Origin of the sequence: Pseudomonas sp. QE6 (assembly GCF_041379005.1) — a bacterium.
GTDB lineage: Bacteria > Pseudomonadota > Gammaproteobacteria > Pseudomonadales > Pseudomonadaceae > Pseudomonas.
In genome coordinates this window covers 5,891,129-6,005,062 of record NZ_CP166873.1, presented here as the reverse complement: position 1 = coordinate 6,005,062, position 113,934 = coordinate 5,891,129, and the positions used below count along the sequence as shown (strand labels likewise).

The following is a 113,934-nucleotide window of genomic DNA, read 5'->3' as shown; positions in this document are numbered from 1 at the left end:
GCTCCTACAAGAGCGGGGTCGGTACAGGGATTGCCCTGTAGGAGCGAGCTTGCTCGCGAACCCGCATCACGCCGTGCCCATCGGATGCAAGGGCATCTCCTCCATCAACGCCAGCCACGCCTTGGCCGCGTTCGACAGGTACGCGTCGCGCCGCCAGATGAAGCTGATATCCCAGCGCAGATCCGGCTGGCTCAGCAGCACACGCGCCACGCCCGGACGTTCCAGGTCCTCAGCCACGACCCGCGGCAGCAGCACCACCCCTTGGCCGGCGGCGACCAGCGCGCCGAGGAAGTCCGCCTGGCCGCTGCGGCCGCCTTCCTTCGGCTCGAAGCCGGCCTCGCGGCAGGCGCGCAGCAAGCGGTCGTTGAGGGTGAAACTCTGCTGGTAGAGCAGGAAGGGCGTATCGGCCAGCTCCACCAGGCTCAGGCTCTCCCGCGTCGCCAGCGGATGATCGGCCGGGAGCAGGGCGTCGAGCGGCTCGTTGCAGAACGGCTGGTGGTCGAACGCCGGGTCCTCCGGGGTGAGGCCGCCGCCCAGTTCCAGTTCGCCGCTGTAGACCAGCTCTTCCATGGTCTTGCTGCCGCCCTCGATCAGGTGCACGGCGATGTTCGGGTAGCGCCGCCGGTACTCGGCGAAGCGCCCGGCGAACAGCGCGTCGGCGCCCAGCAGCGGCAGGCCCAGGCGCAGCTCGCCGCGGTGCAGGCGGGTGAGGTCGTCCAGTTCGGTGAGCAGTTCGCGGCGCAGACGCAGCATGTCCTCGGCGCGCCTCAGCACCACCTCGCCGGCGGCGGTCAGGCGGATATGCGGACCGCTGCGCTCCAGCAATTGCACGCGCAGGCTCTGTTCCAACTGGGCGACCTGCTTGCTCACCGCCGACTGGCTGGCGTTCAGGTGCACCGCCGCCTGGGTGAAGCTGCCCTGGCGCACCACCTCGGCGAAGGTGCGCAGCTGCTTGAATTCCATTCTGGAATGGCTCCGATTCGATCAATTCGCTTTGGGGATGATAGGCGCGGGCGTAGGCTTTGCACCATTCCCGAACGTTTTCTTCCTCCCCCAAAAGCATCGAGACCGCTGCCATGTTCCGCCGCGCCGCCCGCCTGATTTTCGAACTCGCCGTCCTGGCCGCCTTCTGGTGGATCGGCGGCTGGATCGCCACGCTCACCGGCCTGCCACTGCCGGGCGGGGTGATCGGGCTGGCGCTGCTGCTGGTGCTGTTCGCCTGCGGGGCGATCCGCCCGGCCCTGCTGCAGGGCGGCGCCGGCCTGTTGCTGGCGGAAATGCTGCTGTTCTTCATCCCTGCGTTGATGAGCCTGCTGGACTACGGCCCGCTGCTGCGCAGCGAGGGCTGGAAGATCCTGCTGGTGATCACCGCCAGCACCGTGCTGGTGATGCTGGCTACCGCCCTGGCGGTGGAATGGATGTGCCACTGGAGGTCGCGCCATGAGTCTCGATAAGCAACCCCTGTTCTGGCTGGCCGCCACCCTCGGCGGCTACCTGCTCAGCCGCCTGCTGTACCGGCGTTACCAGCAGTACTGGCTGTCGCCGATCGTGTTCGTCCCGGTGCTGCTGTTCGCCCTGGCGATCCCGATGCACGCGACCTACGCCGACTACGCCCGCGACACCAACTGGCTGGTGGCGCTGCTCGGCCCGGCCACCGTGGCCTTCGCCATCCCGATCTGGCAGCAGCGCGCGTTGCTCGCCCGCCACTGGCCGGCGCTGCTGACCGGCATGCTCGCCGGCTCGAGCGTGGCCATCGGCAGCTCCTGGGCGCTGGCCCACGCGCTGGCGCTGGACGGCCAGGTGACCCTGTCGCTGCTGCCGCGCTCGATCACCACGCCGTTCGCCATGGAAATGTCCCATGACCTGGGCGGCGTGCCGGCGCTGACCGCCGCCTTCGTGATGATCACCGGGGTGTTCGGCGCCCTGGTCGGTGGCGTGCTGATGCGCCTGCTGCACCTGCGTTCGGCCCTGGCCCGTGGCGCGCTGCTGGGAGTGGGCGCCCACGGTGCGGGCACCAGCCGGGCCTATGAGTTCGGCGGCGAGGAAGGTTCGGCGGCCGGCCTGCTGATGGTCCTGACCGGGCTGTTCAACCTGCTGCTGGCGCCGGTTCTGGCGTACTGCCTGTAAGCCGCTGAGGTTGGTTTCCATTCGTTGTCGTTGAACCCGGGCGTGGGGCGCCGCCCTGCGCTCGGCTTATGGCCCGTCATTCGGCAAGCCATGCCGGTGGCAACTGTCAGTTCCGTGACAGTCCACCGCTCGCGCCGCTGGCTAGACTGCTGCCTGGCACAACTACAACAACGAAGAGGGTTCCGCCCATGCACGCCGCACACCCGCTGCCCACCGCGAACGTCAAGGACCAGGTCTCCGCCGCCGAATGGCAGACCCGCGTCGACCTCGCCGCCTGCTACCGACTGATCGCGCTGCATGGCTGGGATGACCTGATCTTCACCCACATTTCCGCCAAGGTGCCCGGCACCGAAGACTTCCTGATCAACCCCTTCGGCATGATGTTCCATGAGATCACCGCGTCCAGCCTGGTGAAGGTCGATCTCGCCGGCAAGAAGCTGATGGACAGCCCCTACGAGATCAACCCCGCCGGCTACACCATCCATAGCGCCGTCCACGAAGTCCGCCACGACGTCTCCTGCGTGCTGCACACCCACACCGCCGCCGGCATCGCCGTCTCCGCGCAGAAGCAGGGGCTGCTGCCGATTTCCCAGCAGTCGCTGTTCGTCCTCTCGAGCCTGGCCTACCACGGCTACGAGGGCGTGGCGCTGAACCACGACGAGAAGGCGCGCCTGCAGGCCGACCTGGGCGAGGCCGGCTTCATGATCCTGCCCAACCACGGCCTGCTGACCTGCGGGCCGACCATCGCCGACACCTTCCTGATGATGTTCACCATGCAGCGCGCCTGCGAGATCCAGGTGCTGGCCCAGGGTGGCGGCGCCGAACTGATCATGATCCCGCAGCAGATCCTCGACGGCGCCATGGCCATGGCTGCCGGCGTCACCCGCAGCAAGCAGGGGCTGGGCGGCGCGCTGGCGTGGCCGGCGCTGCTGCGCAAGCTGGACCAGCAGAACCCCGGTTACCGCGACTGATGGCGCTGGACGGCATCGCCCTGCGCGACTGGCGCGCGCAGGGCAGTTCCTTCACCTTCCGCGGCCACCACATCCGCTACTGGAGCGCCGGCAGCGGCGAGCCGTTGCTGCTGATCCACGGCTTCCCCACTGCCTCCTGGGACTGGCATTACCTGTGGCGTCCGCTGGCCGAGCGCTACCGGGTGATCGCCTGCGACATGCTCGGCTTCGGCGACTCCGACAAGCCGCGCGGCCACGATTACCGCATCCTCGAACAGGCCGACCTGAAGCAGGCGCTGCTGGTGCACCTGGACGTACACGAGCCGGTGCACCTGCTGGTCCACGACTATGGCAACAGCGTCGGCCAGGAACTGTTGGCGCGGCACGAGGAGGGCGGGTTCGCCCTGGCCTCCTGCGTGTTCCTCAATGGCGGCCTGTTCCCGGAAACCCATCGCGCGGTGCTGTCGCAGAAACTGCTGCTCAGTCCGTTGGGCGGCCTGTTCGCCCGGCTGTTCAACCGCCGTCGCCTGGCGCAGAACTTCGCCAGGGTGTTCGGCCCCGCCAGCCAGCCATCGGAGGCGGAACTGGACAGCTTCTGGGAGCTGATCCGGCATAACGACGGGACGCGGGTGATGCACCGGCTGATCCACTACATCCTCGACCGCCGCGAGCACCGCGAGCGCTGGGTGGGCGCGATGCAGCGCACTCAGGTGCCGTTGCGGGTGATCGATGGGCCGCTGGACCCGATTTCCGGCGCGCATATGGTGGCGCGTTATCGGGCATTGATCCCCCGGCCGGACACCGTCGAGCTTTCCGGTATCGGTCATTATCCGCAGGTCGAGGCGCCGGAACAGGTGCTGCAGCACTATCTGGCGTTCCGACAGGAAAGGGTTCGATAGATACGGACTGATCCGTCTGGAGATTCGGAACTGACTGATCGTTTGGCTTCGTGTGGCGGCGGTAGCTTCCCCGGATTTGTCCAACCGGAGGCCGCCATGTCACTCAGATCCGTCATTCCCGTCCGCCAGCCCCAGGGTTCGATGCTGTACCGGGCGCTGCTGCACCTGCGCCGGGATTTCGTCTTCGTCGCCGTGCCGGTGCTGTTGCTGTTGGTGGGCATCTGCGCCGCCGGCTGCTATTACGCCTGGATGATCCAGGACTGGGTTCCCGCGGCCCTGGGCGCCCTGGCGCTGTTGCCGGCGTTCGGCCTGCTGCTGTTCTGGAGCGAATATGACTGGTGGCTGTTCAAGCTCGGCCCGCGGGAGGAACTGAACCTGCCAATCCGCTGATCATCCCCCGGCCTTATTGGGCACCATTCGCCCTGATCGTCTTGCTTGTGACCCGATCGCGGCTGCCGGACACTCCGGAAAAACAGACCTGCCTGGAGTTCCTGCCATGAGTGATGCCCTGCGTTTCGACGGAAAAGTCGTGATCGTTACCGGAGCCGGCGGCGGTATCGGCCGCGCCCACGCCCTGCTGTTCGCCAAGCACGGCGCCACGGTGGTGGTGAACGACCTGGGTGGCAGCACTCACGGCGAAGGCGCCAACGCCTCGGCCGCCGACCGCGTGGTGGCGGAAATCCGCGAAGCCGGCGGCACCGCCATCGCCAACCATGACTCGGTGACCGACGGCGAGAAGATCGTGCGCCAGGCCGTGGAAGCGTTCGGCCGCATCGACGTGGTGGTGAACAACGCCGGCATCCTGCGCGACAAGACCTTCCACAAGATGGAAGACGCCGACTGGGACCTGGTCTACAGGGTCCACGTCGAGGGCGCCTACAAGGTGACCCGCGCCGCCTGGCCGTTCATGCGCGAACAGGGCTATGGCCGGGTGATCTTCACCTCGTCCACCTCCGGCATCTACGGCAACTTCGGCCAGAGCAACTACGGCATGGCCAAGCTCGGCCTGTACGGCCTGACCCGCAACCTGGCCATCGAGGGCCGCAAGAACAACATCCTGGTCAACGCCATCGCCCCCACCGGCGGCACTCGCATGACCGAAGGCCTGATCCCGCCGCAGGTGTTCGAGCAGCTCAAGCCCGAGCTGGTCAGCCCGCTGGTGGTGTACCTGGGCAGCGAAGCCTGTCAGGAGACCTCCGGCCTGTTCGAAGTGGGCGGCGGCTGGATCGGCAAGGTGCGCTGGGAGCGCAGCCTGGGCGTGGGCTTCGACCCGCGCGAGGGTTTCAGCGTCGAGGACGTGGCGGCCAACTTCGCGCAGATCTGCGATTTCGAGAACGCCGTGCACCCGAAGGACAACGTCGAGGCGCTGCGCGAGATGATGGCGAACCTGCAGAAATACGCCGGTTGATCCGGCCAGCCTGACCGGCGGAACGGCCAGCGGGCTGTTCCTCGGCGGCAGACGCAGTAAGGTGAAAGGGCCGGCTCATAGTCGGCCCTTTGCTTTTCTGCCTCGATGCCCAAGGAGTTCGCCATGAGCGTGATAATCGAGAGGAACGGCCCGGTGACCACCCTGGTGATCGCCCGCCCGGCGGTACGCAATGCCGTGGACCTGCCCACCGCGCAGGCGTTGGCCGATGCCTTGCGCGACTTCGAGCAGGACGAGGAGGCGCGGGTCGCCGTGCTTACCGGCGCCGGCGGCACCTTCTGCGCGGGCGCCGATCTTGCGGCGGTGGCCGAGGACGGTGAGCGGCGCAATCGCCTGGAAACCGAAGGCGACGGGCCGATGGGGCCGAGCCGCATGCAGTTGTCCAAGCCACTGATCGCCGCCATCGAGGGCTATGCCGTGGCCGGCGGGCTGGAACTGGCGCTGCTGGCCGACCTGCGGGTGATGGCCGAGGATGCGGTGTGCGGGGTGTTCTGTCGGCGCTTCGGCGTGCCGCTGATCGACGGCGGCACCGTGCGCCTGCCGCGCATCATCGGTCAGGGCCGGGCGCTGGATATGATCCTCACCGGCCGCCCGGTGGGGGCGCAGGAGGCGCTGACGATGGGCCTGGCCAACCGCGTGGTGCCGCGCGGGCAGGCGCTGGAGGCGGCGGAAGAGCTGGCGCGGGAGATCGCCGAGTTTCCCCAGCGTTGCATGCTGGCCGATCGTGCCAGCGTCTTTACCCAGTGGACCCTGTCCTTCGACGTGGCGATGGCCAATGAATTCCAGGGCGGGATGTCGGTGATCCAGAGCGGCGAGACGGTGGATGGGGCGAAGCGCTTCGCCGATGGGGAAGGGCGGCACGGAGAGTTTTGAGAGACGCAGGTCGATCAGATAAGAGCGCCCTCACCCTAACCCTTTCCCGGTGGGAGAGGGGACTGTCCTGAGCGGCGTTGGCCTCTGTATCATCCGGGCAGAACGGTTCATGTAGTCCGGTGTTTCAGGTGAAACACCGTCAATCCTGCCGGCACAGACTGCTCCCTCTCCCTCTGGGAGAGGGCTGGGGTGAGGGAAGGCCCGAGCTCCGGACCTTCCCTCCACACCAGCAACAGCGCCGATCAATCCCGCTGGATGATCACGTAGGTCTTGCGCACGGTTTCCTGGATATCCCACACGCCCAGGCTGTTCTGCGGCAGCAGGAAGGCGTCGCCGGCCTGGAAGGCGATGGTCTCGCCGCCGTCCGGGGTGAAGGTGCCGCGGCCGGAGATGAAGTGGCAGAACTCCTGCTCGACGATCTGGCGGCGCCAGCGACCGGGGGTGCATTCCCAGATGCCGGTTTCCACGCCGTCGCTGCGCTCGATGGATTCCACGCGGGTTTCCGACACCGGCTCGCCCAGCGGCACGGCCACCGGGTTGGCGGCACCGAGTTCGGCGTGCAGGGTGTTCTTCAGGTGGGTCAGTTTCATTCGGGGCTCCAGTGGGTTTCTTCTAGTGGCTGATCAGCCGACCTTCCAGGTCATCAGGCCTTCCATGGTCGCGGCGAGCTTCTCCGCCAGGCGGCGGCGCCACGGGGCGCTGTGCGGGTTGGCCAGCACTTCGTCTTCATGCACGAAACTGCGGATGATCGCGTTGTAGCCCAGCCAGCGGCACGGCTCGGGCTCCCAGCCGCGCAGGCCGTCCTGCACGCTGCGGTCGTCGATCACCCAGGGCTGCCGGGTCAGTTCGCTGTGCTGGCCGAGGATCAGGTCGGCCAGGGTGCGGCCACCCAGGTTGGTGGCGCCGACGCCTTCGCCGCCGTAACCGCCGGAAAGGGCGATGCCGTTGCGACGGTCGATCAGCATGTGCGGGTGGAAGCGCCGCGACATGCCGAGGTTGCCGCCCCAGGTGTGGGTGATGCGTACGTCCTTCAGGCGCGGGAAGAGTTCGCCGAACAGATAGCGACGCAGTCCCACTTCATCGTCGGTGAGGCTGAAGTCGGTGCGCAGCTTGCCGCCGAAGCGGTAGCCGCCACGGGCGCCGAAGGCCAGGCGGTTGTCGGCGGTGCGCTGGCCATAGGTGACCTGGCGGCTGAATTCGCTGAAGGCCTGGCCCTGCGCAAGGCCAATCTCGGCCCAGACCGATTCCGGCAGCGGTTCGGTGGCCACCAGCAGGCTCTGCACCGGCAGTTGGTAGTTGCCCAGCGGCGGCAGGTCGGCGGCGTAGCCTTCGATGGCCGGCACCACCCAGTGCGCTTTCAGCTCGCCTTGCGCGGTGCGCAGCAGGCCCGGCGCCCAGTGGGTCACGCGGCTCTTCTCGAAGATCTGCACGCCCTGGCGCTCCACGGCGTGGGCCAGGCCACGGACCAGCTTGGCCGGGTTGATGGTGGCGCAGTGCGGGGTGTGGATCGCGCCCAGTGCGCTGGGAATGCGCAGCTGTTCGGCGAGCTGGCTGGCGGTGAGCCAGCGGTAGTCGTCCTCGGTCAGGCCCTCGGCATGGAGGTGCGCGAGGTAGTCGCGCAGGCGGCGTTCCTGCTCCGGATAGCGCGCGGCGGTGTAGAGCACGCCGCCCTTGCGGTAGTCGCAGTCGATGCCCTCGCGTTCGAGCACGCGGGCGACTTCGTCGGGGATGTCGTGCAGCAGGTCGTAGGAGGCGCGGCGCTGTTCCGGGGAGAGGCCGGCGAGCAGGCGGTCTTCGCCGAGAATGTTGCCCATCAGCCAGCCGCCGTTGCGACCCGAGGCGCCGAAGCCGGCGGTCTCCGCCTCGACGATGGCGATCTTCAGCTGCGGCGCGCGCTGCTTCAGGTAATAGGCGGTCCACAGTCCGGTGTAGCCGGCGCCGGCGATGGCTACGTCGACGTCCAGCGTGCCTTGCAGCGAGGGCCGCGGGACGAGGTCGTCGTCCAGTTGGTTCATCCACAGACTGATATGACGCCATGCCGACATAGACGACTCCGGAGGGGAAGTGGGGGAATGTCGTCAAGCCTAGAGGTGGCGCGGGCTGCTGTCGTCTGCGCGGGTACGCGGGGAGTGCCCGCGCGCCCGCCGACAGCAGCCGGTCAGGCGTCGTTCTGCTCGTCGCGCAGGCGCTTCAGGTATTCGCGCGGGGACTGCCCGGTGTGCTGGCGGAAGCAGCGGTAGAAGGCCGACAGCGAGTTGAAGCCGGCGGAGAACGCCAGTTCGTCGATGCGCGCCGGCAGCGGCGGGCGCAGCTGGCCGAGCAGGTGGGTGAGGCGCGTCTGGTTGACGTACTGGTAGAAGCTCAACCCCATCACCTGGTTGAGCAGGTAGGAAATCTGGTTGCGGGTGTAGCCGGTGGCGTTGGCCACTTGCGTGAGGTCCAGGTCCGGCGCCAGGTACGGCTGGCTCTTGCTGAAGTAGTGCTCCAGGTCGCTGGCCAGTTGGCTCAGCTGGCGTGGCGAGAGACCCAGACGGCTGGTGGCCGGGCGCGGGTCCGCCGCCTGCGGGCGGTGCTCGGCGCCTTCACGCACCACCGAGGCGTACTCGTTGATCCGCCAGATCAGGCCGTCGCGCACGGTGATGGCTTCGCTGGAATGGAAGGTCGCCAGGCGGCCGCTCAGGGTCACCGCGATGCGGTACTGGATGAACGCGGTGTCGCCATCCACGCGGATGCGGTCGATGTGGTCGAGGAACTCTTCCGGGCGGCTGGGCATGGTGCCCTGCACGTAGTCGCGCAGGTCGGCATAACCCAGGGTGCGGTTCTGGAAGAAGTCGTTGTACTCCACCTGCGGATGGTAGAGCGCGAGCACCGCTTCGAGGTCGCGATGCTTCCAGCATTCGTGATAGCGCAGCACCACCTCGCGGGTCTGTTCGGTGAGGTGGCTGTCGGTCGGGCGTTGGTCGATGGCGTGCATAGGTTGCCAAGGATGCCAAACAACCCTGCCCCTCGGGTAGTGGCAATGGCCGCTGCACTATCCAGATGCTCGATGGCCCGTCATTGCCTGCGCCAATGTCGCCCGGAAAGGGCCGTGGCAGAGCAGGGATTCACTCTTTCGGGCGACGCCGCGAATACCACCTTGGAGCGCTTACTCCCCACCGGGGGCCTGAGTAGGGTGTAGCCACCTCGACACCGTCAGGAGAGCCGCATGACAACAAAAACAAGGCGCGGATTCTTCCAACCGCAACTTCTCGCCACCGCTGTCGCCCTGGGATGCGCCGCCCAGGCTCAGGCCGTTTCGTTCAACATTGGGGAGATCGAAGGACAGTTCGATTCCAGCCTGTCCGTGGGGGCCAGCTGGAGTACCCAGAGTCCCAAGCAGGATCTGATCGGTTCCGCCAACGGCGGCCACGGGATGACCCAGACCAACGACGACGGGCGCCTGAACTTCCGCAAGGGCCACACCTTCTCGAAGATCTTCAAGGGTATCCACGACCTGGAGCTGAAGTATGGGGACTTCGGCGTCTTCACCCGGGGCAAGTACTGGTACGACTTCCGCCTGGAGGATGAAGGCACCGAGTGGAAGCCGATCTCCAACAGCGGTCGCAAGGAGGGCGCCAAGTCCTCCGGGGCGCAGCTGCTCGATGCCTTCGGCTACTACAACTATTCCATCGCCGACATGCCCGGCACCGTGCGCCTGGGCAAGCAGGTGGTGAGCTGGGGCGAGAGCACCTTCATCGGCAACAGCATCAACGCCATCAACCCCATCGATGTCTCCGCCTTCCGCCGGCCCGGTTCGGAAATCAAGGAAGGCCTGATCCCGGTGAACATGCTCTACATGTCGCAGAGCCTCACCGACTCGCTGTCCGTGGAAGGCTTCTACCAGCTGGAGTGGGACCAGACGGTGCTCGACAACTGCGGCACCTTCTTCTCCACCACGGACGTGGCGGCCGACGGCTGCAACACCAACTACAACATCCTCGACAAGAACACCGTCACCGCACTGAACGCGCCGGCGACCAAGGCGCTGCTCAACTCCCTGGGCGTGACCGTCACCCCCGAGGGCCTGATGGTGCCGCGCGGCGCCGACCGCGATGCTCGCGACTCCGGACAGTGGGGCCTGTCCCTGCGCTGGCTGGGCGATGACGTCGAGTACGGCGCCTACGCCATGAACTACCACAGTCGCACACCCATCGTGAGCATGCAGAACGCCAGCGCCGCCGATATCGGCAATGCCCTGCGCGCCATCGGCGCGGGCGCTTCGGCGCTGGCACAGCCGATCCTGCTGGGACGCGGCCACTACTTCCTCGAGTACCCCGAGGACATCCGCCTGTATGGCCTGAGCTTCTCCACCACGCTGCCTACCGGCACCGCCTGGCAGGGCGAGTTCAGCTTCCGGCCGAACATGCCGCTGCAACTCAACACCACCGACCTGACGCCGCTGTTGGCCACCACCGTGGCCGGCGGCTTCGCCAGCGGCGGTGTGGCGGGCGCGCTGGCCCAGGCCGAGCAGGTCAACCACGGCTACATACGCAAGGACGTGAGCCAGGCGCAGACCACCTTCACCCACTTCTTCGACCAGGCCATGGGCGCCGACCGCGTCACCCTGGTGGGCGAAGTCGGCGTGACCTACGTCGGCGGCATGACCCGCGAGGTCGGCGAACGCTACGGCCGCGATTCGGTGTACGGCGTGCCGGAGAATGCGGTGGCCGATGCCCAGTACGGCAGCGGCGGCTTCTACACCTCCTCGTCCTGGGGTTACCGCGCCCGCACCATCTGGGACTACAACAACGTGTTCGCCGGGGTGAACCTCAAGCCGAACATCGCCTGGTCCCATGACGTGCATGGCTACGGCCCGGTCTTCAACGAAGGCAGCAAGGCCGCCAGCGTCGGTATCGATGCCGACTACCAGAACACCTACACCGCGAGCCTGAACTACACGAACTTCTTCGGCGGCGATTACAACACCATCGTCGACCGCGACTTCGTTTCGCTCAGCTTCGGCGTGAACTTCTGACCGCCTGACCAAGGAACCGACGTATGAGAACGACAAGAATCCTTCAATGTGGCGCGCTGGCCCTGAGCCTGCTGTCCTGCGGGGTGATGGCCGCGGTCTCCGCCGATGAGGTGGCGAAACTTGGCAGCAGCCTGACGCCGATGGGCTCGCAGAAGGAAGGCAACGCCGACGGCAGTATCCCGGCCTGGACCGGCGGCATCGCCCGCGATGCCGGCAAGGTGGACGCCAAGGGCTTCCTCTCCGACCCGTTCGCCGATGAGAAGCCGCTGTTCACCATCACCGCGCAGAACGTGGATCAGTACAAGGACAAGCTTTCCGCCGGCCAGCTGGCGCTGTTCAAGCGCTACCCGGACACCTACAAGATCCCGGTGTACAAGACCCACCGCAGCTTCGCGTTGCCCGACGAGGTCTACGGCTCGATCAAGCACAGCGCCGAGTTCGTCCAGCCGATCAACGACGGCAATGGCCTGGAGAACTTCGAGAAGAGCCGCTATTACGCCTTCCCGATTCCGAAGAACGGCGTGCAGGCGCTGTGGAACCACCTGACCCGCTACCACGGCGGCAACATCTCCCGCGTGGTGGTGCAGGTTGTGCCGCAGACCAACGGCAGCTATACGCCGATCCGCTTCGAGGAATCGATCGCGGTGCCGCAGAGCATGACCGAGCAGGACGCCAGCAAGACCGGCAACATCCTCACCTACTTCAAGCAGGAAGTGACCGCTCCGGCGCGCCTGGCCGGCAACGTGCTGCTGGTCCACGAGACCCTCGACCAGGTGAAGGAACCACGCCTGGCATGGATCTACAACGCCGGCCAGCGTCGCGTGCGCCGCGCTCCGCAGGTGGCCTACGACGGCCCGGGCACCGCCTCGGACGGCATGCGTACCTCGGACAACTACGACATGTTCTCCGGCGCGCCGGACCGCTACGACTGGAAGCTGGTGGGCAAGCGCGAGATGTACATCCCGTACAACAGTTACCGGCTGAACTCGCCGCAGCTCAAGTACGACGACATCGTCAAGCCCGGCCACATCAACCAGGACCTGACCCGCTACGAGCTGCACCGCGTGTGGGAAGTGGTCGGCACCCTGAAGGCCGGCGAGCGCAACATCTACGCCACCCGCCACTTCTACCTCGACGAGGACAGCTGGCAGATCGCCGAGTCGGAGCTGTACGACGGCCGCGGCCAGCTGTGGCGCGTAGGCGAGGGCCATTCGATGACCTTCTACCCGGAACTGGCCACCGGCTACGCCGCCGAGTCGCTGTACGACATCCTCGCCGGCCGCTACGTGACCTTCGGCCTGAACAACGAGGAGAAGCGCGGCTACCAGTTCGGCAACAAGGCCAGCATGGCCGACTTCACCCCGGCGGCCCTGCGCAACACCGGCGTGCGCTGATCCGCTGCTGTGCTCCTTGCCCGGCGCCTCACGGTAGGCGCCGGGTTTCTTTTTTGGGGGGCGCAGTGCCTGTGCCGGGCCGTGAGCAGCCGGCGCTATGACGCGCCATGAATGCCGCTGATGGTCCTTTGCCCGGTCCGCGCCGGGGCATAGTCTGGCCCGCAGCAAATGGCCGGAAGAAGCCCATGTCGACAATCGCCCTGCACCGCGCGGCGCTGCCGCGACTGCCCCGCCAGCATCTGCCCCGTGAACGCCTGCGGGCCAGCCTTGGCGCCGCCGAATGCCGCCTGCGCCTGCTGGTGGCGCCGCCCGGCTGCGGCAAGACAGTGCTGCTGAGCGAGTGCGCGCGACAGGTACCGGCCGGCACCCGCGTGGTCTGGCTGAGCCTCGGTGGGCGGCCGCTGGAGCCGGCGCAGTTCTGCGAGCGGCTGGCCGAAGCGCTCGGTGTGCTGGAAGGGGGCGAAGGGGCGCTGGGCGCCTGGCTGGAGACGGTGAGCGAACCGATCTGGCTGATGCTCGACGATTACCCCCGGACGCCGGATACCGCGCTGGATGACTGCTTCGACCGCCTGCTCGCCGTGGCGTCCCCGCAGGTCGGCTGGTGGCTGGCCAGCCGGCGGCGGCCGAAGTGCAACCTGACGCGCCTGCTGCTCGAAGGCGAACTGCTGGAGCTGGACGCTGCCGCCCTTGCCCTGACCCAGGGCGAGCTCGATCGCTATCTGCAGCTGTCGGCCCTGGAGTGGCCGCAGGCCCAACGCGAAGCGCTGCACGAGTCGACCCATGGCTGGTTCGCCGGCATCCGTTTGCGCCTGCTGAGCCTGGCCAACGACAGTGAGGTGCCGTGCACGATGCAGGTGGCGGAGAGCGGCAGCGCGCTGTTGCAGGACTACCTGCAACGGGAGGTGCTGACCACGCTGCCCGCATCCCTGGCGGAGATGCTCTGCGCGTTGGCAAGCATTCCGCGCTTTGGCCGGGAACTCAGCGATTACCTGTTCGACACGCCCGGCCAGGGCCTGGACGGACTGCTCGCCTGGGGGGCGCTGATCGAGCCGGTGGACAACACCCAGCGCTGGTTCCGGGTCGCGCCGATGCTGGCGCCGACCCTGGTGCGCCTGTCCCGTTGGCCGGCGGCGCTGCTGCATCGCCGGGCCTGCCAGTGGTTCAGCCAGTCCGACGATCTCCACGCGGCGTTCGAACACGCCTTGCTCGCCGAGCAGCCGGACGAGGCGGCCAGCCTGCTGCAGCGCTTCACCGAAGAGCACCTGTTGCACGGGCGCAATCTCGAACGGGTGCTCAAGCTGCGCGAAATGCTGCCGGACGAGTTGCTATGCAGCACGCCGCGCCTGCTGGTGCTCAATGCCTGGACCCTGCTGTTCGTCGGAAGGCTGGACGATGCCCAGGCATTGCTCGCCGGCTTCACCCGCTTCCTGCCGATGTCCGGTGAGCGTCGGCAGCGCACGCTGGTCGCCCAGTGGCAGGGCCTGGCCGGAGTGCTGACCCACGCCCGGGGGCGCCCCGGCGCCCGCGAACAGCTGCGCGAGGCGCTGGAGTACCTGCCGGAGGATGCCTGGGCGCAGAAGCTGATCTGCCTGTCGGCGCTGACCCAGCAAGCCCAGGCCGGCGGTAACCTGGCCGAAGCCCGCCTGATCAACCGGGATGCGCTCAGGCTCGCGCGGTTGCATGGCAGCCTGACTTTCGAGGCGCTGCTGGAACTGGACCGCGCCCAGTGGCTGGAGCAGCGCGGCGAGTTGCAACGCGCCGACGCCCTGCTGGCGCGGGTGCAGGACTACCTGGACGAAATCAGCGTGACCGGCAACGCCATGGCCGGGCGCGTCGCCCTGCGCCGCGGCTGGCTGAGCCTGCGCCAGGGACGCAACGACGAGGCGCGCGAGCTGTTCATCGCTGGCCTGACCGAAACCCGCCGCAGCCATGATCCGTGCCTGATCTACGGCCTCACCGGCATGGCCTGGCTGGATGCGCTGGATGACGACATCGACGGCGCCTTCAACCGACTGCTGGAGGCGGAGCGGCTGATGCAGCTGCAGCACGTGCCCGAGGCTGTGTACCGCGGCTCGCTGCTGCTGGTCAGTGGCGCCCTGAGCCTTCGCCAGGGGCGGGCGGCGCAGGCGCGCGAGGTGTTGCTGCGGGTCGCCTCGCGCTGCCGCACCGACCGTCTGAATCCGCCGGCGGCCATGCCTGACCTGATCCTGCGGGTGGAGCACCTGCTGGCGCTCGCCGAACTGTACGACGGCGAGGTCGAGGGCGCGTTGCAACGCCTGTCCGCGATGCTGCCCGACCTGCTGCGGCAGGGGCGCAACACCCTGGCCTGCGATGTCTGGCTGGCGCTGGCCGAAGTCCATTACCTCGCCGGCAACCTGGATGATGCGCGCACCGCGCTCGACGAGGGCGTGACGCTGGCGCAACGCTTCGGCCTGCCCGCCGCACTGCGGGAGACCCAGCGCCGCCAGCCGGGCCTGTTCGGCCTGCGCCCCAACGCCAGCGAGATGCCCGCGCACAGCCTGCTCAGCCTGCGCGAGCTGTCGGTGCTGGAGCTGATCGCGCGGGGCTGCTCGAACCTGGAAATCGGCGAGCGTCTCTACATTTCGCTGCATACGGTGAAGACCCACGCCCGGCGGATCAACGGCAAGCTCGGCGTCGAGCGGCGCACCCAGGCGGTGGCGCGGGCGAAGGAACTGGGACTGCTCAAGATCTGAGGCTCTATGGCTCAGTGCAACGCCTTGGGCGGCACGCTGATCTCCGCCAGGCGCTGGGCCAGACGCAGCTGCTCGGTGGGGTCGTCGCTGAGCAGCATCGCCCGCTCCAGGTCGTAGCGTTCGGCCTGCGGGCACTCCAGCGCGTGGTAAAGGTCGGCGCGGGCCAGGTGGTCGCCGGCGGTTGGCGGGCCCAGTTCAAGCACACGCTGGGCGTCCTTCAGTGCGGCCATTGGCTCACCCACGCCCAGATGCAGTTGCCGCAAGTTGCGCGACAGGCGCTGGAGCATCTCGGCGGCGCTGGCGGTTTGCAGGTGCGCGGCGGAAAGCTCCACCTGCGGCCCCAATTGACGCACCAGCAGGTCGCGGCAGTCTCGGGTGTAGAGACGACGGCCAGTGGCCGGGTCGAGCAGATGATCGGCGCCGGGAACGCGCAGCAGGAAGCGTCCGGGGAAGTTCACCCCGACCAGGGAAATGCCTTGCTGGCGCGCCAGTTCCAGGGCGATCAGCGCCAGCGACAGCGGTTGGCCATGACGGCGTTGCAGTACCTGGGGGAGCAGGGCGGCGCGGGGTTGCAGGGGGAACTCATCGTCCTCGGCGAAGCCCAGCTCGCTCAGGCGGCGCAACAGCGCCTGGGCGCGCTCGGCGTCCGTGGTCATCGCCGGCAACGCCACCGCGACCTGATGCGCCAGGCTGTCGAACAGGCGGCGTGCCTGTTCCGGGCCCTGGTGCGGCTCATGCTCGGCGGCGATCCACAGCGCGGCCTCGAACAGAGCGGGTGGCTCCTGGGCGAGGCAGGCGAGGCAGGCTTGACGCGGGTTCATGGCGTTCTCCGGCTGACCCTGCGGTTTTAACCGTTGCGGGCCGCGCTCGTCCAGTCTCCGCCCGCGCTCGTCGCGAGCAAACGCGGATGGAGGGGGATGCCTATACTGTTAGGGCCCGAAAGCTTGGGCGCCCGGTCACTAGCAAGGGAGCGCCGCCATGTTCGACATGATGGAAGCCACCCGGCTCGAGTCGCTGCATCTCACCCAGGACCCGGCCACGGGACTCAAGGCCATCATCGCCATTCACAATTCCCGGCTCGGGCCGGCACTGGGTGGTTGCCGTTATCTGCCCTATCCCAGCGAGGAATCCGCCCTGCGCGACGCCGCGCGGCTGGCCCAGGGCATGAGCTACAAGGCCGCGCTGGCCGGGCTGCGCCAGGGCGGCGGCAAGGCGGTGATCATCCGCCCGCCCCACGTGCCCAATCGCGGCGAACTGTTCGAAGCCTTCGGCCGCTTCATCGATTCCCTGGGCGGCGCCTACATCACCGCGGTGGACAGCGGCACCTCCAGCGCGGACATGGACTGCATCGCCCAGTACACCCGCCATGTGACCAGCACCACCAGCGGCGGCGACCCTTCGCCGCACACCGCACTGGGCGTGTTCGCCGGCATCCGCGCCAGCGCCCAGGCGCGTCTGGGCAGCGATGACCTGGAGGGCCTGCGGGTCGCCATCCAGGGCCTGGGCCACGTGGGCTATGCCCTGGCCGAGCACCTGGCCGCCGCCGGCGCGGAGCTGCTGGTCAGCGATATCGACTCGGGAAAAGTGGAGCTGGCGGTGGAGGAACTGGGTGCGCGTCCAGTGCCCAATGAGGCGCTGCTCACCACGCCCTGCGACATCCTCGCCCCGTGCGGGCTGGGCGGGGTGCTCACCTCGCAGGTGGTTGGCCACTTGCGCTGCGCGGCGGTAGCGGGGGCGGCGAACAACCAGCTGGCGCAGCCTGAGGTTGCCGACGAGCTGGAGGCCAGGGGCATCCTCTATGCGCCGGATTACGTGATCAACTCCGGCGGGCTGATCTACGTCGCGCTGCAACACCAGGGCGAGGCGCTGCCGACCATTACCGCGCACCTGTCGCGGATCGCCGAGCGACTCACCGAGGTCTATGCCCATGCCCAGGCCGATCACCTGTCGCCGGCGCGGGTCGCCGACAAGCTGGCGGAGCGGATTCTCTACGGGGAGTATTCGGGGCACTGATGCCGCCGCTCCTATGGCTTTCGTAGGAGCGGACTCCGTCCGCGATGCTTTTGCTCTCTGCAGGGTGAATAACACCTCTGGTGTTATTCACCGTCGTGAAGTTCGGGTGTTCTAGCGCCGCTTCGGTGTGCGCTGAAAGATTTTGTTTCGCCCCCTCGGGCGACCCACTTTGGCAAACGACCCAAAGTGGGCAAAGGTCTGTGCCCCTGTCATACGGTTTTTCGCTTGGGGCGAAAAATTCCCTCGCTCTATCGAAGTTTCAGGGGCACGCGTCGACGGGCCATCCCTGGCCCAACGACGCTCTCGCGGCATCCATGCCGCTCAACCCCTGAAACTCCGATTCCACTCGGCCTCCTGAAGGGGCGCTCCGGAGTGCGCGGACACTTCGCTGGAAGTCCTCAATAGCCAGAGCCAGAGCCTGAGCGGGCGCACGGCTCTCGTAGGAACGGACCTGTCCGCGAAATCCATCGCGGCCGACTCGGTGCTCCATGTGAACGCCAGCGTCATGCGCCTGCGTAGGAGCGAACGCCGTCCGCGATGGGCCAGCTACAGGCTCACTCTTCGGCAGCCGACTCGCTGAAGATCTCGTTCAACGCATCGGGCTGGTTCTTGAAGGCACGGGCGAAGGCGTCGCGGTTCTTGGCCATGAAGATGCCGATTTCCTCGACCTGGTCCTCCTTGAGCGAAGGCACCGCCTTCTGCAGCACTTCGGCCAGCGTTTCCGCCAGCTCCAGCATCTTGTCGTGCCGGTCGGCTTCTGCCTTATCCATGAACAGGCGCTCCGGATCGCGGCTGCTGCGGTACACCACTTCGACGGCCATTCATCACCTCGTAAGCCTTCTCTTGTTGGGGGTGTGGGAATTACTGTTTATTTATACAGTAAAATGATTGCGCAATGCTACTGCCGATGCGCGAACCATTCGTCAGAGCCTAGACGCAGGAAAGAGGGAGGCGGGTATCGGGTGATGGCTCAAATGAGTGCGCGCGCCCTGTTGGCGCGCGCAGCAGTTCCGACGTGACCGGCGCAAGGCGCCGTCAGTCAGAATCTTCAGAAGATAGGAATTTGGCTTAGGAAGCGTTGAGCAGACCGTAGCCGCCGCCTGTCATCGAGGCCAGCAACTGCGGCGCCATGCGGCCGTGCTCGATGGCGATGCCGAAGCGGACGCTCTGGATGAAGCGCTGCAACTGCTGCGGGTCCTGCAGTTGGCTGTTGCGGATCATGCGGCGCGCGGCGACGCCGTCCTCGGTGGAGAGGGTGAGGACGATGCGGCCGTCGAGCCCTTCAAGGCTGAAGTTGACGCGGTACTGCTGCCCGAAGGCCTCGGTCAGTACCTGAAAGGGACTTTCCATGAATCGGTCCTGCCTGTTGTGGGCGTGCTTCTGGATTGACCGGAGGGCTACCGGAAAAGTTCGCCGTCATGGTGCCGCAGCGACGGATTGCCATGACTGCTCAAGATCAATGGCGTAGTGCTTGCAGAGCAGTTCTTGCAAAGAGTGACTGGCAGGCATTCCCCTCAGGAATCCTTTAAGACGTGGAGATCTAAGCAATGAAACTGGACTGGGCCGAGCGCCTGCGAGAACGGATGCATGGCTGTGCCGAATCCCTGGGCAACCTGTTGGTGGAGGGCTTCCATTACCTGGCGCTGTTCGCCATCGGCGGCACGGTGTTCTGGTCGGCGGCGGTGGCCTTCGGCGAGATGATGGGCAAGGGCCACGCGAGCATCGATGACATCCTGCTGCTGTTCATCTACCTCGAACTGGGCGCGATGGTGGGCATCTACTTCAAGACCAACCACATGCCGGTGCGCTTCCTGATCTACGTGGCGATGACCGCGTTGACCCGCCTGATGATCGCCGACATCCAGCACAACCACGTGCCGGACGATGGCATCATCCTGGTCTCGGTGGCGCTGTTGCTGCTGGCGATGGCGATCCTGGTGGTGCGCTACGCCTCCTCGCGCTTCCCTTCGCCGGCCTCGCCGCAGCGCAGCGGCGAGCGTGAGCTGATCGGCGACGACGAGCGCTGATCGCACAGGCATTGATCACGGCCCGCCGCACAGCGGCCGGATGCACTACCATCGGTGCATCCGGCCGCCGAGGAAGTCCGAGCCCATGAAGGGATGGAAGCTGTTCGCCCCCCTGCTGATCCTGGTGATCATCGCCATTACCCTCTATCTCCGCCTGCACTCCCAGCCCCTGCTGTTGCAGGGTGAGGCGGACGCCACCGATGTCATCGTCGCGTCCAAGGCCAAGGGCCGGGTCGAAGTGCTGCACGTGCGACGCGGCGACGATGTGAAGCAGGGCCAGCTGCTGATCACCCTCAGCAGCCCCGAGCTGCAGGCCCAGCTGGACTCCCTGCGCGCCGCGCGCAACCAGGTGCAGGCCAATCTCGACGAATCCCTCCACGGCACCCGCGAGGAAACCCTGCGCGCCCTGCAGGCCAGCCTGTCTCAGGCCCAGGCGGAGCTGCGCAACGCCGAGCTCGAGTACCAGCGCAACGAGGAACTGGCCGGCCGTGGCTTCGTTTCCCAGGCGCAGCTGGACCTGTCCCGCCGTGGCCGCGACGTGGCGCGCAACCGCGTGGCCGAGGCCCAGGCCAATCTCGACGAAGGCACCCAGGGCGACCGCGAGGAGCGCCGCCGCGCGCTGGAAGCCGCGGTGCGCCGGGCCGATGCGCAGATTCTCGAACTGCAGGCGCAGACCGACGACCTCAACGTGGTGGCGCCGGTGGACGGTGAGGTCGGGCCGATCCCGGCGGAGCAGGGCGAGCTGATCAACGCCTACAGCCCGTTGCTGACACTGGTGCGGCTGTCCGACAGCTATTTCGTGTTCAACCTGCGCGAAGACATCCTCGCCGACGTGAAGAAGGGCGATGAGGTGAGCATCCAGGTGCCCGCCCTGAAGAACGCCGAAGTCCGGGCCAGGGTCAGCTACATCGCGCCGCTCGGCGACTTCGCCACCAAGCGCGCCACCCGCGCTACCGGCGACTTCGACCTGAAGACCTTCGAGGTGCGGCTCTATCCGGAGAAACCGGTGGAGGGGCTGCGTCCCGGGATGAGCGCGCTGTGGCACTGGAAGCAGTAAGGCGCAACCTGCTGCGTTTCGCCCAGGCCTTCGGCAGCGAGACGCGCATCGCCCTGCGCAGCTGGACCATCCACTGGCTCGGCTGGCTCTGGCCGCTGCTGCTGTTCGTGGTGATCAGCGGCGTCTACCAGGCCGGCACCCTGCTGGACATGCCGGTGGCGGTGGTCGATGCCGATCACAGCCACCTGTCGCGGCGGATCGTCCGTGAGCTGGACGCCGGCTCCCACGCCAAGGTCGAGGTGCTCGGCGGTGGCCTGCAGGAAGGCCTGCGCCGCCTGCGCATGGCCGACGACTATGCGCTGCTGTACATCCCCCGCGATTTCGAGGCGGACGCGCTGGCCGGCCGCCAGCCCACCGCCGAGCTGTACTACAACTCGCTGTTCTATTCCGCCGGCTTCTACTCGACCCAGGACTTCAGCGGGCTGATGAGCTCCGTCAACGCCGAGCTGCGCCCGCGCCTGGCCGCCGGGATGGATCGTCCGATGCCGGCGCTGGCCAGCGTCGCGGTGTCCTACGAGAGCCTGTTCAACGCCAGCGGCAACTACATCTACTTCCAGCAGTTCGCGGCCATCGTCCACCTGCTGCAGCTGTTCGTGATCGTCGCCACCGTCCATGTGCTGGCCCGCGAGGCGCCGGAGCTGCGCGCATCGTCGCCGCACATCCTGCGGGCCCAGGCCCTCGGCGTACGCCTGCTGGGCAAGCTGGCGCCCTACACGCTGCTGTTCAGCACCTTGCTGATGGTCGAACTGTTCCTGCTGGTGGAGCTCAACGGCGCGCGGATCAACGGCAATCCCTGGTGGATGCTGGCGATCACCGTCTGCTACGTCGCGGCGGCGCAGAGCCTCGGGCTGGTGCTGTTCATCTTCACCGCCAACCGCTTCAGCGCCTATTCGCTGATCGGCCTGCTGATCGGTTTGGCGCAGACCTATTCCGGCGTGCTGCTGCCGGAGCTGGCGATGCCGCAGATCGCCCGGGTGATCGCCGAGGCGGAGCCGCTGACCCATACCCTGCACGGCCTGTTCGACCAGTTCCTGCGCAAGGCGCCGGCCGAGTCGGGTTTGTACACCTGCTGCAAGCTGCTGCTCTACCCGCTGCTGGCCTACATGATCGCCAAGATGCGCCTGCGTCGGCGTCTCGACCTGAGCCCGGCGTAAGGAACGCGCATGGAAAACTTCTGGAGCGTCTTCCGCCAATCCCTGCGCAACATGCTGGGCAAGCCGCTGTGGCTGATGATGGTGCTGTCGGTGGCGCTGACCACCTTGCCCTACGCGCACCGCACCATGAACGACCTGCCGGTGGCGGTGATCGACATGGACCACAGCGCGGCGTCCCGCGAACTGGTGCGTCTGCTCGATGCCGCGCCGAAGATCGCCACCCGCGGTTACGATCAGTTACCCGAGGCGCAGCATGACCTGGCCTGGCGCAAGCTGTTCGCCATCGTGGTCATCCCGCTGGACTTCGAGAAGCGCGTGCTGCGCGGCGAGTCGGTCACCGTGCCGATCTTCGGCGATGCCACCAACCGCATGGCCAACGGGCAGATCCAGCAGGACATCAGCGCCACCTACAACGAGCTGTCGCTGCGCTACAACCGTGAGCGGCTGACGCGCGGCGGCTTCTCCGAACGGCAGGCCAGCGTGCTGCTGCAACCGGCGATCGGCCAGCTCACCGACCTGTTCAACCCCGGCACCAGCTTCGCCGCCATCGTCCTGCCCGGCCTTGTGACGCTGATCCTGCAGCACAGCCTGCTGCTCTCCTGCACGCGGGTGAACCTCAACCTGCGCGGTGGCACTCCGCGCTCGCTGCGCCAACCCGTCTCGACGCGCTTCGGCCGCTATGCCGCGCAGCTGTCGATCTGGACGGTGCTGGCGATGCTCTTCTACGTGATCTGGCCATGGATGATGGGTTACCGGCAGACGGCCTCGTTCTTCATGCTGATGGGCCTGGTGCTGCCCTTCCTGCTGGCGGTGATCGCCATGAGTGAGTTCATCGCCGAGCTGCTGCCGTCGGAGGAGGCGGTCTACCTGACCATGACCTTCATCACCCTGCCGCTGTTCTACATGGCCGGCTTCACCTGGCCGCCCCAGGCCATGCCGCAGTGGGTGCAATTGCTGGCCGATGCCATTCCCTCCACCTGGGCGATCCGCGCGGTGGTGGAGATGAACCAGATGAACCTGCCGCTCTCCGCCGTGGCCGACAGGATTCTTATCCTCTTCGCCATGGCGGCGGCCTATGGGCTCTTGGGTACACTGATCTACCAGTATCGAAACTGGCGCTGGGACCAGCTCAAGGGTTGGTGATCGCGTCGGCCGGCGCCGTGCCGTCTAGAGTGAGAGTTCCACCTTCCCCGGGAGCTCTCTGATGAATGCATTGAACGGCAAGGTCGCGGTGGTCACCGGCGCGGCCAGTGGCATCGGCAAACAGATCGCCCTCACCCTGGCGCAGGCCGGCGCGGCGGTGGCCATCGCCGACTTGCAACAGGACGCCGCCCAGCGCGTGGTGGCCGAGATCGAAGCCGCCGGTGGCAAGGCCCTGGCGCTGGTCATGGACGTCACCGACGAGCAGGCGGTGGACAGCGGCATCGACCGCGTCGTGGCGACCTTCGGCAGCATCGACATCCTGGTGTCCAACGCCGGCATCCAGATCGTCAATCCGCTGCAGGACTTCGCCTTCTCCGACTGGAAGAAGATGCTAGCCATCCACCTCGACGGCGCCTTCCTCACCACCCGCGCCGCGTTGCGCCACATGTACCCGGCGGGGCGCGGCGGCGTGGTGATCTACATGGGCTCGGTGCATTCCCACGAGGCTTCGCCGCTTAAGTCCGCCTACGTCACCGCCAAGCACGGCCTGCTGGGCTTGGCCCGCACCCTGGCGAAGGAAGGCGGCCCGCACGGCGTGCGCTCCCACGTGGTCTGCCCCGGTTTCGTGCGTACGCCGCTGGTGGAGAAACAGATCCCCGAGCAGGCGAAGGAGTTGGGGATCAGCGAGGAGGAAGTGGTGAAGAAGGTCATGCTCGGTGGCACCGTGGACGGCGAGTTCACCACGGTCGACGACGTGGCGCAGACCGTATTGTTCCTCGCCAGCTTCCCGTCGGCGGCGCTCACCGGGCAGTCGGTGCTGGTCAGCCATGGCTGGGGGATGCGCTGAACTCCCCGCTCCCAGGTTCCTGCCCGCCTTGCGTTGCGGGTCAGACCGCCTTGGGCAACGGCGCGAACAGTGCGTCGATATCCGCGTCGTCGAGCTGCCAGTCCGAGCCTGTGCCTTCGAGGATGCCGGCGGCCAGCGCGGCCTTGTCGCGTTGCAGCAGCTGGATCTTCTCCTCCACCGTGCCCCGGGCGATCAGCTTGTAGACGAACACCGGCTTGTCCTGGCCGATCCGGTAGGCGCGGTCGCTGGCCTGGTTCTCGGCGGCCGGGTTCCACCAGGGGTCGTAGTGGATCACGGTGTCTGCCGCCGTCAGGTTCAGGCCCACGCCGCCGGCCTTCAGGCTGATCAGGAACAGCGGCACGCGGCCTTCCTGGAAGTCCTTCACCGGCGCGCGGCGGTCGCGGGTGTCGCCGGTGAGCAGGGCGTACTCCAGATTGCGCTCGGCCAGTGCCTCGCCGATCAGCGCGAGCATCGAGGTGAACTGCGAGAAGACCAGCACGCGGCGGCCTTCGGAGAGCAGTTCTTCGAGCATGTCCAGCAGGTACACCAGCTTGCCCGAGGTCACCGTGCGCGCCGATTTGCCGGAGGGTGGCGGCGCTTCCTTGTTCACCAGGCGGATGTCGCAGCACACCTGGCGCAGCTTGAGCAGCGCCTCGAGGATGATGATGCGGCTGCGCGCCAGACCGCGCCGGGCGATCTCGTCGCGCACCTTGCGGTCCAGCGCCAGGCGCACGGTTTCGTAGAGGTCGCGCTGGGCCTCGCTGAGTTCGATGTGCTGGATGAACTCGCTCTTGGGCGGCAGTTCGGAGGCCACCTGCTCCTTGGTGCGGCGCAGCAGGAAGGGGCGGATGCGCGCGGCCAGATGAGCCAGGCGCGCCTGGTCGCCGTGGCGCTCGATGGGGGTGCGGTAGTCGATGGCGAACTGGCGGGCGTCGCCCAGCCAGCCGGGCAGCAGGAAATGGAACAGCGACCACAGTTCGCCCAGGTGATTCTCCAGCGGCGTGCCGGTCAGGCACAGGCGGTTGCGCGCTTGCAGATGGCGCGCGGCCTGGGCGGCCTTGGTGCCGGCGTTCTTGATGTTCTGCGCCTCGTCGAGGATCAGCAGGTGGTACTCGTGCTGCGCGAGCTTCTCCGCATCGCGCGGCAGCAGGGCGTAGGTGGTGAGGATCAGGTCGTGCTCGGCGATCTTCGCGAACGCCTTGCGCCGCCCGGCGCCGTGCAGGGCGAGCACGCGCAGGTCGGGAGTGAAGCGCTCGGCTTCGTCCAGCCAGTTGGGGATCAGGCTGGTGGGCATGATCACCAGCGCCGGGCTGGTCAGGCGTCCGGCCTGCTTCTCCAGCAGGATGTGGGCGAGGGACTGCAGCGTCTTGCCCAGGCCCATGTCGTCGGCGAGGATGCCGCTGGCGCCGACTTCGCGCAGGGTCTGCATCCAGCTCAGGCCCTCGTGCTGGTAGGCGCGCAGCTCGGCGTTGAGGCCTTGGGGAATGGTTGCCGGGCGTGCGCGGTAGTCGCGCAGGCGATGGGCTATCTCGCGCAGTTGCTCGCCGCCCTCCCAGGCCAGCGGCAGTTCTTCCAGCTCGGAGAGGCGCGAGGCGTCGGCCGCGCCCATGCGCAGGCGGCGCACCGGCGGCAGGTCGCCGATGTAGAACTCCGAGAGCGTGCCGAGCATCGGCTTGAGTTTGCCGAACGGCAGCGATACCCGCAGCGGGCGATCCGAGGCGGTCTGCCAGGTGTGGATCGGGGTGCGCCCGGCATCCAGGCGCAGCACCAGTTGTTCATCGTCGGCGTGGCGGGCGAGGGCGGCCGGGTCCAGCAGCGCCGGCATCCGGCGGATCAGTTCGATCAGCGACGGCAGCAGGCTGATGCGGCGACCGTCGACCTGGATGCCCAGCTCCAGGTCGAACCATTGGCGGTCTTCGGTTTCCTCGATCTCGGCGTACCAGTCTTCCACCGGCGAGATGTCGAAGACGAACTCCGGGCGTACGTCGATTTCCCAGCCCTGCTCGCGCAGCTGCGGCAGTCCTTCGCGCATGAAGCCCTGCCAGGCGCTGTCGTCGGGCAGCTCGAACATTTCCCCGGCGCTGTCCTCCAGCGCATCGCTGCGCCGCATCGCCGGCCTGAAGCCCAGTTCGCGCAGGTCCAGGCGCCAGGCCTGTTCGAGTTCCAGCTGGCGGCTGACGCGCACGATGCGGTCATCGCGGAACACCCGGATCTCGCGGCCCGAGCGCGGGGTGACGCTGCCGGAGACCGGCATGTCGTCATACAGGAAGGCCAGCGCGGCGCGGTGCCGGGAGATGTTCTGCATGCGCCCGCTGCGCAGGTCGAAGCCGCTGTGCACGTGGCTGCCCAGGGTCAGCCGCGGGCGTGGCGCGAATTCGTCGCGCGCCACGGCGGGCAATGGAGATTCGGCGGGTGGCTTCATCCGAGTTTCCTTCCGGCGATCCAGCCGAGTACGCAAACGCCCGATGATACCGCGATTTTTCTCGCCTGGGCGCGGAAGGAAACCAGCGGTCAACGGGCGAAGCGTTTGGCTCCGGCGACGCACAGCACCACGGCGACGGTGGCGCCGGCCATCAGCGGGCTGATCTGCTCGTGCAGCAGCAGGCCGGCCAGCGCCAGGCCGAAGAACGGCTGCAGCAGTTGCAGCTGGCCGACCGCGGCGATGCCGCCGGTGGCCAGGCCGTGGTACCAGAAGAAGAACCCGATCAGCATGCTGAACAGCGACACGTAGCCCAGGCTCAGCCAGGCCGGCCAGCTGGCGCCGGAGTAAGTTTCCGGCTGGGTGTACCAGGCCAGCGGCAGCATCAGCGGCAGCGACAGCACCAGTACCCAGCAGATCACCTGCCAACTGCCCAGGTGCCGGGCGATGCGTCCGCCTTCGGCGTAGCCCAGGCCGCAGACGGCGATGGCGGCCAGCATCAGCAGGTCGCCGGTGAGGTTGCCCGCACCGCTCTGCGACAGCGCGAAGCCGGCCACCACGGCGCTGCCCAGCAGCGAGCAGATCCAGAACGCCGGGCGCGGCTGTTCGCCGGCGCGCATCACCCCGAACAGCGCGGTGGCCAGCGGCAGCAGGCCGACGAAGACGATGGCATGGGCCGAGTTGACGTGCTGCAGCGCCAGGGCTGTGAGCAGCGGGAAACCGACCACCACGCCGCCGGCGACCATCAGCAGGGGAAGCAGGTCGCGGCGCGCCGGCAGTTTCTGCCGCAGCACGATCAGGATCAGCGCCGCCAGCAGGCCGGCGATGCTGGCGCGGGCGAGGGTGAGGAAGGTCGGGTCGAAGTCGGCCACCGCCACCCGCGTGGCCGGCAGCGAGCCACTGAAGATGAGGACGCCGAGGAAGCCGCTGAGCCAGCCGCCGAGATTGCTGTTCGTGGCGAGCGTGTGGGTGTTGTTCATGGTGGGTCATCCAGCAGGAGGGCGAGCTTGGAGAATGCGCGCGGCCCCGCCGGGCGGCCAGTGACAGAAAGGTACAATTTGCGCAAACTGTCCGTAAATTATCCCGGTACACATTATCTCTGGGGGCACGAGGGCAGCATGGGCAGGCCAAAGAGCACGCGAGTCGATACGGTGATGCACCATGTGCGCGAGCGCCTGGCCGCGCGGGCGTTAGTGCCGGGGGAGCGGCTGCCGTCGATCCGCCAGTTGGCCGAGCAGTTGGACGTGTCCAAGACCACGGTGGTGGAAGCCTACGACCGTCTCGCCGCCGATGGAGTGATCGCCGCCCGGCGTGGCTCCGGCTTCTATGTCAGCGGCCACGCGCCGCCCCTGTCGCTGGCTGAGATCAGCCCGGCGCTGGACCGCAGCATCGATCCCCTGTGGATATCCCGGCAGTCGCTGGAAGCCGCCGACACCTCGCTCAAGCCCGGCTGCGGCTGGCTGCCGCCGTCCTGGCTGCCGGAGGACGAGTTGCGCCGCGCGCTGCGGCAGATCGCCCGGGCGCCGCAGTCGAGCCTGCTGGAGTACGGGCGCCCCTATGGCCACGCCGGCCTGCGCGAGCAGCTGGCGCGCCGCCTGGCGGACTACGGCGTGCCGGTCGGCCCGCAGCAGGTGGTGCTCACCGACAACGGCACCCAGGCCATTGACCTGGTCTGCCGCTTCCTGCTGGAGCCGGGCGACTGCGTGCTGGTGGACGACCCCGGCTATTTCAACTTCCAGGCACTGCTGCGCGCCCACCGAGTGCAGGTGGTCGGCGTGCCCTACACGCCAGCTGGGCCGGACGTGGCCGCCATGGCGGGCCTGCTGGAGCAGCACCGCCCGCGCCTGTACATCACCAACTCGGCCTTCCATAACCCCACCGGCGCGGTGCTTTCGCCGCTGGTCGCCCATCGCCTGCTGAAACTGGCCGAGGCCCATGACCTGCTGATCGTCGAGGACGATATCTTCGGCGACTTCGAGCACGAGAGCGCGCCGCGCCTGTCGGCCTTCGACGGGCTGGAACGGGTGATCCAGGTCGGCAGCTTCTCCAAGACGCTGTCCGCCTCGGTGCGCTGCGGCTACATCGCCACCCAGCCCGAGTGGTGTGAGCGGCTGGTGGACCTGAAACTGGCCACCAGTTTCGGCAACAGTCCGTTCAGCGCGGAAATGCTCCATGAGCTGCTGCGCAAGGGCAGCTACCGCCGCCATCTGGACAGCCTGCGCGCGCGCCTGGCCGATGCCATGGGCGAGACGCTGCAACGCCTGCGCGTGCTGGATATCCAGCCCTGGCTGGAGCCGCGCGGCGGGATATTCGTCTGGGCCAGCCTGCCGGGTGGGCTGGACGCCGCCGAGGTGTCCCGCGCGGCGCTGGCGGACAACCTGGTGCTGGCGCCGGGCAATGTCTTCAGCCTCAGCCAGAGCGCCACCGGCTTCCTGCGCTTCAACGTCGCCCAGTGCCTGTCGCCACGGGTGTTCGAGGGGCTGGAGCGGGCCATGGACGCGGCGCGGGGGCGCTGAACGAATAAATTTCGGTTCGGCCTGCAGGTTTTTCCTTTGTCGCAGTCCAGGGGCTTCGGACAACTCGCTGAACGTGCCCAGCTACGCCCTGGTGCACCCCCGTCGTGCGCTACGAAACCTTCGCCATCGACGCCGCCAACCTCTCCGAACGCGATACATCGACGGCTGCTACGACGCTACCCGCTGCATCTAGGGCAAGGGCCGGATCGTTACGGGAACCGCGACCAGCCACTGGCAGGGCGGCTGGCCAGGAATGTCGGCAACACCTTGGGCGGACGACGGACACAGCTGCTGACAAAGAGGCTGACTGGTTTCTTTTAATTGAGAAGCAATATCATATAATTATGCTTTTCAATCATCCTCCGGGGAAGCTCCCGGGAGGCTTCGCAGGATTCACCCGCATGTCAGCTACCCCGCGCTCCCGAGGCTTGAGCGGCGCCCAGGCCGGCGCCGTCACCGCCCGCATCCTGAGCGCCGTGGTCGGTGGTTACGCCCTGGCCTACACCGCCACCGCCTTCCTCAGTGTCTACCTGCCGATGTCGCGGCCGGACCGTGTATCCCTGGCCAGCCTGGCCTGCTTCATCGTCTGGGTCGCGGCGATCCTCTATGCCTTCGGTGCGCGCAGTCCCTGGCGCGCCGTCTGGGCTCCGCTGGCGCTGAGCGTCGTGCTTGGGCTGGCGGCCTTCCTGCCGGCGAACTACGGGGTGCGTCCATGAACCTGCGCCAATCCATGTCCGGGCTGCACACCTGGAGCGGACTGCTGGTCAGCTGGATTCTCTTTGTCGTGCTGTTTTCCGGCACCGTCGCGGTGTTCGACAAGGAGCTGACCCGCTGGATGCTGCCGCAACTGCAGCCGCTGGAATCGATCCAGGTCGGCGCCGACCAGGTCCGCGAACTGATCGTCGAACGCGCCCCCCGGGCCCACGCCTACTGGTTGCTGCCGCCGAGCGAGCGCATGCCGTACTGGACCGCCGGCTGGGTGCCGGAAGACCTTGGTGAGTTCCAGTCCTTTCTGGTCGATGCGCAGACCGGCGAGGTGCTGCCGAAAACCGTGGGCGGCAATTTTTTCCTCGAACTGCACTACGAACTGCACGGCGGCATGATTGGCCTCTATGTGGTCGGCGTGGCCGGCCTGTTCATGCTGGTGGCGCTGGTCAGCGGGGTGATCGTGCACCGGCGCATCTTCAAGGATTTCTTCACCCTGCGGCCGCAGGCGGCCAGGCAGCGCGCCTGGCTGGACGCGCACAACGTGCTGGGCGTGCTCGGCTTGCCGTTCCATTTGCTGATGGCGTACACGGGGCTGGCGATCTTCATCACCTTCTACATGACCGCCGGCATCCAGGCGGCCTACAAGAACGATATGGAGCGCTTCGAGCATGAGGTGCAGGGCGCCTTCGAGCGGGAGGAGCTGGGCAAGCCGGCCAAACCGCCGAAGTCCATCGACCGCATGATCCTCAAGGCGCGCGAGGCCTGGGGCGACGACAGCGCCGTGGGCTGGATCAACGTCGAGCATCCCAACGACGCCTCGGCGATGGTCCAGGTGCGCCGGGCCGTCGAGCGCAGCATGGTGAACGACCAGCGGACGGTGTCGTTCGACTCCGGCACCGGTGCGCTGCTGCATGTGCAACCGCCCTACAAATCCGGCTATCACACCTATGCCTGGCTGACCGGCCTGCACATGGCGCAGTTCGGCAACCACCTGCTGCGGGTGATGTATTTCCTCCTCGGCCTGCTGGGCTGCGCGATGCTCTTCGGCGGGCTGCAGGTCTGGGTGAGCAAGCGTGAGGCGCGCGCTCACCGGGGCGTGGCGCTGGTTCGGGTACTCAATGGCGCGGTGTGCGGCGGGCTGCCGCTGGCGTCGCTGGGGCTACTGGCGGCATCGCGCCTGCTGCCGGCCGGAATGGCCGGACGCGAGGGTTGGGAGGCAACGGTGTTCGTGGCGGGCTGGCTACTGGCGCTGGGCCACGCGCTATGGCGGCGCGGCGGGCGGAGCATGGCCCGCGAGCAGTGCGGCGTGCTGGCCGCGCTGGCGCTGTTGCTGCCGGTGCTCGGGTTGTTCGGGCCCGAATCCGGCCGACTGACCCGCCGTATCGCCGAGGGCGACTGGCTGATGGCGGGTGTCGATCTAGGCATGCTGCTGATTGGTGCGCTGTGCGCTGTCCTGGCCTGGCGCCTGGGCCGGGAGCGCGCCGAACTCTCGCGGGTGCGCCGTGGCCGTACCGAGGAGTTCGCCTGATGCTGCTGGTGTTCGGTCTGAACCTGCTAGCGCTGGCGGCGGCCTGTCTTTCGCTGTCGCGCCATCACCGCGATCTGTTCGGCAGCGCGCCCTCGGAATTCCGCGCGCGCCTGTTGCGGGGTGTGGCGCTGGTGGATGGGGCGCTGGCGCTGGCCTATGCGATTCATCGCATGGGGATCGAGTTGGGCATCGTCTACTGGGCGTGTCTGCTGATGATCGCCGGGGCCGCGCTGGTTCTGCTGCTGGCCTGGCGGCCGCGCTGGGTGCTGCCGACGGCGGCGGCGATGCCGGTGATTGGGGGCGTGCTGGCGGTGTTGGGCTGAGCCTTGCAGGAGCGAGCTTGCTCGCGAACCGTACTCTGCCGTTGCGCCCGATGCCTTTCGTAGGGCAGATAACGTTCGATGTTATCCGCCAATTAGCCGCGACTTCGGTGTTTCAGCGCCGCTTCGGCGTGTTCGGATGTCTTTGGTTTCGCCCCCTCGGGCGAGTCCCTTTTGTCAAACGTCGGATAGCCGCCCTGACAAAAGGAACCAAAAGGTCTCGTCCCGGCATCCGGGTCTTCGCTTCGCCGGACTGATTCGCTCCGCTCACCCTTCGGGCCAGCCTTCGGCTGTTACTTCGCTCCGGTACTGCTCCGAGGGTCGGCGTAGAAGGGCCATCCCTGGCCCTCTTAGCGGGGACGCCTAGTCCTCTCGCGCAATACCTCCACTCGGCCTCCTGACGGGACTCTGCGCGCGCTGGTGACGGCGGGTGTTCTTCGTAGGATGGCGTGGAGCGAAGCGATACCCATCTCGGCGGATAACGCTGCGCGTTATTCGCTACATTCGCTACGAAAAGCAAGAGCATCGCGGACGGAGTCCGCTCCTACGGATACATGTGGCTCTTGTAGGAGCGGACTCCGTCCGCGATCAGCCTCGGTTCGCGAGCAAGCTCGCTCCTACAGGTTGGCGACAAACCCGGGTGCTGCCCTGTCAGCGCGGATTTCGCCGCGATGGATTTCGCGGACAAGGGCTAGGCGCCCCCGTCTCTCCTACGGGAGCATGCGCACCGCCCCGCTCTGACTCTGGATTTAAAGACTTCCAGAGAAATATCCGTACGCACCGGAGCGCCCCTTCAGGAGGCCGAGAGGAGTCGGAGTTTCAGGGGTTGAGCGGCATGGATGCCGCGAGAGCGTCGTTGGGCCATGGATGGCCCGTCGACGCGGGCCCCTGAAACTTCGATGGAGCGAGGGAAGTCCGGCGAAGCCGGACCCGGATGATGGGGCAAAGACCTTTGGTTACTTTCTGTCGTTTGAGAAAGTGACTCGCCCGAGGGGGCGAAACAAAATCTCCCAACACACGCCGAAGCGACGCTGGACACCTAAACAAAAACCAAAATCCGCTCCTACGAAAGCAGCCCCCAGCGCGATCACACCGTAGGAGTGGACGTCCGTCCGCGATCCGCCTACCGGCTCGGTACGCCTCCGCTCCCTCACTCCTCGAACGCCTGCCGATACTCCCCCGGCGTCCCTCCCACCACCGAACGGAACCGGTTGGCGAAATGGCTCGCACTGGAAAATCCACAAGCCAAGGCAACCTGGGCGAGCGGCTGGCGGGTGTCGCGCAGCAGACGCTGTGCCAGGGCCACGCGGCGGGCCAGGACGTATTGGTGCGGCGGCATGCCGAAGCTTTCCCGGAACATCCGCGCGAAGTGGTATTCCGAGAGCGCCGTCTGCATCGCCAGTTCACCCAGGGACAGCGGCTGGTCCAGGCGCTGTTCGATGTACTCCGCGACGCGTCGGCGCATCACCGGCGCCAGACCGCCCTTCAGGCGCAACCCTTCACGCAACCCGACCTGATTGAGCAGCAGATGGTCGATCAGCTCGTGGGCCAGGCTGCTGGTGCGGATGCGTTCGCCCGGCTCCTGCCAGTCCAGCTTCACCAACTGGCGGAAGCGCGCCGCCTGCTGCGGGTCGTCGAGGAAGGTCCGTTCGTGCAGCTGCAATTCGCGCGGCTCGCGGTCCAGCAGGCGGATGCAGCCCAGGGCGAACTGTTCCTGGCCGATATAGAGGTGGGCCAGGCGGATGTCGCCGTTGACTATCCAGGCCGACTCGGAGCCGGCGGGCATCACGCACAGCTTGTCCGGCGCGCCCTTGCTGCCTGGCGCGCCGCGGCGGAAGGTGCCGGTGCCGTCGTTCAGGTAGCACGACAGCGTGTGGTGGCTGGGCGCGTGGTAGTCGCGGGCGTCGTGACTGTTGCTCCAGATGGCCGCCGACAGCCCGTCGCCCAGCTCGGCGCAACGCTCCAGGCGGGCGTTGGGCGAGGCGTTCATCGACTGGAAGACTTCGAGTGCTTCGATGGCGGACATGGGCGTTCCTCTGTTGTGCCCACTCTACCCGCGCGGGCGCGGGTTGCCAGCTGGCTTTGGGGTAATAAGCGCAAGAATCTGCAAGCCGGCGCCAGGGCAGGGCGGGAGACTGATTCCCCAGTACTCCGGAGACCGCCATGAACCTCTCGCTCTACCTGCTTACCGTGCTCATCTGGGGCACCACCTGGATCGCCATCAAGTTGCAGGTCGGCGTGGTCGCCATTCCGTTGTCCATCGCCTATCGCTTCAGCCTGGCGGCGCTGGTGCTGTTCGCCCTGCTGCTGGTCTCGCGCCGCCTGCAACCGCTGGGACGGCGCGGCCAGGCGATCTGCCTGGCCCAGGGGTTGTGCCTGTTCTGCGTGAACTTCCTGTGCTTCTACACCGCCAGCCAGTGGATACCCAGCGGGCTGATCGCCGTGGTGTTCTCCACTGCCACCCTGTGGAATGCGCTCAATGCGCGGATATTCTTCAGGCAGCGCATCGCGCCGAACGTGCTGGGCGGCGGCGCCCTGGGGCTGGTGGGGCTGGTGCTGCTGTTCTGGCCTGAGCTGTCCAGCCACAGTGCCGGTCGCGAGACATACTACGGCCTGGGCCTGGCTCTGGCCGGCACCCTGTGCTTCTCGGTGGGCAACCTGCTCTCCAGCCTGCAGCAGAAGGCCGGGCTGCGACCGCTGTCGACCAACGCCTGGGGCATGCTCTACGGCTCGCTGATCCTGCTGGCGATCTGCCTGGTGCAGGGCGTGCCGCTGACCTTCGACAGCAGCGCGCAGTATGTCGGTTCGCTGCTTTACCTGGCGATTCCCGGCTCGGTGATCGGCTTCACCGCCTACCTCACGCTGGTGGGGCGCATGGGGCCGGAGCGCGCGGCCTACTGCACCGTGCTGTTCCCGGTGGTGGCGTTGAACGTTTCGGCCTACGCCGAGGGGTATCAGTGGACGCTGCCGGCACTGGCTGGCCTGGCGCTGGTGATGGCGGGAAACGTGCTGGTGTTCCGCAAGCCGAAGCCGGCGTTGCAGCCGGCGCGGGCATGAGGGCTTAGTCGGTGCGAGAAGGGCGCCCAGTCCTGCTCACGCACCGGCTGCGGCGGAGCTCGTTCGTCAGCGAGCCGCTATACATGCCTTGAGCGAGCTGCTCCGTTCCGAAAGGCGTTGCGCTCAGCGTTCAATCGCCTTTCCTGGTCACGTTATGCCGATCTGACAGTCTGGATATGTCGCATCCGATTGCGCCAGGGTTTCTTTCGGAAATATCCAGCGGTTCTCCTGGACCAGATGAACTTGTCCTTGGCCGTCATATTGCTATCATGTCGCCCCCTCGACGACTCTTTAACCATGGAAAAGTTCCCATGGCCTGGCAAATCATATTGAAATGCCTGGCTATGCAAGGATGCGCTACGCAATGAATGACTATGTTGCTCCACCCCGCAGAGATGCTGAAATCGACCTTCTGGCCCTGTGTGGGGCACTTTGGAAACACAAGTTCCTGATCCTGGGGGTGACGCTTTTCATCTTTGTTTGTTCCACGCTGTACGCGATGCTGGCGACGCCTGTGTACCAGGTGGAAAGCGTGCTTCGGCCCGTAGCGCTCAAGCACCTCGATGAGCTCAATGGCACCAAACTGATGGAGTTGAGCCCTGCCGATGCGTTGCAGCGGGTGGGGGTGGCGCTGGAGTCCTACAGCATTCGCCTGCAGTTCCTCCGTGATAATCCGGAGTTGACCGCTGCGCTGCAGGATGGCGATGAGCCGCTTGAACAGGTACTCGAGCGACTGAACCGGGACGGATTTACCGTGCTGCGCCCGGACCTGAAGAAGGCGCCGGACAGCTCACCCTTTGTAGGGCTACGTTTTGCCTTCCCCGCCGGAGTCGACGGCGTTGCGATCGTCAACGGGCTGGTCGGTGCTGCGGTGGAGCGGGAGCGCCAGCGAATCCAGGACGATTTCAGCGTACTCCTGGCTAACCGCCTGACACAGGTCGAGAGCAAGATCGCGGCGCAGCGGGCAGCCTATGACGCCGGTAAAGAAGCCAAGATCGCGGTCCTTCTGGAGGCCGATCGCCTCCAGAAAGTTCAGCTTGAGGACGAGCTGCGAGCGCTTCGCCAGCAGTTGCTGGTTCGGCGGCAGAATCGCATCAAACAACTCAATGAGGCGATTCAGATCGCTGAACGACTGCATATTACCAAGCCGACCACGCCTTCTGCCTTGGGCGATAGCCAACGAGAAACCCAGGGGAGCATCTTCCGGACCGAGGTCAATAATCAGCAGATACCGCTTTACTTCATGGGGGTGGAAGCCCTGGAGGCTGAGCGATCTGCCTTGATTGCCCGACAGTCCGATGATTTTTCCGAGCCGCGTATTTCCGAGATTCAGAAACAGCTGGCACTGCTCGCCCATAACCGCGAGGTCGAAGTGCTGCGGGACCGTGCGAACGAAGAACTGTTCCTGGCGAATCTTGCCGCACTCGCCGAGCAGAGGGCCAGGCTGGAGCATCTGAAAGTCGATTTCTCGAAACTGCAACTGGTACAGCTCGATCAGTCCGCTACCGCGCCGTCGGCGCCGGTGCGGCCTCGCAAGTTGCTGATCATGGCGCTCGGCCTGATCATCGGTGCGGCCTTTGGCGTGGGCGCCGCGCTCGTCGCCGTGCTGAGAAGAGGAAGGCCGGTGGTGCGCGAGGAGCGCAGTCGCAGTCTGGCTCTGCGTTATTCCTGATGATGCCGTGCGTTGCTCGCTACCAATCCCTGATTGTTTCGGGATTTGTGGCGCGCAACGCAACGAATCGGTGAGTCGGCTGGGCGCCCATGCCATGGACGCTGCTTTAGAAGATGAAGCCGCCGTGTAGCTTGATCGGCTTCGCCTGATTGATCGTGGTGTCTGCGTCAGCCAGGCAGGAGTGGTCGAGGGCGCCCCCCCTGTCGAGCGTCCATTGCGCACCCATCGAAGGTAATCGCCTCACTCCATCCTGAGAAAAGCCGCCGCTGGTCAGGCTTTCCACACCTGCGGGTTGACCAGGTTCTTCGGTCGCTCGCCGCGCAGGGCGGTCTCGAAGTTCTCCAGCGCGCACTCGGCCATGGCGCGGCGGGTGTCGAAGGTGGCGGAGCCGATGTGCGGCAGGGTCACGGCGTTGGGCAGGGCGAACAGCGGCGACTCGGCCAGCGGTTCCTTCTCGTAGACGTCCAGGCCGGCGGCGAGAATGCGTTTTTCCTGCAGTGCTTCCACCAGCGCGGCTTCGTCGATCACCTGGCCGCGGGCGATGTTGACCAGGATGGCGCTGGGCTTCATCAGCTCCAGCTCTCGCTTGCCGATCAGCTTGCGGGTCTGCTCCGACAGCGGCACCACCACGCAGACGAAGTCCGCCTCGCCCAGCAGTTCGTCGAAGCCGCAGAAGCGCGCGCCCAGTTCCTGCTCCAGTTCCGGCTTGCGGCTGTTGCCGTGGTAGAGCACGTCCATGTTGAAGCCGAAGCGGCCACGGCGGGCGATGGCGGCGCCGATGCGCCCAAGGCCAAGGATGCCGAGCTTCCTGCCGTAGACGTCGACACCGAACTGCGGGGTATCCACGGTGCGTTTCCACTGGCCGGCCTTGGTCCAGGCGTCCAGCTCGGCGGTGCGCCGGGCGGTGGCCATGATCAGCGCGAAGCCCAGGTCTGCGGTGGTCTCGGTGAGCACATCGGGGGTATTGGTCAGCGGGATGCCGCGCTGGTTCAGGTAGGCGAGGTCGTAGTTGTCGTAGCCGACCGAGACGCTGGAGATCACTTCCAGCTGGCCGGCGTTGGCCAGCTGCTTCTCACCCAGCGGGCGGCCCACGCCGATCATGCCGTGGGTGGTCGGCAGGGCGGCGGCGAACTGCTCGTTCACATCGCCCTGCTTGGGGTCGAGCACTGTGACGTTGAACTGGCTGCGCAGGCGGTCGAGGTGTTCCGGGGCAAGGCGGCTGAAGACGAAGACGTTCTTTTTCATGGTGCTCGGACGGTTGGTGAAATGAAGGGGGTAACCCTACCACCGTCAGGCCGGAGCGGGGCAAGGCCCACACGCGTGGCGGGCGCTTATCGAACGCTGGGATGGCTGTTGCCTTGGGGGAGGAGCGAGCTTGCTCGCGAACGGACTTCCCTGCGATCTCGGTGCCATGCGGTTCGCGAGCAAGCTCGCTCCTACAGGGAGTTTCCGGGCATTACGGAGCGGGAGAAGGAGGGTTGCGGGCAAGTTCGCTCACACCGGGGTAAGGAGTTACATCGAGCGAACTTGCCCGCAAACGCGGGAAAGCGGGTCAGGGTGCGACGCTGGCGACACCCGCGCCGTCGGCCTGGAGCACGCCGGGCAGGTTTTCGCGCAGGTAGGCGACCCAGGTCTTGATCTTCGCGTCCAGGTACTGCCGCGACGGGTACAGCGCGTACACGTTCAATTGCTGCAGCTTGTAGCGCGGCAGCACCCGTACCAGCGAGCCGTCGCGCAGCCCGGCGACGGCCGAGTAGACGGGCAGGGCGCCGATGCCCATGCCGGAGCTGATGGCCTCGGTCATGGCGTCGCCGACGTTCACCTGGAAGGTCGACTGGCCAAGGGTAATCATTTCCTGGCCGTTGGGACCATCGAACAACCACTTGTCCAGGGGTAGTACTGGACTGATAAGTCGCAGGCAGTCGTGTTCGATCAGCTCCGAGGGCGTTTTCGGCGCGCCGCGCCGGGCCAGGTACTCGGGCGAGGCGCAGAGGATGCTGTAGGTTTCGCCGATGCGCTGGGACACCAGGCCCGAGTCGGGCAGTTCCGAGGCGACCACGATGGCCACGTCGAAGCCTTCGTCGAGCAGGTCCGGCACGCGGTTGGCCATGGTCAGCTCGAAGGTCACTTCCGGGTGCTGCTGGCGGTAGTTGGCGATGGCGCGGATCACGTAGTGCTGGCCGATGCCGGTCATCGAGTGCACGCGCAGGCGGCCGGCGGGACGGGCGTGGGCGTCGCTGGCCTCGGCCTCGGCTTCTTCGACGTAGGCGAGGATCTGCTCGCAGCGCAGCAGGTAGCGCTGGCCGGCCTCGGTCAGGGCGATGCGCCGGGTGGTACGGTTGAGCAGGCGCGCCTGGAGGTGCGATTCGAGGTTGGCCACCGCACGCGAAACATAGGCGGTGGTGGTGTTCAGCTGCTGCGCGGCGGCGGTGAAGCTGCCGGTTTCCGCGACGCAGACGAACGCTCGCATGGTCTGCAATGTGTCCATGGGGGCCTCGTCAGTGGGAGCGGCGTATTGTCACACGGATGGAAGGTTCTATTGTTTCATTATCGGTAACAAACAATCGCAAATCAGCCGTCTTATCCGTTCCCTTTCGCCTCCCTAAAATTCAATCGCCGCAATTGGCTCTGCCGGCATCTCCAAGCCCGGCCCCACGCTGAAAAGCTAGATCACTTCCAGGACCTCCACCGTGTCGCGTCACCTCGTGAAAGGACTGACGTTCGTCGGCTCCTTTGTCATTTTTTCAACAATCGCCGGATGTATCAGCACCAATGGCATCGCCCCGCAGGAACAGCGCCTGGGCGATACCGAGCTGGCCACCGATGCCGCCATCGCGCACGCCAACCGGGAAGCCGGCTGGCCGGCGGAGCAGTGGTGGCGCGCCTATGGTGATCCGCAGTTGAATGCCTGGGTGAAGACCGCGCTGGAGGGTAGCCCGACCCTGGCCCAGGCCGAGGCGCGGGTGCGCATGGCGCTGTCCATGGCCGGTGTCGCCGAGTCCGCCGAGTCGCCGCAGGTCAGTGCCGACGCCTCGCTGACCCGCCACCGCTGGCCGACCGACTACTTCTACGGTCCGGGCGATCTGGCCGACACCACGACCTTCAACAACAACGCCGCCCTGGGCTTCAGCTATTCGCTGGACCTCTGGGGCCGCGAGCGCAGCAACACCGAGCGCTACCTGGACATCGCCAAGATGACCGCCGCCGAGGCGCGCATGGCCCAGCTGGAGCTGGAGAGCAACATCGTCCGTGCCTATATCCAGCTGTCGCTGCAGTACGCCGAGCTGGACATCGGCAAGGCCATGCTCAAGCAGCAGCAGGACATCCTCGCCCTGGCCCAGCGCCGCCTGGCCGGCGGCATCGGCACCCATTTCGAAGTCAGCCAGGCGGAAACCCCGCTGCCGGAGACCGAACGCAAGATCGAGTCGGTGGACGAGGAAATCCAGCTGACCCGCAACCAGATCGCCGCCCTGGCCGGCAAGGGCCCTGGCGCCGGCGCCGCGATCCAGCGCCCGAGCCTGAAGCTCGCCGAAGGCCCCGGCCTGCCCAGCAAGCTGCCGATGGAACTGCTCGGCCACCGTCCGGACGTGGTCGCCAGCCGCTGGAAGGTCGCCGCGCAAGCCAAGGGCGTGGACGTCGCCCGCGCCGAGTTCTATCCCAACGTCGACCTGGTCGCCAGCATCGGCTACAGCGCGGTGGGCGGCGGCGTGCTGGAATTCCTCAACGCCGAGAAGTTCACCTATGGCGTCGGCCCGGCCATCTCGCTGCCGATCTTCGACGGCGGTCGCCGTCGCTCGCAGCTGGGCCAGGAGTCGGCCGGCTACGACGCCGCCGTGGCGCAGTACAACCAGACCCTGGTCAACGCCCTCAAGGGCATCTCCGACCAGCTGATCCGCATGCACTCCATGGAGCTGCAGCAGGGCTTCGCCGAGAAGTCCGTGGCGTCCGCCCAGCGCACCTACGACATCGCCACCAAGGCCTACCGTGGCGGCCTGACCGACTATCTCAACGTGCTCAACGCTCAGACCCGCCTGTTCCAGCAGCAGCTGGTGGAGCAGCAGGTGCGCGCCGCGCGCCTTTCCACCCATGCCGGCCTGGTGGTCGCCCTGGGGGGTGGCCTGATGGACATCCAGGAAGGGCCGAAGGATTCGAAGATGGTCCCGGAGACCGTCGACGTCCGTGCGGTGAGCGAGCGCTGAGATGGCGGCGAACGACTACAGCGCCCATCCGCCGGCGCCGCTCGACGCCCTGCGCCGCGCGTTGCTGGAGTGGGGGCGCAGCGACGGCGTGACCTGGATCTACATCGCCAAGGTGCTGCTCGCCTCGCTGCTGACCCTGTGGCTGGCGATGCGCCTGGAGCTGCCGCAGCCGAGCACGGCGACCATCACCGTGTTCATCGTCATGCAGCCGCAGAGCGGCCAGGTGTTCGCCAAGAGTTTCTACCGGATCATCGGCAGCCTGATCGGCCTGACCGTGATGGTGGCGCTGATCGCCATCTTCGCCCAGGAGCGGGTGCTGTTCCTGCTCGTCTCGGCGCTGTGGATCGGCCTGTGCACCGTTGGCGCCGCGCGCTACCGCGACTTCCGCTCCTACGCCTGCATGCTGGCTGGCTACACCGCGACGCTGATCGGCCTGCCCGCCACCCTGCACCCTGAGGCCGCATTCATGTCGGCGATCTGGCGGGTGCTGGAAATCTGTCTCGGCATCGTCTGTTCCACCGTGGTCAGCGCCACGCTGTTCCCGCAGACCTCCGCCACCGCCATGCGCAGCGCGCTGTACCAGCGTTTCGGCGCCTTCGCCGACTTCGTCCTGGACAACCTCGGCGGCGGCGAGCGGCCGAAGTTCGAAGCCGCCAATGTGGCCTTCGCCTCCCAGGCCGTGGGCCTGGAAGCGCTGCGCAGCGTCACCCGCTTCGAAGACCCGCACATGCGCCTGCGTTCGGGCCGCCTGTCGCGCCTGAACAACGAGTTCATGGTCGTCTCCACCCGCTACAACGCGTTGCACCAGTTGCTCGAGCGCCTGCGCGTGCAGGAAGCCGCAGCGGTGCTGCGCGCCCTGCAGCCCTGCCTGGACGAACTGGCCCAGGTGCTCGCGCCCTGGCGTGGGCAGTCGGTCACCGAGCGCGATGCCGAACGCCTCGCCGCGCAGCTGGAAAGCCACCGTTCGCGGATGATGCAATGCATCCGCGCCGGCCGTGGGCAACTGCTCGCCGAGCAGGATGACGCCGCCGCGCTGCTGGACTACAACACCGCCGGCGAGCTGCTCTACCGCCTGGCCGACGACCTCTACAACTACGCCCTGACCCACGCCTCCCTGGCCGCCCACAGGCACGAGCGGGAAAACTGGAAGCATGGCTTCTCGCCCAAGGCCAACCTGGTCGCCTCGCTGGTGGCCGGCGGGCGTACCGCGCTGATGGTGCTGGTGTTCGGCCTGTTCTGGATCGAGACCGCCTGGCCCAGCGGCAGCACCTTCGTGCTCAACGCCGCCGCCGTCGCCGCGCTGGTCTCGGCGGCGCCGGACCCGGCGAAGCTGGCCATGCAGATGGCCGTGGGCACCTTCTTCGCGGCGATCCTCGGCTTCTCCGAAACCTTCTTCGTGTTCCCGCACCTGGACGGCTTCGCCCTGCTGGCCTTTGCCCTGGCGCCGGTGTTCGCGATGGGCGCGTTCCTCTCGATCAAGCCCCAGTACGCCGGCTACGGCCTGGGCCTGCTGGTGTTCTTCAGCTTCGGCGCGATCCCGGCCAACCTCACCGTCTATGATCCGGGCCGCATGCTCAACGAGTACATCGCCCTGGTGCTGTCGCAGAGCCTGGCCGCGGTGATCGTCGCCGTGATCATGCCGCCGACCAGCGCCTGGCTGTGGCGCCGCCTGGAGAATGAGTTGCGCCTGCGCGTGGTGGAAGCCATCAGCGGCAAGCTCGATGGCCTGGTGTCGTCCTTCGAGAGCGGCACCCGCGACCTGCTCAACCAGGCTTACGGCGCGGCCGCGCGCAGTCCGCAGATGCAGCGGCGCCTGCTGCGCTGGACCTTCGTGGTGCTGGAGATCGGTCATGCGGTCATCGAACTGCGCGTCGAACAGGAGGCCCTGCCGGACGAGCCCTGCTACGCCGAATCGACGCCCTGGCGGCAGTCGATCCGCGCCATGGGCCGTGCGCTGATCCGCCTGTTCGTCAAACCCGGTGAAGCCAACCGCGAGCGTGCCCTGGCCGCCGTGGAACACGCCATCGACTGCGTGAAACACACCGACGAGCCGCGCGCCCCGGACTTCGAGAGCTCGCCCCTGCGCCGCGTGCTCAGCTACCTGCACTTCATCCGCAGCAGCCTGCTCGACCCGCAGTCGCCGCTGCGTGACAGCAAAACCTCTTCAGGAAAGACCCTCCATGTTGCCTGACCTGCCCCGCGAGATCGCGTTCCACGGGGTCTACATGCCGACCCTGACCCTGATGTTCATCGTTGCCGCGGTGATCTGCTGGGGCATCGACCGCATCTTCGCCTCCATCGGCCTGTACCGCTTCACCTGGCACCCGGCGCTGTTCCGCGTGTGCCTGTTCGCCTGCCTGTTCGGCGGCCTCTCCCTCACCATCTACAAGTAACGAGCGTGCATCCATGACCCTCAAATCCATCATCAGCCTGCTGGCGACCCTGATCATCCTGGCGGTCGCCGCGTTGATCGGCCGCGCCCTCTGGGTGAACTACATGGATACGCCCTGGACCCGCGACGGCCGGGTGCGCGCCGACATCATCAACGTCGCCGCCGACGTCTCCGGCGTGGTGGTCGATGTACCCGTGCGCGACAACCAGCAGGTGAAGAAAGGCGACCTGCTGATGCAGATCGACCCGGACCACTACCAGATCGCGGTGAAGCAGGCCGAGGCCGCGGTCGCCTCGCGCAAGGCCACCCTGCAGATGCGCTTGCTCAACGCCAAGCGTCGCCGGGCCATGGACGAGGAAGTGGTGTCCCGCGAGAGCCTGGACGACGCCAACAACACCTCCGCCGCCGCCGAGGCCGACTACCAGCAGGCCCTGGCCGCGCTGGACGCCGCCAAGCTGAACCTGGAACGCACCCAGGTGCGCGCCTCGGTGGACGGCTACGTGACCAACCTCAACGTGCACCGTGGCGACTACGCCCGCGTCGGCGAGGCGAAGATGGCCGTGGTGGACGAGAACTCCTACTGGATCTACGGCTACTTCGAGGAAACCAAGCTGCCGCACATCCGCCTTGGCGATCCGGCCGAACTGCAACTGATGAGCGGGGAGCGCCTGAAGGGCCACGTCGAGAGCATCGCCCGCGCCATCTACGACCGTGACAACCCGGAAAGCCGCGAGCTGGTGGCCGACGTCAACCCGACCTTCAACTGGGTGCGCCTGGCCCAGCGCGTGCCGGTGCGCATCCACATCGACGATGTGCCGGACGGCGTGCTGCTGGCGGCGGGTATCACCGCCACGGTGATCGTCAATCCGCAGAGCCGCAACGCGGAACACTCCGATGGCGCGGCTGCGGCGGCGCAGTGATCGGATCGGATGCATGAAAACGGGAGCTTCGGCTCCCGTTTTCAATGGGGCTCGTGCAGGCGAAGGCTGGGCAGAGTGCCCTGGCTCTTCGTAGGAGCGAGCTTGCTCGCGAACAGCTCAGCTCCGGCGCCATACGGTTCGCGAGCAAGCTCGCTCCTACAAAAGCTGTTCAGCCGCCGGTCTTTTCGCGCCGGCGGTTCTTGTAGCTCCCGCGAACGTTCATCGCCGCCAGGCACAGTTGCAGCAGCACCAGCGCATAGGCCTTGGCCGGCAGCCCCCAGGCGATCCACAAGGCGTTGCTGGCGAGGAACACCCAGAAGCCCACCTTGCGCCGCCTTCGGTCGCGCGAGCCCACCAGCCAGGCGGCGAGGACGGTGACCAGCATGGCCGGCCATTGCAGCAGGTCGATCATCTCGTTCATGGGCGCTCGAACTCAGGGGAATGTCCTGAATTCAGACCAGCCCCGGCGCGGCAAAGTGCGGGCGAACCGGACAGCCGTCGAGCAGCGCGTTGGTCTGTTCCGGATCCAGCTCGCCGTTGAACGGCACCCCCAACGCCTGGCGGTGGATGCCGGTGGCGGCCAGCCAGAGGGTGTCGATGCGCGCGGCCAATGCGCCGGGCACGTCGGTCACCAGCGAGTCGCCGACGAACAGGATGTGCCGGGCACCACGCGCTTCCAGTTGCCGCTGGGCGATACGGAAGGCCGATGGATCGGGCTTGCCGTACCAGTGCACGGTACCGCCCTCTTCGGCGAAGGCCTCGGCCAGACGGCCGGCGCCGAACACCGTCCTGCCGCCGGAGACCACCACGCGGTCCGGGTTGGCGCAGAGGAAGGGCTTGTCGGTGGCGCCGCGCAGCGGCGCGAACCTCGCCTCCAGCTCGTCCTGGGGGAAGCTGCCGACGCCGAGAATCAGCGAGGCGGCGTGAAGGTCATCGCTGAAGCGTTCGCGGATTTCGCCAGGCCAGGTCGCCAGTGAGTCGACCACGCCGACGGTATGGATGAGGCCGCGCTGGAGTTCGCGTTCATGGGTGAGGGCGTCGATGGCCAACTGGCCGGAGGTGGTGATGCCGCTGTAGAGATCGCGGGCAACGCCCAGGCGCTCCAGGGTATCGGCCATCTCGTTGACGCTGCGCGAGGCATTGCTCAGGAACCACACCGGCTTGCCTTCGGCGGCGCGCCGGCGGAGCCAGGCGAGGGCACCGGGAAATACGTCGAGGCCGTCGATCAGCACGCCCCAGAGGTCGAGCAGGAAGCCATCGTAATCGGCGCAGAAGGCATCCAGCCCGGCGTGGTCGATGTAGCGGGTGTGGGTGACGGCGCTGAAACGGGAGGAGGTCATGGCGGGCCTGGCGAGCGGATGGGAAGGTCTCCTAACCTACCGCACTCGCCGGCATTTGGCGCGAGCCGAAGTGGATCAGTGGCTGAGGTGCGGCGCGCGCGACTCGCTGAAGGTGCTGACCAGCCAATCCTTGAGGTGGCAGCTGGAAAGGGCGGAGGTGCTGCAGTCGCCGCTGGCCAGGGCCAGGCGCAGCTTGTTCACGTCGGCCTTCTGCACGTAGGCGATGGCGTCGGTCATGTCGTCTTCGGTGCCGAAGCCGCCCTCGGTCATTTCCTTCAGCGCGTCTTCCTTGCTCCAGCCCTGGACCACGGTGCGGTACATGGCCGCGAACAGGCCGGTGCGGTCACGCCCGTGCTTGCAGTGCATCAGCACCGGGCCCTGCTGCTCGGCCTGCTGGAGGATGCGCAGGACTTTCAGTACGTCGGCGTCGTCGACACGGTCGGCGTGGGTGGGGAAGCTCACCACATCGATCGGCTGCCCGCCGATCCAGGTCTTGTCGTCGTCCTTGATGAAGCTGACCACGGTCTTCACCTTGAGCTGCTGCAGCTCCGGCAGGTTCTGGCTGCCGGGCAGGGCGCTGCGGTAGAGGGTCGGCGACATCTGGTAGAGGTTGAACGACTTGTCCACCGGCTTGGCCCAATCGGCCTGTGTCTCGCCAGTGGCGAAGGCGGGAAGGGTGGTCAGCGTGGCGATCAGGGCAACGACGCCGGCGGCGCCGCGCAGAATGCGGGGGAAGGACATGGGCACTCCTCGGAAGGTCCGCGCCACGATAGGTCGCGTCGAGTGGTGCCCGGATGAAATGGGTGTGAAAAATAAGTGAAGGGGCTCAGCGGGCGTCTTCGGGCAGGAAGCGCACCAGCACGCCGGGGCGGAAGAACCACCAGAGGCTCAGCGGGTAGCACAGGTAGTTGAGGCCGTAGAGCAGCAGTGCGGCGGGGCTGGGTGTGTTCTTCCAGGCCGCCAGTCCGACCAGGATCAGGTAGAGCACGGCCAGGCCGCCCCCATAGAGCGCGGTGAGCCGCCAGCGCTCGCCGGTCTGCGCCAGGCGCTTGTGCCGGCGGGCGAACCAGAAGGCCATGGCGGCGGCGATCAGTGCCGCCACCAGCAGGGTCGCCGGCACTCCGCCGACCCGCAACAGGCCGCGCGCCACCACGTTGAGGAAGAAGGCGGCGAGGATGCCGGCCAGGGCGAGGTAGCGGACCCGGTACGTCATCAGAGTTGTCCGTCGAGGCCGAAGCGTTTCTTCAGCACCTTGTCCAGCACGCCGCCAGGCAGCCAGCGGGCGATCAGCGGCAGGGCGCGGCTGCCGTGACCGATGCGCACCAGGCGCGGGCGTGGCGAACGCTCTACGGCGGCGAGCAGTTCGCGGGCGAAGTCGCTGGCCGGGGTGGGCTTGTCCTGGGACGCGGCGGCGCGCGCCTGGATGAACTTGCGCAGCGGCCACCAGGCGGAATCCTCGCTGACCACCGCCGCCATCTCGCGACTGGCGTTGGCGCCGAAATTGGAGGCGATGGCGCCGGGCTGCACTTCCAGCACTTCGATGCCGAAGGGGGCGAGCTCCAGGCGCAGCGCTTCGTTCAGCGCATGCACCGCGGCCTTGGAGGCGCAGTAGGCGCCGGCGAAGGGCGTGACCAGCACACCGGACACGCTGCCGACGTTGACCACCAGCCCGCGTCGCGCCCGCAGTGCCGGGAACAGCGCACGGGTCAGGCCGACCACGGCGAACACGTTGGTCTCGAACTGCTTGCGGATCGCCTGGCTGCCGCCGTCCAGCAGCGGCCCCATGGCGCCGTAGCCGGCGTTGTTGACCAGCACGTCGAGGCCACCGGCTTCGTGCTGCAGTTGTTCGGCGAGGCGCTCGACGGCGGGCTCATCGTTGACGTCCAGCAGCACACCGCGCAAGCCTGCCTGGTCGAGGGCGGCGACGTCTTCGTCACGGCGGGCGGTGGCCCAGACCTGGTAGCCGGCGTTGCGGAAGGCATCGGCGAGGGCGCGGCCGATGCCGCTGGAGCAGCCGGTGATGAGCGCGACGGGTTGGGACATGGCGAGCGGTCCTTGGGCAATGGGCGGCACTAACGTACCGGATTGCGGCGGACGGGTGAATCATTTCGCTGGGCCGAAGGTTCGCGCCAGTCGGCGCGCGCTCTGCTCCAACCGTTGCGTGGAAAGCTTGCCGTCGTCCAGTGCGCGCAAGGCGCAGGCCAGCGCCGGGTAGATCTTCTCGTCGTCATAGCTGACCAACAGCAGGTCGACGCCGGCGTTCAGGGCCTGCACCGTGGCATGGCAGAGGCCCTGGTTGTAGGCGGCCGCCATGGTCAGGTCGTCGGTGATCAGTACGCCGTCGTGCCGCCAGCCTTCGCGGATGATCTTCTGTACCACGACGGACGAGAAGGACGCCGGGTTGCGCGCGTCCAGTTCGGTGACCTTCACGTGGCCCAGCATGATCAGCGCCTGGGTCTGCTGGGCGATCTGGCGGAACGGGCGCCAGTCAAAGGCCTGCAAGCGCCTGATGTCAGTCGTCAGGCTGGCGGAGAAGTGGTGGGTATCCTGCGGGACGTCCCCCAGCCCCGGGAAGTGCTTGAGGGTGGCATGCACCCCGCTGTGTTCGAGTCCGCGGACATAAGCGAGGGCGACGTTGGTGGTCACTTGCGGATCGGCGGAAATCGCCCGCAACGCGATGGCGCTGTGGAAGTCCAGGCGTGAGCGCTGCGCGGGCTTGAGGTCCACCACCGGGCTGAAATCCAGGGTGACGCCCAGCTCGGCCAGCTCGCGGCCCTGGCTGGCGCCGTATTCGAAGGCGGCTGCGGCCAGGGCTTCCGGCGTGGAGTTGGCGTTCAGCAGCGCGGCCAGCGGTGGACGTCTCGGCAATGGCGGAGACAGCCGGGACACGATGCCACCCTCCTGGTCGGCGGCGATGATCAGCGGCGGCAATCCCGCTTCGCGCCGCAGCGCCTGCCATTGGCCGATCTGCTGGCGGAGGGCTTCGGCGTTCTGCCCCTGGACGTTGCGCGCGGTGATGAACAGGCCGGCGACCAGTCCCTGGCGAATCAGCGGCTCGACGGTACGAGGGGCGCCGACACCGACGATGAAGTGTCCGCCGAGCGCTTGCAGGTTTGCGTTGCCACGTTCCAGGACCAGGGTCTTGTCGTCGAGCAGGCGATAGTGGTTCCAGCCGGCCAGCAGCATCGCCAGCAACAGGGGAAGGCAGCCGACCCAGCAGTACCAGCGCCGTCCGGACCCCAGCCAGATGAGGATGCCGATTGCGCAGACGGCCAGCAGGAGCGGCAGTGCGACGCCGCGTACCCGCAGCAGGTGAGGGTCCTGCAGGTTGGCGGCCAGCACCAGCAGCAGAATGCCGATCAGCCAGCCCAGACCCACGAGGAGTCGTGTGCGAAGTGTCATGGGGTCCTTCCCGTGGGGAGATGAAATCAGTTACCGAAGCGCCCGCTCACCCGCTCGGCGCGGAATTCCAGGGTGCTGGCGCGGTAGCCGGGGCGCAGCGGCGGCAGGGGCAGGCAGTCGCTCCAGGCGTCGCCGGCGAGCAGCGCGCCGGGGCCGCGGTAGCGCGGGGCTTCGTAGAGGTTTTCGGCGAGGTCGGTGGTGTCGCCGGGGCGGTAGGCGGCGACCTTCCAGCGCAGCTCCAGCAGGGGGCGGCTGGCGCCGTTCTTCAGGTTGACGGCCAGCGGGCGGCCGGGTGGGCATTGCTCGGGCTGGTAGGCGATGCGCAGCTCCAGGTGTTGCAGCTGGCGGGTGTCGTTGCTGTCCTGCCAGATGGCGAGGGCGATCACCGCCGCCAGGCCAACCAGGCCGGCGCCGGATATCGGTAGGGCGCGGGAGGGGTAGCGGATCAGCAGGATGATCCAGGTGACGATCAGCAGGATGCCGTACAGCATGGAGCGCTCCGTGGGGATTTGATGATTACCTTAGCAGGAGGTGGGGTGGGGCGGGTTTATGCAGAGCGGGGCGTGGCTCTTCGTGGGAGCGGACTTTGTCCGCGATGCTCTTTTAGGGCGGATGACGCTCAGGTGTTATCCGCCGTCTTGTTCTGTGTTTCTGCGCCGCCTCGGTGTGTGCTGATGTATTGGGTTTCGCCCCCTCGGGCGAGTCCCTTTTGTCAAACGACACAAAAGGAACCAAAAGGTCTTGCCCCTGCATCCGGTTTTTCGCTTAGGCGAAAAATTCCCTCGTTACATCGAAGTTTCAGGGGCACGCCGCGAAGGGCCATCCCTGGCCCATCGCGGCTCTCGCGGCATCCATGCCGCTCAACCCCTGAAACTCCGATTCCACTCGGCCTCCTGAAGGGGCGCTCCGGTGCGTGCGAAAGTTTCTCTGGAAGTCTTCAAGAGCAAAGGCAGAGCGCTTTGTCCCGCGCTGGTCATGCTCTTGTAGAAGCGGACCTTGTCCGCGAGGGCTTAGCAGTGCACCCACGTAGCTGGGTGAACACCTGTAGGGCGAATAACGCGCAGCGTTATCCGCCTTGATGGATTTCGCTTCGCTCTACGCCATCCTACGAAGCGCCATCCAGCATGAAGCAGCCAAAGTTCCAGGCGCGCGCAGAGTCCCGTCAGGAGGCCGAGTGGAGGTATTGAGCAGAGGGGCGAGCGACATGGATGTCGCGAGAGGCGTAAAGGGCCAGGGACGGCCCTTGTACGCCGACCCTCGGAGCGATACCGGAGCGAGGGCAGTCCGGCGAAGCCGGACCCGGATGCCGGGACGGGCCCTTTTGGTTCCTTTTGGGGCCCAAAAGGGACTCGCCCGAGGGGGCGAAACAAGAAACATCCGAGCACGCCGAAGCGGCGCGGAAACACTCAACCCCGATACGGCGGATAAGGCAGAGGCGTTATCCGCCCTACGAAGAGCAAGATCATCGCGGACGAAGTCCGCTCCTACAGGGTGAGCCCCGTATGGCCTTGGCAGGAGCGGGCCTGGTCCTCGATGGGAGTATCAGTCCGCAGCGGAGTAATGGCGCACCCATAAAAAAGCCCCCACACCAATCGGTGCAGGGGCGTTGGCGCCGATGAGGGAAGCGCCAGATTCAGCGGGCTACTGCACGCAGCGGCTCCACGTTCTCCGTGGTGCGCCCGTAGACGTCTTCCAGACGCTCGATGTCGTCTTCTCCCAGGTAGCTGCCCGATTGCACTTCGATGATTTCCAGCGGGATCTTGCCCGGGTTGGCCAGGCGATGGACCGAGGCGATCGGGATGTAGGTGGACTGGTTCTCGGTGAGCAGGAAGGTCTTGTCGTCGCAGGTCACCTGGGCAGTGCCGGATACCACGATCCAGTGCTCGGCGCGGTGGTGGTGCATCTGCAGCGACAGACGTGCGCCGGGCTTCACGGTGATGTGCTTGACCTGGAAGCGGCCGCCCATGTCCACCGAGTCGTAGGACCCCCACGGACGGTAGACCTGGCAGTGGTTCTGGGTCTCGCTGCGGCCGGCGGCGTCGAGCTGGTTGACCACCTTCTTGACGTCCTGCACGTGATCCTTGTGGGCGATCATCATGGCGTCCTTGGTCTCGACCACCACGATGTCTTCAAGACCGACCACCGAGACCAGCTTGCCGTTGCCGTGCACCAGGCAGTTGTGGCTGTCGTGGACGACCACGTCGCCCATGGTGACGTTGCCATCGGCGTCCTTCTCGTGGACTTCCCAGATCGACGACCAGCTGCCGACGTCGTTCCAGCCGGCGGACAGCGGCACCACGCAGGCGCGGCGGGTCTTTTCCATCACGGCGTAGTCGATGGAGTTGTCCGGGCAGCACTCGAAGGTGGCGGCGTCGATGCTGATCAGGTCGCCATCGTGCTGGCTGCGCTCCAGGGCCAGCAGACAGGTGTCGTAGATGTCGGTGTCGTGTTTCTTCAGCTCTTCCAGGAAGCGGCTGGCGCGGAACAGGAACATGCCGCTGTTCCAGTAGTAGCCGCCTTCTTCGACGAACTGCTTGGCGCGGGCTTCGTCGGGCTTCTCGATGAAGCGCTCGACGCGAATCACGCCTTCCGGCAGGCCGCGCTCGTCACCGGATTTGATGTAGCCGTAGCCGGTTTCCGGGCGATTGGCGGGGACGCCGAAGAGCACCATCTCGCCTTTTTCGGCGGCGTTGGTGGCCAGGGCTAGGGCGCGCTGGAAGGCGCGCTGGTCCTCGATCACGTGGTCGGCGGGGAGGATCAGCAGCAACTCGTCACGGCCTTCGGCGAGCAGTTTCATGGCGGCGATCGCCACCGCCGGCGCGGTGTTGCGGCCGAAGGGTTCGAGCAGGATCGCCTGGGTCTTGAGCTGCAGCGCTTCGAGCTGCTCCTGGACGATGAAGCGGTGCTCCTGGTTGCTGACCACTACCGGCGGTTCCATGCCTTCGAAGGCCAGACGCTCCAGGGTCTGCTGGAACAGGGTGTGGTCGCCGGTCAGGGCGAGAAACTGCTTGGGGTACTGCTTGCGGGAAAGAGGCCAGAGTCGCGAGCCGCTGCCACCGGAAAGGATTACTGGGATCATGTGGTTTCTCCTAAAGCGTTCGTGCGTACTGTTTGCCGCGCCGCGTCATGTGGCCCGGCGTGCCTTGTGGGTGACCTCTCCTGTGCGTGCCGGAGTGGCGGCGCACCGATGCTTCTGCCGGCGTAGGGCCGGTCTCGTTGTTGGGAGGGAGGCGCTTGACGAGCGCCTCACCCCGGCCCTCTCCCAGGGGGAGAGGGAGGCAGTGGGTGCCGGCGGGAGATATGCCGTCTCGACCGCACTCCGGGTGGGAGTGACAGGGCAGTGGCCGCCGGCTCATGGGATCAGTCCACCTTCACCGGGCGCTTGACCCAGACCGGGTTGAGCTTGCCGCCCTCGCCGGTGACGTAGAGGCAGACCACTTCGCCGCGCTCGAGGGTGACGGGCTTGAGGTCGCTGACCTTCTTCGCCCCGTCGTACAGCGCGAGGTTCACTTTCACCGGGTTGATCTCGCGGTCGCCATGGCTTTGCGGGGCGACGTTGGCGACCACGTCGGTCTTGCCGTCGGCGGTTTTCAGGGTCAGGGCCTGGCCGCTCAGGTTCTGTACGCGGACCAGGGCTTTCTGCTTGTTCTTGAACGGCGGCTCGGGCACCAGGCGCGGCTGTCCGCCGGGTTGGCTGACGAGGGTGTAGTAGGCGTCCGGATCGAGTTTCACCGGCAGGCTCTGGGTGCCGACCTTGGCGGTGTAGTTGCCCGCCGGGAGGAATTTGAAGTCGCTGGAGCCCAGTGGCGAAACGTCGTTCAGGGTGGCGTTGCCGACCGCGACGTTCAGCTCGGAGCTGCCGGCGTTGTAGGCACGCACGAAGGCCGAACCCTTGGGCGCCTGTGGCCCGTAGAGCGCGCCTTCACCCCCGGCGAAAGCGCCGAAGGATGCGGCGCCCAGGGCGAGGGCCAGTGCGGACGACTTCAGGGTGCGAATGGTCAGTCGGTTCATGGGGTTGTACCTCCGTCTTTCTCTCTTGTGGGCACGGGAGGTGCCCTGTCGCGGCGCTCAGTGCGCCGTTGGGTTGCCTGCCTGGTTGGCGGCCAGGCGTTCGTCTCGGTTGCCTTCCGCACGCAGCTGGGCCACCCAGTCCGGGTTGAACTGGCTGAGGTCGCTGTGCATCGGCAGGTAGCGTTCGGGGAACTCCCAGACCAGCAGTTGCGCCGGCTTCTTCTTGAAGCCTTCGTCCTGCAGGAGTTCGAGCATCGGTTCCAGGGGGCCCTTGCCCTCCTTGGCGTAGTTGATGACATCCGCCGACAGCGCCTGCTTGAGGGCGCCGGCGAAATTCCAGCGCGGGTTGGCGCTGTAGCTGGTGCCGACCAGGGCGACCTGCGGCTGGGCGCTGTCGCCGAAGAGGTCGCCAGCGCCGCTGTTATCGGTGCCGGCGGCGGCTTCCTCGGCCGGGTGGGTCTGGCGCTGCTCGAGCTGGTCTTCCGGCGGCAGCAGGTTGCTGAACAGCGGGTCCAGCGGCAGGAAGGTCAGCAGGTCGCCCTTGTGCGGACCGCTCTTGCCGGCTTCGGTGATGAAGGTCTGGCTCGGCAGGTCGGCGCCCTGGCCGGCGCGGATGCTTTCGCCCAGGCGCTGGGCCACGGCTTCGGCGCCCAGCGGGGTCCAGTGGGTGTCAGTGCGCAGGAAGACCTGGCCGTTGTCCTTGGCCTTCTCCATCGTTTCCAGCAGCTCGGGCGCGGCCATGCCGGCCTGGCGGGCGCGCTGCAGGAAATCCTGGTAGAGCGAGGCGTGCAGTGCCGCCGGTTGTTCCTTGCCGAGGAATTCGGGGTAGAGGCGGGTCTTGGCCGGGATGATCGCCAGCACCAGTTTCACGCCACGGCGTTCCAGCTCCTGCTGTACGCCGCGTACCAGCGCCCAGTTGTCATCGAGCTGCTGCTGGGTGGGGGCGGGCTTGAATTCCTCGTCGGTGAACAGCCAGCCATCCTTGCCGAGCACCACGCCCGGGCGGCCTTCCTCGAAGACGGTGTAGTCCAGCGCGGCCCAGAGGTTGGTGCCCAGGCGCTTGATCGGGAATTGTTCGTCGTAGTGGCCTTCGAAGGCATGGGCCAGCTTGCCGTTGAGCACGCTGGTGCCTTCGGCGGCGGAGAAGCTGGGGAAGGCCTTCAGCGACAGGCCGGCCAGGCCCAGCAGCATTCCGCCGAACACGGCGATGTAGGTGTACTGCAGGGGCTTGCTGATGTGCGGGTGTGTAGTCGGTTGCATGATCCGGCCTCGCTCAGAACTGGAAGTAGAGGAACGGCGAGTAGCTCTGCGCCGAGAGTTTGAGCACCGAGGCGGCGAACAGCAGGAGCAGGGCGATGCGGGTCGCCAGCACCGGCAGCTGGGTCATCCAGTGCGGCTGGTAGACCGCCGCGCCGCTGGGCGAGTAGGCGATGGCCGCCGGGTCGTCCTGGGCCGCCGCCGGGGTGCGCGGCTGGGCGCTGGCCGGGCCGTCGGCCTCGACCTCGTCGGACTTGGCCGCCGCCTTGGGCGCCTTGCTCTGCAGCGGCTGGTTGTAGAACTGGCGGATGCCGAAGAAGGCCAGGACGATGTAGGCGACCACCAGGGTGCCGACCTGCAGGCCGGTGAGGCTGGCGCGATTCAGCTCGGAGAGCTTCCAGTCGCCGAAGCTGAACATGGCTTCGTACATGCGCCAGGCCACGTGCAGGTTCTCGGCGCGGAAGATCACCCAGCCGACGATCACCAGCAGGAAGGTGAACAGCCACTTCACCGGGTTGAGCACGTGGGGTGCGGCGTTCACGCCCAGGGCGCGCTCGATGGCCAGCCACACGCCGTGCCAGGCGCCCCAGATGATGTAGGTGACGTTGGCGCCGTGCCACAGGCCGCCCAGCAGCATGGTGAGGATCAGGTTGCGGTAGGTCTGGAAGGTGGTGCCGCGGTTGCCGCCCAGGCTGATGTACAGGTAGTCGCGCAGCCAGGTGGACAGGCTGATGTGCCAGCGCCGCCAGAACTCGGTAATGGACTGGCTGATGTAGGGCTGGTTGAAGTTCTCCATGAAGCGGAAGCCCATCATCAGGCCCAGGCCGATAGCCATGTCGCTATAGCCGGAGAAGTCGAAGTACAGCTGCGCGGTATAGGCCATGGCGCCGAGCCAGGCGTCGCCGGTGGTTGGGTCCTGCAGGGCGAAGCAGTGGTCGGCCACTGCCGCCAGGGTGTCGGCGATGAATACCTTCTTGACGAAGCCCTGCATGAAGCGGGTGCAGCCCTCGGCGAACTTGTCGACGGTGTGGGTGCGGTGGTTGAACTGGTCGACCAGGTCCTTGAAGCGCAGCACGGGGCCGGCGATCAGGTGCGGGAAGATCGCCACGAAGGCCGCGAAGTCGATCAGGTTGTGCGTGGCCGGGGTGTCGCCGCGGTACACGTCGATGATGTAGCTGATCGATTCGAAGGTGTAGAAGCTGATGCCGATGGGCAGCAGGATGTGGGTCAGCACGAAGGGCTGCATGCCCATCGAGGTGATGATCTGGTTGAGGCTGTCGACGCCGAAGTTGGCGTACTTGAAGTAGCCGAGCACGCAGAGGTCGACCACCACGCCGAGGATCAGCCAGCGTTGCGCGGCCTTGGTGCGCACGCCAGCCGCACCGATGCGCAGGCCGATCCAGTAGTTGAACAGCGTCACGCCGGCGAACAGTGCCAGGAAGTCCACTCGCCACCATGCGTAGAAGACGTAGCTGGCCACCAGCAGGAGGAGGTTCCGGTAGCGGTTCCCGCTCAGGTAGTACAGGCCGAGGAATATCGGCAGGAACAGGAACAGGAACACGTTGGAAGAAAAGACCATTCCGCGTCTCTCTCTGGAGCTTCAAACCTAAGGTCGCTCCAGCCCTTCCGGCGCCTTTCGACGCCTTGAGGAAAGGCCGGGACAACCCGCCATTTCCTCCCCTGGTATTGCTTAATCTGTTGCGCCCGCCCGCGTCTTCGTCGCGCGGGTCGGGTGGTGTCGCTGCGGAGCAGGAGCTCTCAGGCCCTCTCGCTCGCTAGGTCGAACCTCTCGTCGTCACGGAGAGGCCGGGGTGGGTCGCTGCTTCAGCTCCCCGCCCCCTGTCGGTTGAAAACCTTGGTCACCTCACCCCCCAGGCGGAAGCTGTTGAAGGGTTCCATCTTCTTCTTCCAGTCCTGGGTCTTGGGCGCGCAGCTGTAGAGCGCGCAGTAGGGTTCCAGCCAGGCGAACTTGCTGTTGTCCTTCAGGTCGTCCATGTCCTGATCCTTGCCGGTCTTCTCGTCGAACTGGTCCTGGTCGTCCACGCCCTGCATCACGCGGTTGGCCAGGCGCTGCAGGGCGCCGTTGTTTTCCTGGCGCAGGTCGACGCCGTTCACCTGGGCGAAGGCGGCGATCATGGTCAGCGGCGGCAGCGAGTAGTTGTGGTAGGACAGGGCGCGCTGGTTGCGCTTGAGTTCGTTGGGCAGGTAGCCGTCGCTGTCCACCTGGTTGGCGGCGACCTTGAATTCCTGCACGGACCAGTCGAACAGGTCGCGGCGGTTGGTCACCACGGCGGTGGACATCACCGACCAGGCGGCCCAGTAGGAGTGGTTGTTGATCTGCTTGAGCGGCAGGTCGCTCCAGTCGCGCACCACCTGGCTGCCCAGGGTGCTGAACCAGCTCTCGATGGTTTTCGCCTGCTCGGCGTAGGCCGACAGCGGGCGGCTGCTGGAGAACTTCAAGCGCATGTAGGACGATGACAGGCTGCCGAGGGCCCATTTGCGCATGGACTTGCCGGTGTGGTTGAAGTCGGTGCTTTCCAGCGCGCCGGCCTCGGCCCAGGCTTCCAGCCAGTTCATCGCGCACTCCAGGTCGCCCTTGTTGCCGCTGCGCATGTACTTGGTGATGAGCTTGGCGGTGCCGCGCTCCATCTCGGTGATGTCCTTGATCTGGGTGCGGAACTCTTTTTCCGCGTCGGCGTTGAGCGTCGAGCGCGAAGAGTCCGAACCCTTGTACTTGCTGGTGAACTGCAGGCTGCCGGTGTAGGGCGTGGGGATGGCCGGGCAACTGTCCGAATCCTTCTTGCTGCCTTTTTCACCGACGGCGGAGAAGTAGCCCGGCGGCGGCACGAGGTCGGCGGCATGACCGATCCTGGGAAACAGGGGGCCGCCGAACAGCGCTGAGACCACGGCGACGGTCAGGCCGATTCGGGCCACGATGGGAGTCTTGATCTTGCGTAGGCTGGGCATGGCTTTCGTCCCCGCTCTCTCTAGTTGGCGGCCACATTGGCCGACTTGGCGTTGGGGGTCTGACAGAGCTTGGCCTCGACCTCCAGGCCCGCCGGCATGTCTTCCGGCGCCTCGATTTCCAGGGAGAGGAACTGCTGGTTCGACCAGTCTTCGTCGTTGCGCAGCTCGAAGACGTAGCGTCCACCGGTGTCCACGGACTTGGACTGCTCGATCTTCAGCTGTTCGCGGCGACCGTTCATGTACCAGATGGTGTTCTTGAGCTCGTGCACGCCGGGGTCCGAGTAGGTGACGTCGGCGGTGTAGCTGCCCGAGCGGATCGGCAGGGCGCCGCTGTTGACCAGCACCTCGTTGCTGCCCGGATGCAGCTTGACCTTGCGGGTCAGCGCCGGCTTGCCGTTGGCGCAGCCGTTGTCCACCAGCGGCATGGCCTGGCGGTAGAAACTCTTCTGCGCCATGTCGTAGTGGGTGGCGAATTCCCAGATGAGGATCTTCGGCGGCTTGTCGTGGAACTCCTTGCTGCTCATGTAGGCCAGCAGGGAGCTGTCGAAGCCACCGCCGGAAACCGCGTTGTTGAGGATGTCGACCTTGGCGTACTCCTCCAGGAAGCCGGCGAAGTTGTAGGCCGGGCCGCTGTTGGAGGTACCGACCAGCGCGACCTGGGCGTCGCCGCCTTCACCGAACAGGTCGCCGCCGCCCGAATCGCCCACCGGCTCGGTCTCGAAGCGGTCGACGTATTGCGGCGCGTAGCCGCTGCCGCAGAGTTGGGCGGCAGCCTTGTGGAAGGTGCCGAGCTTGGACAGCAGGCCCACGCGCTTGCTTTCGAATTCCTTCTTCGGCACGTCCTTGTAGGCAGGGATTTCCTTCAGCGTCTCGGCCACGATCTTCGCGCTGCGCATCGCGCCGTACGGCGTCCAGTGGTGGTCGCCCTTGAAGTAGAAGGGATGCTCCTGCTTCTCGTCGAACAGCGGGGAGAAGTCCGGGGTGTAGATGCCGGCCTTGCGGAACTGGGCGATGGTCGCCAGGTAGTTCTGCTTGGCCAGTTCGTAGTTGAAGCTGGCCTTCTCCTGCGGGTTGAGCTTCTCGCGGTTCACCAGGCCACGGGTGGGCTGGTAGACCACCACCAGGTCGATGCCCTTGCGCTTGAGTTCGTCGCGCAGCTGCTTGAGCTCGCGCCAGCCTTCGGCGGTGGTGCCGAAGTCGGTGCGCAGGTCATAGGTGGTACGGAACAGCCAGTCTTCCTGGGCCGGCACCAGGTGGGTGAAGAAGCCCAGGTACTTGGTGTTGTAGGCCGCGTCGTTGGCCGCGTTCGGGCACAGCGCAGCGGTCGGCTGGGCGGTATAGGTCGGCGCCGAGGCGTCGGCGGCCAGGGCCTGGTTGGCGAGCAACAGGCTGGCGGTGAGGCCCGACAGGCGCAACAGGTTGGAAGTCATACGTTTCATGGTCGGTCCTCAGTTCTGCAATTCAGCCTGGCTTTCCACGGGGTCGAGCAGCACGGCGCGTTGCTGGCGCACCAGCAGGTCCAGGATCTGGTCCTGTTTCTCGCCGAGCACGCCGTTGAAGCTGATCCCGGAGGATTTGGTCGGGCCGAGCATGGCCACCTTGTAGAGCTCCAGCGAAAGCGGCGAGTCCACCGACAGGGGGCCGGAGCCATTGCCGGCCAGCTTGCCGCCGACCACGATCAACGAGACCTTGGTATCGAAGGGGTCGAGGTCGATGTTGCGGTCGGTGTCGGACAGGTCCTTGATGTGGCCGTAAACGCCCATCAGCTGATTGCCGGCGGCGAGGTTCTCGTACAGGCGGATGTTCACGCTGTTACGGATGCGGATGCCGTGGCGCTGGTTGGCCAGCACCTGGTTGCCGTAGATGAGGTTGTCGCTCGACTCGTAGAGGGTGATGCCGTCGGAGTGATTGCGGTATACCTCGTTGTAGGCCACCAGGTTGCGTTCGGAGTTACGGTCCAGGACGATCCCGGAGAGGTGGTTGTCGTAGGTCTTGTTGTGGAAGATCCAGCTGTCGTTCACCTCACGGGAAACGATGATGCCGTGCTTCTTCCTGGTCCCATGGACGACGTTCTCGGCGATGATCAGGCGGCGCGAGCGGTCGTGCGGGTCGATGCCGTAAATGACGTTGTCCTTGTAGGTGTTGCCGCGCACCACGAGGTCGTCGGCCTCGTAGCAGTAGAAGCCGTACCAGGCGTCGACGAAGGTCGAGCCGATCACCCAGCCCTTGGGACGCGGGCGCTTCATGGTCTTGTCCATGCCCGGGCTGTACTGGGAGATGGAGATGCCGTAGGCCTTGGAGGCGTTGTAGCCGAAGCTGGTGAAGGTGCTGTTCACCAGGTAGGCCTCGGCGCCGCCCCAGGAGATCAGGAAGGGGCGGAATTCATTCGGGCTCTTGAACCAGGCCGGCTCCTTCTTCGCCTCGTTCCAGGCGGTGACCTTGGAGTCGCGCACGAACAGCTTGCCGTCATTGACCAGGAACGCACCGCGGTCCTGGGACAGGCGCAGTTCCTTGACCTTGCCGTCGATCTCCAGGGTCGCGCCCTGGTTCACCACGATCGGCAGGCGGGCGATGTAGATGCCCGGTTCGACCTGCTCCAGCGCGCCCTTGGGCAACTTGCCGGCGAGGTCGGCGAGGCTGACGTAGCCGCCTTCGATGAAGATCGCCTGGGGCATCTGGCGCTGGCGCTTCACCCATTCGGCGAGACGATTCTTGCCGCCGGTGAATTCCTTCAGCGGCTGCTGCTGGACCATGCGCTGCACCACGGCCTTGCCATGCTTGCTGCGGTCGATCTTCTTCTGCACGGCTTCGGCGGTGTAGCCGGAAAGGTCGGGCAGCTTGGGCGGTTCCATGTGCAGCGGCTCGCTGGGCGCGGCAGTCACGGTGTAGTTGCCGGACTCCTTCAGCGTCTTGGTCTGGCCCGGCTCGGTGCCCGAGGAGGCTTCGGGGGCTTTTTCGGCACTGCTGCCTTTTGCATTGTCGTCCTTGCCATGGGCGGCGGCTTCCACCTTGGCGCTGGCGTGGGCCTTGTCCGCGGGCGACGCGGCCCACACCGGCGCGGTGGCGCTGATCAGGCCGCCAAGCAGCAGCGCGGTCAGCGGCAGGGCGTGTAACGGATGGCGGTTCATGGCCGTTGTCTCCTTGCGAGCGCTGGCATGGTTTGTTGGATTCCCTTGCTTGCGGGCGTGACGGGTGAGCCGCAGGCGGTCGTCCGCCTGCGCTTTTGCGTCATTCCCGCCACTGCGGGGAACCATCAACAAACCAGCCATTGCTGCAGTCCTCAGAAGCGCCAGATCACATCGACGAAGGCGTGGTGCATGGTCGAGTCGACGTGGCTGCCGTAGGCGTCGCCGGGCTTGAACACACCGCCACGGAAGCGCACCAGCGCCGACGGTTCGTCGATTGCCTGGCTCATCGATGCTGGCAGCAGGCCCTGCTTGAAGTACTTGGTCATGACCAGGTCGACCTCTTGGCCGATGTCCTTGGAGTCGTTGACCAGCGGGGCGCTGATGCCGCTGTTGCCGATATCCGAGTCGCTGTCCACGCGCCGGAACTTGTTGTAGATGACGCTGGCGTCGTAGTCCTCGCGCAGTTGCCAGGAGCCGAACAGGGTGGCGGCCTCAAGGTTCGAGAGCTCACCCCGGAAGGCCTCGCCGAAGCGATGCGCGCGGGCGCGGGTGCCGGTGAAGTTGGAGCGGTTGCTTTCCAGGCCGGTCTGTTCGAACTGGTCTTCGCCGTTCTTGCCGCCGCCGCTGCCACGGGCGTAGGCACCGCCGACGCGCCACTGCTCGTCGATGTTCCAGCGCAGGCCGAGGTCGGCGCCGTAGGCATCCACGTCGCCACTCTGCTTGCCGGTGGCGATGCGCTCGCCGTTCACCGGAACGGTGGTCAGGCGGTCGCGGTTACCAGTCAGCCAGGTGGCGCTGGCCCAATAGTTGATGGGCATCTGCGAGCGCCAGTTGTAGCCGTCGCCGTTGGCTTCGATGCCGACCCAGGTCAGGTCGCCGGTGGAGCGCTTGTCCAGGGAGTCGACGGTCTCGCCCGGGTCCGGCAGGCTGCCGCTGTCATCGGAGTGGTGCAGGCGCAGGCCCACCCAGTGCTGGGGCATCCACTGCGTGGAGATGTCGCCGAACACGTGGGTGCGGTCCTTGTCGTCCGGCGCCAGGTCGGTGATGTCGGTGCGGTAGTCGGAGAAGCGCTGGGCGGCGCCGACATGGGCACGCAGCAGGGTGGTGTCGAAGGTCCAGTTCAGGGCCTCGATGTTGGTGTCCTGCCACATGCCGCTGTCTTCGCGCAGGCGCTGGCGGCCGAAGCGCAGGTGCTCGCCGGGGTACTGGGTGAGGCCGGCGTAGTCCACCCAGAACTCGCGCAGGGCCAGGTAGGCGTCGTCCGGCTCGCGCTTGTTGTCGCTGCCCTGGGTGCTGTCGTTGTTGATGTCGTCGTTCTGCAGGGTGTCGGTCTGGATGGTGTCGGTGGCGGCGACCGCCTGCCCCATCACGTAGGCGCTCCAGTCGCCCCATTGGCCGAACGCCCAGGGACGCAGGTCGATACCCAGGCCGTTGAGGTCGCCGCCATGGGCAGTGCCCAGGTCGCGGTCGTCCTCGGACTCAGCGGTGATCTTTACGTCGAGGCCGTAGTTCTTTGGCGGTTCCTCTGCCGCCAGGGCAAGACTGCCGAACAGGGTGCCGGCGAGGCTGATGCCGGCGCCGAGCATGGCTGGGAACAGGCGTGCGCGGCGAACGGCGGAAGCCAGAGCACGCGGCTGAATCCCTTGGATAAGAGCAAACGGCGGGGTGGTCATCGTATCGTTGCGCTTCATAGGTTTTCTTGTTCCTGGTTGTTCTGCAGGAGGCTGACAGTGGCTTGCCAGTTGGCGCCGCGCGTTTGCTCCTCGCGCTTGAGCAACTGCTGGGCCGCAGTGCGGTCGGCCGGTTGTATCTGCGGCTCGATCTGCGCCATCAGGTCGGTTGCGGTGGGGACCTGCTGGCGTTTTGCAAGCTCGCCGAAGACGTAAGCGTTGACCAGATTCGGCCGAACGCCACGTCCTTGGGAAAACAATTGCGCGAGCGCCATGTCGGCGCTGGCCTGCCCGGCCCGCGCGGCGATCAGCAGGTGGTCAACTGCTTTTTGCGGGTAGACCTTCCCCAGGTAGCCACGGCGGTAGATCTGGCCGAGGTAGTAATGCGCCTGGGGCTCGGTGGCGGCGGCCTTGAGCAGGTACTGTTCGGCCTTCTGCGGCTCCTGCGGGGCCCACTTGCCGTCGTAGTAGAGGCGGCCCAGCAGCAACTCGGCGCGCGGTTGGGCGGCGTCCTGGGCCTTCTTCAGATAACTGAGCATCTGGTCCAGGTCGCCCAGGTCGGGGTTGTCGTACTGCAGCTTGGCCAGGCTCACCCAGGCCGCCGGGTAGATCGGGGCGATTTCCGTGAGCAGCGCCTGGGCGGCTTGCGGGTCCGGCGTGCCGAGGTTCTCGTCGGCCAGTACGCCAGCCACCGAGTCGACGCGCTCGGAGGGCACGCGACCGGCCTTCCAGGTGGTCTTGAGCGCTTCGATATGGGCCTTCTGCTTATCCTTGTTGCCCTGGATCTGGTACACGGTGGCCAGTTCCATCCAGCACACGTCCATGCGGCTCAGCCAGCGCTGGCAGACCTGCTCGATCTCGCCCAGGTGCTGGTTGTAGGTGCCCTGGGTGCGATAGAGGATGATCTGCGCCAGGTCCGCCTGGGGCAGGCCCTGTTCGCGCCACTGGTCGATGCGCTGCTGCGGGTTCACGTTCGGCCAGGCCTGCGGGTATTGCAGGTAGAGGACGATCAGCGGCACCAGTGCGCTGTCTTCGCCTTCGTTGAAGGCGCGGGTCAGCAGTTGCTCGGCTTCGCGGTGCTCGGCGTCGGTGCCGCCGGGCTTGGCCGCCAGCCATTTGCCCAGGCGGGCGCGGGCGCGCGGGGAGGTCTCGGCCGCTTCGCGGTAGAGCTTCTCGGCGCGGGCCTGCTCGGCGGGGTCGCCGGTGGCGGTCTGCATGTCGGCCAGTCCGACCTGTGCGTCGGCGTACCCCATGGTCGCCAGGGCCTGGAAGTTGGCCTGGGCGGTGGCGATGTCGCCGCGTTCCAGGGCTTCCTGGGCCAGGCGCTGGTCAGGCAGGCCGGCGCAGCCAGCGGCCACGGCGATGGCCAGTGCCAGGGCCAGCTTGGGGGCCATCTTCAGGGCAAGGGCTTCGACGGGACGGTTCATGGCGTGTTCCCTCTTAGCGTGCGGTGGCCAGGGCCATCGCCTTGTTCAGCAGGGTGCGGCCCGGCAGGCCGCCGATGCTGACTTCGGTCGGACGACCGGCGAGCAGGGTGTCCAGCGGCTGGTCCGGCTGGATCTGTACGCGGATTTCCGAGGCCAGGTCGCCGTCCACCGGTGCAGTGCGGACGATGCGGCCGCCACGGACTTCGCTGTCGCCGGCGATCTGGAAGTGCACGGCGGTGCCCGGCGAGAGTTCGGCGGCGTTGCGGTAGGGGAAGCGCGCCTCGACGGTGGCGGTGCTGTCGCGCGGGGTCAGGGTGAAGATGATGTCGCCCTTGTTGGCGAACTGGCCGTTGGCCACACGCTGCTCGACCACGCGGCAGTCGCACGGGCTGGTCAGGGTGCCCTTCATCTGGTGGCCGAACAGCTTCTCGATGTTGCTCGGGTTGAGCTGTTCTTCGGTCAGGTTGCCCTTGAGCAGGTCCAGCAGGTTGGCGGAGAAGGTGGCGATCGGCGCGCCCTTGGCGACGTCGGCGCCGGCTTCCACCAGGCTCTCCACGGTGCCTTCGCGCGGCATGGTGATCTGCTGGTTGGCGACGTTGACCACGCCCGAGTCGGCGTGGGTGACGAAGTACAGGTTGTAGATGTTGTTGAGGATCACCGCGAAGGCGCCGACGCCGACCACGAAGATGGCGGTGCTCAGGGTCACCGCGCGGATGCGGCTGAAGAAGCCCATGCCGCCGCTGCCGATGCCGTGCTTGCGGGCCTTGGTGAAGTTCTCGCGCTGCAGGGTGTTGAGCATGTCGCCGACGCTGATCACTTCACCGGCGAGGAAGGAGGTGATCAGGTAGCGCAGGGCGGCGATCTCGCGCGGTTTCAGGTGCTGGAATTCGCAGCCGACGCGGCGGCTGTCCGGCTCGAAGGAGCGCACCTGGAAGTCGACTTCCAGGGAGAAGCTGATGCTGTCGATCTGGAACAGCAGCTTGCCCTTGTGCAGGTCGCCCACCTGGATCGGCGCGCTGCCCGCGGTGAAGGCGAAGCCGCCGGCGGAGATGTCCAGCAGGCGGGCATCGACGCCTTCACGGTTGGCACCGATGTAGCGGATGCGCGCGGGCAGTTTGACCCGGGCGTGCTGGCGCTGGGCTTCGGATTCGTGCACGACATTGACGTTGACGGCGGTATTCATGTGGGCGAGTCCTGTTGTAGCTAATAGGGGGCGGTCAGACGATGGTCAGCAGTACGGCAACGAAGACGCTGGCCGCGGAAAAGGTCATGGCGCGTGAGGACCAGGTGTTGAACCATTGCTGGAAGCTGGCCAGACCGCGGTCGAGCTTGGTGTTCTGGCGGGTCCACGACTGCTGGTCGAGGCGGAAGAACACGTAGATCTTCACCATGGCGCCGACGATCTGGTTGTAATAAAGAATCAGCGGGTAGGCCGGCCCGATGTGGTGCCCCGACAGCGACAGCAGCAGGGTCAAGATGAATCGGGTGATGCCGATCCACAGCAGGTAAATCAGCAGGAAGACGATGCTGTACTTGATGCTGGCGATGATTGCGGCGACCAGGCCCAGCAGGCAGGTCCACATCGACAGGCGCTGGTCGAACAGCACCACGCTGGTGAACCAGCCCAGGCGTTGCGGGCCCAGGGCAAGGGCGCGGGAGTTCTGCCGCAGGTTGTTGCCGTACCAGCGGAACATCAGCTTGCGGCTGGCCTTGATGAAGCTCTTCTCCGGCGGGTGCTCGACGGTGTTGATCGCCGCGTCCGGCACGTAGAAGGTGTCGTAGCCCAGACGCATCAGGCTGTACCAGCTGGACTTGTCGTCGCCGGTGAGGAACTGGAAGCGGCCCAGGCGCCAGTGGTCGAGGTGGTCGCTTTCCACGTCGGCGATGAAGTCCGGGTCGGTGACGACCTGGGCGCGGAACACCGACATGCGCCCGGTCATGGTCAGCACGCGCTTGGACAGGGCCATGGAGCACATGTTGATGTGGCGCTGGGCGAAGCGCAGCTTGTGCCACTCGCTCATGATGTAGCCGCCCTGCACCTCGCAGAATTCGTTGGTGGTCAGGCCACCGACGTTGCCGAACAGCTTGAACCAGGGCACGGTCTTGCGTACCACGCCGGGCTCCAGCACGGTGTCGCCGTCGATCACCGCGACCACGGCGTGCTCGTCCGGCAGGTCACGGGAGATGGCGCGGAAGCCGTGGGCCAGGCCATCGCGCTTGCCGGTGCCGGGGATGCGCACGAAGTCGAGCGAAACGTGTTCCGGCGGATTGAGTTTCTGCCACTGCTGCTTGATCAGCACCTCGTCGGACATCTCGACGATGGAGCACACCACGGTGGTGGGATAGCCGCAGGCGATGGCCTCCTTGATCACCGAGCGATAGACCATGGACGTGGTCAGTGCATCGATGCGGAAACTGGTGACCATCAGGAATACATGGGATGGATCGGCCGCGTCGCCCATCTTGCGCAGCTTGCGGCGGTAGTAGGGGTAAACGCCGTAGAGGAACAGCATGCCGCGCAGGAAGTGCAGGCCGCCCATGGAATAGCGCCAGATGCCGACCGCACCGATCAGTAGCAGGAAGTCCTTGGAGTCGGCGTCGAACACGGTCTTGGGCACTGCCAGCGCCAAAACCATCAGCAGGCTGAGAAAGGCCAGCCAGCCCAGGGCTTCACCGATTACTCGTTTGTAGGTTTCCATGATGAGATCCGTCAGTCGCGTCGTTGGGGCGGTGGAGGCCCTTGTAGGAGCGAGCCTGCTCGCGAACCCGCCTGGCACCGAGGTGTGGCGGAGAACGTTCGCGAGCAAGGACCGGGTGTCCCCCTCGCTCCTACGAAGAGCCGGTTGCGCTTACCAGCAGATGCCTTCGGCGCGTTCGTCGGTGACGCTCGGCATGAAGCCGATCAGGTCAACGACCTTCTTGCCTTCGGACGCCTTGTTCACCACGTCGACGAACAGCTCGTCGCCATTGCCCAGCACCAGGATGTCGGAGGACTTCACGACGGCATCCAGGTCCGAGACCAGCAGCGAGGAAACGTGGGGGATCTTCGATTCGATGTACTCCTTGTTCGCGCCATGGACGCGGGCGTACTCGACGTTGCGGTCGAAGATCTTCAGGTCGTAGCCCTTGCCGATGAGCATCTCGGCCAGTTCCACCAGCGGGCTTTCGCGCAGGTCATCGGTGCCGGACTTGAACGACAGGCCGAGCAGGCCGACCTTGCGGCTGCCGTGCGCGGCGATGATGTCGAAGGCTTTCTGCACCTGGTGCTGGTTGCTGCGCATGATCGAGCCGAGCATCGGGTGTTCGACGTCCAGCTGGCTGGCACGGTAGGTGAGGGCGCGCACGTCCTTGGGCAGGCAGGAACCGCCGAAGGCGAAGCCGGGCTTCATGTAGTAGCGCGACAGGTTGAGCTTGTTGTCCTGGCAGATGACATCCATCACCTCGCGGCCGTCGACGCCCACCGCCTTGGCGATGTTGCCGATCTCGTTGGCGAAGGTGACCTTGGCGGCGTGCCAGACGTTGCAGGTGTACTTGATCATCTCGGCGACCTCGATGGTCTTGCGGATGATCGGCGCGTCCAGTTCGCGGTAGATCTCTTCCAGCAGGTCGCCGGTCTGGGCGTCCAGTTCACCGATGACGGTCATGGGCGGGAAGTCGTAGTCCTTGATCGCGGTGGACTCGCGCAGGAACTCCGGGTTGGTGCCCACGCCGAAGTCGACGCCGGCCTTCTTGCCCGAGCAGTCTTCGATGATCGGGATCACAACGTTGTTCACGGTACCCGGCAGTACGGTACTGCGCACCACCACGGTGTGGCGGTCTTTCTTCTCGCGGATGGCGTAGCCGATTTCACGGCAGACCGATTCGATGTAGCCCAGGTCCAGGTCGCCGTTCTTCTTGCTCGGCGTGCCCACGCAGATGAACGACACATCGGTGTCCAGAACAGCTTTCTTGAAGTCGGTGGTGCCCGACAGGCGAGCGGAACGGATGCCCTGCTCCAGCAGCGGTTCCAGACCGGGTTCGACGATGGGCGACTTCCCTTTATTGATCAGATCGATCTTGGTGGTGGAAACATCCACCCCGACGACTTCGTGGCCTCGTGCGGACAGGCAGCCGGCACATACTGCGCCAACATACCCAAGACCAAAGATGCTGATTCGCATCGCATTCACCTCGTTCAATTGTCGAGCTTTCAAAGTTGCCCCGAAGGGCGGTTTATTTCGTTTGCCCCGCAGGGCACTTTATTCAGGCTGAAAGAATCCGCGGAAGGCACACTCAGCTGTCCTCCGTACTTCCTCCGGTTAGGCAGGGAAAGTAGTGCTAAACTTCAGAGCACTGTCTTTGGGCAAATTTCAAATACTTGCCCCGTTATGTTTCAGGCGGATTTCACTGTGTGTTCATTTCCGCGCTGATGTGCTCCGGTTTGCTTGGATGATTGCCTTCATCATCTAAAAGTTCAGTTTTTTCATGTGCTTGCGATTGTTCAATGCCAATTGGGAATTATCGTTAGAACAAAAGAGCCCATGTCATCGATGCACTTCGGTGATCTGCATCAATGATCGTTGCGGAAATAGGATTTATCCCGAACAGGGTTAGTTCCTTCCACTCATCCCATCCCTGAAATCTTTTGAAATATCCAAATGACATCATTTGATGCCGCAGTAATGGCAAAAGGGAAGTTGTTCTGGAGTGTATCGTTGCAGTGCAATCTGCAAGGTGCGGAAAAGTTCAATTGAATTTTCGGTGAAATTCGACCGCGCGTCGCCTTCAATAGGTTCGTTCAGCTGCCGTTCAGCTTTCTCCATTGCAAGTTGCAATCGTGAAATGCACGTCATGGCCATGGGCTGTTAGTGGCAATTGAGAGGCTTGGGGAGGGCAAATCAGGGAGGTTTTCTTGCCACGAATGGCAGGTCGGGGGTCGAAAAAAAATCTCACGATTTCTCCCGAAGCAGACGAACGGCTATACAGACCCTATGAACAGTAAGGTCAATCGGGCGTTTTTTGAGCAAGAAATAGACAAGCCAGCCCCTTTTGGCTGACTCATTTCATGGTCAATGGCTTACAGGCGACTTGGCATCAGGCGGAGAGGCAGGGCAGGAACGGCGGGAGGGGAGCCCGATGGGCTCCCGGCAGGACGGGTCAGTCTTCGGGGTGATCGCGCAGGAACACCAGTTGGTCCGCCTTGGAGTGCTCGGCGCTGTAGAAGTAGCCGGCGTAGTTGAAATCCTTCAGGCCCTCGGGGTCTTGCAGGCGCTCCTTGATCACGTAGCGTGCCATCATCCCGCGGGCCTTCTTGGCATAGAAGCTGATGATCTTGTACTGGCCGTTCTTCAGGTCCTTGAACTCGGTGTCGATCACCCGCGCGTTCAATGCCTTGCGCTTCAGCGCGCCGAAGTACTCGTTGGAGGCCAGGTTCAGCAGCACGTCGTCGCCCTGCTGGGCCAGGGCTTCATTCAGCCAGCCGCTGATGCGTTCGCCCCAGAAGGCATAGAGGTCCTTGCCACGGGCGTTGGCCAGTCTGGTGCCCATTTCCAGGCGGTAGGGCTGCATCAGGTCCAGCGGGCGCAGCACGCCATAGAGGCCGGACAGCATGCGCAGGTGGCGCTGGGCGAAGTCGAAGTCGTTCTCGCTGAAGTCCTCGGCCTGCATGCCGGTATAGACGTCGCCCTTGAAGGCCAGCAGCGCCTGCTTGGCGTTGGCCGGGGTGAACTCCGGGTGCCAGCTGCCGAAGCGCGCGGCGTTCAGGCCGGCGAGCTTGTCCGACAGGCTCATCAACTCGGCGATCTGCGCCGGCGACAGTTCCCGCAGGATGCCGATCAGTTCCTGCGCATCATCCAGGTGCTCGGGCAGGGTGAAGCGCTCCGTCACCGGGGCGGTGTCGTAGTCCAGGGTCTTGGCGGGGGAAATCACCATCAGCATCGTGCGGTCTCCTACAAGCGAGCGGCGATTGTAGGGATTCCCACTCAATGGCTCCAGCTATGGGGGCGATTAGCACCGGCTTCGGCAGCGGTCGGCATCGACGGGCCGAACTGCTGATCGGGAAAGGTGGGGAGGGGTATTTCGAGAGGTTGGACTTTTAAAACTAGCGCTCCGCGAGGTCCTCGCCAAGCTATTTCGGCGTAGGAAGAAAAAAAGCGGCTTGAGAAGGAAAAAGACTTTTTATCGTCATGTTTTTTCCTGTATTTCTGGAGCCGTAGACCGCCGAACCCTGCAGACAGGTGGCGGCCCCGGCCCGTCCCCTTATATGCAGTGCTCTCGTGCCCCGGTAGCGAGAGCAGGCGGCTCACCGCGCGGCGGAGCGCTGTAGTGGCATTCCGTCGTAACGCCCCCAGAAGAGGTGAACCGCGTATGGATGACCATGGACGCTCCAGCCCGACCCAGCCCACCCTGTACGTCCTCGATACCAATGTTCTGATCCACGATCCAAACGCCTTGCTGAACTTCCAGGAGCACCATGTCGCCATCCCGATGACGGTGCTGGAGGAACTGGACAAGCTCAAGACCGGTAAGCACACCGTGGCTGCGGAATGCCGCCAGGCGATCCGCCTCATCGATTCGGTGCTGGGCGAAGCGACGCCCGAACAGGTGGAGGATGGCGTCCCCATCCAGCGCGGCAAGAGCGGCCCCTGCGGCAGCCTGTCGATCCTCATGAGCAAGCGGGCCGAGCCGATCACCTGGCTGCCCGAGCACCTCAACGACAACAAGATCATCAACCAGCTGGTGGAGCTGAAGAGTCGCCACAGCAGCAAGCGCGTGGTGCTGGTCACCAAAGACATCAACATGCGCCTGAAGGCGCGCGCCTGTGGGGTGTTCGCCGAGGACTACCACACCGACCAGCTGGTCGACGACGTCGCAATGCTGTCGCGTGGCTATCATTCGCTGTCCGGTTCGTTCTGGGACCGCGTGAGCAAGGTCGAGACCCGTCAGGACCACGGGCGCACCTGGCATCGCGTGCAACTCACCGACAACCTGCCGGCGGTGCACATCAACGAGTTCATCGTCGACGAGCAGGGCTTCGTCGGCTGGATCAAGGGCATCCAGCAGGATGAACTGCTGATCCTCGACCTGCACCAGGAGCCGCTGCTGCACCAGGAAGCCTGGGGCCTGCGCCCGCGCGACATCTACCAGGCGCTGGCCCTCTATGCGCTGCTCGACCCGGACATCCACCTGGTCAACCTGTCCGGCGCCGCGGGCTCGGGCAAGACCATCCTGGCCCTGGCCGCCGCCATCGAGCAGACCATGGTCAGCAAGCGCTACCGTCGCATCATCGCCACCCGCAGCGTGCAGGGGCTGGACGAGGACATCGGCTTCCTGCCGGGCACCGAGGCGGAGAAGATGGAGCCCTGGCTCGGCGCCATCACCGACAACCTGGAGGCGCTGCATTCGGACGACGAGTGCACCCACGGCAGCGTCGACTACATCCTCAGCAAGGTGCCGCTGCAGTTCAAGTCGCTGAACTACATCCGCGGCCGCAGCTTCCAGCAGAGCCTGATCCTCATCGACGAGTGCCAGAACCTCACCCCGCACCAGATGAAGACCATCATCACCCGCGCCGGCAACGGCTCGAAGGTGGTCTGCCTGGGCAACCTGGCGCAGATCGATACGCCCTACCTGTCGGCGACCAGCTCGGGCCTGACCTACCTGACCGAACGCTTCAAGGACTTCCCCCACGGCGTGCACGTGACCCTGCAAGGGGTGCCGCGCTCGGTGCTGGCGGAGTTTGCCGAGGCACATCTGTAACTCACCAAGGCCCGCCAATCGGCGGGCCTTTTCTTTTCAGGCCGGGGTGTTCGCGAGCAAGGACTGGGCGTCTCCTTCGTCCCGTGAGCGCAGTAACAACCGGTGCGGCTCTTCGTAGGAGCGAGCTTGCTCGCGAATCCGCACGGCGCCATCACCTACCCCGCTTATACCTCTTTTTGTATACAATCCTCTTCCCAACGCGCCGCCCGTCGTACTGCCGTCGACGCGCCCCGGGGTTACACTGTTCCCTTGATCGTCCGCATTCTCCGGAGAGTTCCCGCCCGTGCTGACCCATCTCGATTCCCAAGGCCGCGCCAACATGGTCGACGTCACCGAAAAAGCCGTGACGTCCCGTGAAGCCGTGGCCGAAGCCCGGGTGCGCATGCTCCCGGCGACCCTGCAACTGATCCAGGACGGCGGCCACCCCAAGGGCGACGTGTTCGCCGTGGCGCGCATCGCCGGCATCCAGGCGGCGAAGAAGACCCATGAACTGATCCCGCTGTGCCACCCGCTGCTGCTCACCAGCGTCAAGGTCGAGCTCGCCGCCGAAGGCGAGGACACCGTGCACATCGTCGCCCGCTGCAAGCTGGCCGGGCAGACTGGCGTGGAGATGGAAGCGCTGACCGCTGCCAGCGTCGCCGCGCTGACCATCTATGACATGTGCAAGGCCGTGGACCGTGGCATGACCATCGAAAGCGTGCGCCTGCTGGAAAAACTCGGCGGCAAGAGTGGCCATTACTTGGCGACAGATAGCGTGGCAGGAGACACCCCATGATCCGCGTGCAGTACTTCGCCCGCTACCGCGAAGCCCTGGGCCTCGACGGCGAGCAGCTGAACTGGAGCCAGTCCCTGGCCAGCCTCGACGACCTGCGGCGCCTGCTGCTGGAGCGCGGTGGTTCCTGGAGCGTGCTCGGCGAACAGAACCTGATGTGCGCGCGCAACCAGGAGCTGTGCTCCCTGGACGAACCCCTCGCCGATGGCGACGAGGTGGCCTTCTTCCCCACCGTTACCGGAGGCTGAGCCCATGGCGATCCGCGTGCAGCCGGCGGCGTTCGATCCGGGCGCCGAACTCAATGCGATGCATGCCGCCAACGTCGGCGTCGGTGCGGTGGTCGGCTTTGTCGGCTACGTGCGTGATTTCAACGACGGCCGCGAAGTCGGCGGGATGTTCCTTGAACACTACGCCGGCATGACCGAGAAGGCGCTGGAGAAGATCGCCGTGGAGGCCAACCAGCGCTGGCCGCTGCTGCGCCTGGAAATCCTCCACCGTATCGGCCGCCTGGAGCCGGGCGAACCCATCGTCTTCGTCGGCGCCGCCAGCGCCCACCGCCAGGCGGCATTCGACGCCTGCAACTTCGTCATGGACTACCTCAAGACCCGTGCGCCGTTCTGGAAGAAGGAAGACACCAGCGAAGGCCCGCGCTGGGTCGAGGGCCGCTGTAGCGACCAGGCTGCCGCCGAGCGCTGGAAAGGCTGAGTCCATTCGTCGCGCCTGCGCCCTGAAGAGGGCGTGAGCGCGGGGCTTGTCTATGCTCAGTGGCGATGCCAGGGAGGTGTCGTTGCTCTACGCCAAGGAAGCGTTCCGCGCCACGTTGTACATCTCCTGGCTCCAGCGCCGTGCCGGTGAATGCCGTCACGGCGGGATCGCTCGCCAAGGAGATTTCCCATGTACAAGCCCCATTTCGCGCTTAAGGCGCTCACCGCCGCCCTGCTGGTCGGCGGCCTCTGCCAGAGCGCGCTGGCCTGCACCACCATCATTGCCGGGCGCAAGGCCACCGCCGACGGCTCCGTGCTGGTCGCGCGCCTGGAGGACTACACCTACAACAACCACGCCAAGCGCTTCGTCGTGGTGCCGCCGCAACAGTACAAGGACGGCGACACGCTGAGTTTCGACAACGGCGTCAGCGTACCCGCGCCCAAGTCCGGGATGCGCTACACCACCATGCGCGACTGGAACGGCGACCAGCGCGGCGCCCTCGGCCCCTGGAGCGAGTTCGGCGCCAACGAAGCCGGCGTGATTCTCTCTGCCACCAACAGCACCGAGCCCAACGAGAAGGCGGCCAAGGCAGACCCTCTGGTGGCTGACGAGGGCGGGGTGATCGAGGCCATCCTGCCGGACCTGATCCTGCCCCAGGCGAAGACGGCCCGCGAGGGCGTGGAGCTGCTGGGCAAGTACGTCGAGACCCTGGGCGCCGGAGAAACCAACGGCATCCAGATCGCCGACGACAAGGAGGCCTGGCTGTTCGAGATCGGTTCCGGGCACCACTGGATTGCCGTGCGCGTGCCGGACGACGGCTACGTGGTGATGGCCAACGGCATGCGCGTGCACGACGCCGACCTCAACGACAAGGCCAATGTCCTGAGCAGCGCCGGCATCGCCGAGTTCGCCGAGAAGCACCAGTTGCTGGACAAGGTCGACCCGGCGAAATTCAACTTCGCCAAGGCCTTCGGCATCGTCGGCGACGCCTATAACGTCGACCGCGAATGGCTGGTGCAGAACAAGCTGGAGCCCGGCCGCAAACAGGATATCCGCCAGCAGCAGTATCCCTTCTATACCAAGCCCGAGAAGCCCATCAGCGTCGAGCAGGTGGCCGCCATCCTGCGCATCGACAGCTACGCCGGCACGCCGCTGGACGGCAAGAAACCGGCCGGCGACCAGAAGCAGCGGCCGATTGCCATGGAGCGCAACGTCGAGGCGCACATCCTGCAGGTTCGCCCGCAGATGCCCAAGGGCTTGCAGGTGCTGTCCTGGCAATCGCTGGGCAACGTGCGTGACGGCCTGCTGCTGCCGTACTACCTGGAGAGCCTGCGCAGCACGCCGCGGGTGTTCCAGCAGGGCAGCGACGACTTCGACGAACATTCCGCCTGGTGGACCTTCCGTAGCCTGACGTCCCTGGCCCACGCCAACGACAAGCAGTACATGCCCTTGCTGCACGGCTGGCGCGACCGCCTGGAAGGCAGCCTGCGCGCCGCGCAGCCGGCCCAGGACGAGATGCTCAAGGCCCTCGCGCAGAAGGACGGCGAAGCGGCCCGCGCCGCCGCCGAACGCTTCAGCAACGGCACCGCGCTCTGGGCCCTGGACCAGGCGGGCGTGCTGCGCGCCAACATCCTCACCGACCTGACCAAATCCACCGAGCAGAACTACAGCCCCGAGGAGCTGGAGAAGATCAAGCATCTGTAGCGCACTGACGGACGGTACTGCCCCGCACGCGCCGGGGCAGTACCTCCTAGGAGGAATGGGCGGTATCCGCGAACGGGCGCAGGCTGGCGCCAGCCCTTTTTCGCTCTTATTCGCCCTTCTTTGGAAAGCCCCTCCATGAGCCATCTCAGCACCCAGGAATTCCAGGCGCTGGAGATCGCTGTCCTCACCGTCAGCGATACCCGCAGCCTGCACAACGACACCTCCGGCCAGGCCCTGGTCACCGCCCTGCAGCGCGCCGGCCACGCCCTCGCCGAACGCCGGCTGGTCATCGACGACATCTACCAGATTCGCGCCGTGGTTTCGGCGTGGATCGCCGACCCCAAGGTCCAGGTCGGCCTGATTACCGGCGGTACCGGCTTCACCCTGCGCGACAACACTCCGCAAGCCGTCGCTCCGTTGCTGGAGCGCACCGTGGACGGCTTCGGTGAACTGTTCCGGCAGATTTCCCGCGAGGAAATCGGCACCTCCACCCTCCAGTCCCGCGCCATCGCCGGCATCAGCAACGGCACGCTGATCTGCTGCCTGCCCGGCTCCACCGGCGCCTGCCTGACCGCCTGGGAAAAGATCCTCGTGCACCAGCTGGACAGCCGTACCCGGCCCTGCAACTTCGTCCCCCATCTCAAGCGCCTGCCCGAGCGCCCGGTGCTGGCCTGCGGTACCCGGTCATGAGCGCCTGCGGCTGTTCCGGCGCCGGCCTGCGCCCGGTGGACGAGGCCATCGCCGCACTGATGGACTTCGTCCCCATGGCACCTCCGACCGTGCGCGTCGATCTGGAGCACGCGCTGGGCCGCGTGCTGGCCGAGGACATTCGAGCGCCCATCGACCTGCCGCTGTGGGACAACAGCGCCATGGACGGCTATGCCCTGCGCAGCGCCGATCTGGGCCTCACCGGCGCGCGGCTGAAGATTGCCGGCACCATCGCCGCCGGTGATGCCGCCCTGGTCGAGCTGCAACCCGGCCAGGCCATGCGCATCTTCACCGGCGCGCCGCTGCCGCCGGGCGCGGACAGCGTGGTCGCCCAGGAAGACTGCGAGGTCGAGGGCGACTGGTTGCAGGTCCCCGTGGTCGAACACGGCAGCCATGTACGCCGCCGCGGCGAAGAACTTTGCGCGGGCGATGCCCTGCTCAGCGCCGGGAAGATATTGCGCGCCCAGGACCTCGGCCTGCTGGCCAGCGTCGGGCTGGATCGCGTCAGCGTGTACCGTCCGCTGCGCGTCTGCCTGCTGAGCAGCGGCGATGAGCTGCGCGAGCCGGGCGAACTGCTGGCGCCGGGGCAGATCTACAACGCCAACCGCTTCAGCATCGGCGCGCTGCTGCGCGGCTGGGGCATGGAGGTGCACGACTACGGCGTGCTCGCCGATACCCTGGCGGCCAGCCGCGATGCCCTGAGCCTGGCCGCCTCCGAGTGGGACGTGCTGATCACCAGCGGCGGCGTCTCGGTCGGCGACCGCGACTACCTCAAGCAGGCGATCCGCGAACTGGGCGAGCTGCACCTGTGGAAGCTGAAGATGCAGCCGGGCAAGCCGCTGGCGTTCGGCAGCATCGCCGGCAAACCGTGGATCGGTCTGCCGGGCAACCCGGCCGCCGCGCTGGTCACCGCGCTGGTGGTGGCCCGTCCCTTCCTCTGGCGTGCCCAGGGGCGCAGCGGCGTGCAGACGCTGCCGGTGACGTTGCCGGCCGGCTTCGACTGGCCCACGGCCAATTCGCGCCGCCAGTACCGGCGTGCGCGTCTGGAGCTGGATGACGCCGGTGTGGCGCGCATCTGTCTGCACCCGCAGCAGGGCTCGGCCATGCTGCGCGCGGCGAGCTGGGCCGATGGCCTGGCGGTGGTGGAGGCCGGGCGCACCCTGCGCGCCGGCGAGCCGCTGCCCTTCCTGTCTTTCAGCGAACTCGGCGCCTGACGCCGTTCCCGGTCGCCGGTGGGACCGGTGGCCTTCGAAGTGTCCGGGGGAAGCATGCAACTGGTCTGCCCGGCGGGAAGTCTGCCCGCCTTGAAATCGGCCCTGCGCGAAGGCGCCGACGCCATCTACGTCGGCTTTCGCGACGACACCAACGCCCGGCACTTCGCCGGCCTCAACCTCGATGACCGCCAGCTACGCCAGGGCGTTGAACTTATCCACGGCGCCGGCAAGCAGATGTACGTGGCGGTCAACACCTACCCCGGCGCGACTGGCTGGGCGCGCTGGCAGCGCGCGGTGGACCAGGCCGCCGACCTCGGCGTGGACGCACTGATCGCCGCCGACTGCGCGGTGCTCGGCTACGCCGCCAAACGCCACCCGAACCTCTCGCTGCACCTCTCGGTGCAGGGCTCGGCCACCAATGTCGCGGCGCTGGCCTTCTACCACGAGCGCTACGGCATCCGCCGCGCCGTGCTGCCGCGTGTGCTGTCGCTGGCGCAGGTGCGCCAGGTGGCGGCGAACAGCCCGGTGCCCATCGAAGTCTTCGCCTTCGGCAGTCTGTGCATCATGGCTGAAGGGCGCTGCCATCTGTCGTCCTATGTCACTGGCGAGTCGCCGAATCTCTGCGGCGTCTGCTCGCCGGCCAAGGAGGTGCGCTGGAGCGAGGAGCCCGAAGGGCTGACCTCGCGGCTCAACGACGTGCTGATCGACCGCTATGCACCGGACGAACCGGCGGGTTACCCGACCCTGTGCAAGGGCCGCTTCGTGGTCAACGGCGAGCGTTTCCATGCCCTGGAGGAGCCCACCAGCCTCAACACCATCGACCTGATTCCGCAATTGGCGGAAATCGGCGTGGCGGCCGTGAAGATCGAGGGCCGCCAGCGCAGCCCGGCCTATGTCGAGCAGGTCACCTGCGTCTGGCGCCAGGCGCTGGATTCCTGGAAGCGCGCGCCTGAGAACTACCGCGCGCTGACCCAGTGGCAGGAAGCCCTGGACAAGCTTTCCGAAGGCCACCAGACCACCCTGGGCGCCTACCATCGTTCCTGGCAGTGAGGGCGTCGTGATGAAACTGAGCTTAGGCCCGGTGCTGTTCTACTGGGACCGCCGGACACTCCTGGATTTTTATGCGCAGATGGCCGAACAGCCGCTGGACGTGATCACCCTCGGCGAGACCGTCTGCTCCAAGCGCCGTGCACTGTCGCTGGATGACTGGCTCGGCCTTGGCCGTGAGCTGCAGCAGCAGAGCAGGGCGCAGATTCTCATCTCGGGATTGGCGCTGATCGAGGCGGCTTCGGAGCTCTCCGCGCTGCGCAGGCTGTGCGCGAACGGCGAGTTGCAGGTCGAGGCCAACGACATGGGCGCGGTGCAGATTCTCTCCGGCCTCGGCGTCGAGTTCGTCGGCGGCCCTGCGCTCAACGTCTACAACGGCCACACGCTGGCGGAACTGCATGCCGCCGGATTGCGCCGCTGGGTGCCGCCGGTGGAGTGCTCCGGCGAGCAGATCCAGGAGGTGATCGAGCAGGCTCGCGAGCTGGGCATCAGCGAGGTGGAGACCGAGGTGTTCGCCTACGGTCACCTGCCGCTCGCCTACTCGGCGCGCTGCTTCACCGCCCGCGCGGAAAACCGCCCCAAGGACGACTGCCAGTTCTGCTGCATGAACTACCCGGAGGGCATGTCGATGCTCAGCCAGGAAGGCGCACCGCTGTTTACCCTGAACGGCATCCAGACCATGTCCGGCGAGGTCAGCAACCTGCTGGCGGACTACGCCTCGCTGCGTGACTGTGGCGCCGATCTGCTGCGCCTGAGTCCGCGCGCCGAGGGCATGGTGGAGGTGGTGCAGGCCTTCGACCGCGTACGCCAGGGCGCCACGCCGCCGCTGGCGGTGGAAGGCTGCAACGGTTACTGGCATGGTCGTCCGGGCATGCTGCGCAGTGATGAGGTGAACCTGTGCTGAATCTCGAAGCCGGCGCCCTGCGTGCTGCTGATCGCCTGTTGCCGCTGGCGGCGCGGGTTCCGTCCGGAGTTCAGCGCGCGGTATTGCAGCGCGCCGCCAACCGGCTGTTCGCCGACGCGCTGGCTGACGGTGCCTTCGATATCCTCGACGGCCACTGGCTGCGGCTGGAAGTGAGCGATCTCGGCCTGGCCTGGAGCCTCACCCACCACCGCAACGGCCTGCGCTTCGACGACGCCTGCTCGCCCAGCGTGACCATCCGTGGCAGTTGGCGCGACTTCCTGCTGCTGGCGGGTCGGCAGGAAGACCCGGACACGCTGTTCTTCCGCCGCCGCCTGGTGATCGAGGGTGATACGGAGCTGGGGCTGGCGGTGAAGAACCTGATCGACAGCCTCGACCCGGACAGCCTGCCGGCCTGGCTGTGGAGCGCCATGCGCCGCGCCAGCCGGGTAGTACAGGAGAATGCTGAACCGCTCCCGTAGGATGGGTGGAGCGTCTGTCCTTTGGCTTTGTGCCTTGTCTCAGCGGTGAACGCTCAGGCCGGGGTGCGTACGAGGAACTGCAGTTCCTCGTAGAGCATCTCGAAGTCCTGTGCCGGCGCGTCCTGGCCGTAGCGTTTCTTCAGGCCGTATTCGGTGAGGGTGATTTCGTGTTCGGCCTTCACCCCATGGCGTGCCAGGCAGTTCTGCACGCAGTGCAGGTGGCAGCCGTCCACGGCGATGATCCGCCGACCTGAGCAGGCCTTCTTCACCAGCGCCGGTACGTCGCCGCCCACGCCGGCGATGCAGGACATTTCCGCCAGGCCGTCGCGGTCCAGGCGCAGGACGAGGTCATTGGCCAGCTGCGCGAGGTTGGAGCAGCCGGAGCAGGAATACACGAGGGGCAGGTGTGGCGAGGGCGGCATGGGGACCTCCTGGGTGAGTCCCGCAGTGTCCTGCCGCCATGGGCTGGCGCGACATGATCTGAATCAAGTCGACGAGCGGACTACTACCAGTGAGGTAGAGGCTTCCTACAGGTTGGGGCAGATCGGGTGGGGGACGATCAGACCAGGTGATTCTCCACCGCCCACACCGCCGCTTCCACGCGCGAGCGCATGCCCAGCTTGTGCAGCACGCGCTTGACGTGAACCTTCACCGTGCCTTCGGTGATGTCGAGTTTGCGCGCGATCATCTTGTTGCTGTAGCCGTGGGCGAGCTGGCGCAGGATCTGCCGTTCGCGGTCGGTGAGTTCCTCGATGCCCTTGGGACGGTCGTCGCCGCGCAGGGCCTGGGCCAGTACCTGGGTCAGCTGCGGGCTGATGGTGAGCTGGCCGGTGGCGGCCTGGCGGATGTGCTCCAGCAGGCGTTCGGGCTCCATGTCCTTGAGCAGATAGCCGTCGGCGCCGGCACGCAGGACGTTGATCACGTCGTTGCGATCATCGGAGACGGTGAACACCACGATGCGTGCGTCCACGCCCTGTTCGCGCATGGCGCGCAGGGTGTCGAGGCCGGTCATGCCCTTCATGTTGAGGTCGAGCAGGATCATGTCCGGTTCCAGCTCCGCGGCCAGGCGCAGCGCTTCCTCGCCGCTGCCGGCTTCGCCCACGACCTGCAGGTCGTCCTCGAACTCCAGCAGCTGAACCACGCCCTTGCGCATCATCGGGTGGTCGTCGACGAGCAGGATGCGCGCGCGGTCGTCGGTGGGGGTGGCCGTCATGGGTGGGTCTCCGGGGACTGCGACAGGGGTTTGTGGGTGAAGCGCACGCTGACGCGGGTGCCCTGCGGCATGCGTGGGGCGATGCTGAAGCTCGCCTCCAGGGTCTGGCTGCGCTCCCGCATGATGCTAAGCCCATAGTGCCCATTGCGGCTCTGCGCTGGGTCAAAGCCGACGCCGTCGTCGTCGATGGTGATGCACACCTGGTCGTCGGCATCCTCGGCGAGGCTGACCTTCGCGTGGCTGGCGCGGGCATGGCGCACCACGTTGGACAGCGCCTCGCGGACGATCTGCAGGATGTGGATTTCCTCGTTGGGGTTGAGTGGGATATGCGCCATGCGGTTGTCCAGCTCGATGGCCAGGTCGCCGCGCTCGCCGAATTCCTCCACCGTCTTCACCAGCGCCGCTTCCAGGCTGGATTGCTCCAGGCTCAGGCGGAAGGTGGTGAGCAGTTCGCGCAACTGGCGGTAGGCGCTGTTGAGCCCCTCGCGCAGCTCGTCGAGGGTTTCGTCGATCTTTTCCGCGGGCGCTTCGCGCTTGAGCAGGGTGGCCAGGCGGCTGACCTGGATCTTCAGGTAGGACAGCGATTGCGCCAGCGAGTCGTGCAGTTCGCGGGCGATGGTGCCGCGCTCGGCGAACAGCGCCAGGCGGTTCTCCTGCTCCTGTTGCAGGGACAGGGCGAAGGTGCGCGCGATGTTGTCGCAGAAGCCTTCGACGAACTGCCGCTGCCAGTCTTCCAGACGGCCGCTGGCGGTCTCGATGAACAGCTCGCCGAAGCGGTGCTCGCCAATGGACAGCGGCTGCATCAGCAGCGGGTTGAGTCCCTTGGTCGGTTCGCTGCAGTGCTCAGCCTGGGCGCGGCAGTCGCCGCAGTTGCCCTGCAGGCAGAAGCCGCCGGTGATGCCGTCGGTGGTCAGCGAGGTGTAGGCGCGTTCGACGCCGTCCTTGTTCAGGCACAGGGTCACCTTGCCGGCCTGCAGCACGCGTTCGAGCTGGTTCAGCAGTGGTTGCAGGGTGCGTTCGTCGTAGGGGTCCTGGCCCAGGCGGCGGGCGCTGGCGTAGAGCAGTTCCAGGCGCTGGTGGCTGTTGGAGAGGTCGCGGGTCTTGTCTTCCACCCGCGCTTCCAGCTCGCGGTAGATGGCCTGCAGTTCCGTCGCCATCTGGTTGAAACGTTCGCCCAGCTGACTCAGCTCGTCCTCGCCGCTGCTGCTGACCCGCGCGCTGAGGTCGCCCTGGCCGAGCCGGCGGGCGGTGCTGGTGAGGTCGCGCAAGGGGCCGACCACGTGGTAGCTCAGGTCGTAGAGGCTGATGAAGACCACCAGCAGGCTGAGGAACAGGCACAGGCCCTGCACCGTGCTGAGCATCTGCGAGCGCTGCTCGGCGTTGCTCTGCAGCGTGCCGACGAAGGCATCGATATGGCTGACGAAGGTGTCCAGGGTTGCCAGCGCCGGGGCTTCGGAGAGATCGAGCTTGCTCAGTTCCTGGCGCAGTTGTTCGTGCTGCCGGCGGATCGGTGCATCGGTATCGGCGCGCCGCAGCAGGCGGGTGATCTCTTCGCTGTCCAGGCGCGCGCGCAGGGTGGATTGCAGGGCCTGGCGGTTGATCGGCGACGGGTCCAGCGCCAGGCGATAGGTGAGCATGCGCAGCGAGCCGGCCTGATTGATCACCGCCGCGTCCTGGTGCGAATAGTCGGCGAACAGCAGGGCGCTGAACATGCCGGCCAGCGCCAGCGACACCAGCAGGGTGAGGTAGCAGCCGAAGCGCACGACGATGGATTTGCGCAGGGAAGGGCGCCCGGCGGGGGGACTACCCACAAAGAATCGGTCGCTGGCGGAGGGTTCGGTCGGGTGCACCGTATTCATTGAAAATGCCTTAAAAAACAATCAGTTAAGCATTGGTTTCGGTGATACCCACTAGGAGGTAGCGGCGCGCATCTGCTCATGAATCGCCCTTTGGCTCATTGATGACGATCAAGAGAAGGCGACTAGTCCTTACCTAACGTGCGGGCAAAGGCTGTCAGGAAGTGAGCTTAGCCATGCTGTCCCATCGTCAGAAACAGTACTCCGTGCTCGGCATGAGCACACTGGCGTTCGCCGTGAACTTCGCGGTCTGGACGATGTTTTCGATCATCGGTATTCGCATCAAGGAGGAGCTGGGCCTGTCCGAGGCGCAGTTCGGCCTGATGGTGGCGCTGCCGATCCTCACCGGTTCGCTGGTGCGCCTGCCGCTGGGGTTGATCACCGACCGCTTCGGCGGGCGCATCGTGTTCTTCATCCACATGCTGCTGGTGGCCATCCCGATCTACGGCCTGGCCTTCGCCACGCTCTACTGGCACTACCTGGTACTGGGCCTGTTCGTCGGCCTGGCCGGCGGCTCCTTCGCCGTGGGCATCGCCTACACCTCCTCGTGGTTCGAGAAGGAGCGCCAGGGCACCGCCATGGGCATCTTCGGCGCCGGCAACGCGGGGGCGGCGATCACCAACCTGGTGGCGCCGATGATCGTGGTCGCCTTCGGCTGGCGCATGGTCCCGCAGGTCTACTCGGTGGCCATGCTGGTGACCGCGCTGCTGTTCTGGTTCTGCACCTGGACCGACCCGGCCCATGCCAAGGGCGGCGACGCCGACCCGAGCCGCCCGCGGCCGACCCTGGCCAAGCAGCTGGCGCCGCTGGGCGAGCTGCGCGTGTGGCGCTTCGGCCTGTACTACTTCTTCGTCTTCGGCGGCTTCGTGGCCCTGGCCCTGTGGCTGCCCAAGTACTACATCGCCGAGTATGGCCTGGACCTGCGCACCGCGTCCTTCATCACCATGCTGTTCACCCTGCCGTCGGGCCTGATCCGCGCCCTGGGTGGCTGGTTCAGCGACCACTACGGCGCCCGCGCGGTGAACTGGGGCGTGTTCTGGATCTGCCTGGTCTGCCTGTTCTTCCTCTCCTATCCGCCGACCACCATGACCATCCACGGCATCAAGGGCGACGTCAGCCTGGGCGTGGGCCTGAACGTCTGGCTGTTCACCTTCCTGGTGTTCGTCGTGGGCATCGCCCAGGGCTTCGGCAAGGCCAGCGTGTACCGGATCATCCACGACTACTACCCACAGAACATGGGCACCGTCGGCGGCATGGTCGGGGTCATCGGCGGCCTCGGCGGCTTCTGCCTGCCCATCCTGTTCGGCTACGCCGCCGACCACATCGGCGTGCGTTCCTCCTGCTTCATGTTGCTGTTCGGCCTGACCGTGGTCTGCATGGTCTGGATGCACTACGCGATCAAGCAGCAGCAACGCATCGACGGCCAGGCACAAACGGCCGACGTCGACGCTACTCCCATTCCTTCCAGTCAATCCTGAGGTAATGCCGTCATGGGCATGATCGCCAATACCCAACTCAAAGCCGCCAGAGGCCCGCTGCTGGTCGACTGGCGCCCCGAGGACTCCGAGTTCTGGGCGCAGAGCGGCAAGCGCATCGCCGCACGCAACCTGTGGATCTCGATTCCCGCGCTGCTGCTGGCCTTCGCCGTGTGGATGATCTGGAGCACCGTCACCGTGCGCCTGAACGCCGCCGGTTTCAACTTCAGCAACGACCAGCTGTTCCTGCTCGCCGCGCTGCCGTCGATTTCCGGCGCCACCCTGCGGGTGTTCTATTCCTTCATGGTGCCGATGGTCGGAGGCCGTCGCTGGACCGCACTGTCCACTGCTTCGCTGCTGATCCCTTGCATCTGGCTGGGCTTCGCCGTGCAGGACCCGGCCACCCCGTACTGGGTGTTCGCCACCATCGCGCTGCTGTGCGGCTTCGGCGGCGGCAACTTCGCCTCCAGCATGTCCAACATCAGCTTCTTCTACCCGAAGAACCAGCAGGGCACTGCCCTGGGGCTGAACGCCGGCCTGGGCAACCTGGGCGTCTCGGTGATGCAGTTCGCCGTCCCGCTGGCCGTGGCCGGCGGCCTGTTCGGCGCGTTCGGCGGCGAGCCGCAGCAACTGAGTGACGGCGGTCGCCTGTTCCTGCAGAACGCCGGCTGGATCTGGGTGCCCTTCATCGCCGTGGTCTCCGTCGCCGCCTGGTTCGGCATGAACGACATTGCCGATGCCAAGGCCTCGTTCCGCGAGCAGTCGGTGATCTTCAAGCGCAAGCACAACTGGCTGATGTGCTGGCTGTACGTGGCCACCTTCGGCTCGTTCATCGGCTTCTCCGCCGGCTTCGCCATGCTCAGCAAGACCCAGTTCCCGGACATCAACCCGCTGCAGTACGCCTTCCTCGGCCCGCTGGTCGGCGCCCTGAGTCGGCCGCTGGGCGGCTGGCTGGCCGACAAGTTCGGCGGCGCGCGCATCACCCTGTGGAACTACGCGGCGATGATCGCCGGCGTGTTCGCGGTGATCTCCTTCCTGCCCGGCGCAAACGGCTCCGGCAGTTTCTTCGGCTTCCTCGGCTCCTTCATCGCGCTGTTCTTCTTCGCCGGCATCGGCAACGGCAGCACCTTCCGCATGATCCCGGTGATCTTCCGCAACGAATGGGCCGCGCGCCTGAAGAAGGGTGGCTTCACCGAGGCCCAGGCAGCCAAGAACGCCAGCATGGAATCGGCCGCGGTGATCGGTTTCTCCGCCGCCATCGGCGCGTTCGGCGGCTTCTTCATTCCCAAGGCGTTCGGCACCTCGCTGGCCATGACCGGCAGCGCCGAGGGCGCCCTGTACCTGTTCGTCGCGTACTACCTGAGCTGCATCGTCGCCACCTGGTGGTGGTATGCGCGCAAGGGCGCCGAGAGCCCCTGTTGATCGATTGCCGTGGCGGGCGCCCCGTGCGCCCGCCGCAAGACCTGTTTCGCGAGCTTGATTAGCGTTTTAACGCCCGGCGCAGACCGGGTGAGGAGATACAGATGAGTTACCTGCTCGACCGCCTGCAATTCTTCAAGAAGAAGCAGGGCGAATTCGCCGATGGTCATGGCGAAGTCAGCAACGAGAGCCGTGCCTGGGAAAACAGTTACCGGCAGCGCTGGCAGCACGACAAGATCGTGCGTTCCACCCACGGGGTGAACTGCACCGGCTCGTGCTCCTGGAAGATCTACGTGAAGAACGGCCTGATCACCTGGGAAACCCAGCAGACCGATTACCCGCGCACCCGCCCGGACCTGCCCAACCACGAACCGCGCGGCTGCCCCCGTGGCGCCAGCTACTCCTGGTACATCTACAGCGCCAACCGCCTGAAATACCCCAAGGTGCGCAAGCCGCTGCTCAAGCTCTGGCGTGAAGCTCGCGCTGTCCACAACGACCCGGTGGACGCCTGGGCCAGCATCGTCGAGGACTCGGCCAAGGCGAAAAGCTACAAGAGCGAGCGCGGCCTGGGCGGTTTCGTGCGTTCGAGCTGGAACGAAGTCACCGAGATCATCGCCGCCGCCAACGTCTACACCGCCAAGACCTATGGCCCGGACCGCGTCATCGGCTTCTCGCCGATCCCGGCGATGTCCATGGTCAGCTACGCCGCCGGCGCCCGTTACCTGTCGCTGATCGGCGGCGTGTGCCTGTCCTTCTACGACTGGTATTGCGACCTGCCGCCTGCGTCCCCGCAAATCTGGGGCGAGCAGACCGACGTGCCGGAATCGGCCGACTGGTACAACTCCAGCTATATCATCGCCTGGGGCTCCAACGTCCCGCAGACCCGTACCCCCGACGCGCACTTCTTCACCGAGGTCCGCTACAAGGGCACCAAGACCGTGGCCGTCACCCCGGACTATTCCGAAGTGGCCAAGCTCACCGACCTCTGGCTCAACCCCAAGCAGGGCACCGACGCCGCGCTGGGCATGGCCTTCGGTCACGTCATCCTCAAGGAATTCCACCTCGACAAACCCAGCGCCTACTTCGTCGACTACTGCCGCCAGTACACCGACATGCCGATGCTGGTGCTGCTGGAACCGCACACCGCCGGCGTACTCAAGCCGACCCGCTACCTGCGCGCGGCGGACCTGGCAAACAACCTCGGCCAGGACAACAACCCCGAGTGGAAGACCATTGGCCTGGACGAAATCACCGGCGAGCTGGTCTCGCCCACCGGCGCCATCGGCTACCGCTGGGGCGAGTCGGGCAAGTGGAACATCGAGGAGAAGGAAGGCGGCGAGAAGCGTGAAACCCGCCTGGCCCTGACCCTGATCGAAGGCCCGGAAAAGGCCTGCGACGTGGCCTTCCCGTACTTCGCCGGCCAGGAACATCCGCACTTCAAGGGCGTGGACAACGACGAGGTGCTGGTGCGCCGCGTACCCTTCCGCGAAGTCACCGGTGCTGATGGCCAGACCCTGCGCGTCGCCACCGTGTACGACCTGCAGATGGCCAACTACAGCGTCGATCGTGGCCTGGGCGGCGGCAACGTGGCCGCGTCCTACACCGACGCCAACGTGCCCTACACCCCGGCCTGGCAGGCCCGCATCACCGGCGTTCCGGCGGCCCGCGCGATCCAGGTGGCCCGCGAGTTCGCCGACAGCGCCGACAAGACCCACGGCAAGGCCATGGTCATCATCGGCGCCGCGATGAACCACTGGTACCACATGGACATGAACTACCGCGCGGTCATCAACATGCTGATGCTGTGCGGCTGTATCGGCCAGAGCGGTGGCGGCTGGGCGCACTACGTCGGCCAGGAGAAACTCCGCCCGCAGACCGGCTGGGTCCCGCTGGCCTTCGGCACCGACTGGAGCCGTCCGCCGCGGCAGATGAACGGCACCAGCTTCTTCTACCTGCACAGTTCGCAGTGGCGCCACGAGAAGATCTCGATGCACGAGGTGCTTTCCCCGCTGGCCGATACCAGGCAGTTCCCCGAGCACGCGCTGGACTACAACATCCGCGCCGAGCGCATGGGCTGGCTGCCATCCGCCCCGCAGCTCAACCGCAACCCGCTGCGCATCGCCGCCGACGCCGAGAAGGCCGGTATCCCGGTACAGGACTACGTGGTGCGCGAACTCAAGGCCGGCAACCTGCGCGTGGCCAGCGAGCAGCCGGACGATCCGCAGAACTTCCCGCGCAACATGTTCATCTGGCGCTCCAACCTGCTCGGCTCCTCGGGCAAGGGCCACGAGTACATGCTCAAGTACCTGCTGGGTGCGAAGAACGGCGTGATGAACGACGACCTCGGCAAGGCCGGCGGCCCGTGCCCGGGCGAAGTCGATTGGGTCGAGCAGGGTGCCGAAGGCAAGCTGGACCTGGTCACCACCCTGGACTTCCGCATGTCCTCCACCTGCATGTATTCGGACATCGTCCTGCCCACCGCGACCTGGTACGAGAAGGACGACCTCAACACCTCCGACATGCACCCCTTCATCCACCCGCTGTCCGCCGCTACCGATCCGGCGTGGGAAGCGAAAAGCGACTGGGAAATCTACAAGGCCATCGCCAAGAAGTTCTCCGAGGTTTCCGTCGGCCACCTGGGTGTGGAGAAGGACCTGGTCACCGTGCCGCTGCTGCACGATACCGCCAACGAACTCGCGCAGCCCTTCGGCGGCAGCGACTGGAAGAAGGGCGAGTGCGAACCGGTCCCCGGCCGTAGCATGCCGACCCTGCACGTGGTCGAGCGTGACTACCCGAACACCTACAAGAAGTTCACCTCCCTCGGCCCGCTGCTGGACAAGCTGGGCAACGGCGGCAAGGGCATCGGCTGGAACACCGAGAAGGAAATCAAGCTGCTCGGCGAGCTGAACCACAAGGTCACCGAGACCGGCATCAGCCAAGGCCGTCCGCGCATCGAGAGTGCCATCGACGCCGCCGAGGTGATCCTCGCGCTGGCGCCGGAAACCAACGGCCAGGTCGCGGTCAAGGCCTGGGACGCGCTGGCGAAGATCACCGGCCGTGAGCACACTCACCTGGCGCTGCCCAAGGAAGAAGAGAAGATCCGCTTCCGCGACGTCCAGGCGCAGCCGCGCAAGATCATCTCCAGCCCGACCTGGTCAGGTCTGGAAGACGAGCACGTGAGCTACAACGCCGGCTACACCAACGTTCACGAGATGATCCCGTGGCGCACCCTCACCGGCCGCCAGCAGTTCTACCAGGATCACCCCTGGATGCAGGCCTTCGGCGAAGGCTTCGTCAGCTACCGTCCGCCGGTCAACACCCGCAGCACCGACAAGCTGTTCAACAAGAAGCCCAACGGTCACACCGAGATCACCCTGAACTGGATCACCCCGCACCAGAAGTGGGGCATCCACTCCACCTACAGCGACAACCTGCTGATGCTCACCCTGTCGCGCGGTGGCCCGATCATCTGGATGAGCGAGAACGACGCCAGGCGCGCCGGCATCGAGGACAACGACTGGGTCGAGGTCTTCAACGCCAACGGCGCCGCGACCTGCCGCGCGGTGGTCAGCCAGCGGGTGAAGGACGGCATGGTGATGATGTACCACGCCCAGGAACGCATCGTGAACCTGCCGGGCAGCGAGACCACCGGCACCCGCGGCGGCCACCACAACTCGGTGACCCGCGTGGTCTTGAAGCCCACCCACATGATCGGCGGCTACGCCCAGCAGGCGTGGGGCTTCAACTACTACGGCACCGTCGGCTGCAACCGCGACGAGTTCGTCGTGGTGCGCAAGATGAACAAGGTCGACTGGCTCGACGAGCCGGAGCAGGGCGGGCTGGGCGGTGACGCCCTGCCGCAACCGCTGCCCCAGGACATTTGAGGATTACTGCCATGAAAATTCGTTCGCAAGTCGGCATGGTGCTGAACCTCGACAAGTGCATCGGTTGCCACACCTGCTCCATCACCTGCAAGAACGTCTGGACCAGCCGCGAAGGCGTCGAGTACGCCTGGTTCAACAACGTCGAAACCAAGCCCGGCATCGGTTACCCGAAAGAGTGGGAGAACCAGGAGAAGTGGAAGGGCGGCTGGAAGCGCAACGCCGACGGCTCCATCGTCCCGCGCATCGGCGGCAAGTTCCGCGTGCTGGCGAACATCTTCGCCAACCCGGACCTGCCGGAAATCGATGACTACTACGAGCCCTTCGACTTCGACTACCAGCACCTGCACACCGCGCCCAAGGCCCAGCACCAGCCGGTCGCCCGGCCACGCTCGCTGGTCTCCGGCCAGCGCATGCAGAAGATCGAGTGGGGCCCCAACTGGGAGGAAATCCTCGGCACCGAATTCGCCAAGCGTCGCAAGGACAAGAACTTCGACCAGGTCCAGGCGGACATCTACGGCGAGTACGAAAACACCTTCATGATGTACCTGCCGCGCCTGTGCGAGCACTGCCTGAACCCGGCGTGCGTGGCTTCGTGCCCGAGTGGTGCGATCTACAAGCGCGAAGAGGACGGCATCGTCCTCATCGACCAGGACAAATGCCGCGGCTGGCGCATGTGCATCAGCGGCTGCCCGTACAAGAAGATCTACTTCAACTGGAAGAGCGGCAAATCCGAGAAGTGCATCTTCTGCTACCCGCGCATCGAGGCCGGCCAGCCGACCGTCTGCTCGGAAACCTGCGTGGGCCGCATCCGCTACCTCGGTGTGCTGCTGTATGACGCCGACCGTATCCACGAAGTGGCCACCTGCGAGAACGAGCGCGAGCTCTATCAGAAGCAACTGGAAATCTTCCTCGACCCGTTCGACCCGAAAGTGATCGAGCAGGCGCGCAAGGACGGCGTACCGGACAGCGTCATCGAGTCCGCGCAGAAATCGCCGGTGTACAAGCTGGCGATGGACTGGAAGCTGGCCCTGCCGCTGCACCCGGAATACCGCACGCTGCCGATGGTCTGGTACGTGCCGCCGCTGTCGCCGATCCAGAACGCCGCGTCCGAAGGCCACATCGGCAGCGACGGGGTGATCCCGGATGTCGAATCCCTGCGCATTCCGGTGCAGTACCTGGCCAACCTGCTCACTGCCGGCGACATCGCCCCGGTGCTGCTGGCCCTCAAGCGCCTGCTGGCCATGCGCGCCTACAAACGCTCCGAGCACGTGGAAGGCAAGCAGGACCTGGATGTGCTGAAGAAGGTCGGCCTGACGGTGAACCAGGTGGAAGAGATGTACCGCTACCTGGCGATCGCCAACTACGAAGATCGCTTCGTCATCCCCACTGCCCATCGCGAGGAAGCGCTGTCGGATGCCTTCGCCGAGCGTTCGGGTTGCGGCTTCAGCTTCGGCAACGGTTGCTCCAGCAACTCCGGCGTCAACCTGTTCGGCGGCAAGGCCGTGGACAAGCGCAACGTCATCCAGACCGTGCAGATACAGGAGTGAGCGCCATGACCATTTCCATGGAAAGCCACAGCCAGTTACTGAAGCTCAGCGCGCTGCTGCTGGACTATCCGCGCGTCGAACTGCGCGAAGAAAGCCTGGCGCTGCACGCCCTGATCCGCACCTGCGACCTGCCCGAGGCGCAGCGCGACGGCCTCGCCGCGTTGCTCAACGAGCTGTGCCAGGGCGACATCCTCGACGTGCAGGCCCGATACGACGGCCTGTTCGAACGCGGTCGCTCGGTCTCGCTGCTGCTGTTCGAGCACGTGCATGGCGAATCCCGCGACCGTGGCCAGGCCATGGTCGACCTGATGGACCGCTACACCCAGGCGGGCCTGGCCATCGACGTCAACGAGCTGCCCGACTACCTGCCGCTGTACCTGGAGTTCCTCGCCCTGCAGGACGCCGAATCGGCCCGCGTGGGCCTGGCGGAAGTCGCGCACATCCTCGCGCTGATCGCGCTGCGCCTGGAGGAACGTGGCAGTGCTTATGCCGCCGTGTTCCAGGGCCTGCTGGAGCTGTCCGGCGAGCGGCCGGACCTGGGCGCGCTCAAGCGCGACCGCGAGCAGGAAGTGCGCGACGACAGCCTGGAAGCCATCGACAAGGCCTGGGAGGAAACCCCGGTGAGCTTTGCCGAGCCGGCCGCCGGCTGCCCGTCCACCAGTGCGCGACGTGTCTCCACGTCCGCCGAACAACCCATGCAGTGGGTCGCCCAGCCGGTTCCGCAGATGCAGTACCGGGCGGCCAAAGTAGGAGCCTGACCATGTCCCTCGATCTTCTCGCCTTCGGGATCTACCCCTACGTCGCGCTGCTCATCTGCCTGATCGGCAGCTGGGCGCGCTTCGACCTTTCGCAATACACCTGGAAAGCCGGCTCCAGCCAGATGCTGAGCAAGAAGGGCATGCGCGTGTACAGCAACCTGTTCCACGTCGGTGTGCTGTTCATCCTCGCCGGCCACTTCGTCGGCCTGCTGACTCCGCACTCGGTCTACGAGCACCTGATCAGCACCGAGCAGAAGCAACTGCTGGCGATGGTTTCCGGTGGCTTCTTCGGCATTCTCTGCTTCATCGGCCTGACCGGCCTGATCCTGCGCCGTCTGACCAACGAGCGCGTGCGCGCCACCGGCAACGCGTCGGACCTGATGATCCTGCTGGTGCTCTACGTCCAGCTGATCCTCGGTCTGTCCACCATCGTCGCTTCCACCCATCACCTGGATGGATCGGTGATGGTCATGCTCGCCAACTGGGCGCAGTCCATCGTCACCCTGCAGCCGCTGGCCGCCGCCGAGGCGATCGCGCCGGTATCGTTGGTCTACAAGCTGCACGTGACCCTCGGCCTGACCCTATTCGTGCTGTTCCCCTTCACCCGCCTGGTGCACATCGTCAGCGCCCCGGTGTGGTACTTCGGACGCCGTTACCAGGTGGTCCGCACCAAGCGTCGCGCAGCCTGATGAAGCGGCGGATGACGCTGGCGCGTCATTCGCTTCACGCTCTTCCCCTTCTCCCTTCAGGGAGAGGGCCGGGGAGAGGGTTACGGAGGTCATTGAAATGAGTTGTTCCCACTACGAAGCCAAGGTCGAGCATGTCGACCTGCCTGCCATCTCCGTCAACGGCGTCGCCATCGACGAGGGCGAACTGGCCCGTGAGCTGCAATACCACCCGGCCGCCAGCCATGGCGAAGCCCTGTATTCCGCCTGCCGTGCGTTGGTCGTGCGCCAGCTGCTGCTGCAACGCGCCGACACGCTGGGTCTGGCGGCCGACGCGGAGGAGGGCGAGGCCCCGGAAGAAGCACGTATCCGCGCACTGATCGACCGTGAGGTTGGGGTGCCCGAGGCGGACGAAGCCAGCTGCCGCCAGTGGTATGAAGCCAACCCGACCCGCCTGAGCACGCCTTGGCGCATGCGCCTGCGCCACGTGCTGCTGGGCTGCGCGCCGGACGACCTGGAAGGCCGCGCCAAGGCCCGCGAACAGGCCGAGGAACTGCTGGCCGAACTGCGCGAGCATCCTGAGCGCTTCGCCGAAAAGGCCATGCGCTTCTCCGACTGCCCGTCGAAGGACGACGGGGGTGATCTGGGCTGGATCGAGCCGGGGCAGACCGTCCCCGAATTCGAAAGGCGTCTCCTGCAACAGCAACCCGGCCTGCTCGGTCATCCGCTGGAGAGCCGCTACGGCCTGCACGTCGTCGAGCTGATCGAGCGCGACGGCGGCGAGCCGCTGGACTTCGAGCAGGCCCGCCCACGCATCGCCGGCTACCTGCGCGCCCAGGTGCTGCAGCGCGCGGTCAGCCAGTACATCAGCGTGCTGGCCGGTGAGGCGCGGATCGAGGGCTTCGCCTTCGATGGCGCGGAGAGTCCGCTGGTGCAATGAACCGGGTTCCGGGCCCCTCTCTCCCGACCATCCCTCCCCAAGGAGGGAGGGGCTTCGGAAACGGATACGAATATCGGTCCTCACCGCGCCTCGCGCCGGCCGACCGCCCGGAGTGAAACACCATGTCCGAATGGATCGACGGCCAGGGTCGAAAAATCGACTACCTGCGCCTGTCCGTAACCGACCGCTGCGATTTCCGCTGCGTCTACTGCATGTCGGAAAACATGCGCTTCCTGCCGCGCCAGCAGGTGCTCACCCTGGAGGAGATCGAGCGGGTGGCGCGGATATTCGTCGAGCGCGGTGTGAAGAAGCTGCGCCTGACCGGCGGCGAACCGCTGGTGCGCCCCGGCATCGTCCACCTCTGCGAGCGCCTGGCTGCGCTGCCCGGCCTGCGCGAACTGTGCATGACCAGCAATGGCTCGCAGCTCACCCGATTGGCCGGTGATCTCCACGTCGCCGGCCTTGCCCGCCTGAACATCAGTCTCGACACCCTCGACCCGCAACGCTTCGCCGCCATCACCCGCACCGGCCGCCTGGAGCAGGTGCTGCGCGGCATCGAAGCGGCGCAGAAGGCCGGTTTCGAGCGCATCAAACTGAACTGCGTGGTGATGAAAGGCCGCAACGCCGACGAGGTGCCGGCGCTGGTGGACTACGCCATCGCTAACGGGCTGGACATCAGCTTCATCGAGGAAATGCCCCTGGGCCAGGTCGGCCGCGAGCGCGAGGAAAGCTTCTGCTCCAGCGACGAAGTCCGCGCGCTGATCGCCGAGCGCCACGAACTGCTGGACAGTGCCGAACACAGCGGCGGCCCGGCGCGCTACGTGCGTCTGGCCCGGCATCCGGGTACGCGCATCGGCTTCATCTCGCCGCACTCGCACAACTTCTGCGCCACCTGCAACCGCCTGCGCCTGACCGCCGAAGGCCGTCTGCTGCTGTGCCTGGGCCACGAGCATTCCCTCGACCTGCGCGGCCTGCTGCGGCGCCATCCGCTGCACGACGAACCCATCCTCGAAGCGCTGCATGGCGCCTTGCAGCGCAAGCCGGCGCGCCACGAATTCAGCGTGGGCGAGGTGCAGGTCCTGCGCTTCATGAACCTCAGTGGCGGCTGACCCTTCCTCCCACGGCGGGCCTTGCGCCCGCCCTTTGCCTTGCTTGCATCAGTTCCCGGCCACCTCGCCGATCAGCCCCCTCCCTGTGGGAGAGGGCTGGGGTGAGGGCGCCCCTTGCGCGCGTCATCGAGCACCGCACTGACGTGAGCTTTCTTTTCTGCAACAGAAAAAGGCCCCGGCGACATGAGCGTATCGCGGGGCCTCGGGCAATCTGCCAAGTTGAACCGTGGAATCTACGGAAAATCATGCAAGTGAAGTGTTCGACTCCTCCTCGGATTGGCTGGAACACGTCCAGCCTAAGGCCAGTGACCCGCGGCCGACATTCCTCCGAAGGAGTAGCGGCGGGGCAGCAAAGGAGAGTGCGCCGGACGGTCGCAGGACCCGATTGACGTTCTGTACTTTTTAGTCCAGATTGGATTTTAAGTTTATGCGTGATGGCACGCATGGACGAACAACAACAAGACGGTCGCCTGGGTAAGAGCAAGGCAATGCTGCTGCGGCGTTCTGCGCCGCGACCCCGGACGAGCCAAGCTCTTCCTGTGCACTGCCAACGAGGTACCGGCGCACGGCTGCCGGGTTCCCAGACTACGCCACGGAGTTCATCGATGAATCGTAAAGCCCTGCTGGGCGGCCTGCTGCTGGCTGCCTTCGCCACCTTCTCCCACGCTGACGACAAGCCGCTGCGCATCGGCATCGAGGCGGCGTACCCACCCTTCGCCTACAAGACGCCCGAGGGCGGCATCGCCGGCTTCGACTACGACATCGGCAATGCCCTGTGCGAGCAGATGAAGCGCAAGTGCCAGTGGATCGAGCAGGAGTACGACGGCCTGATCCCCTCGCTGAAGGTGCGCAAGATCGACGCCGCGCTGTCGTCCATCACCATCACCGACGAGCGCAAGCGCTCCGTGGACTTCACCCACAAGTACTACTTCACCCCGGGGCGCCTGGTGATGAAGGAAGGCTCGCAGCTGGACGACCAGTTCAGCCAGCTCAAGGGCAAGAACATCGGCGTGCAGCGCGGCTCCACCGCCGACCGCTTCGCCACCGAGGTACTGGGCAAGGCCGGCGCCAACGTGGTGCGCTACACCAGCCAGGACGAGATCTACCTGGACCTGGTCGCAGGCCGTCTGGATGGCACCTTCGCCGACTCCATTCCGCTGGAGATCGGTTTCCTGCAAACCGAGCGCGGCAAGGGCTTCGCCTTCATCGGGCCGGAGTTCAAGGATCCGAAGTACTTCGGCGAGGGCGCGGGCATCGCGGTGCGCAAGGGCAATACCGAGCTGGTCGGCCAGCTCAATGCCGCCATCGACGCGCTGCGCGCCAATGGCAAGTACAAGGAAATCGAAGGCAAGTACTTCAAGAGCGATATCTACGGGGACTGATGTTTCCGTCGCGTTGCAACAAAGGCCGCCTTCGGGCGGCCTTTTTATTTTGCCTTTCGTAGGAGCGAGCTTGTTCGCGATGCTCTTGTAGGGCGAATAACGCTGCAAGCGTTATCGGCTGAATTGGGGGGGAGGTGTTTCTGCGCCGCTTCGGCGTGTGTTGATGGATTTGTTTCGCCCCCTCGGGCGACCTACTTTGGCAAACGCCCCAAAGTAGGCAAAGGTCTCGTCCCGACATCCGGGTCTTCGCTTCGCGAAGACTGATTCGCTGCGCTCACCCTTCGGGCCAGCCTTCGGCTGTTACTGCGCTACGCTCCGTTTCCCTCCTTCCGGCATTGCTCCGAGAGTCGGCGTAGAGGGCCATCCCTGGCTCTCTACGCCTCTCGCGGCATCCATGCCGCTCGCCCCTCTGCGCAATACCTCCACTCGGCCTCTTGATGGGACTCTGCGTGCGCCAGGGACTGTGGGTGTTCTTCGTAGGATGGCGTAGAGCAAAGCGAAACCCATCACGGCGAATAGTGCTGCGCGTTATTCGCCTTACAGGTGTTCCTCCCGCAACGCGGGTGCTATGGCCGGCCTTCGCGGAGAAGCTCCGCTCCTACGAGAGCAGAAGCAGCGCGAGGCAAGACGCTTTGCTTTCGCTTTGCACTGGAGACTTCCATAGAACCCCAGCGCGCTCCGGAGCGCCCCTTCAGGAGGCTGAGTGGAATCGGAGTTTCAGGGGTTGAGCGACATGGATGTCGCGAGAGCGTCGTTGGGCCATGGATGGCCCGTCGACGCGGGCCCCTGAAACTTCGATGGAGCGAGGGAACCCCGGCGAAGCCGGGGCCGGATGCAGGGGCAAGCCTTCTTGGTTATTTCTTCGGCGTTTGGAAGAAGTGACTCGCCCGAGGGGGCGAAACAAGGAACATCCGAGCACGCCGAAGCGGCGCAGAAATACCCAAACACAAACGAAGAGCATCGCGGACAGAGTCCGCTCCTACGAGTTGAAGCCAGCGAGAAAATTCCCCTTCAGGCCTCCTCCTTCAACTCCTTCAGGTGCTTGTACACCGTCGCCCGCCCCATGTTCAGCACATTGGCCACATAGTTCGCCGCGCTCTTGCCCTTGAACGCCCCCTCTGCATGTAACGCCAGGACCAGCTCGCGCTTGTGGTCGCGGCTGAGGGTGGAGAGGCTGAGCTGGCGCTGGCGCAACCAGGCATGGAGGAAGGTGTTGATGCGCTCCTGCCAGTCATCGCGGAAGAGCGCGTCGGGCTGCGGGACTATCTTGTTCGAGGAAAGGAACAGGTCCAGCGCCGCTTTGGCCGTCTCGAACAGGGTGATGTTGAGGTTGATGCACAGCACCGCCAGCGGCTCGCCCTTGGCGTCGCGCAGCACGGTGCTGATTGAGCGGATCTTCTGCCCGTCCCAGTTGAGCTTCTCGTAGGGGCCGATGTTGCGTTCGTCGTGGCCGCCTTCGAGCATGTCTTCCAGGGCAGAGTCGTCGCCGATCTCGCGTTTGGAGATGTTGTTGGCCAGGTAGGCCACGCGCTGGTTGCGCAGGTCGTGGATGACCACTTCGGCGTGGGGGAAGAACAGGGCGGCGATAGCGTCGGCGATGGCCTTGTAGTTGTCCAGCGGATCAGCGGCGGTCATGGGCAAGGCTCTCGGGGCGGTGGGGCGGGCGCTGGCGAGTTTGCCGCAAGCGCCCGCGGGCTGTCACGGTCAGTTCTGCAGCAGGCGTGCCGGCGAGAGCATCTCGGCGCTCAGGCCGTGACGCGCCAGGTGCTCGGGCAGCGCTTCGCGACGGATCAGCGTGGCGCTGGCCTCACCCATTGCCGCCGAGGTCTGGATGCCGTAGCCGCCCTGGCCTGCAACCCAGTAGAAGCCGGGTGTGGCCGGATCGTAGCCGGAGACCAGGTCGCCGTCGGCGAAGAACGAACGCAGACCCGCCCAGGTGTGGCTCGGTCGGCGGATGCTCAGGGTGGTGTGTTCCTCGATCTGGTAGATGCCCAGGGCGATGTCCAGCTCTTCGGGCTGCACGTCGTGGGGCTCCACCGGGTCGGCATTGGCCGGCGAGCCGAGCAGCATGCCGGCGTCGGGCTTGAAGTAGAAGGATTCGTCCAGGCTCACCAGCACCGGCCAGGCGTGGCTGTCGACGCCTTCCGGCGGGCTGAACAGGAAGGCCGCGCGGCGCTTGGGCGTCAGCCCCAGCGGGGCGACGCCGGCCAGTTCGGCGATCTTGTCGCACCAGCCGCCGGCGGCGTTGACCAGCACGGGCGCGCGGTAGGTTTCCTGCACGCAACGTACTTCCCAGCTGCCGTCGATGCGCTTGATTTCCAGGGCCTCGCTGTCCAGCTGGACGCTGCCGCCGTTGCGGCGAATGCCGCGCAGGTAGCCTTGCAGCAGGCCGTCGGTATCGATGTCGGCGGCGCTGGGGTCGATCATCGCGCCGTGGACCTTCTCGCGGCGCAGTACCGGGACGATGGCGCAGGCCTCGTCGGCGTCCAGCAGGCGCATTTCCGGCACGCTGGCGCGGGCGCTCTCGTACTGGCGCTGGAGCTCTTCGGGGTTGCCTTCGAAGTCCACGGTCATCTCGCCGCGCGGGGTGAGGATCGGGTGCTCGACGAAGCCTTCGGGCGGATTGTCGAAGAAGGCGCGGCTGGCGGCGGTCAGCGCGCGGACCTGTGGCGTGCCGTAGGCGACGGTGTAGAGTGCCGCCGAACGGCCGGTGGAGTGGTAGCCGGCGTGGGCTTCGCGCTCCAGCACGGCGACCTTGCCGTGACGGGAGAGGAAGTAGCCGGTGGAGGCGCCGGCAATGCCGCCGCCGATGATGAGGAAGTCGACTTCGATCATGTTCGTCTCCGGCTCAGGCGTTCTTGGTCTGGAGGTGGTAGAGCGCATTGGCCAGGGCTACGTCTTCCAGGCCCAGGCCGATGGAGCGGAAGAAGGCATGGCGCTGGTAGTCCGGCTTGGCGGCGCGGCCGCTGACCAGTTCCGGCAGGTCGCCGCGAATGCTGCCGTCCCAGCCGTGCTCGTCGCGGGCCAGGCGCATCTCGCCGGCTGAGTCCGGGGTGGTGGCGCGGTAGTCGCAGTACACATCCATCTGCGCCAGGGATTGCGGCGGGACTTCGTGGGCGCGGGCGACGTTGGTGCTGATGGAGGTGATCAGCGCCGGCTTGGTGAGGATCGCCGGGTCGAGCACCGGGGTGCCGGAGGAGGTGCACAGCAGCACCACGTCAGCATCGGCTACGGCGGTTTCGATACTGGTAGTCGATTCGGCGCGGGAATCGATGGCTCCGAACTGGGCCAGCACGCCGGCGCTCAGGTTCGGCGAGTAGACCCGGATGCTCTGCCAGTCGCGCAGGCCGGCGACGTAGCGCAGGTGCGCGCGGGCGACCGGGCCGCTGCCGACGATGACCAGGCGCTTGGCGTCAGGGCGCGCCAGTTCCTGCACCGCGAGGGCGGTGGTGGCGGCGGTGCGCGCGGTGGTCAGGCTGCCGGCGTCGCACAGCAGCAGCGGCTGGCCGGTCTCCATGGACATCAGCAGGCTCCACGCGGTGACCAGCGATTTGGGCTGGCGCACGATGTACGGCGAGGTCTTCACACCGTAGACCTTCTGCGAGGCGAGCACGCCCAGGTAGTTGATGAAGTCGCCACCGCCGTTGGGGAATTCCACCAGTTGCTGCGCGGGTTGCACGGCGTTGCCGCCGGCCAGCTCGGCGAACATGTCGCGCATCGCCTGGAGCACGTCGACCTGTTCGAGCAGGCGCTCGGCGTCGGCCTGGTTGAGGGTGAGGGGCGTGGCGGCGGACATGGCGAGACTCCGGAAATGGATTTATTTTTCCATTCTGGACTCTATTGTCTTGCTCGGCAAGAGCGGGTGGTCGGCTGCGGCTCTTCGTAGGAGCGAGCTTGCTCGCGAACGCATTCTGCCGGTGATTCCGGTGTGGTGCGGTTCGCGAGCAAGCTCGCTCCTACAATGGAAGGGCGCGGGCGGTCACAGCTTGAACTGCGCTACCAGTTCCTGCTGACCGCCCGCCACGCGGCGCAGGTGCTCGCCGCAGTCGCGGGTGTGGGCGGCGGTCTTGCGGTTTTCCACGGTCATGTCGCTCAGGCGGTGCATGTGCTGGTTCACTTCCTGGGTCGTGGCGGCCTGCTGTTCGGCTGCCGCGGCGATCTGGAAGGCCATGGCGTGCACGCCCTGCAGGGACTCGTCGAGCACGCCGAGGGTTTCCAGCACCGCCTGGGTGTCCTGTTCCAGGGTGCGCGCCTGCTCGCTGGCGCCGCTCATGCTCGACTGGGCCTGGACGGAGGAATCGCCGAGGCTGCCGACGATGGCTACGATCTCGTCCGTGGCGCTGCGGGTGCGCTGGGCAAGGTTGCGGACTTCGTCGGCGACCACGGCGAAACCACGGCCCGCTTCGCCGGCGCGGGCGGCTTCGATGGCGGCGTTGAGGGCGAGCAGGTTGGTCTGTTCGGCGATGGAGCGGATGACGTCCAGCACCGAGCCGATCTGCTGGCTCTCGCCGGCCAGCGTCTGCACCACGCCATCGGCCTGGCGCAGGCCGCTGAGCAACTGGTCCTGGCGGCCGATCATGTGCTGCAGCGTGTCCTGCATCGCGGTGAAGGCCTCCCGGGCGGCGGCGCTGCCATCGGCGCTGCGGCTGGCGCTGCCGGCGATCTCCTGCACGGTGGCGGCCATCTGGTCGACGGCGCTGACCACCATTTCCAGCGCTTCCTGCTGCTGGTCGAGGTGATTGCTGGTACGCCCGGCCGCGTCGAGGATGTCTCCGCTGGCGTCCCCCACGGCCTCGCTGGCCTGGCGCAGGCGCTCGACCACCTGGCGCCAGGCCGCGGTCATTTCGCGCAGGGCCTGCATCAGGCCGCTGCTGGCGTCGCTGTCGTCGCTCAGGCGCAGTTCCCCGCTGGCCAGGCGCTGGGCCAGCGCCGCCATGCTGGCCGGCTCGCCGCCCAGCGGGCGCATCACGCTGCGGCTGACCAGCCAGGTGCCGGCGGCCACGCCGACCAGGGTCAGCAGGCCGAGCACGAGGATCTGCCACATCAGTTTGCGCACCGGGGCGAAGGCCTGGTCCTGGTCCATTTCCGCGACCAGCGCCCAGTGCAGGCCGTCGAGGTTCAGCGGGACAAAGGATTTCAGCGCCGGCTCGTTGCTCAGGCCGGTTTCGGCGAGGCGCCCCTGCTCACCGGCGAGGGCTTTCTCGATGGCCTGGCCGGGCAGGGGAGCGGGGCTTTCCTTGTCGCGGCGCACGTGGTGATCGGCGAAGCGAACCGAGTCCGAGCGCAGGCTGCCATCGCCGCCCACCAGGTAGGTTTCCCCGGCGTCGCCCAGGCCCTGGCGGTTCTGCATCACCTCGTTGATCGCGGTGAGCGGCAGTTCGAGGACGAGCAGCAGTTTCAGCTGGTCGTTCTCCTTGATCGGCGTGGCCAGCCATTGCACCGGTTGCTGGTCGTCCAGGGCGGGTTCCAGGTCGCTGATGCTGGCCTTGCCGCTATCCAGGGCCGAGCGGATGAAGCGCCCGAATGGCGTGTCGCGCCAGGTTGGCGCACCGATGTTCTGCTGGTAGTCGGCGCCGCGCCCGAGGCTGAAGACCACGGTGCCGTCGCCGCTCACCAGGCGCAGCTCGCGGTAGCCGAAGGTCTTGATGAAGTTTTCGAACACCGGACGGTCGTAGTTGGCGGTGGTCACCAGGGCGTCGCTGTCGAGGCCGGCATAGTTGCTGCCGAGGTTGTTGGCGAGGCTGCTGAGCTGGTCGTGGCGCGCTTTCCAGGCATCCATCAATTGCCGCTGCTTGATGCTGGCGACCGCCTCCAGGGCGTTCAGGCTTTGCTCTTCGAGGGCTCGACTGGCCTGGAGGTAGACCACGATGGCCATCACCAACACGGGAAGCAGGCCGATCGACAGGAAACTGAGGGCAAGTTTGGCGCGCAGGGACATGGGAGGATTCCGCCGAGGTTTCTTGGACTTGTTCTCGCTTGCTGTGCAAGAAGCGTGCGAATTAATTTACGACTGTAAATAAAAATGATCGAAAAGGGCGCGCGACTGGCGCCTACGCCGGAGGATGGCGTGTTGCCATTGTTTGCGGTGGCCGGCGCCAGGTCGTCCCGGCGGGTCCGGCGGGATGAATGAGTGGCGCGGGGATGGAGGAGGGAGGCGAAGGCGTCACCGGACGTAACGCGAAGTGGAAACAAAAAAGGCGAAGCCGGGTGGCTTCGCCTTCTTGTGGTGCAGAGGCGGATCAGTGCTTGCGCGGTACCGGCTTGAGCAGCTCGGTGGGCGGCATCTCGCAGTTGATCTTGCGGCCCAGCAGTTCCTCGATCGGCGGCAGGGCGAAGGCATCGTCCTCGCCGGCGAAGCTGATGGAGGTACCGGTGGTGCCGGCGCGGCCGGTACGGCCGATGCGGTGCACGTAGTCGTCCGGGTCTTCCGGCAGGGTGAAGTTGATCACGTGGCTGATGCCGTCGACGTGGATGCCGCGACCGGCGACGTCGGTGGCGACCAGGACGCGGATCTTGCCTTCACGGAAGCCTTCCAGGACCTTGATGCGCTTGTGCTGCGGCACGTCGCCGGACATCTGGGCGGCGCTGATGCCGTCCTTGGTCAGGCGTTCCTCGATGCGGCGCACTTCGTCCTTGCGGTTGGCGAAGACCATCACGCGGGTCCAGTCGTTCTGCGCGATCAGGTTGTACAGCAGCTTGTACTTGTCGCTGCCGGCCACGGCATAGACGTGCTGTTCGACGGTATCGCTGGCGACGTTCTCCGGTTCGATCTCGACGATGGCCGGGTCCACGGTCCACTGCTTGGCCAGGTTCATCACGTCATCGGTGAAGGTGGCGGAGAACAGCAGGGTCTGGCGCTCGCCCTTGTACGGGGTCTGGCGGATGATCTGGCGCACCTGCGGGATGAAGCCCATGTCGAGCATGCGGTCGGCTTCGTCCAGCACCATCACCTCGACCATGTCCAGGTGCACCTCGCCGCGCTGGTTGAAGTCCAGCAGGCGGCCCGGGGTGGCGACCAGAATGTCGCAGAAGCGCGATTCCAGGGTCTTGAGCTGCTTGTCGAAGTCCATGCCGCCGACGAAGCTCATCACGTTCAGGCCGGTGTACTTGGCCAGGCCCACGGCATCCTTGGCGATCTGCACCACCAGCTCGCGGGTCGGCGCGATGATCAGCGCGCGCGGCTCGCCCATGTAGCGCTCTTTCGGCGGCGGGGTCTGCAGCAGCTGGGTGATGATGGAGATGAGGAACGCGGCGGTCTTGCCGGTGCCGGTCTGGGCGCGACCGATGGCGTCCTGGCCGCGGAGGGTGTAACCCAGCACCTGCGCCTGGATCGGTGTGCAGTAAGGGAAGCCCAGGTCATGGATGGCGTGCATCAGACGCGGGTCGAGGTTGAAGTCGTGGAAACGGGTCTTGCCTTCGGCCGGCTCCACCACGAAGTCTTCCAGCTTCCAGTTGTCCACCACCGGCGGACGCGGTTTGCGCTCGCGGCGCGGCTTGTCGGCCTTGGGTTCGCGGGGCTTGTCGGCGCGATCGGTCTTTTCGCCGCGTTCGGCTTTCTCGGAACGCTCGGCGCGGGGCTTGTCGCCTTTGGGGGCGCGGGCCTGCTTCTCGGCGGCTTCGCCTTCAGGACGCGGATTGCGCGGTTTGCGCGGACGCTTCTCGCCGCTCTGGGCGGGCTCGGAGGCAGCGGGGGCGGGGGCTGCCGGCGTGGCGACGGGCTGCTCGCCCTCGCCCTTGCTGAAGATTTTCTTGAGTGCTTTGAGCACGGTGGTCTCGTACTGGTTAAGGAATGAACGGCCGCCAGTGTAATGCAAGATGCCCGCAGGGCGAAGTGCCACAGGATTTCCCGGGCCTGACGGACGGGGCGGATGCCGTTTCGACACAAGTGCGGCGAAACGGCAGCAGGCTCTCAGGGCAGCGTTTCCAGCAGCAGGCGACGCACGTTGCCACCCATGATGGCAGCGATGTCCGATTGGCTGAAGCCGGCTTCCGCCAGGCCCTGGGTCAGTTGCGCCAGGCCGCTGGTGTCGAAGGGGGTGTGCACGGCGCCGTCGAAGTCCGAGCCCAGCGCGATATGCTGCACACCGACCTTGTCGGCGGCGTAGCGGATGGCCTTGACGATGGCCTTGACCGAGGTGTCGCACACGGCGCCGTCCCAGTAGCCGATGCCGATCAGCCCGCCGGTGGCGGCGATGCGCTGCAGGTGGGCGTCGGTCAGGTTGCGGACGCCCGCACAGGTGCCCTCGACGCCCGTGTGGGAGACCAGCACCGGCCGGGTGGCGATGGCCAGCACGTCATCGATCAGGGCGCGGGAGGCGTGCGCCAGGTCCACCAGCATCTTCTTCTCTTCCAGGCGGGCGATCACCTGGCGGCCGAAGGGCGTCAGGCCACCCTTTTTCAGGCCGTGGGCGGAGCCGCCGACTTCGTTGTCGAAGAAGTGGGTCAGGCCCATGATGCGGAAGCCCGCGTCGTACATGCGGTCGATGTTTTCCAGTTTGCCTTCCAGCGGGTGCAGGCCTTCGGTGGCGAGCACGCCGGCGAGCTGCTTCGGGTCCTTCTGCCAGGCGTCGAGATAGCGGGCGAGGTCGTCGCGGCCGCGGATCAGGGTGAGCTTGCCCTGGCTGTCGGCGGCGGCCTTGTCGAGCAGCTCGGCCTGGTAGAGGGCGCGTTCGAGCAGGCTGTTCCAGGTGCGGGCCGGCCAGCGCTGGGCGATGACCAGCGGGGTGATGTTGTCGCTGTCGGCGCCATTGCGTTCGTAGTTCAGGCCGCGCGGGGTCTTGGTGACGGTGGAGAACACCTGCAGGCCGACGTGGCCTTCGAGCAGGCGCGGCAGGTCGGTGTGGCCGTGGTCGTGGCGGTCCAGCAGGTTGCGGTCCCAGAGCAGGGCGTCGTCGTGAAGGTCGGCGACGAACAGGGTGTTGTGCAGGGCGGTGGCGGTATCCGAGGCGGGGTAGGGCGGCGGGGCGGCCACGGTGTTCATCTTGCGGTCCAGGTACGCCGGCAGGCTGAAGAAGATCCCCAGGCCAACGGCCACCAGCAATAGCAACACGATCAGGGTTTTGCGCATGTTCAGCTTCCCGGCTGTCTTGTTCTGGTGCGCGGACTCTAGCAAAGGTGGGGGCGGGCAGGCGCGGGGAATCCGCGCGGCTTGTGCGGGTAGGTCATCCCACCAGGCGGTTGCGGCCTTCCTGCTTGGCCTGGTAGAGCGCGCTGTCGGCCCGCAGGATCAGGTTCGGCAGGTTTTCCTGGTAGTCCATCTGGGCAAGGCCCAGGGACACTGTGACGCCGGGCAGCACGCCCATCGGCGAATAGAAGGTCTTCACCTGCTCCAGGCTCTGGCGCAACCGGTTGCCGATGCGCCGGGCTTCTTCCACGCCGATCTCCGGGAGCAGGATGACGAACTCCTCGCCGCCGTAGCGCGCCATGCTGTCCTTGGGACGCAACTGGCTGCGCAGGGTGTGGGCGACCAGGCAGAGGGCGTAGTCGCCGGCCAGGTGGCCGTGTTCGTCGTTGTAATCCTTGAAGTGGTCGACATCCAGCATGAGCAGGCACAACGGGTGCTCGTTGAACGCACAGCGGGTGCTTTCGCGGTCGTAGATGTGTTCCAGCCAGCGCCGGTTGAACAGCCCGGTCAGGGTATCGATGTTGGCGTTCTGCTCGGTGTCGAGAATGATCCGGTTGCCCTGGCGCACCTTTTCGCAGAGCACGCCCAGGAGGTTCTGCATCACCTGCGGGGAATGCTGGAAGAGGCTGATCAGCGACTCGCGGTGCAGGCGCAGGACGGTGGTCGGTTCGGCGGCCACCACGTAGGCGGAGGGGTGGTCGTTGTCGATGAAGCTGATCTCGCCGGCGCAGTCGCCAGGGTTGAGGGTGGTGACCGGCTGGTTGTCGAGCGAACCCAGGTACACCTTCAACTGGCCGTGCAGGACCATATAAAGGAAGTGGTTGCGGTTGAACGGAGAGAGGAGGATTTCACCGGCTTCCAGTTCGCAGGCGCGAAAGTCCTTCAGCAGCTGTTCCAGGCTGGCCGCGGCCACGTTCTGGAACAGGCGAAGGTGCTGCAGTTGCTGGATATCCTCCTTCCATTGCGCGGGTTTCATGGCGCGATGGAAGCGGGGAAGGGACTGATGATGTGCACGACCGACTCTCCCTAGTAGTCCAATTCGCACATTGAGCCATCAGTATTAATCAGATTCGGATACTGGCAATCTGGCTTCATGCCGGGCCGACCGGCGGTCGACTCGGCGATTCATCGGCTCTCCAGCCACTCCACTGGCCGTGCGCCGGCGCTGTTCCTGTGGACGAGGGGATCAGAGGCGTTCGCGCAGCCACGCGGCGATGTCGCCGAGCTCCTCGTTGCTCACCTCATGGCTCATCGGATAGGTGCGCCACTGCGCCGGGACGCCATTGCCGATCAGGAAGTCGTACGCGGCGCGGCCCATGTCGGGCGTCACCACGTCGTCGAGCGTGCCATGCAGGCAGAGCGCCGGCAGTTGCCGTTGCGGCGCGGGGAGGCTGACGTCGTCACCGAAGGTCGGGCCATAGGTGGACAGGGCCATGACGCCGCCCAGTTCGCCGTTCCAGCGCAGGTAGCCGGTGTGCAGCACCACGGCGCCGCCCTGGGAGAAGCCGGCAAGGATGATACGGCGGGCCTCGATGCCCTGGTCGAGCTGGCCCTGGATCAGCGCGATCACGCTGTCGGCCGAGGCGTCCAGCTGGGCCTGGTCGATGGCGCGGGCCGGCGCCATGGCGAGGATGTCGTACCAGCTCGGCGCGGGCATGCCGTTGAACACCGTGACCGGCCGGGTCGGCGCCTGCGGGAGGATGAAGCGGGTGCTGTTGAAGCTGCGTTGCAGCAGTTGTGCTACCGGCTCGAAGTCGTAACGGTCGGCCCCCAGGCCGTGCAACCAAATGACGCACGCGTCGGCCGGGCGGGAGGGTTCGAGGATCAGGGGCTGGGTCATGGAGGCTCCAGAGTGGGGCGGGCGCTCTGGAAAGGCGCACCGCGCGCGAAAACTGTCGGAAGTGTCCTGCAAGAATATGTCGCGTTGCCATAACTTGCAGGGCTTGACGATGGCGGATTGATGGCGGCGACGCGGAGCTGGTACGGCCCTTGCTAACTCAGGTTCCAGGCTATGCCACCCCGTTTGCGGTAACACTTTACCGACCCCATCCGGAAAGCTGTACCGCAAGCGGGGTAGCAAGGGCCTTGGGCCGCTTCAGGGCCCGTCGTCGTCCACCGTGGTCAAGGGTTGGCGCGACGGGCCTTCGCCTTCATGCGCAATGATCTCTTATACCCGTTCCAGCCCGCATCACCTGCGGGCTCGGGGGACGTCTGCAATGCCTCGGTGCGGATTCCGAGAGCCGACTAGACTCACCCTTAGGTCTCCATCCCGTCAGTGGTCTTGCTTGTGCCTCACGAGGGTACGGCGGTGGAACCGGGACTCCAGAACACTAAAAAAGCAACGGAGAAGATCGATGAAGATGGTGAAATCCACCCTGGCTGTGCTGACTACCGCCGCGCTGTTCGGTATCAGCGGCCTCGCTCACGCGGGTGCCACCCTGGATGCAGTGAAGAAGAAAGGCTACGTGCAGTGCGGTATCAGTGACGGTCTTCCGGGCTTCTCCTACGCCGACGCCAAGGGGCAGTACAAGGGCATCGACGTCGATGTCTGCCGTGCCGTGCCGTGGCCGCCGCCGTGTTCGGCGACGCCAGCAAGGTCAAGTTCAGTCCGCTGACCGCCAAGGAGCGCTTCACCGCGCTGCAGTCCGGTGAGATCGATATCCTCTCGCGCAACTCCACCTGGACCAGTTCGCGCGACAGCGCCATGGGCCTGAGCTTCGTCGGCGTGACCTACTACGACGGCCAGGGCTTCCTGGTGAACAAGAAGCTCGGCGTTTCCAGCGCCAAGGAACTCGACGGCGCCACCGTGTGCATCCAGGCGGGCACCACCACCGAGCTGAACCTGTCCGACTACTTCCGCTCCAACAACCTCAAGTACACCCCCATCACCTACGACACCTCCGACGAGAGCGCCAAGTCCCTGGAGTCCGGCCGTTGCGACGTGCTGACCTCCGACCAGTCGCAGCTCTACGCCCAGCGCATCAAGCTGGCCAAGCCGGATGACTACGTGGTGCTGCCGGAAGTCATCTCCAAGGAGCCGCTGGCCCCGGCGGTACGCCAGGGTGACGAGGAGTGGTTCCACATCGCGCGCTGGACGCTCTTCGCGCTGCTCAACGCCGAGGAGCTGGGCGTGAACTCGAAGAACGTCGAGGAGATGGCCAAGAATACCAAGAACCCGGACGTTGCCCGCCTGCTCGGCGCTGAAGGCGACTACGGCAAGGATCTGAAACTGTCCAAGGACTGGGTGGTGCAGATCGTCAAGCAAGTGGGTAACTACGGCGAGATCTTCGACCGCAACGTCGGCGACGGCAGCGAGCTGAAGATCAAGCGTGGCCTCAACGCCCAGTGGAACAAGGGTGGTCTGCAGTACGCACCGCCGGTGCGCTGACCCTTCCCGTGTGTGCCCGGCGCCCTGATGGTGGGCGCCGGCCCTGTTTCTGATGACGTGAAGCCTCCGCTGGCGACGCGGGCGTAGCCCCGTGCCCGCCTGCGGAGGATTCCGAGAGGGCTTACATGCAGAATTCCATCAAAGCCCAGCGTCCGCGAGGGTTCTCGCTCACCGATCCCACGGTGCGTGCCTGGGCCTTCCAGGTCATCGCGGTGATCGTCGTTGTCGCGGTCGGCTGGTTTCTCTTCGATAACACCCAGACCAACCTGGCGCACCGGGGCATCCAGTCCGGCTTCGGGTTCCTGCAGAACAGCGCCGGATTCGGCATCTCCCAGCACCTGATCGACTACAGCGAAAGCGACACCTATGGACGGGTGTTCCTGGTCGGCCTGCTGAACACGCTGCTGGTCACGGTGGTGGGCATCTTCTTCGCCACCGTCATCGGCTTCGTCCTCGGCGTGGCGCGGCTGTCGCGCAACTGGCTGATCCGCAAGCTGGCGACCCTGTACATCGAGACCTTCCGCAATATTCCGCCGCTGCTGCAGATCTTCTTCTGGTACTTCGCCGTCCTCGGGCCGCTGCCCGGACCCCGGCAGAGCATCAGCTTCGGCAACCTGCTCTTCCTCAACAACCGCGGCCTGCAGATGCCCGAGCCTATGGCCGCCGATGGCCTGGGGCCGTTCATTGTCGCGTTCGTCCTGGCCATCGTCGGCTGGGCGGTGATCTGGAAGTGGGCCAAGGCGCGCCGCCATGCCACCGGCAAGGCCTTCCCGGTGTTCCTCAGCGGACTGGCGCTGCTGATCCTGCTGCCGGCGCTGGTCTCGCTGTTCGCCGGCGCGCCGTTCCACTGGGACGTGCCGGTGCTGCAGGGCTTCAACTTCCGTGGCGGCTGGGTGGTGATTCCGGAACTGGTGTCGATCATCCTGGCGCTGTCGGTCTACACCGCCGCCTTCATCGGCGAGACGGTGCGCGCGGGCATCCAGGCGGTCAGCCACGGCCAGACCGAAGCTGCCGGTTCCCTGGGCCTGCGCCCGGGGCAGATCCTGCGCCTGGTGATCATCCCGCAGGCGCTGCGGGTGATCATTCCGCCGCTGACCAGCCAGTACCTGAACCTGGCGAAGAACTCTTCGCTGGCTGCCGCCATCGGCTATCCGGACATGGTCTCGCTGTTCGCCGGCACTGTGCTCAACCAGACCGGCCAGGCCATCGAGACCATGACCATCACCATGAGCGTGTACCTGGCCATCAGCATCAGCATTTCGCTGCTGATGAACTGGTACAACAAGCGCATCGCGCTGATCGAGAGATAGGGAGGCTTCGATGGCAACTCATACCTTCAAGCCCGACCTGCCGCCACCGGCGATGAGCGTGGGCGTCCTCGGCTGGCTGCGCGCCAACCTGTTCTCCGGCTGGTTCAACACCCTGCTGACGCTGCTGGGGCTGTACCTGGTGTACCTGATCCTGCCGCCGGTGCTGGAGTGGGCGTTCATCAAGGCCAACTGGAGCGGCGCCACCCGTGCCGACTGCACGCGCGAGGGCGCCTGCTGGGTGTTCATCGCCTCGCGCTTCGGGCAGTTCATGTACGGCTTCTACCCCGAGGAGCTGCGCTGGCGCGTGGACCTCACCGTACTCTTCGTGATCTTCGGGGCGGCGCCGCTGTTCCTCAAGCGCTTCCAGTACAAACTGAAGTACGGCGCGTGCTTCCTCGTGGCCTTGCCGCTGGTGTCCTTCTGGCTGCTGCATGGGGGCTTCCTCGGTCTGGAAACCGTGCCCACCAGCGCATGGGGCGGCCTGATGCTCACCGTGGTGATCGCTGCGGTCGGCATCTGCGGGGCGATGCCGCTGGGCACCCTGCTGGCGCTGGGGCGACGGTCGAAGATGCCGGCGATCAAGGTCATCTGCGTCACCACCATCGAGTTCTGGCGTGGCGTGCCGCTGATCACCGTGCTGTTCATGTCCTCGGTGATGCTGCCGCTGTTCCTGCCCGAAGGCATGAACCTCGACAAGCTGCTGCGGGCCATGGTGATGGTGGTGCTGTTCGAGGCCGCGTACATCGCCGAGGTGGTGCGCGGCGGCATGCAGGCGATCCCCAAGGGGCAGTACGAGGCGGCCGCCGCCATGGGCCTGGGCTACTGGCGGAGCATGGGCCTGGTGATACTGCCGCAGGCGCTCAAGCTGGTGATCCCCGGCATCGTCAACACCTTCATCGCGCTGTTCAAGGACACCAGCCTGGTGATCATCATCGGCCTGTTCGACTTCCTCAACAGCATCAAGCGCGCCACCGCGGACCCGGCCTGGCTGGGCATGGCCATCGAAGGCTATGTGTTCGCCGCGGCGGTCTACTGGATCTTCTGTTTCAGCATGTCCCGCTACTCCATGCACCTGGAGCGCAAGCTGGACACCGGCCATAAGCGTTAGGAGCCCATCATGTCGGAAGCCACCCAAAAGACCGCACAGCCGGCCATCGGCGATCACACGATGATCACCATGAAGGGCGTGAACAAGTGGTACGGCCAGTTCCACGTGCTCAAGGACATCAACCTGGAGGTCAAGCAGGGCGAGCGCATCGTGCTCTGTGGCCCGTCCGGCTCGGGCAAGTCCACTACCATCCGTTGCATCAACCGCCTGGAGGAGCACCAGCAGGGCAGCATCGTGGTCGACGGCACGGAGCTGACCAACGACCTCAAGCAGATCGAGGCGATCCGCAGCGAGGTCGGCATGGTGTTCCAGCACTTCAACCTGTTCCCGCACCTGACCGTGCTGCAGAACTGCATCCTGGCGCCCATGTGGGTGCGCAAGCTGCCCAAGCGCCAGGCCGAGGAAATCGCCATGCATTACCTGGAGCGCGTGCGCATCCCGGAGCAGGCCAACAAGTACCCGGGGCAGCTCTCCGGCGGCCAGCAGCAGCGCGTGGCGATCGCCCGGGCGCTGTGCATGAAGCCGAAGATCATGCTGTTCGACGAACCGACCTCGGCGCTCGATCCGGAAATGGTGAAGGAAGTGCTCGACACCATGATCGGCCTGGCGCAGAGCGGCATGACCATGCTCTGCGTGACCCACGAGATGGGTTTTGCCCGCATCGTGGCGAACCGGGTGATCTTCATGGACAAGGGCGAGATCGTCGAGCAGGCACCACCGGATCAGTTCTTCGACAATCCGAAGTCGGACCGCACCAAGCTGTTCCTCAGCCAGATCCTGCACTGAGAGGGAGATGCACCCTGACCCCGCCCCTCTCCCGCACGCGGGAGAGGGGCTCTTCAGCTTCCCCGGCGCAATGCCTGGAAACCTCACGCTCGTCTTCCCCGATGGCACCCCGCCGCCGCGACAGCGTATGCTGGAACTTTCCACTGCCGCCAAGGCGGAATCGATGCGCGGGCGCTGAACTCGGCCGGCGGATCGGTGTTCCCATGTGCAGTGGTTTGTCAGGGATGGGCTAACGTTTCAAGTAGCTCACCTGCATCGCCGTCCGAAGGAAGAGAGCCGACGTGAACCTGATCCTATCGCCAGTGAACCTGAGCAAAGCCAAAGCCTGGAGCGCCCATGCGGTGACCTCCAGCGGTGTCATCCTTGCGCTACTGGCGTTGCTGGCTCTGGTCGATAACCGACCCCAGGCGTGCCTGCTGTGGCTGGGCGTCGCCCTGCTGGTGGACGGTCTGGACGGCACGCTGGCGCGCAAGTTCGACGTCAAGGCGGTGCTGCCGCACTTCGATGGCTCCACCCTGGACCTGGTGATCGACTACCTCACCTACGTGTTCATCCCGGCGATCTTCATCTACCGCTACGTGCCGCTGCCGGTGCACACCGAGTTGCTGGCGGTGGGGGTGATCCTGGTGTCCTCGCTGTTCTGCTTCTGCAACGTCAACATGAAGAGCAAGGACAACTACTTCGTTGGCTTCCCGGCCGCGTGGAACGTGGTCGCGGTGTACTTCTACGTACTCGCCCTGCACCCCTGGGTGAGCTTCGTCACCGTGCTGGTGCTGGCCGCGCTGACCCTGACCAAGATGAAGTTCCTGCACCCGTTCCGCGTGCGTCAGTTCATGCCGCTGAACATCGCCGTGACCTTCGTCTGGATGCTCAGCAGTGCGCTGCTGATCCTCCAGCAGCCCCACGACCAGCCCTGGCTCCTGGGCCTGTGGTTCGTCGCATCGGCCTACTTCGTCGGCGTCTGCGTATGGCGCACGGCGATGGAGTGGTTCCACTAGCCGGCTTTAGATTTTCGTAGGACCGAGGGGGGACGCCCAGTCCTCGCTCGCGAACCACTTCCCGGCAGCTTCGGTGTTGGGCGGTTCGCGAGCAAGCTCGCTCCTACAGACAGACCTTGCACCTATCGCCCCATCAGGCGCTGCCGGAAGGCCCCCGGCGTCTCCCCGCACAACTGCTTGAACAGCCGCGCGAAGCTGGCGCGGTCGGCGTAGCCGATATCGCTGGCGATGCGCTCCAGCGAGCGCCCCGGGTCGCCCAGCGCCTCCTGTGCCGAGGCGATGCGCAGGCGCTGCACGTAATCGTTCGGCGTCATCCCCAGTTGCTCCCGAAAGCGCCGCAGCAAGGTGCGCGTCGAGCAGTGCACACGCTGCGCCAGCGCCGCCAGGTCGAAGGGTTCGGCGTAGTTGTCCTCCAGCCATTCCAGCAAGGGTGCCAGCGCCGAGCCTTCGGGAACCGGCTCGGGCAGCAGCGGGGTGAAGCGCCGCTGCCGGCCACGGCCATGCTCGAACACCAGGGTGGCCGCCGCGCGCCGGGCCAGGGCCGCGCCGGCGTGGCGCTCGATCAGGTACAGGCACAGGTCCAGCCCGGCCTGCGCGCCGCCGGAGCAGAGACGGCCGCTGTCTTCGGTACAGAGTGCGTCGATGTCCAGGTTCACCTGTGGATAACGTTCGCGGAAGGCTGACTCCAGCGCCCAGTGGGTGGTGGCGCGGCGGCCATCCAGCACTCCCGCTTCGGCGAGCAGGAAGGCGCTGCTGCACAGGCTGCCCAGTTCGACGCCGGTAGGCGCGGCGCGTAGCCAGGCGAGCAGTGGTTGATTGGCGCGGCAGGTGGCGGCCACGTCCGCTCCGGTGGCGGGGATCAGCAGCAGATTGCAGCCGCTGGCGAGGTCGAGACCGCCTTCGACTTCGACGCGTCCGAAGGAGAGGATGACCGGCATGCCGTCGGCGCTCACGCGCAAGACGTCGAAGAGACGCCGACCGGCGAGCCGGTTGGCCAGGTGGAAGGCATCCATGGCCAGGCCAAGGCTGGAACATAGCGTTTGCGGGCAGACGAACAGGGCTATCCTGAACATGGCGTCTCACTACGGCTTTGGCGTTATCGATCATAATTTTGTCGATATTGCCAATCGTGTCCAGCCCAGGCTTCGTCGATACTGCGCTCAATCCCATCCTGCGAGCGCCATCATGGCACACCCCAACGCCCAGTTGATCGAACGCTTCTACCAGGCCTTCCAGCGCCGCGATGGCGAGGCCATGGCCGCCTGCTACAGCGCCGATGTGCAGTTCAGCGACCCGGTATTCACCGACCTGCATGGCGCCGAGGCCGGCGACATGTGGCGCATGCTCACTGCCCGCGCCGAGGATTTCTCGCTCAGCTACGAGGGCGTGGAGGCCGACGATACGCGGGGTTCGGCGCGCTGGGTGGCTTCCTACACCTTTACCCAGACCGGTCGGAAAGTGATCAATCACATCCAGGCACATTTCCACTTCCGCGACGGACTGATCTGTCAGCATGTGGATTCGTTCGACCTGTGGAAGTGGTCGCGCCAGGCCCTCGGCGCCAAGGGAGCCCTACTGGGCTGGGCGCCTCCGGTGCAGGCCGCGATCCGCGCCCAGGCGGCCAGGGCGCTTGCCGCCTACCGCGCACAGCGGGCCGCGACGGCCTGATGTCAAGGTGCCGGGCTCGCCCGCGCGGGGCGGATAGGCTTAAATGACAGGCGACTCCGACAGGATGCCGCCATGATCACTCTTTTTCAGTTCCCGCCCGCGTTCAATGTGCCCAACGTCAGTCCCTTCTGCCTGAAGCTGGAAACCTTCCTGCGCCTGGCCGGGCTGGAATACCAGATCAAGCATGTGACCGACCCGCGCAAGGGGCCCAAGGGCAAGCTGCCGTTCATCACCCTGGACGGCAAGGCCATCGCGGATACCGCGATCATCATGCGCACCCTGCAGCAGTACTACGAATTCGACCTCGACGCCGGCCTGGACGCTCGCGGCCGTGGCTGGGCGGTGTCGATTACCCGGCTGTGCGACGAGCACCTGGTGCCACTGCTGGTGTACTTCCGCTGGCTCGACGACCAGGGCTTCCGCCAGGTGAAGGACGTGATGTTTCGCAGCATCCCGGCGCCCCTGCGCCCGCTGGTGGGACAGCTCATACAGCGCAAGATCCGTGGCCACCTCAGCGGCCGCGGCCTGACCCGGCACAGCCGTGAGGAGCTGCTGAGTTTCGCCCGCGATGACCTCGAAGCGCTCGACGGCATGCTCGGTGACTTGCCGTTCTACGGCGGCGCCCAGCCCTGCAGCGCCGACGCCGCCGCCTACGGCGTGCTGGCCAACCTGGTGCTGAGCACTCTGGAAACCCCGCTCAACGACATGGCGCGCAGCTATGAGCGGCTGGTGGCCTACTGCGAGCGCATGCAGGCACGGGTCTGGGCATCGTGACCGCGGCAGAAGCCAAACCCTGGTTCGTCTACCTGGTGCGCGCCGAGAACGGCGCGCTCTACTGCGGCATCAGCGATGACCCGCAGCGCCGTTTCGAGACCCACCGCAGCGGCCGCGGCGCGCGTTTCTTCCACTCCAGCCCGGCGCAGGCGCTGGTCTATGTCGAAGCCTGCCCTGGCAAGGGCGACGCGCTGCGCCGCGAGCGGGCGATCAAGGGGCTGACCAAGCTGGCCAAGGAACGCCTGGTGCAGGCCAATCCGGCCATCACTGCCGTGGATGTTGCCCCATCCGGGGACTGAGGTAGGCCGACGCCGCCTCGCGGGTTAAGCTGCCTGTCTACCTTCAGGCTGTTGGAGCCCGTGATGTCCGAGTTGATCCTGCACCACTACCCGACTTCGCCCTTCGCCGAAAAGGCGCGTCTGCTGCTGGGCTTCAAGCAGTTGTCCTGGCACTCGGTGACCATCCCGCCGCTGATGCCCAAGCCGGACCTGATGGCCCTCACCGGCGGTTACCGTCGGACCCCGGTGCTGCAGGTCGGCGCCGACATCTACTGCGACACCGCACTGATCGCCCGTCGCCTGGAGCAGGAAAAGGCCGTACCGTCGCTGTTCCCCGAGGGCCAGGAGTTCACCGCCGCCAGCTTCGCCCAGTGGGCCGATTCGGTGATCTTCCAGCACGCCGTCAGCCTG

Annotated in this window: 97 protein-coding genes and 1 pseudogene (1 of these 98 running past the window's edge); 54 read left to right on the top strand and 44 right to left on the bottom strand. The window is 66.0% G+C overall.

Annotation, left to right across the window (positions count from 1 at the left end):
• Positions 1-66: 66 nt before the first annotated feature.
• A complete protein-coding gene (locus ACAW63_RS27390) occupies positions 67-963 on the bottom strand; it encodes a LysR family transcriptional regulator (RefSeq protein ID WP_371230603.1) in 897 nt (298 codons plus the stop codon).
• 113 nt (positions 964-1,076) lie between these two features.
• Here ACAW63_RS27390 and ACAW63_RS27385 point away from each other — a divergent pair, with 113 nt between their 5' ends.
• The 7 genes from ACAW63_RS27385 (at position 1,077) to ACAW63_RS27355 (ending at position 6,275) form a co-directional block, all read left to right on the top strand.
• Positions 1,077-1,454, top strand: coding sequence for a CidA/LrgA family protein (locus ACAW63_RS27385; protein ID WP_331319220.1), 378 nt, complete (start codon positions 1,077-1,079; stop codon positions 1,452-1,454).
• On the top strand, positions 1,441-2,127 hold the full coding sequence (locus tag ACAW63_RS27380; protein ID WP_371230602.1) for an LrgB family protein: 687 nt from the start codon (positions 1,441-1,443) through the stop codon (positions 2,125-2,127). The genes ACAW63_RS27385 and ACAW63_RS27380 overlap by 14 nt, the downstream gene beginning before the upstream one ends.
• A 188-nt stretch (positions 2,128-2,315) precedes the next feature.
• Entirely contained in the window at positions 2,316-3,098 is a 783-nt protein-coding gene (locus ACAW63_RS27375) for a class II aldolase/adducin family protein (RefSeq protein WP_371230600.1), read from the top strand.
• Entirely contained in the window at positions 3,098-3,976 is an 879-nt protein-coding gene (locus tag ACAW63_RS27370; RefSeq protein WP_371230598.1) for an alpha/beta fold hydrolase, read from the top strand. The genes ACAW63_RS27375 and ACAW63_RS27370 overlap by 1 nt, the downstream gene beginning before the upstream one ends.
• A gap of 96 nt (positions 3,977-4,072) precedes the next feature.
• The gene (locus ACAW63_RS27365; RefSeq protein WP_371230597.1) at positions 4,073-4,366 is read left to right on the top strand and encodes a hypothetical protein; all 294 of its coding nucleotides are present in this window, start codon (positions 4,073-4,075) and stop codon (positions 4,364-4,366) included.
• 106 nt (positions 4,367-4,472) lie between these two features.
• A complete protein-coding gene (locus ACAW63_RS27360) occupies positions 4,473-5,384 on the top strand; it encodes an SDR family oxidoreductase (RefSeq protein ID WP_371230595.1) in 912 nt (303 codons plus the stop codon).
• 123 nt (positions 5,385-5,507) lie between these two features.
• Complete coding sequence (locus tag ACAW63_RS27355) at positions 5,508-6,275, top strand: crotonase/enoyl-CoA hydratase family protein (protein ID WP_371230594.1); 768 nt, start codon at positions 5,508-5,510, stop codon at positions 6,273-6,275.
• Positions 6,276-6,517: 242 nt separating this feature from the next.
• Here ACAW63_RS27355 and ACAW63_RS27350 read toward each other — a convergent pair whose 3' ends face one another.
• The 3 genes from ACAW63_RS27350 to ACAW63_RS27340 all read right to left on the bottom strand — a co-directional run bounded on the left by ACAW63_RS27350 (position 6,518) and on the right by ACAW63_RS27340 (position 9,186).
• A complete protein-coding gene (locus ACAW63_RS27350; RefSeq protein ID WP_371230593.1) occupies positions 6,518-6,865 on the bottom strand; it encodes a cupin domain-containing protein in 348 nt (115 codons plus the stop codon).
• A gap of 33 nt (positions 6,866-6,898) precedes the next feature.
• On the bottom strand, positions 6,899-8,320 hold the full coding sequence (locus ACAW63_RS27345) for an NAD(P)/FAD-dependent oxidoreductase (RefSeq protein WP_371230592.1): 1,422 nt from the start codon (positions 8,318-8,320) through the stop codon (positions 6,899-6,901).
• 113 nt (positions 8,321-8,433) lie between these two features.
• The gene (locus ACAW63_RS27340) at positions 8,434-9,186 is read right to left on the bottom strand and encodes a helix-turn-helix domain-containing protein (RefSeq protein WP_371234812.1); all 753 of its coding nucleotides are present in this window, start codon (positions 9,184-9,186) and stop codon (positions 8,434-8,436) included.
• A 294-nt stretch (positions 9,187-9,480) separates the two neighbouring features.
• Here ACAW63_RS27340 and ACAW63_RS27335 point away from each other — a divergent pair, with 294 nt between their 5' ends.
• From ACAW63_RS27335 to ACAW63_RS27325, 3 genes are all read left to right on the top strand, one after another.
• Positions 9,481-11,289: a DUF1302 domain-containing protein gene (locus tag ACAW63_RS27335; RefSeq protein ID WP_275608485.1), complete on the top strand. Its 1,809-nt coding sequence runs from the start codon at positions 9,481-9,483 to the stop codon at positions 11,287-11,289.
• Positions 11,290-11,312: 23 nt separating this feature from the next.
• Complete coding sequence (locus ACAW63_RS27330) at positions 11,313-12,683, top strand: DUF1329 domain-containing protein (RefSeq protein ID WP_343577499.1); 1,371 nt, start codon at positions 11,313-11,315, stop codon at positions 12,681-12,683.
• Between the two features lie 185 nt (positions 12,684-12,868).
• Positions 12,869-15,397 carry a LuxR C-terminal-related transcriptional regulator gene (locus ACAW63_RS27325; protein ID WP_371230589.1) on the top strand — a complete coding sequence of 843 codons (2,529 nt, stop codon included), beginning with the start codon at positions 12,869-12,871 and terminating at the stop codon, positions 15,395-15,397.
• Between the two features lie 11 nt (positions 15,398-15,408).
• Here the strand turns inward: ACAW63_RS27325 and ACAW63_RS27320 are convergent, their stop codons facing one another.
• Positions 15,409-16,218, bottom strand: a complete 810-nt coding sequence (locus tag ACAW63_RS27320) for a SirB1 family protein (protein ID WP_371230587.1) — start codon at positions 16,216-16,218, stop codon at positions 15,409-15,411.
• A 157-nt stretch (positions 16,219-16,375) separates the two neighbouring features.
• On the opposite strand from ACAW63_RS27320, the gene ACAW63_RS27315 reads away from it, so the two are divergent.
• On the top strand, positions 16,376-17,410 hold the full coding sequence (locus tag ACAW63_RS27315) for a Leu/Phe/Val dehydrogenase (protein WP_371230585.1): 1,035 nt from the start codon (positions 16,376-16,378) through the stop codon (positions 17,408-17,410).
• A gap of 554 nt (positions 17,411-17,964) precedes the next feature.
• Here ACAW63_RS27315 and ACAW63_RS27310 read toward each other — a convergent pair.
• Both ACAW63_RS27310 and ACAW63_RS27305 read right to left on the bottom strand, forming a co-directional pair.
• A complete protein-coding gene (locus ACAW63_RS27310) occupies positions 17,965-18,231 on the bottom strand; it encodes a YebG family protein (RefSeq protein WP_371230583.1) in 267 nt (88 codons plus the stop codon).
• Positions 18,232-18,478: 247 nt separating this feature from the next.
• Positions 18,479-18,760 (bottom strand): DUF3509 domain-containing protein, encoded by a 282-nt coding sequence (locus ACAW63_RS27305; protein ID WP_371230581.1) that lies wholly within the window; start codon positions 18,758-18,760, stop codon positions 18,479-18,481.
• 197 nt (positions 18,761-18,957) lie between these two features.
• On the opposite strand from ACAW63_RS27305, the gene ACAW63_RS27300 reads away from it, so the two are divergent.
• The 5 genes from ACAW63_RS27300 to ACAW63_RS27280 all read left to right on the top strand — a co-directional run bounded on the left by ACAW63_RS27300 (position 18,958) and on the right by ACAW63_RS27280 (position 23,638).
• Positions 18,958-19,437, top strand: coding sequence for a phosphate-starvation-inducible protein PsiE (locus ACAW63_RS27300; RefSeq protein ID WP_371230580.1), 480 nt, complete (start codon positions 18,958-18,960; stop codon positions 19,435-19,437).
• A gap of 85 nt (positions 19,438-19,522) precedes the next feature.
• Positions 19,523-20,494, top strand: coding sequence for an HlyD family secretion protein (locus ACAW63_RS27295; protein ID WP_371230578.1), 972 nt, complete (start codon positions 19,523-19,525; stop codon positions 20,492-20,494).
• Positions 20,476-21,648 carry an ABC transporter permease gene (locus ACAW63_RS27290; protein ID WP_371230576.1) on the top strand — a complete coding sequence of 391 codons (1,173 nt, stop codon included), beginning with the start codon at positions 20,476-20,478 and terminating at the stop codon, positions 21,646-21,648. The genes ACAW63_RS27295 and ACAW63_RS27290 overlap by 19 nt, the downstream gene beginning before the upstream one ends.
• Before the next feature lie 9 nt (positions 21,649-21,657).
• Positions 21,658-22,791: an ABC transporter permease gene (locus ACAW63_RS27285; protein WP_371230574.1), complete on the top strand. Its 1,134-nt coding sequence runs from the start codon at positions 21,658-21,660 to the stop codon at positions 22,789-22,791.
• Between the two features lie 61 nt (positions 22,792-22,852).
• A complete protein-coding gene (locus ACAW63_RS27280; RefSeq protein WP_371230572.1) occupies positions 22,853-23,638 on the top strand; it encodes a 3-hydroxybutyrate dehydrogenase in 786 nt (261 codons plus the stop codon).
• Positions 23,639-23,678: 40 nt separating this feature from the next.
• On the opposite strand, the gene ACAW63_RS27275 is transcribed toward ACAW63_RS27280, so the two are convergent.
• The gene (locus ACAW63_RS27275) at positions 23,679-25,709 is read right to left on the bottom strand and encodes a DEAD/DEAH box helicase (protein WP_371234810.1); all 2,031 of its coding nucleotides are present in this window, start codon (positions 25,707-25,709) and stop codon (positions 23,679-23,681) included.
• A gap of 440 nt (positions 25,710-26,149) precedes the next feature.
• Complete coding sequence (locus tag ACAW63_RS27270; protein ID WP_371230570.1) at positions 26,150-27,037, bottom strand: DMT family transporter; 888 nt, start codon at positions 27,035-27,037, stop codon at positions 26,150-26,152.
• 138 nt (positions 27,038-27,175) lie between these two features.
• Here ACAW63_RS27270 and ACAW63_RS27265 point away from each other — a divergent pair, with 138 nt between their 5' ends.
• The 4 genes from ACAW63_RS27265 to ACAW63_RS27250 all read left to right on the top strand — a co-directional run bounded on the left by ACAW63_RS27265 (position 27,176) and on the right by ACAW63_RS27250 (position 31,132).
• Positions 27,176-28,573 carry a PLP-dependent aminotransferase family protein gene (locus ACAW63_RS27265; RefSeq protein WP_371230568.1) on the top strand — a complete coding sequence of 466 codons (1,398 nt, stop codon included), beginning with the start codon at positions 27,176-27,178 and terminating at the stop codon, positions 28,571-28,573.
• 401 nt (positions 28,574-28,974) lie between these two features.
• Entirely contained in the window at positions 28,975-29,289 is a 315-nt protein-coding gene (locus ACAW63_RS27260) for a DUF3649 domain-containing protein (RefSeq protein WP_331319205.1), read from the top strand.
• Positions 29,286-30,809 (top strand): PepSY-associated TM helix domain-containing protein, encoded by a 1,524-nt coding sequence (locus ACAW63_RS27255; protein ID WP_371230566.1) that lies wholly within the window; start codon positions 29,286-29,288, stop codon positions 30,807-30,809. The genes ACAW63_RS27260 and ACAW63_RS27255 overlap by 4 nt, the downstream gene beginning before the upstream one ends.
• A complete protein-coding gene (locus ACAW63_RS27250) occupies positions 30,809-31,132 on the top strand; it encodes a DUF3325 domain-containing protein (RefSeq protein ID WP_371230564.1) in 324 nt (107 codons plus the stop codon). Before ACAW63_RS27255 ends, ACAW63_RS27250 begins: the two co-directional genes overlap by 1 nt.
• 1,147 nt (positions 31,133-32,279) lie before the next feature.
• Here the strand turns inward: ACAW63_RS27250 and ACAW63_RS27245 are convergent.
• Positions 32,280-33,155: a helix-turn-helix domain-containing protein gene (locus ACAW63_RS27245; protein WP_371230562.1), complete on the bottom strand. Its 876-nt coding sequence runs from the start codon at positions 33,153-33,155 to the stop codon at positions 32,280-32,282.
• A 137-nt stretch (positions 33,156-33,292) separates the two neighbouring features.
• On the opposite strand from ACAW63_RS27245, the gene ACAW63_RS27240 reads away from it, so the two are divergent.
• Entirely contained in the window at positions 33,293-34,186 is an 894-nt protein-coding gene (locus tag ACAW63_RS27240; RefSeq protein ID WP_371230560.1) for a DMT family transporter, read from the top strand.
• A gap of 364 nt (positions 34,187-34,550) precedes the next feature.
• Complete coding sequence (locus tag ACAW63_RS27235) at positions 34,551-35,858, top strand: Wzz/FepE/Etk N-terminal domain-containing protein (RefSeq protein WP_371230558.1); 1,308 nt, start codon at positions 34,551-34,553, stop codon at positions 35,856-35,858.
• A gap of 270 nt (positions 35,859-36,128) precedes the next feature.
• Here ACAW63_RS27235 and ACAW63_RS27230 read toward each other — a convergent pair whose 3' ends face one another.
• Positions 36,129-37,103, bottom strand: coding sequence for a 2-hydroxyacid dehydrogenase (locus tag ACAW63_RS27230; RefSeq protein ID WP_371230556.1), 975 nt, complete (start codon positions 37,101-37,103; stop codon positions 36,129-36,131).
• Between the two features lie 307 nt (positions 37,104-37,410).
• Positions 37,411-38,346, bottom strand: coding sequence for a LysR family transcriptional regulator (locus ACAW63_RS27225; RefSeq protein ID WP_371230554.1), 936 nt, complete (start codon positions 38,344-38,346; stop codon positions 37,411-37,413).
• A 202-nt stretch (positions 38,347-38,548) separates the two neighbouring features.
• Here ACAW63_RS27225 and ACAW63_RS27220 point away from each other — a divergent pair, with 202 nt between their 5' ends.
• Genes ACAW63_RS27220 through ACAW63_RS27205 form a run of 4 tightly spaced genes read left to right on the top strand, consistent with a single transcriptional unit; the run spans position 38,549 to position 43,369 of the window.
• Positions 38,549-40,057 carry an efflux transporter outer membrane subunit gene (locus tag ACAW63_RS27220; protein WP_371230552.1) on the top strand — a complete coding sequence of 503 codons (1,509 nt, stop codon included), beginning with the start codon at positions 38,549-38,551 and terminating at the stop codon, positions 40,055-40,057.
• Between the two features lies 1 nt (position 40,058).
• On the top strand, positions 40,059-42,248 hold the full coding sequence (locus ACAW63_RS27215) for an FUSC family protein (protein ID WP_371230550.1): 2,190 nt from the start codon (positions 40,059-40,061) through the stop codon (positions 42,246-42,248).
• 1 nt (position 42,249) lies between these two features.
• On the top strand, positions 42,250-42,450 hold the full coding sequence (locus ACAW63_RS27210; RefSeq protein WP_152228250.1) for a DUF1656 domain-containing protein: 201 nt from the start codon (positions 42,250-42,252) through the stop codon (positions 42,448-42,450).
• Positions 42,451-42,463: 13 nt separating this feature from the next.
• On the top strand, positions 42,464-43,369 hold the full coding sequence (locus ACAW63_RS27205) for an efflux RND transporter periplasmic adaptor subunit (protein WP_371230548.1): 906 nt from the start codon (positions 42,464-42,466) through the stop codon (positions 43,367-43,369).
• A 169-nt stretch (positions 43,370-43,538) separates the two neighbouring features.
• Here the strand turns inward: ACAW63_RS27205 and ACAW63_RS27200 are convergent, their stop codons facing one another.
• From ACAW63_RS27200 to yaaA, 20 genes are all read right to left on the bottom strand, one after another.
• Entirely contained in the window at positions 43,539-43,781 is a 243-nt protein-coding gene (locus ACAW63_RS27200) for a hypothetical protein (protein ID WP_371234808.1), read from the bottom strand.
• Positions 43,782-43,821: 40 nt separating this feature from the next.
• Positions 43,822-44,709: a TIGR01459 family HAD-type hydrolase gene (locus ACAW63_RS27195; protein WP_371230546.1), complete on the bottom strand. Its 888-nt coding sequence runs from the start codon at positions 44,707-44,709 to the stop codon at positions 43,822-43,824.
• 75 nt (positions 44,710-44,784) lie between these two features.
• Entirely contained in the window at positions 44,785-45,450 is a 666-nt protein-coding gene (locus ACAW63_RS27190) for a dual specificity protein phosphatase family protein (RefSeq protein WP_371230544.1), read from the bottom strand.
• Positions 45,451-45,535: 85 nt separating this feature from the next.
• On the bottom strand, positions 45,536-45,922 hold the full coding sequence (locus ACAW63_RS27185; protein ID WP_371230542.1) for a hypothetical protein: 387 nt from the start codon (positions 45,920-45,922) through the stop codon (positions 45,536-45,538).
• Positions 45,922-46,752 (bottom strand): SDR family oxidoreductase, encoded by an 831-nt coding sequence (locus tag ACAW63_RS27180; protein WP_371230540.1) that lies wholly within the window; start codon positions 46,750-46,752, stop codon positions 45,922-45,924. The genes ACAW63_RS27185 and ACAW63_RS27180 overlap by 1 nt, the downstream gene beginning before the upstream one ends.
• Before the next feature lie 60 nt (positions 46,753-46,812).
• Complete coding sequence (locus ACAW63_RS27175) at positions 46,813-48,111, bottom strand: glycoside hydrolase family 3 N-terminal domain-containing protein (protein WP_371230538.1); 1,299 nt, start codon at positions 48,109-48,111, stop codon at positions 46,813-46,815.
• A gap of 26 nt (positions 48,112-48,137) precedes the next feature.
• Positions 48,138-48,602: a multidrug transporter gene (locus ACAW63_RS27170; protein WP_371230536.1), complete on the bottom strand. Its 465-nt coding sequence runs from the start codon at positions 48,600-48,602 to the stop codon at positions 48,138-48,140.
• Between the two features lie 1,142 nt (positions 48,603-49,744).
• Positions 49,745-51,190, bottom strand: a complete 1,446-nt coding sequence (locus tag ACAW63_RS27165) for a mannose-1-phosphate guanylyltransferase/mannose-6-phosphate isomerase (protein ID WP_371230534.1) — start codon at positions 51,188-51,190, stop codon at positions 49,745-49,747.
• A gap of 281 nt (positions 51,191-51,471) precedes the next feature.
• Entirely contained in the window at positions 51,472-52,122 is a 651-nt protein-coding gene (gene algF / locus ACAW63_RS27160) for an alginate O-acetyltransferase AlgF (protein ID WP_371230532.1), read from the bottom strand.
• A gap of 57 nt (positions 52,123-52,179) precedes the next feature.
• A complete protein-coding gene (locus ACAW63_RS27155; RefSeq protein ID WP_371230530.1) occupies positions 52,180-53,382 on the bottom strand; it encodes an alginate O-acetyltransferase in 1,203 nt (400 codons plus the stop codon).
• 13 nt (positions 53,383-53,395) lie between these two features.
• Entirely contained in the window at positions 53,396-54,958 is a 1,563-nt protein-coding gene (locus tag ACAW63_RS27150) for an MBOAT family protein (RefSeq protein ID WP_371230528.1), read from the bottom strand.
• A 245-nt stretch (positions 54,959-55,203) separates the two neighbouring features.
• On the bottom strand, positions 55,204-56,328 hold the full coding sequence (locus ACAW63_RS27145; protein ID WP_371234806.1) for a mannuronate-specific alginate lyase: 1,125 nt from the start codon (positions 56,326-56,328) through the stop codon (positions 55,204-55,206).
• A 38-nt stretch (positions 56,329-56,366) separates the two neighbouring features.
• The gene (locus tag ACAW63_RS27140) at positions 56,367-57,785 is read right to left on the bottom strand and encodes an alginate O-acetyltransferase (protein ID WP_371230526.1); all 1,419 of its coding nucleotides are present in this window, start codon (positions 57,783-57,785) and stop codon (positions 56,367-56,369) included.
• Between the two features lie 9 nt (positions 57,786-57,794).
• Positions 57,795-59,474, bottom strand: a complete 1,680-nt coding sequence (algG, locus tag ACAW63_RS27135; RefSeq protein WP_371230524.1) for a mannuronan 5-epimerase AlgG — start codon at positions 59,472-59,474, stop codon at positions 57,795-57,797.
• A gap of 152 nt (positions 59,475-59,626) precedes the next feature.
• Positions 59,627-61,060, bottom strand: a complete 1,434-nt coding sequence (locus ACAW63_RS27130; protein ID WP_275612002.1) for an alginate export family protein — start codon at positions 61,058-61,060, stop codon at positions 59,627-59,629.
• Between the two features lie 101 nt (positions 61,061-61,161).
• Positions 61,162-62,571: an alginate biosynthesis TPR repeat lipoprotein AlgK gene (gene algK / locus ACAW63_RS27125; protein WP_371230522.1), complete on the bottom strand. Its 1,410-nt coding sequence runs from the start codon at positions 62,569-62,571 to the stop codon at positions 61,162-61,164.
• Between the two features lie 13 nt (positions 62,572-62,584).
• A complete protein-coding gene (locus ACAW63_RS27120) occupies positions 62,585-63,754 on the bottom strand; it encodes a PilZ domain-containing protein (RefSeq protein ID WP_371230520.1) in 1,170 nt (389 codons plus the stop codon).
• 34 nt (positions 63,755-63,788) lie between these two features.
• Positions 63,789-65,273 (bottom strand): mannuronan synthase, encoded by a 1,485-nt coding sequence (gene alg8, locus ACAW63_RS27115; protein WP_371234804.1) that lies wholly within the window; start codon positions 65,271-65,273, stop codon positions 63,789-63,791.
• Positions 65,274-65,420: 147 nt separating this feature from the next.
• A complete protein-coding gene (gene algD / locus ACAW63_RS27110) occupies positions 65,421-66,731 on the bottom strand; it encodes a GDP-mannose 6-dehydrogenase (protein ID WP_371230518.1) in 1,311 nt (436 codons plus the stop codon).
• Positions 66,732-67,707: 976 nt separating this feature from the next.
• Positions 67,708-68,487, bottom strand: a complete 780-nt coding sequence (yaaA, locus tag ACAW63_RS27105) for a peroxide stress protein YaaA (RefSeq protein WP_371230517.1) — start codon at positions 68,485-68,487, stop codon at positions 67,708-67,710.
• Between the two features lie 429 nt (positions 68,488-68,916).
• Between yaaA and ACAW63_RS27100 the strand changes: the two genes are divergently transcribed.
• The 10 genes from ACAW63_RS27100 (at position 68,917) to ACAW63_RS27055 (ending at position 77,841) form a co-directional block, all read left to right on the top strand.
• A complete protein-coding gene (locus tag ACAW63_RS27100; protein WP_275608439.1) occupies positions 68,917-70,308 on the top strand; it encodes a PhoH family protein in 1,392 nt (463 codons plus the stop codon).
• A gap of 283 nt (positions 70,309-70,591) precedes the next feature.
• Positions 70,592-71,083, top strand: a complete 492-nt coding sequence (moaC, locus tag ACAW63_RS27095; RefSeq protein WP_275608438.1) for a cyclic pyranopterin monophosphate synthase MoaC — start codon at positions 70,592-70,594, stop codon at positions 71,081-71,083.
• Positions 71,080-71,328, top strand: coding sequence for a MoaD/ThiS family protein (locus tag ACAW63_RS27090; protein WP_275608437.1), 249 nt, complete (start codon positions 71,080-71,082; stop codon positions 71,326-71,328). The genes moaC and ACAW63_RS27090 overlap by 4 nt, the downstream gene beginning before the upstream one ends.
• Before the next feature lie 4 nt (positions 71,329-71,332).
• Positions 71,333-71,785 (top strand): molybdopterin synthase catalytic subunit MoaE, encoded by a 453-nt coding sequence (gene moaE / locus ACAW63_RS27085; RefSeq protein WP_275608436.1) that lies wholly within the window; start codon positions 71,333-71,335, stop codon positions 71,783-71,785.
• Between the two features lie 189 nt (positions 71,786-71,974).
• Positions 71,975-73,489, top strand: coding sequence for a C69 family dipeptidase (locus ACAW63_RS27080; protein WP_371230513.1), 1,515 nt, complete (start codon positions 71,975-71,977; stop codon positions 73,487-73,489).
• A gap of 135 nt (positions 73,490-73,624) precedes the next feature.
• Entirely contained in the window at positions 73,625-74,179 is a 555-nt protein-coding gene (gene moaB, locus ACAW63_RS27075) for a molybdenum cofactor biosynthesis protein B (RefSeq protein ID WP_371230511.1), read from the top strand.
• On the top strand, positions 74,176-75,411 hold the full coding sequence (gene glp, locus ACAW63_RS27070; RefSeq protein ID WP_371230509.1) for a gephyrin-like molybdotransferase Glp: 1,236 nt from the start codon (positions 74,176-74,178) through the stop codon (positions 75,409-75,411). The genes moaB and glp overlap by 4 nt, the downstream gene beginning before the upstream one ends.
• A 54-nt stretch (positions 75,412-75,465) precedes the next feature.
• Positions 75,466-76,461 carry a peptidase U32 family protein gene (locus tag ACAW63_RS27065; RefSeq protein ID WP_371230507.1) on the top strand — a complete coding sequence of 332 codons (996 nt, stop codon included), beginning with the start codon at positions 75,466-75,468 and terminating at the stop codon, positions 76,459-76,461.
• A gap of 10 nt (positions 76,462-76,471) precedes the next feature.
• Positions 76,472-77,362: a U32 family peptidase gene (locus ACAW63_RS27060; RefSeq protein WP_371230505.1), complete on the top strand. Its 891-nt coding sequence runs from the start codon at positions 76,472-76,474 to the stop codon at positions 77,360-77,362.
• Complete coding sequence (locus ACAW63_RS27055; protein ID WP_371230504.1) at positions 77,356-77,841, top strand: SCP2 domain-containing protein; 486 nt, start codon at positions 77,356-77,358, stop codon at positions 77,839-77,841. The genes ACAW63_RS27060 and ACAW63_RS27055 overlap by 7 nt, the downstream gene beginning before the upstream one ends.
• A 53-nt stretch (positions 77,842-77,894) precedes the next feature.
• Here ACAW63_RS27055 and ACAW63_RS27050 read toward each other — a convergent pair whose 3' ends face one another.
• The 3 genes from ACAW63_RS27050 to ACAW63_RS27040 all read right to left on the bottom strand — a co-directional run bounded on the left by ACAW63_RS27050 (position 77,895) and on the right by ACAW63_RS27040 (position 80,913).
• The gene (locus ACAW63_RS27050) at positions 77,895-78,263 is read right to left on the bottom strand and encodes a putative zinc-binding protein (protein WP_371230502.1); all 369 of its coding nucleotides are present in this window, start codon (positions 78,261-78,263) and stop codon (positions 77,895-77,897) included.
• Positions 78,264-78,400: 137 nt separating this feature from the next.
• Positions 78,401-79,054 carry a two-component system response regulator NarL gene (narL, locus tag ACAW63_RS27045; RefSeq protein ID WP_275608428.1) on the bottom strand — a complete coding sequence of 218 codons (654 nt, stop codon included), beginning with the start codon at positions 79,052-79,054 and terminating at the stop codon, positions 78,401-78,403.
• Positions 79,051-80,913, bottom strand: a complete 1,863-nt coding sequence (locus ACAW63_RS27040) for a histidine kinase (RefSeq protein ID WP_371230500.1) — start codon at positions 80,911-80,913, stop codon at positions 79,051-79,053. The genes narL and ACAW63_RS27040 overlap by 4 nt, the downstream gene beginning before the upstream one ends.
• A gap of 173 nt (positions 80,914-81,086) precedes the next feature.
• On the opposite strand from ACAW63_RS27040, the gene ACAW63_RS27035 reads away from it, so the two are divergent.
• The 9 genes from ACAW63_RS27035 (at position 81,087) to ACAW63_RS26995 (ending at position 94,089) form a co-directional block, all read left to right on the top strand.
• Positions 81,087-82,388, top strand: a complete 1,302-nt coding sequence (locus tag ACAW63_RS27035; protein WP_371230498.1) for a nitrate/nitrite transporter — start codon at positions 81,087-81,089, stop codon at positions 82,386-82,388.
• Between the two features lie 12 nt (positions 82,389-82,400).
• Positions 82,401-83,807, top strand: a complete 1,407-nt coding sequence (locus ACAW63_RS27030; RefSeq protein WP_371230496.1) for a NarK family nitrate/nitrite MFS transporter — start codon at positions 82,401-82,403, stop codon at positions 83,805-83,807.
• Positions 83,808-83,908: 101 nt separating this feature from the next.
• Positions 83,909-87,688 (top strand): nitrate reductase subunit alpha, encoded by a 3,780-nt coding sequence (locus ACAW63_RS27025; protein WP_371230494.1) that lies wholly within the window; start codon positions 83,909-83,911, stop codon positions 87,686-87,688.
• Between the two features lie 11 nt (positions 87,689-87,699).
• Complete coding sequence (gene narH / locus ACAW63_RS27020; protein WP_371230492.1) at positions 87,700-89,235, top strand: nitrate reductase subunit beta; 1,536 nt, start codon at positions 87,700-87,702, stop codon at positions 89,233-89,235.
• A 17-nt stretch (positions 89,236-89,252) separates the two neighbouring features.
• Positions 89,253-89,993, top strand: a complete 741-nt coding sequence (narJ, locus tag ACAW63_RS27015) for a nitrate reductase molybdenum cofactor assembly chaperone (protein ID WP_371234802.1) — start codon at positions 89,253-89,255, stop codon at positions 89,991-89,993.
• A gap of 2 nt (positions 89,994-89,995) precedes the next feature.
• Positions 89,996-90,682, top strand: coding sequence for a respiratory nitrate reductase subunit gamma (gene narI / locus ACAW63_RS27010; protein ID WP_371230490.1), 687 nt, complete (start codon positions 89,996-89,998; stop codon positions 90,680-90,682).
• Between the two features lie 97 nt (positions 90,683-90,779).
• Positions 90,780-91,598 carry a peptidylprolyl isomerase gene (locus tag ACAW63_RS27005; protein ID WP_371230489.1) on the top strand — a complete coding sequence of 273 codons (819 nt, stop codon included), beginning with the start codon at positions 90,780-90,782 and terminating at the stop codon, positions 91,596-91,598.
• Between the two features lie 122 nt (positions 91,599-91,720).
• Positions 91,721-92,707, top strand: a complete 987-nt coding sequence (gene moaA, locus ACAW63_RS27000) for a GTP 3',8-cyclase MoaA (protein ID WP_371230487.1) — start codon at positions 91,721-91,723, stop codon at positions 92,705-92,707.
• 605 nt (positions 92,708-93,312) lie between these two features.
• Positions 93,313-94,089, top strand: coding sequence for an ABC transporter substrate-binding protein (locus ACAW63_RS26995; protein WP_371230485.1), 777 nt, complete (start codon positions 93,313-93,315; stop codon positions 94,087-94,089).
• Between the two features lie 1,011 nt (positions 94,090-95,100).
• Here the strand turns inward: ACAW63_RS26995 and ACAW63_RS26990 are convergent.
• From ACAW63_RS26990 to ACAW63_RS26955, 8 genes are all read right to left on the bottom strand, one after another.
• Complete coding sequence (locus ACAW63_RS26990) at positions 95,101-95,724, bottom strand: transcriptional regulator (protein ID WP_371230483.1); 624 nt, start codon at positions 95,722-95,724, stop codon at positions 95,101-95,103.
• A gap of 69 nt (positions 95,725-95,793) precedes the next feature.
• Complete coding sequence (locus tag ACAW63_RS26985) at positions 95,794-96,924, bottom strand: NAD(P)/FAD-dependent oxidoreductase (RefSeq protein ID WP_371230481.1); 1,131 nt, start codon at positions 96,922-96,924, stop codon at positions 95,794-95,796.
• Between the two features lie 13 nt (positions 96,925-96,937).
• Entirely contained in the window at positions 96,938-97,885 is a 948-nt protein-coding gene (locus tag ACAW63_RS26980; RefSeq protein WP_371230479.1) for an ornithine cyclodeaminase family protein, read from the bottom strand.
• Positions 97,886-98,068: 183 nt separating this feature from the next.
• The gene (locus ACAW63_RS26975; RefSeq protein WP_371230477.1) at positions 98,069-100,027 is read right to left on the bottom strand and encodes a methyl-accepting chemotaxis protein; all 1,959 of its coding nucleotides are present in this window, start codon (positions 100,025-100,027) and stop codon (positions 98,069-98,071) included.
• Positions 100,028-100,328: 301 nt separating this feature from the next.
• Complete coding sequence (gene rhlB, locus ACAW63_RS26970) at positions 100,329-101,855, bottom strand: ATP-dependent RNA helicase RhlB (RefSeq protein WP_371230475.1); 1,527 nt, start codon at positions 101,853-101,855, stop codon at positions 100,329-100,331.
• A 143-nt stretch (positions 101,856-101,998) separates the two neighbouring features.
• Positions 101,999-103,156 (bottom strand): dipeptidase, encoded by a 1,158-nt coding sequence (locus ACAW63_RS26965; RefSeq protein ID WP_371230473.1) that lies wholly within the window; start codon positions 103,154-103,156, stop codon positions 101,999-102,001.
• 94 nt (positions 103,157-103,250) lie between these two features.
• Positions 103,251-104,189 carry a GGDEF domain-containing protein gene (locus tag ACAW63_RS26960; RefSeq protein ID WP_371230471.1) on the bottom strand — a complete coding sequence of 313 codons (939 nt, stop codon included), beginning with the start codon at positions 104,187-104,189 and terminating at the stop codon, positions 103,251-103,253.
• 210 nt (positions 104,190-104,399) lie between these two features.
• On the bottom strand, positions 104,400-105,053 hold the full coding sequence (locus ACAW63_RS26955; RefSeq protein WP_371230469.1) for an alpha/beta hydrolase: 654 nt from the start codon (positions 105,051-105,053) through the stop codon (positions 104,400-104,402).
• A 514-nt stretch (positions 105,054-105,567) separates the two neighbouring features.
• Here ACAW63_RS26955 and ACAW63_RS26950 point away from each other — a divergent pair.
• From ACAW63_RS26950 to pcsA, 5 genes and pseudogenes are all read left to right on the top strand, one after another.
• Positions 105,568-106,601, top strand: a pseudogene (locus tag ACAW63_RS26950) (amino acid ABC transporter substrate-binding protein).
• Positions 106,602-106,726: 125 nt separating this feature from the next.
• Positions 106,727-107,911 carry an amino acid ABC transporter permease gene (locus tag ACAW63_RS26945; RefSeq protein ID WP_371230468.1) on the top strand — a complete coding sequence of 395 codons (1,185 nt, stop codon included), beginning with the start codon at positions 106,727-106,729 and terminating at the stop codon, positions 107,909-107,911.
• A gap of 10 nt (positions 107,912-107,921) precedes the next feature.
• Complete coding sequence (locus ACAW63_RS26940) at positions 107,922-109,019, top strand: amino acid ABC transporter permease (protein WP_371230466.1); 1,098 nt, start codon at positions 107,922-107,924, stop codon at positions 109,017-109,019.
• Between the two features lie 9 nt (positions 109,020-109,028).
• Positions 109,029-109,805 carry an amino acid ABC transporter ATP-binding protein gene (locus ACAW63_RS26935; protein WP_371230464.1) on the top strand — a complete coding sequence of 259 codons (777 nt, stop codon included), beginning with the start codon at positions 109,029-109,031 and terminating at the stop codon, positions 109,803-109,805.
• A gap of 254 nt (positions 109,806-110,059) precedes the next feature.
• Positions 110,060-110,803 carry a phosphatidylcholine synthase gene (gene pcsA / locus ACAW63_RS26930; RefSeq protein WP_370601703.1) on the top strand — a complete coding sequence of 248 codons (744 nt, stop codon included), beginning with the start codon at positions 110,060-110,062 and terminating at the stop codon, positions 110,801-110,803.
• A gap of 122 nt (positions 110,804-110,925) precedes the next feature.
• On the opposite strand, the gene ACAW63_RS26925 is transcribed toward pcsA, so the two are convergent.
• Complete coding sequence (locus ACAW63_RS26925) at positions 110,926-111,876, bottom strand: GlxA family transcriptional regulator (RefSeq protein ID WP_371230463.1); 951 nt, start codon at positions 111,874-111,876, stop codon at positions 110,926-110,928.
• A gap of 112 nt (positions 111,877-111,988) precedes the next feature.
• On the opposite strand from ACAW63_RS26925, the gene ACAW63_RS26920 reads away from it, so the two are divergent.
• The 4 genes from ACAW63_RS26920 to ACAW63_RS26905 form a co-directional block, all read left to right on the top strand.
• Positions 111,989-112,471, top strand: coding sequence for a nuclear transport factor 2 family protein (locus ACAW63_RS26920; protein ID WP_371230461.1), 483 nt, complete (start codon positions 111,989-111,991; stop codon positions 112,469-112,471).
• A 72-nt stretch (positions 112,472-112,543) separates the two neighbouring features.
• A complete protein-coding gene (locus ACAW63_RS26915; protein ID WP_371230459.1) occupies positions 112,544-113,245 on the top strand; it encodes a glutathione S-transferase C-terminal domain-containing protein in 702 nt (233 codons plus the stop codon).
• Positions 113,242-113,544, top strand: a complete 303-nt coding sequence (locus tag ACAW63_RS26910; RefSeq protein ID WP_371230457.1) for a GIY-YIG nuclease family protein — start codon at positions 113,242-113,244, stop codon at positions 113,542-113,544. Before ACAW63_RS26915 ends, ACAW63_RS26910 begins: the two co-directional genes overlap by 4 nt.
• A 63-nt stretch (positions 113,545-113,607) precedes the next feature.
• Positions 113,608-113,934, top strand: partial view of a glutathione S-transferase family protein gene (locus tag ACAW63_RS26905; RefSeq protein WP_371230455.1) — the start only. 609 nt of this gene lie beyond the right edge of the window; the window shows 327 of its 936 coding nt (coding positions 1-327); the start codon lies at positions 113,608-113,610; its stop codon lies off the right edge, out of view.

Bases quoted from the DNA above. Each gene is read 5' to 3' on its own strand.
- ACAW63_RS27390 (WP_371230603.1), bottom strand. From the start codon at position 963: ATGGAATTCAAGCAGCTGCGCACCTTCGCCGAGGTGGTGCGCCAGGGC.
- ACAW63_RS27385 (WP_331319220.1), top strand. From the start codon at position 1,077: ATGTTCCGCCGCGCCGCCCGCCTGATTTTCGAACTCGCCGTCCTGGCC.
- ACAW63_RS27380 (WP_371230602.1), top strand. From the start codon at position 1,441: ATGAGTCTCGATAAGCAACCCCTGTTCTGGCTGGCCGCCACCCTCGGC.
- ACAW63_RS27375 (WP_371230600.1), top strand. From the start codon at position 2,316: ATGCACGCCGCACACCCGCTGCCCACCGCGAACGTCAAGGACCAGGTC.
- ACAW63_RS27370 (WP_371230598.1), top strand. From the start codon at position 3,098: ATGGCGCTGGACGGCATCGCCCTGCGCGACTGGCGCGCGCAGGGCAGT.
- ACAW63_RS27365 (WP_371230597.1), top strand. From the start codon at position 4,073: ATGTCACTCAGATCCGTCATTCCCGTCCGCCAGCCCCAGGGTTCGATG.
- ACAW63_RS27360 (WP_371230595.1), top strand. From the start codon at position 4,473: ATGAGTGATGCCCTGCGTTTCGACGGAAAAGTCGTGATCGTTACCGGA.
- ACAW63_RS27355 (WP_371230594.1), top strand. From the start codon at position 5,508: ATGAGCGTGATAATCGAGAGGAACGGCCCGGTGACCACCCTGGTGATC.
- ACAW63_RS27350 (WP_371230593.1), bottom strand. From the start codon at position 6,865: ATGAAACTGACCCACCTGAAGAACACCCTGCACGCCGAACTCGGTGCC.
- ACAW63_RS27345 (WP_371230592.1), bottom strand. From the start codon at position 8,320: ATGTCGGCATGGCGTCATATCAGTCTGTGGATGAACCAACTGGACGAC.
- ACAW63_RS27335 (WP_275608485.1), top strand. From the start codon at position 9,481: ATGACAACAAAAACAAGGCGCGGATTCTTCCAACCGCAACTTCTCGCC.
- ACAW63_RS27330 (WP_343577499.1), top strand. From the start codon at position 11,313: ATGAGAACGACAAGAATCCTTCAATGTGGCGCGCTGGCCCTGAGCCTG.
- ACAW63_RS27325 (WP_371230589.1), top strand. From the start codon at position 12,869: ATGTCGACAATCGCCCTGCACCGCGCGGCGCTGCCGCGACTGCCCCGC.
- ACAW63_RS27320 (WP_371230587.1), bottom strand. From the start codon at position 16,218: ATGAACCCGCGTCAAGCCTGCCTCGCCTGCCTCGCCCAGGAGCCACCC.
- ACAW63_RS27315 (WP_371230585.1), top strand. From the start codon at position 16,376: ATGTTCGACATGATGGAAGCCACCCGGCTCGAGTCGCTGCATCTCACC.
- ACAW63_RS27310 (WP_371230583.1), bottom strand. From the start codon at position 18,231: ATGGCCGTCGAAGTGGTGTACCGCAGCAGCCGCGATCCGGAGCGCCTG.
- ACAW63_RS27305 (WP_371230581.1), bottom strand. From the start codon at position 18,760: ATGGAAAGTCCCTTTCAGGTACTGACCGAGGCCTTCGGGCAGCAGTAC.
- ACAW63_RS27300 (WP_371230580.1), top strand. From the start codon at position 18,958: ATGAAACTGGACTGGGCCGAGCGCCTGCGAGAACGGATGCATGGCTGT.
- ACAW63_RS27295 (WP_371230578.1), top strand. From the start codon at position 19,523: ATGAAGGGATGGAAGCTGTTCGCCCCCCTGCTGATCCTGGTGATCATC.
- ACAW63_RS27285 (WP_371230574.1), top strand. From the start codon at position 21,658: ATGGAAAACTTCTGGAGCGTCTTCCGCCAATCCCTGCGCAACATGCTG.
- ACAW63_RS27280 (WP_371230572.1), top strand. From the start codon at position 22,853: ATGAATGCATTGAACGGCAAGGTCGCGGTGGTCACCGGCGCGGCCAGT.
- ACAW63_RS27275 (WP_371234810.1), bottom strand. From the start codon at position 25,709: ATGTTCGAGCTGCCCGACGACAGCGCCTGGCAGGGCTTCATGCGCGAA.
- ACAW63_RS27270 (WP_371230570.1), bottom strand. From the start codon at position 27,037: ATGAACAACACCCACACGCTCGCCACGAACAGCAATCTCGGCGGCTGG.
- ACAW63_RS27265 (WP_371230568.1), top strand. From the start codon at position 27,176: ATGGGCAGGCCAAAGAGCACGCGAGTCGATACGGTGATGCACCATGTG.
- ACAW63_RS27260 (WP_331319205.1), top strand. From the start codon at position 28,975: ATGTCAGCTACCCCGCGCTCCCGAGGCTTGAGCGGCGCCCAGGCCGGC.
- ACAW63_RS27255 (WP_371230566.1), top strand. From the start codon at position 29,286: ATGAACCTGCGCCAATCCATGTCCGGGCTGCACACCTGGAGCGGACTG.
- ACAW63_RS27250 (WP_371230564.1), top strand. From the start codon at position 30,809: ATGCTGCTGGTGTTCGGTCTGAACCTGCTAGCGCTGGCGGCGGCCTGT.
- ACAW63_RS27245 (WP_371230562.1), bottom strand. From the start codon at position 33,155: ATGTCCGCCATCGAAGCACTCGAAGTCTTCCAGTCGATGAACGCCTCG.
- ACAW63_RS27240 (WP_371230560.1), top strand. From the start codon at position 33,293: ATGAACCTCTCGCTCTACCTGCTTACCGTGCTCATCTGGGGCACCACC.
- ACAW63_RS27235 (WP_371230558.1), top strand. From the start codon at position 34,551: ATGAATGACTATGTTGCTCCACCCCGCAGAGATGCTGAAATCGACCTT.
- ACAW63_RS27230 (WP_371230556.1), bottom strand. From the start codon at position 37,103: ATGAAAAAGAACGTCTTCGTCTTCAGCCGCCTTGCCCCGGAACACCTC.
- ACAW63_RS27225 (WP_371230554.1), bottom strand. From the start codon at position 38,346: ATGGACACATTGCAGACCATGCGAGCGTTCGTCTGCGTCGCGGAAACC.
- ACAW63_RS27215 (WP_371230550.1), top strand. From the start codon at position 40,059: ATGGCGGCGAACGACTACAGCGCCCATCCGCCGGCGCCGCTCGACGCC.
- ACAW63_RS27205 (WP_371230548.1), top strand. From the start codon at position 42,464: ATGACCCTCAAATCCATCATCAGCCTGCTGGCGACCCTGATCATCCTG.
- ACAW63_RS27200 (WP_371234808.1), bottom strand. From the start codon at position 43,781: ATGATCGACCTGCTGCAATGGCCGGCCATGCTGGTCACCGTCCTCGCC.
- ACAW63_RS27195 (WP_371230546.1), bottom strand. From the start codon at position 44,709: ATGACCTCCTCCCGTTTCAGCGCCGTCACCCACACCCGCTACATCGAC.
- ACAW63_RS27190 (WP_371230544.1), bottom strand. From the start codon at position 45,450: ATGTCCTTCCCCCGCATTCTGCGCGGCGCCGCCGGCGTCGTTGCCCTG.
- ACAW63_RS27185 (WP_371230542.1), bottom strand. From the start codon at position 45,922: ATGACGTACCGGGTCCGCTACCTCGCCCTGGCCGGCATCCTCGCCGCC.
- ACAW63_RS27180 (WP_371230540.1), bottom strand. From the start codon at position 46,752: ATGTCCCAACCCGTCGCGCTCATCACCGGCTGCTCCAGCGGCATCGGC.
- ACAW63_RS27175 (WP_371230538.1), bottom strand. From the start codon at position 48,111: ATGACACTTCGCACACGACTCCTCGTGGGTCTGGGCTGGCTGATCGGC.
- ACAW63_RS27170 (WP_371230536.1), bottom strand. From the start codon at position 48,602: ATGCTGTACGGCATCCTGCTGATCGTCACCTGGATCATCCTGCTGATC.
- ACAW63_RS27165 (WP_371230534.1), bottom strand. From the start codon at position 51,190: ATGATCCCAGTAATCCTTTCCGGTGGCAGCGGCTCGCGACTCTGGCCT.
- algF (WP_371230532.1), bottom strand. From the start codon at position 52,122: ATGAACCGACTGACCATTCGCACCCTGAAGTCGTCCGCACTGGCCCTC.
- ACAW63_RS27155 (WP_371230530.1), bottom strand. From the start codon at position 53,382: ATGCAACCGACTACACACCCGCACATCAGCAAGCCCCTGCAGTACACC.
- ACAW63_RS27150 (WP_371230528.1), bottom strand. From the start codon at position 54,958: ATGGTCTTTTCTTCCAACGTGTTCCTGTTCCTGTTCCTGCCGATATTC.
- ACAW63_RS27140 (WP_371230526.1), bottom strand. From the start codon at position 57,785: ATGAAACGTATGACTTCCAACCTGTTGCGCCTGTCGGGCCTCACCGCC.
- algG (WP_371230524.1), bottom strand. From the start codon at position 59,474: ATGAACCGCCATCCGTTACACGCCCTGCCGCTGACCGCGCTGCTGCTT.
- ACAW63_RS27130 (WP_275612002.1), bottom strand. From the start codon at position 61,060: ATGCTCGGCGCCGGCATCAGCCTCGCCGGCACCCTGTTCGGCAGTCTT.
- algK (WP_371230522.1), bottom strand. From the start codon at position 62,571: ATGAACCGTCCCGTCGAAGCCCTTGCCCTGAAGATGGCCCCCAAGCTG.
- ACAW63_RS27120 (WP_371230520.1), bottom strand. From the start codon at position 63,754: ATGAATACCGCCGTCAACGTCAATGTCGTGCACGAATCCGAAGCCCAG.
- algD (WP_371230518.1), bottom strand. From the start codon at position 66,731: ATGCGAATCAGCATCTTTGGTCTTGGGTATGTTGGCGCAGTATGTGCC.
- yaaA (WP_371230517.1), bottom strand. From the start codon at position 68,487: ATGCTGATGGTGATTTCCCCCGCCAAGACCCTGGACTACGACACCGCC.
- ACAW63_RS27100 (WP_275608439.1), top strand. From the start codon at position 68,917: ATGGATGACCATGGACGCTCCAGCCCGACCCAGCCCACCCTGTACGTC.
- ACAW63_RS27090 (WP_275608437.1), top strand. From the start codon at position 71,080: ATGATCCGCGTGCAGTACTTCGCCCGCTACCGCGAAGCCCTGGGCCTC.
- moaE (WP_275608436.1), top strand. From the start codon at position 71,333: ATGGCGATCCGCGTGCAGCCGGCGGCGTTCGATCCGGGCGCCGAACTC.
- ACAW63_RS27080 (WP_371230513.1), top strand. From the start codon at position 71,975: ATGTACAAGCCCCATTTCGCGCTTAAGGCGCTCACCGCCGCCCTGCTG.
- moaB (WP_371230511.1), top strand. From the start codon at position 73,625: ATGAGCCATCTCAGCACCCAGGAATTCCAGGCGCTGGAGATCGCTGTC.
- glp (WP_371230509.1), top strand. From the start codon at position 74,176: ATGAGCGCCTGCGGCTGTTCCGGCGCCGGCCTGCGCCCGGTGGACGAG.
- ACAW63_RS27065 (WP_371230507.1), top strand. From the start codon at position 75,466: ATGCAACTGGTCTGCCCGGCGGGAAGTCTGCCCGCCTTGAAATCGGCC.
- ACAW63_RS27060 (WP_371230505.1), top strand. From the start codon at position 76,472: ATGAAACTGAGCTTAGGCCCGGTGCTGTTCTACTGGGACCGCCGGACA.
- ACAW63_RS27050 (WP_371230502.1), bottom strand. From the start codon at position 78,263: ATGCCGCCCTCGCCACACCTGCCCCTCGTGTATTCCTGCTCCGGCTGC.
- narL (WP_275608428.1), bottom strand. From the start codon at position 79,054: ATGACGGCCACCCCCACCGACGACCGCGCGCGCATCCTGCTCGTCGAC.
- ACAW63_RS27040 (WP_371230500.1), bottom strand. From the start codon at position 80,913: ATGAATACGGTGCACCCGACCGAACCCTCCGCCAGCGACCGATTCTTT.
- ACAW63_RS27035 (WP_371230498.1), top strand. From the start codon at position 81,087: ATGCTGTCCCATCGTCAGAAACAGTACTCCGTGCTCGGCATGAGCACA.
- ACAW63_RS27030 (WP_371230496.1), top strand. From the start codon at position 82,401: ATGGGCATGATCGCCAATACCCAACTCAAAGCCGCCAGAGGCCCGCTG.
- ACAW63_RS27025 (WP_371230494.1), top strand. From the start codon at position 83,909: ATGAGTTACCTGCTCGACCGCCTGCAATTCTTCAAGAAGAAGCAGGGC.
- narH (WP_371230492.1), top strand. From the start codon at position 87,700: ATGAAAATTCGTTCGCAAGTCGGCATGGTGCTGAACCTCGACAAGTGC.
- narJ (WP_371234802.1), top strand. From the start codon at position 89,253: ATGGAAAGCCACAGCCAGTTACTGAAGCTCAGCGCGCTGCTGCTGGAC.
- narI (WP_371230490.1), top strand. From the start codon at position 89,996: ATGTCCCTCGATCTTCTCGCCTTCGGGATCTACCCCTACGTCGCGCTG.
- ACAW63_RS27005 (WP_371230489.1), top strand. From the start codon at position 90,780: ATGAGTTGTTCCCACTACGAAGCCAAGGTCGAGCATGTCGACCTGCCT.
- moaA (WP_371230487.1), top strand. From the start codon at position 91,721: ATGTCCGAATGGATCGACGGCCAGGGTCGAAAAATCGACTACCTGCGC.
- ACAW63_RS26995 (WP_371230485.1), top strand. From the start codon at position 93,313: ATGAATCGTAAAGCCCTGCTGGGCGGCCTGCTGCTGGCTGCCTTCGCC.
- ACAW63_RS26990 (WP_371230483.1), bottom strand. From the start codon at position 95,724: ATGACCGCCGCTGATCCGCTGGACAACTACAAGGCCATCGCCGACGCT.
- ACAW63_RS26985 (WP_371230481.1), bottom strand. From the start codon at position 96,924: ATGATCGAAGTCGACTTCCTCATCATCGGCGGCGGCATTGCCGGCGCC.
- ACAW63_RS26980 (WP_371230479.1), bottom strand. From the start codon at position 97,885: ATGTCCGCCGCCACGCCCCTCACCCTCAACCAGGCCGACGCCGAGCGC.
- ACAW63_RS26975 (WP_371230477.1), bottom strand. From the start codon at position 100,027: ATGTCCCTGCGCGCCAAACTTGCCCTCAGTTTCCTGTCGATCGGCCTG.
- ACAW63_RS26965 (WP_371230473.1), bottom strand. From the start codon at position 103,156: ATGCGCAAAACCCTGATCGTGTTGCTATTGCTGGTGGCCGTTGGCCTG.
- ACAW63_RS26960 (WP_371230471.1), bottom strand. From the start codon at position 104,189: ATGAAACCCGCGCAATGGAAGGAGGATATCCAGCAACTGCAGCACCTT.
- ACAW63_RS26955 (WP_371230469.1), bottom strand. From the start codon at position 105,053: ATGACCCAGCCCCTGATCCTCGAACCCTCCCGCCCGGCCGACGCGTGC.
- ACAW63_RS26945 (WP_371230468.1), top strand. From the start codon at position 106,727: ATGCAGAATTCCATCAAAGCCCAGCGTCCGCGAGGGTTCTCGCTCACC.
- ACAW63_RS26940 (WP_371230466.1), top strand. From the start codon at position 107,922: ATGGCAACTCATACCTTCAAGCCCGACCTGCCGCCACCGGCGATGAGC.
- ACAW63_RS26935 (WP_371230464.1), top strand. From the start codon at position 109,029: ATGTCGGAAGCCACCCAAAAGACCGCACAGCCGGCCATCGGCGATCAC.
- ACAW63_RS26925 (WP_371230463.1), bottom strand. From the start codon at position 111,876: ATGTTCAGGATAGCCCTGTTCGTCTGCCCGCAAACGCTATGTTCCAGC.
- ACAW63_RS26920 (WP_371230461.1), top strand. From the start codon at position 111,989: ATGGCACACCCCAACGCCCAGTTGATCGAACGCTTCTACCAGGCCTTC.
- ACAW63_RS26915 (WP_371230459.1), top strand. From the start codon at position 112,544: ATGATCACTCTTTTTCAGTTCCCGCCCGCGTTCAATGTGCCCAACGTC.